114 protein-coding genes, 2 tRNA genes, 1 rRNA gene and 1 riboswitch are annotated in these 111,070 nt (G+C 51.9%); of the genes, 24 read left to right on the top strand and 93 right to left on the bottom strand.

What is annotated here, in order from left to right; translation table 11 throughout:
* Positions 1-335: 335 nt before the first annotated feature.
* Complete coding sequence (locus AC3WQT_RS26420; RefSeq protein ID WP_492708623.1) at positions 336-1,295, bottom strand: GlxA family transcriptional regulator; 960 nt, start codon at positions 1,293-1,295, stop codon at positions 336-338.
* 179 nt (positions 1,296-1,474) lie between these two features.
* Here AC3WQT_RS26420 and AC3WQT_RS26415 point away from each other — a divergent pair, with 179 nt between their 5' ends.
* The 3 genes from AC3WQT_RS26415 (at position 1,475) to AC3WQT_RS26405 (ending at position 2,768) form a co-directional block, all read left to right on the top strand.
* The gene (locus tag AC3WQT_RS26415) at positions 1,475-1,780 is read left to right on the top strand and encodes a putative quinol monooxygenase (protein ID WP_492708621.1); all 306 of its coding nucleotides are present in this window, start codon (positions 1,475-1,477) and stop codon (positions 1,778-1,780) included.
* 144 nt (positions 1,781-1,924) lie between these two features.
* Complete coding sequence (locus AC3WQT_RS26410) at positions 1,925-2,371, top strand: thioesterase family protein (RefSeq protein ID WP_492708620.1); 447 nt, start codon at positions 1,925-1,927, stop codon at positions 2,369-2,371.
* 10 nt (positions 2,372-2,381) lie between these two features.
* Positions 2,382-2,768 (top strand): DUF488 domain-containing protein, encoded by a 387-nt coding sequence (locus AC3WQT_RS26405; protein ID WP_492708618.1) that lies wholly within the window; start codon positions 2,382-2,384, stop codon positions 2,766-2,768.
* Here AC3WQT_RS26405 and AC3WQT_RS26400 read toward each other — a convergent pair.
* The 11 genes from AC3WQT_RS26400 to AC3WQT_RS26350 form a co-directional block, all read right to left on the bottom strand.
* Positions 2,765-3,331 carry a sigma-70 family RNA polymerase sigma factor gene (locus tag AC3WQT_RS26400; protein WP_492708616.1) on the bottom strand — a complete coding sequence of 189 codons (567 nt, stop codon included), beginning with the start codon at positions 3,329-3,331 and terminating at the stop codon, positions 2,765-2,767. The genes AC3WQT_RS26405 and AC3WQT_RS26400 overlap by 4 nt on opposite strands.
* On the bottom strand, positions 3,319-3,825 hold the full coding sequence (locus tag AC3WQT_RS26395) for an ArsI/CadI family heavy metal resistance metalloenzyme (RefSeq protein WP_492708614.1): 507 nt from the start codon (positions 3,823-3,825) through the stop codon (positions 3,319-3,321). Before AC3WQT_RS26395 ends, AC3WQT_RS26400 begins: the two co-directional genes overlap by 13 nt.
* A 112-nt stretch (positions 3,826-3,937) precedes the next feature.
* Positions 3,938-4,462, bottom strand: coding sequence for a GNAT family N-acetyltransferase (locus AC3WQT_RS26390; protein WP_492708612.1), 525 nt, complete (start codon positions 4,460-4,462; stop codon positions 3,938-3,940).
* Between the two features lie 3 nt (positions 4,463-4,465).
* Entirely contained in the window at positions 4,466-4,843 is a 378-nt protein-coding gene (locus AC3WQT_RS26385; protein WP_492708610.1) for a VOC family protein, read from the bottom strand.
* Between the two features lie 56 nt (positions 4,844-4,899).
* Positions 4,900-5,433 carry a DUF3916 domain-containing protein gene (locus AC3WQT_RS26380; protein WP_492708608.1) on the bottom strand — a complete coding sequence of 178 codons (534 nt, stop codon included), beginning with the start codon at positions 5,431-5,433 and terminating at the stop codon, positions 4,900-4,902.
* Positions 5,434-5,445: 12 nt separating this feature from the next.
* Positions 5,446-6,354: an MBL fold metallo-hydrolase gene (locus AC3WQT_RS26375; protein WP_492708606.1), complete on the bottom strand. Its 909-nt coding sequence runs from the start codon at positions 6,352-6,354 to the stop codon at positions 5,446-5,448.
* Entirely contained in the window at positions 6,351-6,989 is a 639-nt protein-coding gene (locus AC3WQT_RS26370; protein WP_492708604.1) for a 2-hydroxychromene-2-carboxylate isomerase, read from the bottom strand. Before AC3WQT_RS26370 ends, AC3WQT_RS26375 begins: the two co-directional genes overlap by 4 nt.
* A gap of 25 nt (positions 6,990-7,014) precedes the next feature.
* Positions 7,015-7,230 carry a DUF1289 domain-containing protein gene (locus AC3WQT_RS26365; RefSeq protein ID WP_423010149.1) on the bottom strand — a complete coding sequence of 72 codons (216 nt, stop codon included), beginning with the start codon at positions 7,228-7,230 and terminating at the stop codon, positions 7,015-7,017.
* A complete protein-coding gene (locus AC3WQT_RS26360) occupies positions 7,227-7,718 on the bottom strand; it encodes a YbaK/EbsC family protein (RefSeq protein WP_492708602.1) in 492 nt (163 codons plus the stop codon). The genes AC3WQT_RS26365 and AC3WQT_RS26360 overlap by 4 nt, the downstream gene beginning before the upstream one ends.
* Positions 7,719-7,801: 83 nt before the next feature.
* On the bottom strand, positions 7,802-8,128 hold the full coding sequence (locus AC3WQT_RS26355; RefSeq protein WP_492708600.1) for a hypothetical protein: 327 nt from the start codon (positions 8,126-8,128) through the stop codon (positions 7,802-7,804).
* A 100-nt stretch (positions 8,129-8,228) separates the two neighbouring features.
* Entirely contained in the window at positions 8,229-9,503 is a 1,275-nt protein-coding gene (locus AC3WQT_RS26350; RefSeq protein WP_492708598.1) for a TIGR03862 family flavoprotein, read from the bottom strand.
* Between the two features lie 112 nt (positions 9,504-9,615).
* On the opposite strand from AC3WQT_RS26350, the gene AC3WQT_RS26345 reads away from it, so the two are divergent.
* Positions 9,616-10,782, top strand: coding sequence for a GGDEF domain-containing protein (locus tag AC3WQT_RS26345; protein WP_492708596.1), 1,167 nt, complete (start codon positions 9,616-9,618; stop codon positions 10,780-10,782).
* A gap of 171 nt (positions 10,783-10,953) precedes the next feature.
* Here AC3WQT_RS26345 and AC3WQT_RS26340 read toward each other — a convergent pair whose 3' ends face one another.
* The 6 genes from AC3WQT_RS26340 to AC3WQT_RS26315 all read right to left on the bottom strand — a co-directional run bounded on the left by AC3WQT_RS26340 (position 10,954) and on the right by AC3WQT_RS26315 (position 17,729).
* Positions 10,954-11,976, bottom strand: coding sequence for a substrate-binding domain-containing protein (locus AC3WQT_RS26340; protein WP_492708594.1), 1,023 nt, complete (start codon positions 11,974-11,976; stop codon positions 10,954-10,956).
* A 492-nt stretch (positions 11,977-12,468) separates the two neighbouring features.
* Entirely contained in the window at positions 12,469-13,272 is an 804-nt protein-coding gene (locus AC3WQT_RS26335) for a head GIN domain-containing protein (RefSeq protein WP_492708592.1), read from the bottom strand.
* Between the two features lie 77 nt (positions 13,273-13,349).
* Complete coding sequence (locus tag AC3WQT_RS26330; protein ID WP_492708590.1) at positions 13,350-14,174, bottom strand: DUF1700 domain-containing protein; 825 nt, start codon at positions 14,172-14,174, stop codon at positions 13,350-13,352.
* A gap of 215 nt (positions 14,175-14,389) precedes the next feature.
* Positions 14,390-15,952 carry a glycerol-3-phosphate dehydrogenase gene (gene glpD, locus AC3WQT_RS26325; RefSeq protein ID WP_492708588.1) on the bottom strand — a complete coding sequence of 521 codons (1,563 nt, stop codon included), beginning with the start codon at positions 15,950-15,952 and terminating at the stop codon, positions 14,390-14,392.
* Entirely contained in the window at positions 15,949-17,082 is a 1,134-nt protein-coding gene (locus AC3WQT_RS26320; protein ID WP_492708586.1) for an SMP-30/gluconolactonase/LRE family protein, read from the bottom strand. Before AC3WQT_RS26320 ends, glpD begins: the two co-directional genes overlap by 4 nt.
* Before the next feature lie 143 nt (positions 17,083-17,225).
* Complete coding sequence (locus AC3WQT_RS26315) at positions 17,226-17,729, bottom strand: hypothetical protein (protein ID WP_492708584.1); 504 nt, start codon at positions 17,727-17,729, stop codon at positions 17,226-17,228.
* A 364-nt stretch (positions 17,730-18,093) separates the two neighbouring features.
* Between AC3WQT_RS26315 and AC3WQT_RS26310 the strand changes: the two genes are divergently transcribed.
* Positions 18,094-18,750, top strand: a complete 657-nt coding sequence (locus AC3WQT_RS26310; protein ID WP_492708582.1) for a thiol:disulfide interchange protein DsbA/DsbL — start codon at positions 18,094-18,096, stop codon at positions 18,748-18,750.
* A 74-nt stretch (positions 18,751-18,824) separates the two neighbouring features.
* Here AC3WQT_RS26310 and AC3WQT_RS26305 read toward each other — a convergent pair whose 3' ends face one another.
* The 7 genes from AC3WQT_RS26305 to AC3WQT_RS26275 all read right to left on the bottom strand — a co-directional run bounded on the left by AC3WQT_RS26305 (position 18,825) and on the right by AC3WQT_RS26275 (position 25,552).
* Positions 18,825-19,220: a YccF domain-containing protein gene (locus AC3WQT_RS26305; RefSeq protein ID WP_492708580.1), complete on the bottom strand. Its 396-nt coding sequence runs from the start codon at positions 19,218-19,220 to the stop codon at positions 18,825-18,827.
* A 94-nt stretch (positions 19,221-19,314) separates the two neighbouring features.
* Positions 19,315-20,538 carry an ABC transporter permease gene (locus tag AC3WQT_RS26300; protein ID WP_492708578.1) on the bottom strand — a complete coding sequence of 408 codons (1,224 nt, stop codon included), beginning with the start codon at positions 20,536-20,538 and terminating at the stop codon, positions 19,315-19,317.
* Positions 20,535-21,290 carry an ABC transporter ATP-binding protein gene (locus AC3WQT_RS26295; RefSeq protein ID WP_492708576.1) on the bottom strand — a complete coding sequence of 252 codons (756 nt, stop codon included), beginning with the start codon at positions 21,288-21,290 and terminating at the stop codon, positions 20,535-20,537. The genes AC3WQT_RS26300 and AC3WQT_RS26295 overlap by 4 nt, the downstream gene beginning before the upstream one ends.
* Positions 21,290-22,531, bottom strand: a complete 1,242-nt coding sequence (locus tag AC3WQT_RS26290) for an efflux RND transporter periplasmic adaptor subunit (RefSeq protein ID WP_492708574.1) — start codon at positions 22,529-22,531, stop codon at positions 21,290-21,292. Before AC3WQT_RS26290 ends, AC3WQT_RS26295 begins: the two co-directional genes overlap by 1 nt.
* 80 nt (positions 22,532-22,611) lie before the next feature.
* A complete protein-coding gene (locus tag AC3WQT_RS26285) occupies positions 22,612-24,165 on the bottom strand; it encodes a putative ABC transporter permease subunit (protein ID WP_492708572.1) in 1,554 nt (517 codons plus the stop codon).
* Complete coding sequence (locus AC3WQT_RS26280; protein WP_492708570.1) at positions 24,165-24,899, bottom strand: ABC transporter ATP-binding protein; 735 nt, start codon at positions 24,897-24,899, stop codon at positions 24,165-24,167. The genes AC3WQT_RS26285 and AC3WQT_RS26280 overlap by 1 nt, the downstream gene beginning before the upstream one ends.
* Positions 24,900-25,039: 140 nt before the next feature.
* Positions 25,040-25,552, bottom strand: coding sequence for a DUF1269 domain-containing protein (locus AC3WQT_RS26275; protein ID WP_492708568.1), 513 nt, complete (start codon positions 25,550-25,552; stop codon positions 25,040-25,042).
* Between the two features lie 446 nt (positions 25,553-25,998).
* Here AC3WQT_RS26275 and AC3WQT_RS26270 point away from each other — a divergent pair, with 446 nt between their 5' ends.
* The gene (locus AC3WQT_RS26270) at positions 25,999-26,742 is read left to right on the top strand and encodes a substrate-binding periplasmic protein (RefSeq protein ID WP_492708566.1); all 744 of its coding nucleotides are present in this window, start codon (positions 25,999-26,001) and stop codon (positions 26,740-26,742) included.
* Between the two features lie 53 nt (positions 26,743-26,795).
* Here the strand turns inward: AC3WQT_RS26270 and AC3WQT_RS26265 are convergent, their stop codons facing one another.
* Together AC3WQT_RS26265 and AC3WQT_RS26260 are read right to left on the bottom strand one after the other, a co-directional pair.
* Positions 26,796-27,188 carry a VOC family protein gene (locus AC3WQT_RS26265; RefSeq protein ID WP_492708564.1) on the bottom strand — a complete coding sequence of 131 codons (393 nt, stop codon included), beginning with the start codon at positions 27,186-27,188 and terminating at the stop codon, positions 26,796-26,798.
* Between the two features lie 72 nt (positions 27,189-27,260).
* Positions 27,261-29,390: a S9 family peptidase gene (locus tag AC3WQT_RS26260; RefSeq protein WP_492708562.1), complete on the bottom strand. Its 2,130-nt coding sequence runs from the start codon at positions 29,388-29,390 to the stop codon at positions 27,261-27,263.
* A gap of 264 nt (positions 29,391-29,654) precedes the next feature.
* Between AC3WQT_RS26260 and gshA the strand changes: the two genes are divergently transcribed.
* Positions 29,655-31,289: a glutamate--cysteine ligase gene (gene gshA, locus AC3WQT_RS26255; protein ID WP_492708560.1), complete on the top strand. Its 1,635-nt coding sequence runs from the start codon at positions 29,655-29,657 to the stop codon at positions 31,287-31,289.
* A gap of 72 nt (positions 31,290-31,361) precedes the next feature.
* Positions 31,362-31,970: a TMEM175 family protein gene (locus AC3WQT_RS26250; RefSeq protein WP_492708559.1), complete on the top strand. Its 609-nt coding sequence runs from the start codon at positions 31,362-31,364 to the stop codon at positions 31,968-31,970.
* A 24-nt stretch (positions 31,971-31,994) separates the two neighbouring features.
* Here the strand turns inward: AC3WQT_RS26250 and AC3WQT_RS26245 are convergent, their stop codons facing one another.
* The 12 genes from AC3WQT_RS26245 to AC3WQT_RS26190 all read right to left on the bottom strand — a co-directional run bounded on the left by AC3WQT_RS26245 (position 31,995) and on the right by AC3WQT_RS26190 (position 40,794).
* The gene (locus AC3WQT_RS26245) at positions 31,995-32,219 is read right to left on the bottom strand and encodes a hypothetical protein (protein WP_492708557.1); all 225 of its coding nucleotides are present in this window, start codon (positions 32,217-32,219) and stop codon (positions 31,995-31,997) included.
* 165 nt (positions 32,220-32,384) lie between these two features.
* Complete coding sequence (locus AC3WQT_RS26240) at positions 32,385-33,176, bottom strand: TIGR00266 family protein (protein ID WP_492708555.1); 792 nt, start codon at positions 33,174-33,176, stop codon at positions 32,385-32,387.
* 151 nt (positions 33,177-33,327) lie between these two features.
* The gene (locus tag AC3WQT_RS26235) at positions 33,328-33,876 is read right to left on the bottom strand and encodes a cysteine hydrolase family protein (RefSeq protein WP_492708553.1); all 549 of its coding nucleotides are present in this window, start codon (positions 33,874-33,876) and stop codon (positions 33,328-33,330) included.
* A 2-nt stretch (positions 33,877-33,878) separates the two neighbouring features.
* Entirely contained in the window at positions 33,879-34,607 is a 729-nt protein-coding gene (locus AC3WQT_RS26230) for a metallophosphoesterase family protein (RefSeq protein ID WP_492708551.1), read from the bottom strand.
* Between the two features lie 14 nt (positions 34,608-34,621).
* On the bottom strand, positions 34,622-35,149 hold the full coding sequence (locus AC3WQT_RS26225; protein WP_492708549.1) for a GNAT family N-acetyltransferase: 528 nt from the start codon (positions 35,147-35,149) through the stop codon (positions 34,622-34,624).
* Between the two features lie 34 nt (positions 35,150-35,183).
* On the bottom strand, positions 35,184-35,741 hold the full coding sequence (locus tag AC3WQT_RS26220; RefSeq protein WP_492708547.1) for a helix-turn-helix domain-containing protein: 558 nt from the start codon (positions 35,739-35,741) through the stop codon (positions 35,184-35,186).
* A 76-nt stretch (positions 35,742-35,817) separates the two neighbouring features.
* Complete coding sequence (locus tag AC3WQT_RS26215) at positions 35,818-36,993, bottom strand: aminotransferase class V-fold PLP-dependent enzyme (protein ID WP_492708545.1); 1,176 nt, start codon at positions 36,991-36,993, stop codon at positions 35,818-35,820.
* A 114-nt stretch (positions 36,994-37,107) separates the two neighbouring features.
* Positions 37,108-38,253 (bottom strand): hypothetical protein, encoded by a 1,146-nt coding sequence (locus AC3WQT_RS26210; protein ID WP_492708543.1) that lies wholly within the window; start codon positions 38,251-38,253, stop codon positions 37,108-37,110.
* A complete protein-coding gene (locus AC3WQT_RS26205; protein ID WP_492708541.1) occupies positions 38,250-38,849 on the bottom strand; it encodes a DUF6151 family protein in 600 nt (199 codons plus the stop codon). Before AC3WQT_RS26205 ends, AC3WQT_RS26210 begins: the two co-directional genes overlap by 4 nt.
* Before the next feature lie 3 nt (positions 38,850-38,852).
* Positions 38,853-39,332 (bottom strand): group II truncated hemoglobin, encoded by a 480-nt coding sequence (locus tag AC3WQT_RS26200; RefSeq protein ID WP_492708539.1) that lies wholly within the window; start codon positions 39,330-39,332, stop codon positions 38,853-38,855.
* Positions 39,329-39,673, bottom strand: a complete 345-nt coding sequence (locus AC3WQT_RS26195) for an antibiotic biosynthesis monooxygenase family protein (RefSeq protein WP_492708537.1) — start codon at positions 39,671-39,673, stop codon at positions 39,329-39,331. The genes AC3WQT_RS26200 and AC3WQT_RS26195 overlap by 4 nt, the downstream gene beginning before the upstream one ends.
* Positions 39,674-39,957: 284 nt before the next feature.
* Complete coding sequence (locus tag AC3WQT_RS26190; protein WP_492708535.1) at positions 39,958-40,794, bottom strand: NAD(P)H-binding protein; 837 nt, start codon at positions 40,792-40,794, stop codon at positions 39,958-39,960.
* Positions 40,795-40,948: 154 nt separating this feature from the next.
* On the opposite strand from AC3WQT_RS26190, the gene AC3WQT_RS26185 reads away from it, so the two are divergent.
* The 3 genes from AC3WQT_RS26185 (at position 40,949) to AC3WQT_RS26175 (ending at position 43,846) form a co-directional block, all read left to right on the top strand.
* Positions 40,949-41,917, top strand: coding sequence for an AraC family transcriptional regulator (locus AC3WQT_RS26185; protein ID WP_492708533.1), 969 nt, complete (start codon positions 40,949-40,951; stop codon positions 41,915-41,917).
* Between the two features lie 124 nt (positions 41,918-42,041).
* The gene (locus AC3WQT_RS26180) at positions 42,042-43,052 is read left to right on the top strand and encodes a M14 family zinc carboxypeptidase (RefSeq protein ID WP_492708531.1); all 1,011 of its coding nucleotides are present in this window, start codon (positions 42,042-42,044) and stop codon (positions 43,050-43,052) included.
* Entirely contained in the window at positions 43,049-43,846 is a 798-nt protein-coding gene (locus tag AC3WQT_RS26175) for an alpha/beta fold hydrolase (protein ID WP_492708529.1), read from the top strand. Before AC3WQT_RS26180 ends, AC3WQT_RS26175 begins: the two co-directional genes overlap by 4 nt.
* Here the strand turns inward: AC3WQT_RS26175 and AC3WQT_RS26170 are convergent.
* Positions 43,800-44,714, bottom strand: coding sequence for a LysR family transcriptional regulator (locus AC3WQT_RS26170; protein WP_492708527.1), 915 nt, complete (start codon positions 44,712-44,714; stop codon positions 43,800-43,802). The genes AC3WQT_RS26175 and AC3WQT_RS26170 overlap by 47 nt on opposite strands.
* 128 nt (positions 44,715-44,842) lie before the next feature.
* Between AC3WQT_RS26170 and gstA the strand changes: the two genes are divergently transcribed.
* The 6 genes from gstA (at position 44,843) to AC3WQT_RS26140 (ending at position 49,371) form a co-directional block, all read left to right on the top strand.
* Entirely contained in the window at positions 44,843-45,448 is a 606-nt protein-coding gene (gene gstA / locus AC3WQT_RS26165) for a glutathione transferase GstA (protein ID WP_492708525.1), read from the top strand.
* Positions 45,449-45,472: 24 nt separating this feature from the next.
* Positions 45,473-45,679, top strand: coding sequence for a tautomerase family protein (locus AC3WQT_RS26160; RefSeq protein ID WP_492708523.1), 207 nt, complete (start codon positions 45,473-45,475; stop codon positions 45,677-45,679).
* Between the two features lie 57 nt (positions 45,680-45,736).
* A complete protein-coding gene (locus tag AC3WQT_RS26155) occupies positions 45,737-46,114 on the top strand; it encodes a nuclear transport factor 2 family protein (RefSeq protein ID WP_492708521.1) in 378 nt (125 codons plus the stop codon).
* Between the two features lie 768 nt (positions 46,115-46,882).
* Positions 46,883-47,851, top strand: a complete 969-nt coding sequence (egtD, locus tag AC3WQT_RS26150; RefSeq protein WP_492708519.1) for an L-histidine N(alpha)-methyltransferase — start codon at positions 46,883-46,885, stop codon at positions 47,849-47,851.
* Positions 47,835-49,076 (top strand): ergothioneine biosynthesis protein EgtB, encoded by a 1,242-nt coding sequence (gene egtB, locus AC3WQT_RS26145; RefSeq protein WP_492708517.1) that lies wholly within the window; start codon positions 47,835-47,837, stop codon positions 49,074-49,076. Before egtD ends, egtB begins: the two co-directional genes overlap by 17 nt.
* 4 nt (positions 49,077-49,080) lie before the next feature.
* A complete protein-coding gene (locus AC3WQT_RS26140) occupies positions 49,081-49,371 on the top strand; it encodes a DUF427 domain-containing protein (RefSeq protein WP_492708515.1) in 291 nt (96 codons plus the stop codon).
* A 47-nt stretch (positions 49,372-49,418) separates the two neighbouring features.
* Here the strand turns inward: AC3WQT_RS26140 and AC3WQT_RS26135 are convergent, their stop codons facing one another.
* From AC3WQT_RS26135 to AC3WQT_RS26120, 4 genes are all read right to left on the bottom strand, one after another.
* Entirely contained in the window at positions 49,419-49,928 is a 510-nt protein-coding gene (locus AC3WQT_RS26135; protein ID WP_492708513.1) for a DUF1269 domain-containing protein, read from the bottom strand.
* A gap of 155 nt (positions 49,929-50,083) precedes the next feature.
* Positions 50,084-50,998 carry a hydroxymethylglutaryl-CoA lyase gene (locus AC3WQT_RS26130; RefSeq protein ID WP_492708511.1) on the bottom strand — a complete coding sequence of 305 codons (915 nt, stop codon included), beginning with the start codon at positions 50,996-50,998 and terminating at the stop codon, positions 50,084-50,086.
* 107 nt (positions 50,999-51,105) lie between these two features.
* The gene (locus tag AC3WQT_RS26125; protein WP_492708509.1) at positions 51,106-52,005 is read right to left on the bottom strand and encodes a fatty acid desaturase family protein; all 900 of its coding nucleotides are present in this window, start codon (positions 52,003-52,005) and stop codon (positions 51,106-51,108) included.
* 20 nt (positions 52,006-52,025) lie between these two features.
* A complete protein-coding gene (locus AC3WQT_RS26120; protein WP_492708507.1) occupies positions 52,026-52,556 on the bottom strand; it encodes a hypothetical protein in 531 nt (176 codons plus the stop codon).
* A 211-nt stretch (positions 52,557-52,767) separates the two neighbouring features.
* Here AC3WQT_RS26120 and AC3WQT_RS26115 point away from each other — a divergent pair, with 211 nt between their 5' ends.
* Positions 52,768-54,648: an ATP-binding protein gene (locus AC3WQT_RS26115; RefSeq protein ID WP_492708505.1), complete on the top strand. Its 1,881-nt coding sequence runs from the start codon at positions 52,768-52,770 to the stop codon at positions 54,646-54,648.
* A 10-nt stretch (positions 54,649-54,658) separates the two neighbouring features.
* Positions 54,659-55,999 carry a sigma-54-dependent transcriptional regulator gene (locus AC3WQT_RS26110; RefSeq protein WP_492708503.1) on the top strand — a complete coding sequence of 447 codons (1,341 nt, stop codon included), beginning with the start codon at positions 54,659-54,661 and terminating at the stop codon, positions 55,997-55,999.
* Positions 56,000-56,020: 21 nt separating this feature from the next.
* Here the strand turns inward: AC3WQT_RS26110 and AC3WQT_RS26105 are convergent, their stop codons facing one another.
* From AC3WQT_RS26105 to AC3WQT_RS25975, 27 genes are all read right to left on the bottom strand, one after another.
* Complete coding sequence (locus AC3WQT_RS26105; protein WP_492708501.1) at positions 56,021-56,452, bottom strand: hypothetical protein; 432 nt, start codon at positions 56,450-56,452, stop codon at positions 56,021-56,023.
* The gene (locus tag AC3WQT_RS26100; protein WP_492708499.1) at positions 56,445-56,933 is read right to left on the bottom strand and encodes a hypothetical protein; all 489 of its coding nucleotides are present in this window, start codon (positions 56,931-56,933) and stop codon (positions 56,445-56,447) included. Before AC3WQT_RS26100 ends, AC3WQT_RS26105 begins: the two co-directional genes overlap by 8 nt.
* A gap of 2 nt (positions 56,934-56,935) precedes the next feature.
* A complete protein-coding gene (locus AC3WQT_RS26095; protein ID WP_492708497.1) occupies positions 56,936-60,838 on the bottom strand; it encodes a hybrid sensor histidine kinase/response regulator in 3,903 nt (1,300 codons plus the stop codon).
* Between the two features lie 71 nt (positions 60,839-60,909).
* On the bottom strand, positions 60,910-62,715 hold the full coding sequence (locus tag AC3WQT_RS26090) for a methyl-accepting chemotaxis protein (RefSeq protein WP_492708495.1): 1,806 nt from the start codon (positions 62,713-62,715) through the stop codon (positions 60,910-60,912).
* Between the two features lie 96 nt (positions 62,716-62,811).
* Complete coding sequence (locus AC3WQT_RS26085) at positions 62,812-63,357, bottom strand: chemotaxis protein CheW (protein ID WP_492708493.1); 546 nt, start codon at positions 63,355-63,357, stop codon at positions 62,812-62,814.
* A 35-nt stretch (positions 63,358-63,392) separates the two neighbouring features.
* Entirely contained in the window at positions 63,393-63,758 is a 366-nt protein-coding gene (locus AC3WQT_RS26080) for a response regulator (protein WP_422952007.1), read from the bottom strand.
* Positions 63,759-63,834: 76 nt separating this feature from the next.
* Positions 63,835-64,743 (bottom strand): response regulator, encoded by a 909-nt coding sequence (locus AC3WQT_RS26075; RefSeq protein ID WP_492708491.1) that lies wholly within the window; start codon positions 64,741-64,743, stop codon positions 63,835-63,837.
* A gap of 39 nt (positions 64,744-64,782) precedes the next feature.
* Positions 64,783-64,867: riboswitch (cyclic di-GMP riboswitch) on the bottom strand.
* Between the two features lie 166 nt (positions 64,868-65,033).
* Positions 65,034-65,762 (bottom strand): pyridoxine 5'-phosphate synthase, encoded by a 729-nt coding sequence (locus AC3WQT_RS26070; protein ID WP_492708489.1) that lies wholly within the window; start codon positions 65,760-65,762, stop codon positions 65,034-65,036.
* Positions 65,763-65,970: 208 nt separating this feature from the next.
* Complete coding sequence (locus AC3WQT_RS26065) at positions 65,971-67,971, bottom strand: acetyl/propionyl/methylcrotonyl-CoA carboxylase subunit alpha (RefSeq protein WP_492708487.1); 2,001 nt, start codon at positions 67,969-67,971, stop codon at positions 65,971-65,973.
* 137 nt (positions 67,972-68,108) lie between these two features.
* Complete coding sequence (bioB, locus tag AC3WQT_RS26060; RefSeq protein ID WP_370868662.1) at positions 68,109-69,137, bottom strand: biotin synthase BioB; 1,029 nt, start codon at positions 69,135-69,137, stop codon at positions 68,109-68,111.
* 12 nt (positions 69,138-69,149) lie between these two features.
* On the bottom strand, positions 69,150-69,845 hold the full coding sequence (bioD, locus tag AC3WQT_RS26055) for a dethiobiotin synthase (protein ID WP_492708485.1): 696 nt from the start codon (positions 69,843-69,845) through the stop codon (positions 69,150-69,152).
* A complete protein-coding gene (gene bioF, locus AC3WQT_RS26050; protein WP_492708483.1) occupies positions 69,845-71,125 on the bottom strand; it encodes an 8-amino-7-oxononanoate synthase in 1,281 nt (426 codons plus the stop codon). The genes bioD and bioF overlap by 1 nt, the downstream gene beginning before the upstream one ends.
* Positions 71,122-72,459, bottom strand: a complete 1,338-nt coding sequence (gene bioA, locus AC3WQT_RS26045; protein ID WP_492708481.1) for an adenosylmethionine--8-amino-7-oxononanoate transaminase — start codon at positions 72,457-72,459, stop codon at positions 71,122-71,124. Before bioA ends, bioF begins: the two co-directional genes overlap by 4 nt.
* Before the next feature lie 41 nt (positions 72,460-72,500).
* The gene (locus tag AC3WQT_RS26040) at positions 72,501-73,037 is read right to left on the bottom strand and encodes a DUF1569 domain-containing protein (RefSeq protein ID WP_492708479.1); all 537 of its coding nucleotides are present in this window, start codon (positions 73,035-73,037) and stop codon (positions 72,501-72,503) included.
* 56 nt (positions 73,038-73,093) lie between these two features.
* Positions 73,094-73,873, bottom strand: a complete 780-nt coding sequence (locus AC3WQT_RS26035) for an enoyl-CoA hydratase/isomerase family protein (protein ID WP_492708477.1) — start codon at positions 73,871-73,873, stop codon at positions 73,094-73,096.
* A 32-nt stretch (positions 73,874-73,905) separates the two neighbouring features.
* Positions 73,906-74,847, bottom strand: coding sequence for an alpha/beta hydrolase family protein (locus AC3WQT_RS26030; RefSeq protein WP_492708475.1), 942 nt, complete (start codon positions 74,845-74,847; stop codon positions 73,906-73,908).
* 9 nt (positions 74,848-74,856) lie between these two features.
* The gene (locus AC3WQT_RS26025; protein WP_492708473.1) at positions 74,857-76,479 is read right to left on the bottom strand and encodes a carboxyl transferase domain-containing protein; all 1,623 of its coding nucleotides are present in this window, start codon (positions 76,477-76,479) and stop codon (positions 74,857-74,859) included.
* An 8-nt stretch (positions 76,480-76,487) separates the two neighbouring features.
* A complete protein-coding gene (locus AC3WQT_RS26020) occupies positions 76,488-76,871 on the bottom strand; it encodes a YchJ family protein (RefSeq protein ID WP_492708471.1) in 384 nt (127 codons plus the stop codon).
* A 2-nt stretch (positions 76,872-76,873) separates the two neighbouring features.
* On the bottom strand, positions 76,874-77,269 hold the full coding sequence (locus AC3WQT_RS26015) for a rhodanese-like domain-containing protein (protein WP_110257516.1): 396 nt from the start codon (positions 77,267-77,269) through the stop codon (positions 76,874-76,876).
* A 36-nt stretch (positions 77,270-77,305) separates the two neighbouring features.
* The gene (locus AC3WQT_RS26010) at positions 77,306-78,439 is read right to left on the bottom strand and encodes an acyl-CoA dehydrogenase family protein (protein ID WP_492708469.1); all 1,134 of its coding nucleotides are present in this window, start codon (positions 78,437-78,439) and stop codon (positions 77,306-77,308) included.
* A 26-nt stretch (positions 78,440-78,465) separates the two neighbouring features.
* Positions 78,466-79,134: an SDR family oxidoreductase gene (locus tag AC3WQT_RS26005; protein WP_492708467.1), complete on the bottom strand. Its 669-nt coding sequence runs from the start codon at positions 79,132-79,134 to the stop codon at positions 78,466-78,468.
* 162 nt (positions 79,135-79,296) lie between these two features.
* Positions 79,297-80,478: an acetyl-CoA C-acetyltransferase gene (locus AC3WQT_RS26000; protein WP_492708465.1), complete on the bottom strand. Its 1,182-nt coding sequence runs from the start codon at positions 80,476-80,478 to the stop codon at positions 79,297-79,299.
* 80 nt (positions 80,479-80,558) lie between these two features.
* Positions 80,559-82,340 (bottom strand): bifunctional isocitrate dehydrogenase kinase/phosphatase, encoded by a 1,782-nt coding sequence (aceK, locus tag AC3WQT_RS25995; RefSeq protein WP_492708463.1) that lies wholly within the window; start codon positions 82,338-82,340, stop codon positions 80,559-80,561.
* A 9-nt stretch (positions 82,341-82,349) separates the two neighbouring features.
* The gene (locus AC3WQT_RS25990; protein ID WP_492708461.1) at positions 82,350-83,291 is read right to left on the bottom strand and encodes a pyridoxal-phosphate dependent enzyme; all 942 of its coding nucleotides are present in this window, start codon (positions 83,289-83,291) and stop codon (positions 82,350-82,352) included.
* Positions 83,292-83,329: 38 nt separating this feature from the next.
* Positions 83,330-84,514: an isovaleryl-CoA dehydrogenase gene (locus tag AC3WQT_RS25985; RefSeq protein ID WP_492708459.1), complete on the bottom strand. Its 1,185-nt coding sequence runs from the start codon at positions 84,512-84,514 to the stop codon at positions 83,330-83,332.
* Between the two features lie 101 nt (positions 84,515-84,615).
* Positions 84,616-85,086 carry a PaaI family thioesterase gene (locus AC3WQT_RS25980; RefSeq protein WP_492708457.1) on the bottom strand — a complete coding sequence of 157 codons (471 nt, stop codon included), beginning with the start codon at positions 85,084-85,086 and terminating at the stop codon, positions 84,616-84,618.
* Positions 85,087-85,250: 164 nt separating this feature from the next.
* Complete coding sequence (locus AC3WQT_RS25975) at positions 85,251-85,646, bottom strand: MerR family transcriptional regulator (protein WP_492708455.1); 396 nt, start codon at positions 85,644-85,646, stop codon at positions 85,251-85,253.
* A gap of 443 nt (positions 85,647-86,089) precedes the next feature.
* Between AC3WQT_RS25975 and AC3WQT_RS25970 the strand changes: the two genes are divergently transcribed.
* Positions 86,090-87,163 (top strand): MBL fold metallo-hydrolase, encoded by a 1,074-nt coding sequence (locus AC3WQT_RS25970; protein WP_492708453.1) that lies wholly within the window; start codon positions 86,090-86,092, stop codon positions 87,161-87,163.
* Positions 87,164-87,217: 54 nt separating this feature from the next.
* Here the strand turns inward: AC3WQT_RS25970 and AC3WQT_RS25965 are convergent, their stop codons facing one another.
* From AC3WQT_RS25965 to AC3WQT_RS25915, 11 genes are all read right to left on the bottom strand, one after another.
* Positions 87,218-87,694 (bottom strand): nuclear transport factor 2 family protein, encoded by a 477-nt coding sequence (locus tag AC3WQT_RS25965; protein WP_492708451.1) that lies wholly within the window; start codon positions 87,692-87,694, stop codon positions 87,218-87,220.
* Between the two features lie 29 nt (positions 87,695-87,723).
* A complete protein-coding gene (locus AC3WQT_RS25960) occupies positions 87,724-88,068 on the bottom strand; it encodes a GFA family protein (RefSeq protein ID WP_492708449.1) in 345 nt (114 codons plus the stop codon).
* Positions 88,069-88,141: 73 nt separating this feature from the next.
* Positions 88,142-88,564, bottom strand: coding sequence for a VOC family protein (locus AC3WQT_RS25955; RefSeq protein ID WP_492708447.1), 423 nt, complete (start codon positions 88,562-88,564; stop codon positions 88,142-88,144).
* Positions 88,565-88,663: 99 nt separating this feature from the next.
* Entirely contained in the window at positions 88,664-89,185 is a 522-nt protein-coding gene (locus AC3WQT_RS25950; protein ID WP_492708445.1) for a hypothetical protein, read from the bottom strand.
* Between the two features lie 5 nt (positions 89,186-89,190).
* On the bottom strand, positions 89,191-89,997 hold the full coding sequence (locus AC3WQT_RS25945) for a glutaminyl-peptide cyclotransferase (RefSeq protein ID WP_492708443.1): 807 nt from the start codon (positions 89,995-89,997) through the stop codon (positions 89,191-89,193).
* 56 nt (positions 89,998-90,053) lie between these two features.
* A complete protein-coding gene (locus tag AC3WQT_RS25940; protein WP_492708441.1) occupies positions 90,054-90,932 on the bottom strand; it encodes a hypothetical protein in 879 nt (292 codons plus the stop codon).
* Positions 90,933-91,068: 136 nt separating this feature from the next.
* Positions 91,069-91,875, bottom strand: a complete 807-nt coding sequence (locus tag AC3WQT_RS25935; protein WP_492708439.1) for an anti-sigma factor family protein — start codon at positions 91,873-91,875, stop codon at positions 91,069-91,071.
* 13 nt (positions 91,876-91,888) lie between these two features.
* Entirely contained in the window at positions 91,889-92,404 is a 516-nt protein-coding gene (locus AC3WQT_RS25930; RefSeq protein ID WP_492708437.1) for an RNA polymerase sigma factor, read from the bottom strand.
* Positions 92,405-92,449: 45 nt separating this feature from the next.
* On the bottom strand, positions 92,450-92,824 hold the full coding sequence (locus tag AC3WQT_RS25925) for a COG4315 family predicted lipoprotein (RefSeq protein WP_492708435.1): 375 nt from the start codon (positions 92,822-92,824) through the stop codon (positions 92,450-92,452).
* Positions 92,825-92,953: 129 nt separating this feature from the next.
* Positions 92,954-94,192 carry a diguanylate cyclase domain-containing protein gene (locus tag AC3WQT_RS25920; RefSeq protein WP_492708433.1) on the bottom strand — a complete coding sequence of 413 codons (1,239 nt, stop codon included), beginning with the start codon at positions 94,190-94,192 and terminating at the stop codon, positions 92,954-92,956.
* A gap of 254 nt (positions 94,193-94,446) precedes the next feature.
* Positions 94,447-95,346, bottom strand: a complete 900-nt coding sequence (locus AC3WQT_RS25915; protein ID WP_492708431.1) for a hypothetical protein — start codon at positions 95,344-95,346, stop codon at positions 94,447-94,449.
* Positions 95,347-95,607: 261 nt separating this feature from the next.
* Between AC3WQT_RS25915 and AC3WQT_RS25910 the strand changes: the two genes are divergently transcribed.
* From AC3WQT_RS25910 to AC3WQT_RS25900, 3 genes are all read left to right on the top strand, one after another.
* Complete coding sequence (locus AC3WQT_RS25910; protein ID WP_492708429.1) at positions 95,608-97,464, top strand: glycoside hydrolase family 13 protein; 1,857 nt, start codon at positions 95,608-95,610, stop codon at positions 97,462-97,464.
* A gap of 195 nt (positions 97,465-97,659) precedes the next feature.
* Entirely contained in the window at positions 97,660-98,802 is a 1,143-nt protein-coding gene (locus AC3WQT_RS25905; protein ID WP_492708427.1) for an aspartate-semialdehyde dehydrogenase, read from the top strand.
* Between the two features lie 56 nt (positions 98,803-98,858).
* Complete coding sequence (locus AC3WQT_RS25900) at positions 98,859-99,752, top strand: DMT family transporter (protein WP_492708425.1); 894 nt, start codon at positions 98,859-98,861, stop codon at positions 99,750-99,752.
* A 32-nt stretch (positions 99,753-99,784) separates the two neighbouring features.
* Here the strand turns inward: AC3WQT_RS25900 and AC3WQT_RS25895 are convergent, their stop codons facing one another.
* The 8 genes from AC3WQT_RS25895 to AC3WQT_RS25860 form a co-directional block, all read right to left on the bottom strand.
* The gene (locus AC3WQT_RS25895) at positions 99,785-100,324 is read right to left on the bottom strand and encodes a carboxymuconolactone decarboxylase family protein (protein ID WP_492708423.1); all 540 of its coding nucleotides are present in this window, start codon (positions 100,322-100,324) and stop codon (positions 99,785-99,787) included.
* A gap of 224 nt (positions 100,325-100,548) precedes the next feature.
* Positions 100,549-102,951, bottom strand: a complete 2,403-nt coding sequence (locus AC3WQT_RS25890) for a TonB-dependent receptor plug domain-containing protein (RefSeq protein ID WP_492708421.1) — start codon at positions 102,949-102,951, stop codon at positions 100,549-100,551.
* Between the two features lie 164 nt (positions 102,952-103,115).
* Complete coding sequence (locus AC3WQT_RS25885; RefSeq protein ID WP_492708625.1) at positions 103,116-103,922, bottom strand: helical backbone metal receptor; 807 nt, start codon at positions 103,920-103,922, stop codon at positions 103,116-103,118.
* A gap of 2 nt (positions 103,923-103,924) precedes the next feature.
* Complete coding sequence (locus AC3WQT_RS25880) at positions 103,925-104,707, bottom strand: SDR family oxidoreductase (RefSeq protein WP_492708420.1); 783 nt, start codon at positions 104,705-104,707, stop codon at positions 103,925-103,927.
* 56 nt (positions 104,708-104,763) lie between these two features.
* Positions 104,764-105,525 carry a thiol:disulfide interchange protein DsbA/DsbL gene (locus AC3WQT_RS25875; RefSeq protein ID WP_492708418.1) on the bottom strand — a complete coding sequence of 254 codons (762 nt, stop codon included), beginning with the start codon at positions 105,523-105,525 and terminating at the stop codon, positions 104,764-104,766.
* A 54-nt stretch (positions 105,526-105,579) separates the two neighbouring features.
* Positions 105,580-106,215, bottom strand: coding sequence for an SPOR domain-containing protein (locus tag AC3WQT_RS25870; protein ID WP_492708417.1), 636 nt, complete (start codon positions 106,213-106,215; stop codon positions 105,580-105,582).
* A gap of 41 nt (positions 106,216-106,256) precedes the next feature.
* The gene (gene argS, locus AC3WQT_RS25865; protein ID WP_492708416.1) at positions 106,257-107,969 is read right to left on the bottom strand and encodes an arginine--tRNA ligase; all 1,713 of its coding nucleotides are present in this window, start codon (positions 107,967-107,969) and stop codon (positions 106,257-106,259) included.
* 149 nt (positions 107,970-108,118) lie between these two features.
* Entirely contained in the window at positions 108,119-108,649 is a 531-nt protein-coding gene (locus tag AC3WQT_RS25860) for a DUF6622 family protein (RefSeq protein WP_492708415.1), read from the bottom strand.
* 196 nt (positions 108,650-108,845) lie between these two features.
* On the opposite strand from AC3WQT_RS25860, the gene AC3WQT_RS25855 reads away from it, so the two are divergent.
* On the top strand, positions 108,846-109,754 hold the full coding sequence (locus tag AC3WQT_RS25855; RefSeq protein WP_492708413.1) for a recombination-associated protein RdgC: 909 nt from the start codon (positions 108,846-108,848) through the stop codon (positions 109,752-109,754).
* Positions 109,755-110,340: 586 nt separating this feature from the next.
* Here the strand turns inward: AC3WQT_RS25855 and AC3WQT_RS25850 are convergent.
* The 3 genes from AC3WQT_RS25850 to rrf all read right to left on the bottom strand — a co-directional run bounded on the left by AC3WQT_RS25850 (position 110,341) and on the right by rrf (position 110,838).
* A tRNA-Asp gene (locus AC3WQT_RS25850) sits at positions 110,341-110,417 on the bottom strand.
* A gap of 32 nt (positions 110,418-110,449) precedes the next feature.
* A tRNA-Val gene (locus AC3WQT_RS25845) sits at positions 110,450-110,525 on the bottom strand.
* 200 nt (positions 110,526-110,725) lie between these two features.
* Positions 110,726-110,838 (bottom strand): 5S ribosomal RNA (gene rrf / locus AC3WQT_RS25840).
* Between the last annotated feature and the right edge of the window lie 232 nt (positions 110,839-111,070).

Genomic DNA, 111,070 nt, shown 5'->3' with positions numbered 1-111,070 from the left:
TTTCTTCATCATGTTGAGGCCTCTTTGTGATTGAGTTTCCTCTTATTTCACTGTCCTGGCAAATTAGACCACTACAGACCACTACAGCGAGACAAGAAAAGGGAGTAGCTGCCGGGCTACCCCCGGCCCGCAATCTTAAATAACGTACGAAATCATTTGAAAATCAAGTTCTTAGCAGTGCGCAATTCTGATGTGTAACGCATTTTACGGTATGTTAAGAACGCCGCTGGATTCCAGCCAAAAGCACGCTGGAATGACGTAAATTAGATTGTCCGTAAATCAAAGAGTCCTTAGCTCGGTTAAGCAAGTATGATAGACTCATAATCATAAGCTCATCACCCTACCCTGATCTCCCTAACCCCCTTCCCCAACTTCCGTCTCAACAAAGTCCGCAACGTCACCCCATCCGCATACCCCACCAGCCCCGCAATCTGCTCCACACTGTGATTGGATGTCTTCAACAAATGCACCGCTTTTTCTATGCGCAAATCCTGCACATACGACACCGGTGTCTTGCCCAATACTTCATGAATACGCCGTGCCAGCGTACGCTTGCTGGTCGCCAGTGCATCGGCTGCATCATCCAGATTAAAACCCTGGTCAAGATGGCTGCGCGCCCAGCGGTCGAAGCGCTCCACCATGGGATCAGCATGCGACAGATGATCGGAAATGATATAGGCCGTCTGTGAAGGCCGGCTATCAACCACCAGGTAGCTGGCGACCAGATTTGCCAGTTCAGGGTTGCTCTGCCGTATCAGCCACAGCATCATATCCATATGGCTGAAGGCTGCGCCAGCAGTCAGAAACTGGCCGGACTGCACTATCATGTGGCTGGTGTTCAGACGTACTGTTGGATAACGCTGGCGGAACAGGGGATTGAGCCACCAGGTGGTAGTCGCATCCCGCTCGTCGAGCACTCCGCTTTCTGCCAGTACGAAAGTGCCTATGCAGGCTGCGGCAATCCGTACACCATCATCAGCCCAGCGGCGCAAGGCGGCGCTCGCGTCCTTGACATCAGGGCGTGCCAGGGCCTGCATCAAGGTATCCGGCATCTTGTAACCCAGCGCAGGAACGATGACCAGATCAGGTGCTGACACGTCATCCGCCCGCGCCACGGTTACACTCATGCCTTGCGCGGTTTGTACACGCCGCCGCATACCCACCAATGAAATCTTAAAGGGCGGTGCCGGGTTGGCCTGCATGCCCGACAATTCATTCGCCGTCGTCAGTGCATCAAGGACGATGGACAGGCCGGTATCGAAAACGCCATCAAGGGCGAGGATGTTGATGTTCATGGCTAGTTCATGGAGAAGGGTCATGGAAAACGCATGGCACGCTTATGACAAACTCATTGGCACGATTCATACCAAAGATGTCAATCGCGCCAGTATCAGGCAAGTCCTTTGATCTGTAAAGTCTCTCTTCATCGCAATCCTGCGATGCAAACATAGATTCAAGCACATGGAGATAAATCATGATCAAGCATGCCCTGTTCGCCCGTTTTGAAGCCAAACCCGGCAAAGCCGCCGATGTTGCCGCCTTTCTGGAAATGGGCCTGGCCCTGGCTAACCAGGAAAGCACCACACCTATCTGGTTTGCCCTGCAATTATCTGACAACGTATTTGGTGTTTTCGATGCGTTTGAGAATGAAGCAGGCCGGCAGGCACATTTGCAAGGACCTATCGCCCAGGCATTGATGGCGAAGTCTGAGGAATTGTTTACCGGTCCACCCAGCATAGAAAAAATCGAGGTGTTGGGCTTAAAAAATCTGGCAAGATAAGCAGAGATCGCCGCAAAGTTAATCTGGCGTTGTTGCGTCCTCTTGCCGTACTAAAGTACTGTCTGCGATGACGCGCCTAGCCGGGGGCGCCGAGCCAGTTTAACTTTGCAACAATCTCTATACCGGAATAGAAGGAGAAACCGCATGTACGAAAAAACCTTGATAGCAGGCTGGGGCGATATGGACTTTAATTCCCATATGCGTAACACAGCGTATCTCGATAAATCTGCCGATGTACGCATGATGTATTTTGCTGACTGCGGTTTCCCCATGGCCGAGTTCATGCGCTTGCGCATAGGTCCGGTCGTCATGAAAGATGAGGTCGAATACTTTCGTGAATTTCACTTGCTTGACGAAGTCACCGTCACGCTGAGCCTGGCGGGTTTGTCAGAAGATGGCAGGCGGTTCAAGATACGCAATGAATTTTTCAACAAGGGCAAACTGGCGGCACGTGTCACTTCGCTGGCAGGCTGGCTGGACCTGAATGCGCGCAAACTGGTTACGCCACCCGATAAATTATTGGAAGCGATGCGGCAAACTACCCATGCCGAAGACTTTGTGGTTCTGCCAGATAGTTCATCAACCAATTGAAGGGAACAACATGAGCATACGCATAGTCCAGCTGGGTACAGCACGCGCAGCAGATGAAGGTCTGCGCATAGGCACGGTAAGGCGGCCACCTCGGGGGGTACCCAAAGCAGAATTTGCCAGCCGCAATTATTACGATGTCTGGTTACCTAATTTGTCACCGAGTGCAAATTTGATGGCCAAAGGCAAAGCGGTCAGCACGCCTGCCGAGTGGGCCAGCTTCACCCGCAGCTTCAAGGCAGAAATGAATGAGGCAGATGCCAGCAAGGTATTGGATTTGCTGGCGGCAATGTCAAAGACGACGAATTTTTCTGTGGGTTGTTATTGCGAAGATGAGAGCCGCTGCCATCGTTCCATACTCAGACAGTTGTTAACTGAGCGTGGCGCGGAAATAAGTTAGTCGCATTTTTTCCCGCACCTGGTGGCGGCATGGCGATGGTAATCCGTCACCAAGCCATCTTGAATTTCTACATGACAGCAATCCAGTACTTTGCCCTTCAGCATGCTACGGCCACGCGCTGCCCGGCTTTTAATGGCAGACAAGCTTAGCCCTGTCTGGTCGGCCAGATGACGCAAGCTGCGGCCCTGTAATTCAGTCGCCATCAGGGTATCACGATATTTATCCGGCAGTTGCTGGATGAAGACCTGCAAGCAGCTTGCCAAGCTGGCATGCAGTTGCAGGTCGTCGGCCTGCTGTTCAGGCATGTTCTCATCGAGTTCTTCCAAGCTCACACCCTGACTGCGGTAATAATCGACCAGCGTGGTGCGGGCAGCTGCATACAACCAGCCTGTCAGGTTTTCAATCTGGCGTTTGTTCAGCAGGGCCTTGACAAAGATATCCTGCAAGATATCGTCTGCCAGGCTGGTATCGGCAATACGCCTGCGCAGGTAAGTGCGCAAGCTGGCTTGCAAGTCACCAAATGCTTTCGCCAAATCCTCGCTATTTTGTGTCAGTTGCAGCATGATTCCTTACCGGCATTGGCTGCCCTGGGGACGCAACAGGCAGCAGTTTCTATAGCATTTTCACCATTCTCCTTATGCAAGGGAATGCAGCAAGCGCCGTTTTGCGTTGCAGTGTCTTCACCAAATACCTCAGCGTCTGACATAGTGAGGAAATGTTCCCACGGCAAACCCTGGGGGTCAACTATCCAGTGTTTTTTACTATTTGCATAGCAACAAGTCGCGGCTTCCTGGTCCAGGGTCTGCGCGCCCGAAGCAGCATCAGCCAGTATCTTCAATTGCGCCAGCTCTTCAGCCGTATCAGCCTGCATGCCAAAATGATTCAGGCCAGGTACATGGCCGCGTGTGGAAATGGCAAAGTTGATGCGAGGATCATCAAGCATCCATTTCGCATAATCTGTCTGCTGCTTTGCTGGTACCTGCCCAAACAGTTGCGTGTAAAAAGCAATGCTGTGGTCCAGGTGATCTACGGCGATATGTACATGAAAGCGTTTCATTTCTTACTCCTGTCTATAAAAACAATGTGTGTGGTGTTACACAGGTATAGACGGATTTGCAGGAAAAGGTCGCAAAGAAATTTCTGGTTTATCCTGAAAATATCTTGATGTATCAGCTCAATTGCTTGCACAGCACACGATTTTCGTGTGCTTCGCCATCCATGAAAAAACTTGTGCTGCCAATGTCTGCATATCCCTGTCGGGCATAAAATTGCAATGCCCTGGCATTATGCACCCAGGGTGTCAGCCACATCAGGTCGGCACCACGCTGTATCGCGCCGGTTTCAGATGCATGTAAAAGCAGGCTACCTAGCCCCATGCGGGTAAAGGGTTCCTGCACATACAGCCGGTCGAGTTCGGCAGGATGTGTGGCAATAATTAGTCCCTGTCTGGCTCCGATTGTGACCTGAGAAAATCCCAACAGATGGCCGTCATGCTCTGCAACATGAAAGAAAGTGCCTTTCTGATCCAGCAAACTGGTGATAGCGGATACCGAAAATGAATGCAGCACTTCCCTGGCTATAGCCGGACGTATACCTGTCGTCGCATAGGTATCAAGAAAAACCTGTGTCGCCAGTATGCTCAGGCAAAGCGCATCCTCTTGCGTGGCAGGCCGTATCTGTACAGCTATACTCATATTTCATTCTGTAGTTTTGGTCACCGCTTCGATGTGATGACCATCAGGATCAACTAAAAATGCAGCGTAGTAATAAGGTCCATAGTCAGGACGCAAACCCGGTGCGCCATTATCGCTGCCACCTATGGCTAGCGCCGCCTGATGAAACTGGTCAACTGCTGTGCGCGTCACTGCGGTAAAGGCCAGATGAAAACCTGGGCCCGGTGGGCTGGCATCCGGTCTTAATTTCAGGCATAAGATATCTTCATCGTCATGCAAGCCATAACCCAGGGCGGTATCGTCCTCAAACACGCGCCTGTAACCCAAGGCACCGAGGGCAGCATCATAAAATGCACCTGCCAAGGTCAGATCGCGTACGCCCAAAGAAATGTGGTGCAACATAAAATTTTATTCCTGTTTCAAATAACATTAAAAAGCGTATCGACAAGCTGTCGTATTCAACTCAATTCGCCAAACATCCAGTACTGGCTGACATCAGCAAAGTCATCCTCAGCATGACAGAACTGCATGCCGATTTCGTTCATGTTTCCTGAAAGTGGTAATTGCCATATCTGACTAAGGCTGGTGTCGTGGATGCGCTTTGCGCTTAACTTCGTATCTGCAGCAGACACTGAAATTTTGCTCTGAAAGTAAGCCTCATCCAGGTAGATACAAATTTCGCTGGCAAACATCTGTGGCAGGCAGATCAGGCAAGTCACCCGGTAAGAACTGGCCCAGGCTGGTTTGGCACTGATCAAGTGTTCGCAGGCTTGCAATAACAGGAGGGCAATTTCGCGCTTCGTCGACTGTGTACTTTGCCTGCCTTCCAGCATGGCCCAATCGGCAGGGATTTTCCAATTCCAGTAGCATGTATTTTCTGCCAGTTCTGCGGCTGCAGGAAAATTATCCTGGAAAGAGTCCGACCATTTATGCAGGGCACGCAAGCGGCGGGGTATGCCCCTGAGTTTCTTTTCTGCTGTATGTACAGGCATGACTGCTTGTGCCTAACGGCTACTGGTCAGCACATCCGCTTCCAGCGTAGCAGCACCTGCAGCAACCAGCTCTGCCGCAATTTGCGGTATCAGGACATCAGCACTCAATTCAAGCACACGTGCCGAAGAAATAAAACAGCGGGTCTTGCCTAGCTGATTCAGGGCCTGGTCCAGGCTGAGCTGGCGCAATTCCAGCAAGATAAAAGCCAGCATTACTTTGACGGCATTGCGGGCATTACGTCGCGGGTCTGCCTGCAAATAAGCGAGGCGGGACTCGGCACGTGCCAAAGCCGCCTCTACATTGCCGAACGCCGGACCATGGCCGGGGATGACAATACGCGGCTGGAGTTCGCGTATGACTTGCAGGATGGCAGCTTGTTCAGCAAAACCGGACTCACCTTCAAGCTCGGGGAAAATAATGCCAAAGCCATTTTCCCACAGGGCATCGGCAGAGATCAGTATGCCTTCCTGTGCACAATACAGGATCATGGAATGTGGATCATGGCCAGGTGCAGACAATACCTGCCATTGCATGCCACCCAGTTGCAACTCATCGCCATGCTGTATCGCCGCGTCAAAGCTGAAGCGCTCGCAACGTTGACCAGTGGCGGCATAAGTCAAAGCCTCTTCATCCCAGACTGCAACTGCAGCTGTGTCGGCCACGGGGATCAGGGTACGGCAGCCATACAGGCGCTGCAAGCTGGCATTACCACCGCAATGATCAGAATGCAGATGAGTGTTCACCAGCAAATCGAGTTTGCGACCATCCAGAGCTTGCTGCATCAATGCCACAGTCTGCGGTGCGTGGCTCAGATAACCGCTATCCACCAGAGCTGTCTGTTGTTCATCAATGAACAGGATATTGTTCGAGGACAGCCAGCCCCGCTCAAAGACTTGCATGCTGGCAGGCAGTTGCATCATGCCTTGCCTGCTACTTTGCGTTGCTGACCATAGGGCATGGTTTGCGCAGCAGCCAATTCTGCTGATGCGAAGAAAGCATCACCTTGCAGATAAGCTTGCAGCATGTCTGTGCTATCGAAGCCCCAGAAGCAGCGGCCATCGACTACCGCAGTTGGCACGCCAAACACGCGGGCGGCAATGGCGAGTTCGCCATTACGTTTTAGCGCATCTTTGACAGCGACATCATCGAGCATGGCAGGCGTCACCTGCAACTCGTCCAGCAAGGCTTGCCAGTGTTCTGCCTGTGCCGGTATATGACCGTCACGCCAGACGAAGCGGAACAGTCTCTGTACGACGGCCTCGGTACTATCCAGAGCCAGACACAGGCGCAATAAAGGCAGGGGATTGAAAGGATGCTCGGGCAGCATGCGCAAAGGAATGCCATGTTTGTGTGCCAGCCAGGCGCAATGCTCAAAAGTCCACTGGCGCTTGGGTGCAATCTCTGCCGGGCCTTTGTTGTCCCAATGATTGAGCAGGCCAGCGAATAAAACTGGGCGGTAACTGATCTGCTCTACGCCTTGCAAACGCCCCAGCATTTCACTCTGCAAATAAGCAAAGGGAGAAATAAAATCGAAATACCAGTCCAGTTGTTTCATTAATTACCCTTTCTTCCTCAAACACTCAAGGCAGCATTCTTTGCTGTACCAGATCCCAGATTTCCAGTTTCTTGTGATTGTCGGCCTTGCTCCAGCAGATGATTTCATCGATGTTGCGATAACAGCCCGTGCACAGGCCGGTCTTGTCATCCATACGGCAAATATTGACGCAGGGTGAAGGTACGGTCGCCCCGGGTTTCATGACAAACTGGGCAGGGTCAAATTCATACAGGATATTCATGCGCGCAAAGCCACATCAGCGACGGGCGCGCCGGTCATTGTTTTCAATTGCGCAGGCGTCAGTTTGAATACCGCGTGAGGGTGACCGGCAGCTGCCCAGACATGCGCATATTGCAGCAAATCTTCGTCTATCAGCATGACAGTTTTTTCCAGATGGCCGATAGGGCAAACCCCACCTATGGCATAACCGATTTTTTCCTTGACGAAGCGGGCATCCGCCTTGCCCAAGGGGCCGACGATAGCCGCTACCTTGCTCTCATCAACACGGTTGATACCGCTGGCAACGACCATGACGGCAGCATCATCAAGCAAGCGACGGAAGACGATGGATTTGGCGATTTCTGCCACCTGGCAACCCAGACCGGCAGCGGCCTCGGCAGAAGTTTTGCCGGTTTCCGGCAACATGACGACAGTTTGATCGTGCCCCAGGCTATGCAGCAATTGGGCAACGCGCTGGGCGGTTTCAGGTAAGGCAGTATCTTTAGACATGATGCGCAGGCAAAATAAAACAAAACCTGTTTATATCACAAGCAAAGTCCGTGTGCTCAGTGTGTCTATTTAGCTGGTGAGTTCTAACCGTGCCATTCAGCAAGTAAGGCTGCATGCTGTGCTGGCACTTCAAAATATTTCATGGCAGCGCGATACTCATTGCCGCTCAGTATGGAATAAATGCAGGTTGCCTTGCAGACTACCTGGGTGCGTTGTGAAGCGTCACCGGGCTTGGGGACTTCCATCATCATCTGGTAAGTCTGCTTTTCTTTGAGGACAGCGCTGCACTGCATTTGTATGCTGCCTGAAGTAAAGTTGACTATCTTGGCTGGCACGATCTGACCAGGAAGCACCTGTATAGCACCGCGCCACGTAACGTTGGCGCGCGCAGCGTTGCGGGAATCACTCATACGGACAAATACCTGAAATGCAAATTCATGGACAGAATAAAATGATGCGGCGCGGAAACTATTATTGTACCGATTTCTGCGCTTGCCAGCAGAAACTATTTCAACTCATTTTCAACTCCTTTGCATTCTGTGCCAGCCAGTTAGCGACGCCCGCTGCCGCAACCCTGGCGGTAGCGAAACAGGCTGTCAACAAATAGCCACCCGTCGGTGCTTCCCAGTCCAGCATTTCACCTGCAAAAAACAGGCCGGGATGCTGCACCGCCATCAGGTTTTCATCCAGTGCTTCAAAGCGCAGGCCGCCAGCACTGCTGATGGCTTCATCTATGGGTCTGGTCGCCTGCAGCACCACAGGCAAAGCCTTGATAGCCTGCGCCAATAGCTTGGCTTGGGCAAAGTCCGTTTTGTCCAGACATTCATGCAACAAGGCAGTTTTTAATGCATCCAGACCCAGGCGGGTTTTCAGATGACTGGACAATGAGCGTGAACCCCGCGGATGTTCCAGTTCAGCCAGTACTTTTTCCATGGGCGTATCCGGCAGCAAATCCAGCTCCAGTACTGCCTTGCCCTGACTTTGCAATTGCTGACGCAGTGCAGCAGACAGTGCGTAAATCAGACTGCCTTCGACGCCAGTTGCGGTAATAACAAACTGCCCCTTGCGCATAGGCTGGTTACCACCCTGCACCCTGGCAGCAACTGTCAATATTGGCTGACCGGCAAACTTGTTTTTGAAAAATGTGCTCCAGTCCAGATCAAAGCCACAATTGGCTGGCTGCAAGTCTGCAACATCCAGTCCCTGCTGCCTGAGCAAGTTCACCCATGCGCCGTCCGAACCCAACCTGGCCCAACTACCGCCACCAAGCGCAAATACCTGAGCCCGTGCGGGCAGGCAGATTTCGCCATCTGGCGTGGCAAAGCGCAATTGACCTTGCTCATCCCAACCCAGCCAGCGATGCCGCATATGGAAACGCACACCTTGCTGGCGCAGGCGATGGAGCCAGGCACGCAATAAAGGGGCGGCCTTCATATCAACTGGGAACACGCGGCCTGAACTGCCGACATAGGTCTCGATACCCAAGCCTTTGACCCATGCACGCAAGGCCGTGGCATCAAACTGCCCTACCATGGGTGCCAGTTGTGCCTCGCGTTCGGCATACCGTGTCATGAAAGAGACAGAATTTTCAGAATGTGTAAGGTTCATCCCCCCCTTGCCTGCCATTAAAAACTTGCGCCCTACCGAAGGCATGGCATCATAGACATCGACAGCTATACCTCGCAGAGCCAGGGTTTCTGCCGCCATCAAACCGGCTGGCCCACCGCCAATAATGGCAACATTATCAGGCTGCCGGTGATGTGTTTTAGTCACGTATGTTTGCATAAGTTTGCGTCATAATATGGTTTTGCATGTTCTGCTTCGCTGCCGCCTTACATGCAAGCAAAGCGGATTGGTTTCTGACTGAATTCACCAGAAGTTACAACCAGGTCCCCCTATGGTCAATCTGGATCGTGCTACGCTAGACTTAGTGGTTGCTTGCATCAGCGTGATTTCCATGCTGGTCATGCTGGCGGTTTGGCATATCAACCGTGACATACCCGGCACTGGCGTCTGGGCTGCAGCTGCATCCATGATCGCACCGGCCTTTTTACTGATACGCCTGATCAATGTCATCGACATCCCGATGTCTTTGATCGTCGCCTTTAATAATTCCCTGACCCTGACCACCACCCTCCTGATGCTGGAAGGCACCCTGCGTTTTCGCGGTTATCCGTCCCAGATACGCTGGCGCTGGGGTCTGGTATTGATCCCGGCGTTTGTCTTGCTGGCATTCCTCAACCGGGACGACATGATACGCCGATATCTGTTCCACGATGTTATCGCAGCCAGCCTGATGCTGAGCACGGCTTTTATATTAATCTGGAAAACCCGCGACCTGGACTTGCTGGCAGCCTGCATAGGGGCGATTTCCCTCATCATCATGGCAGCCGGTTTCATCATGCGCTGGCATCTGGCTTTTATTTCTAACAACAATGCAGAACTGGCCAAACATCCATTACTGAACTTCATCTATCTGATCGTGGTGTTGTGCCTGCTGGGCTGGACTTATGGCGTCAGCGTCTGCTGCAATCTGCGCGCCCAGAAAAGCATACTGGAAATGGCCAGGGAAGATGCCCTGACTGGCTTGCCAAACCGCCGTCATGTTGATGAGATGCTGGACAAAGCCATCGCCCAGAGTGGCCGCAACCAGCAAGGCTTTGGCTTTATCCTGATCGATCTGAATCATTTCAAGTCAGTCAATGACCGCTTTGGTCATCAGGCTGGTGATTTGTTACTCAAAGAAGTCGCCAGACGCCTTAAAAGCTTCTGCCGCCACGCCGACTTCGTTGGCCGCATAGGCGGCGATGAATTCGTTGCCCTGACCTTTGGCATCAACCAGGCATCCCAGCTGGACAGCACGCTGCTGCGCCTGAAAAAAATCCTGGAAGGCCCCTGCACCATACAAGGCCACAGTGTAGAAGTCGAAGCCGCCTTGGGCAGCGCCCTCTTCCCCACCGACGGCCGCAGCGCCGACAAACTAATGCAAACCGCCGACCAACGCATGTACATCGACAAGTCAGTGCCAGAAAGCATACTCGCTGCGATAACGCAAAGAGCTTAAAAAACAAAAGCCGGACATCCGGCTTTAAACACTCAGCAATTTTTTAATAGGTCTGAGTAAGCGTAGCGAGCGACGTGAGTTTGGGTTAAGAAGCGCAATCGTACTTTAGTACGATGACGAATTTGCGAATCAGCAGACCCAAAATCGCGCCGCGCAGTAGCTTAATCTGGCCTATTTTGACCAGAACTTTTGATAGTGCGTGCGGAAATCGTTTGCCGGCTCAAACATATTCTTTTGTCCACCGTCATACGCAATATTCTGCGCTGTCACCAAATGCAAGGCACTCACATAGTTGCTATGCTCGGCAGCAGAAAAAGCGCGATTCATTTCATCCACGATTTGCCAGGCATGCATGGACAAAGGTTCAGGCACAGTCGCAGTTTGCAGGCTATTGGCGCGTATGCGCTTGTAGGCGGTAGGTGAACCGTCACCAGCGGAAACAGCAACCAGCTTGTTACTTGCCACCAGGCTTGCTGTGGTTGGCACTTCCAGCAAGTCAAAATAGAAATCATTGACACCGATGACATGCGTCCACTTGGCACCATGACGCTTGACCAGACTTTCGGCTACGGCCTTCATCTTGATATGTGCTTCTGCCAGAGGTACGTCTTCCAGACTCAGTAATTTACAGCCTTCACACTGGCGTATGGTTTCAACGATGGCGGTGGATTTGGCCAGCAGGTAGGGATTCGAAGAGTCGGTAAATACCACGATGCCAGCTTTATTATTGGAATCGACCACGGTATACAAGGCTGCCAGTTGCCCGACTTCTTTGGGATTGGTGCCGATATTGGTAAACAAGCCATCGGTCGGACCATTCTTGACCGACGCATGCCAGCCAACCACGGGAACCTTGGCCTTGGCTGCTGCAGCCATACCCTTGCTTTGACTTGTGACGTCCACACCTGCCAGTATGATGCCATCGGCTTTCATATCCAGCGCCTGGCTGATAATCAGTGCCCCCTGATTGCAACGGCCACGACAATTGATGGGCAAGACTTCCCAGCCGGCACTGGCGCTGGCTTCTCGCACACTGTTGAAGACACCACTGACGCCTGCATCACTCATGTCTGCAGCAATAAAGATGATTTTCTTTTTCTTTTGCAGTGCAGGTCCATCAACCGGGCCTTCCCAGCGATTCTTGAGAGACGCAGCTCTGGCCACTTTGGCGTTGGCGCGGCTGAGAAATTGCATGGGATTTTCTTGTGCGGCAGCGGCACTAATAAAGCTGAACACAACAAATAACGCGGTCAAGCACTTACTTTTGGTAGCAGTCATGATTCTTGGCAGGTCAGGTTGGTAACGAAAATCTGCATACGCACGTAGCGCACACACAAACTTTAATTTTTTCGATTGAAACAAATACTTACAACTGCGCAATGATTATTGCAGAAAAAAGCGTCAAGTAAATAGAGTTTCCGTACCAAGGGGCCAGCGTCGAATATTAAGCATTAAAACGATTGATATAAAGAATAAAATTTTCCACAAGTAAAAATTTCCTGTGGAAAATTTCATTCTTTTTAACAACACCTACTATGACGAACCAATTAACAACAGTTCAAGCTGCACCAATTTGGGTTCATCCGGGTTCAAATCACTGCTTATTGTGTGATTTTCGTATGAATATCACGTAAGTTCCGTTTGAATACTGCTTGAACATCGCTTGAATACCATATATCGGGCTGCTTACTCCCAATGTACATCTGCCGAACCCATGCGTTCTACATTCCTTTTTGCCGGGTTGCCCATGACATGGACATCGCCACTACCTGTGACCTTGAGCTTGATCTCCTGGCTGGCAAATACTTTGCTGCTGGATGAACCGGTGGAATTCAGATTGACTACCGCACTTTTCAATGCCGCCGCTTTCAAATCGCCTGAGCCCGATATTTTGACATTGAAGTTTTTAACCTGGCCTTTGACGATGCTGTCGCCAGAGCCGTTGGAAGTAAGTTCCAGCAAATCGCTGTTACCCACACCCAGATTCAGGTCGCCACTGCCATTCAGGCTGGCAAATACCTGCTGATACTCGCCATCCAGATTGATATTGCCAGAGCCGTGCAAGCTTACTTCGAGCTTGTTGCCTTTAAAACCTTTGATGACGGCATCGCCACTGCCAGAAGTCTGCAGTTTTTCCAGATTAGGCAAACTCAGCTCTATCCTGCTTTGCTCGGTTTTTCCTACCGAGATATAAATCCCGCGTGTGCCTACGTAAAGAGTATTGCCTTCCAGCCTGGTGGTCACCCGTGACACCAGTTTGGCATCACCCTTGACCAGCAACTCTGGCGTTGCTGCCTGTTTCAGCGCCAGATCGATCGGGCCACTGAGTACAATATTAACGATGGATGCAGTGACGGGGCGAACTTCACTGGCAGCAGAACCGGTGCTGACGACATTGCTGGCATGGGCCCTGATAAAGACCACGCTGGATGCTGTCAAAACCACGGCCAGACCCAACATGCCTATACCTGTGCGAATGATGTTTTTCATTTTTTTCTCCTGAAGCTAAATGAAACCAAAAAAACTGAGTGAAACTAAAAAAAGTAAATTTGCTGTGTGCTGGCCTATCAGGCTGCATGACCAAGCTGCAGTTGCGACAAGTTCCAGCGTAAATAGTGTTTAAAGCCGATGAAGGTATATTTGGTCATGAACATGCTCAACATCATCAAAACGATGGAGCCCAGCAACAAACCCAGTCCTGTGAATAATTTGGTGCCGGAAAAGTGATTGCCAACCTCTATATGCAATTTTTCTGTCTGGGTTTCTGTCCTTACTGTACGTGTGACTGCAGATGCGGACGCTGCAGATGAAGCAACAGATGATGCAGGAGATGACGCAACTACGGCAGCTGCCTGGTCATTGTCATCCTGCTTTTCGCCGTCAATCAGGATACCTGTTTCAGTCACATCAACCCTGACATTATGTTTATGCATGCGATGATTATCATTGCGATTGTGCACATAGTGCCTGCCAGCAGGTATATCAACGCTGAACTGTTCTACCCCGGAGATGCTGGCGGCAGTAATACCTATGCCTGCCACATACATCACCAGTGCAACTATATAAGCAGAGCACAAGAGGCTGAAGTAGGCCACGGCAGGTATCAGCATGAACAGATTGAAGATCATCAGGCCGATCAGGGCAACCAGCAAACCGGCGACATTACCCAGACTGAAATTTGTTTTTAATGCTTCATAACGTGTGCTGGCTCTCTTTTGCGCCGCCAGCAATTCAGGTTTGGGCAGGCCGGCAGCAATTTCTTCTTCCGACTTGCCGGCAACCATGGCATCAACAAACTTGCGCTCATATTCCCACATGGTGTCTTCAATAATACTGGCGGGCAAGCCATCCAGGGCCTGACGCAGCGCGTTCATATATGCAGTCTTGTTCATTGCCGTCTCCCGTTCTTGAATTTGGTATGCTCAGAATAAGCAAAGCAAAGCGAGGCAGCCACCGACATGCGACAGTGCGCAAATTTCTGGGGATAAACTGCGAAACCCGGGGATAGTCCGCGGCCATCTGCTACAGCAAAAGAAGGAGATAATAGTAGTTTGCTATGACATGTGCATGTCTGCCACACGTCAACCACATGTCAGACACTTGCCAGCTAGCAGACAGGGTATGGGACTGGTGTTGCATTATTATCCAGCCATTCCTGCAAATGAATGGTATCTTCGCCCAGCAAATGCAGGCCCAGGCGGCTGCGACGCCAGAGTATATCTTCTACCGTGCGCGCCCATTCGTGGCTGACCAGATAGGCTGCTTCGGCAGTATATAAGCCAGGCACCAGCATCTCGCCCATATCAGCCAGCGAATATTTATCTTTCAATAAGACATGGATGCGGCTGCCATAGGCGTGAGCGTAGCGCTCTGCCAGATGGGGTGGCAACCAGGCATATTGCTGCTGGCATTGTTGTATGAACAAGTGAAATTCGCTGACAGCGCGGTTTTCCGGGGATGCACCATAGATATCGCCACCGGGCAGGCAGGCATGCTCAGTCCAGGCGGAGTTGGCATTGTTGAGCAGGGGGGCCAGCATGGACAGGGCTTCTTCTGCCAGTTTGCGGTAAGTAGTGATCTTGCCGCCAAACACGTTCAGCACTGGCGCACCGGCGGTATCGAGCTCCAGACTGTAGTCGCGGGTCAGGGCGGCCGCTTTTTCCTTGCCCGCCCCGACGGCTTCTTCCACCAGCGGGCGCACGCCGGAATATGACCACAGCACATCGGCAGGGCTGACGGACTGTGTAAAATAATGGCTAGCCAGCCCACACAGATAGGCAATCTCATCCGCACTGATCGCGACCTCATCCAGCGAGCCCTGGTAATCCAGATCTGTCGTACCTATCAAGGTAAAGTCTTGCTCATAGGGTATGGCAAACACGATACGGCCATCAGGATGCTGGAAGATATAGGCATAAGGATGATGAAACAGGCGCCGCACAACAATATGGCTGCCCTTGATCAGCCTCAGGGTCTTTGCCGCCCCCTGATGCAAGACTTGCTGCAGAGTGTTGACTGCCCAGGGGCCACTGGCATTCACCAGACTACGGCTTTGTACCATCATCATGCTGCCATCAGCCTTTTGCAATTGCACCAACCAGTGCTCATCTTGCCGTCTGGCCGAGACGCAACGGGTGCGCGTCATGATGGTGGCGCCTTTTTCTGCAGCCTGCATGGCATTCAGCACAACCAGGCGGGCATCATTGACCCAGCCATCGGAATAGGCAAAACCACGGCGAAAGTCAGCCAGCAAGGGTTGCCCGGCAATATGTTGTTGCAAATTGATGGACTCAGCACCCGGCAGCAATTCGCGCTTTGCCAGATGATCATATAAGAACAAGCCTGCCCTGATCATCCAGGCCGGGCGCTGTCCTTTGTCATGTGGCATGACAAAACGCAAAGGACTGATGATATGCGGCGCAGATCGCATGAGTACCTCGCGCTCTTGCAAAGCCTTGCGCACCAGGCCAAATTCATAATATTCAAGGTAACGCAAACCGCCATGGATGAGCTTGGTCGATGCTGATGAAGTATGTGAGGCCAGATCATCTTTTTCACACAAGAGTACGCTCAGGCCACGCCCGGCAGCATCGCGCGCTATGCCAGCGCCATTGATGCCACCGCCGATGACGAGTACATCGACTTCTGGCATGGCGGCTTGACTCTTCATTTTTTGACCAGATGATTCGGTAACCAGCCTATACCATGCGCGTGCAGGCTTTGGATATACAAGCGGTCCTCGGTTTCGGTAACACCTGTAGTTTCCGGGTAGTGTCCGGTCGGGTCTTGTAAATCTGCAACGATTTTGCCAGCTTCATTGAAAGCCAGCACATGGCCATAGGCGGGTGGCACGGGCCATAGTACACGCGGCAAACGCAGCGTAATGCTGCGCAGCCAGGGTTTTTCTGCCATGTTATCAATCGCCGCGCCACGCGGTTTGGCCAGCCCCAGCCAGATACGTCCATCACGGCCACGCATGAGATTGTCCGGGTAGCCTGGCAAATCGCGCAGCAAAATGCTGGCCAGTTTTTTATCTGGCTTGCTCTTCAGATGCAACTCCTGAGCGTTGATGGAAATTTTCCAGATACGGTATTCACCGGTTTCAGCCACGATGAGGTTTTGTTCATCGGCGCTGAGTGCCAGACCATTGGCGAAACACAGGCCATCGGCAATGACGTGCGTCTGTTTAGTGGCGGGATCATATTCCAATACCCGTCCGGTAGAAGAATGTTCAAGAATGTCGAGTACGCTGGCATGGAAGGTGCCGCCGGATTCTTTGGCACCAAAGCGCTGGCTGGCATCGGTGAAATAAATCTTGCCAGTCTTGGCAACCACCACGGCATCAGCGTACAAGATAGGGCTGTCGCCGATTTTGTCGGTAAGGACAGTGATTTGCTTGTCAGGGGAAATCAAGAGTATGCCGCGGAAGGCATCTGCGGCAATCATATTGCCTGCAGCATCAAACATGAAACCCAATACCCGCCCGCCAGTATTCACCCAGACTTCGCGCTGGCTGCCATCGGCCTGCATGCGCAGAATCGCACCGGATGTGACGGCGGCATACAGCTTGCCATCCGGGCCTATGGCGATATGCTCAGGTCCGGTTTCTTCACCTATCTCTATGGTTTTCAGGGCTGCCAGCTTTTCATTGCGTGCATGCGGTGGCGAATAACCTGCAAAAGGTGTCGCCTGCCAGGCAACTGGATTGATGGGCACAGGTGCCAGCAAGAGGTAGGCGGCCAGGATCGCCACCAGGGCAAGTATCAGCAATAGCAGGCGTATGATCCATTTTTTCAACACTCATCTCCTTGCAGTTCAGGACAGCGCGACAAGACTTCCCACAGGGAAATCCAGGCAAGCCTGTATTTTGCACTGCCTGAATAATATTTTGATATTTATTTTAGAGGGATGTTGCAAGGAGGCAGACAAAAACAAACTAGAACTCAACCGTGGCAACGTACGGCATCATAAGTACGCAGCCAGGTCATTTGCAAAATCCGGGCATCATTGCTGGCCCGGTGGCGGGAAATATGCAGATCTTCCTCTACCTGATCCTTGGTCGCATGCCACAGGCTTTCTTGCTGTGGACTGATGATTTCGCGCAAGTCCGCCAGACGAAAACTCGGCACCCTGTCAGCGGCATCATATAAGAGTGCCATCCAGACGTAGTCCTGCGTCCAGCCATCGGTATACACCGTCATGCCTGCCAGTTGGGTATTGAGTTGCTCAGTCACCAGACTGGCTGACTTGCCTCTTTCCACCAGTATCTCCCGCGGGATGCGGTGGATGCGGGCGGCATGTATATCCCAGTGCTGCCAGTCAGACTCTGGCCTGATAAGCGTGCACCAGCCTTCGCCATGACGACGCGAGTAGCCTACCTCGATAGGGTAGCTACCTTTGCCAAAGCCTGAGGCTTCGAAGTCAATCACGATAGGCACGGTCATCATTGCATGTACTCCGCTGGGTGACGGTGAGTGATGCTGGATAAAACTGGGTAAATATCCTGACGCATCGCAAAACGGGGATAGTCTGGTCAGGCTCAAGGACTCAAGGTTTTACTATCCGTGCGACTTCATTTTTCTACGAATATCCGCCTCATGCAAGTTTTTGCATAAAATTTTGGAGGTTCGTACCTGTATTTAAAGATATTTCATGAATATGTCGCAATTTATAGCCTGGATATATGAATATTCGTGAACATTTGGCCCAGGCGCATGTCGAACAGCAGACCTCACCTGCTGATGCGCTGCCAAATGATAAAAATACTGGTAAGCTCAGCGACTTGTTTTGTACATGCTAAAAAAGGAACCTATGCGCTTCTTACGCTTACTGCTTATTACCCTGGGCTTTGTCTCTGCGACAGCGCTCGCCTCGCCTGCTGCACTAAAAGAAGGTGCCGATTTCATCAGCCTGAAAAACCCGCAAACCACGCAGGCCACGGGTAAGAAAATTGAAGTCATAGAATTCTTCATGTATCACTGCCCGGCCTGTAACGCGTTGGAGCCCACCATCAATGAATGGGTAAAAAAACAGGGTGACAATATCGTTTTCCGCCGCATCCATTTGCCACTGACGGGTGAAAAAGATCCCGAAGCGCATCTGTTCCTGACTCTGGAAGCGATGAATCTGGAAGCCAGCCTGCATGCCAAAGTACTGGCAACCTGGCATGTAGAAAGAAGTCGCCTGACCAGTGATGATGACAATACAGCATGGGCCGTCAAGAACGGCATCGATAAAGCCAAGTTCCTGAGTTTTTATAATTCATTCTCGGTCATGGGCAAGCTGAAAAGCCTGGGCAAGCTGGTTGCCAGCTATCAGGTAGACAGTACACCAACCTTTATCGTGGATGGCCGCTTCCTGACCAATCCTTCCATGATAGGTGGGGCAAATCCGAATATTCCACGCGAACAGCTGGGCGTAGCTACCATGCAAGTGCTGGAAAGCTTGATGGCGAAGAGCAAGAAATAAATTAGCTACAAGCAAAACAAAAAAAGCTCAGGACTTTTAATCCTGAGCTTTTTTGCTTTTTTTACCCGCTGGTTTTACTTATCAATGACAGTCTTGCCTATCGGTGCCACAGCTATCGCTGCCAGCTTCAGGTGCTGGATACCAAAAGGTATGCCTATGATGGTGACAAAGCAAAACAATGCAGACATCAAATGTGCCAATGCCAGCCAGAGACCGGCAAAGATGAACCAGATGATATTGCCTATCATGCCCAGTGCCCCGGTACCTATGTCTTCTTGTCCGCTGACATCAGCCCGGTTCACGACTTCTTTACCAAAAGGCATGAAACTCAGTTGCCCTATGACAAAACAAGCCCTGCCCCATGGTATGCCTATGATGCTGATAAACGCGACCAGGCCCGCAAACCACCACGCCAGTCCGGTGACGAAGCCACCCAAAATCAACCACAGGATATTGCCTAATAAACTCATCGCTACTTCTCCTTATTTTTCTAATTTATTGAAGCCAGACATTTTATTGGCAAAAAATTCAGATAGCGAGATAAATCGAAGATATGTCCGGCCTTCACTCATAACGCAAGCAATCGACAGGCAATAAACGCGAAGCACGGCGCGCCGGATAAAAACCAAAGAAGATACCAACAAAGCTGGCAAAGCCGCAGGCCACCACCATGGCTTGCAAACCAATGACGACTTCCAGCTTACCAGTGGAAGTAATCGCCGCTGCGCCCGCCATCGCCAACAAGATCCCTATGATGCCACCAACCAGGCAAATCACTACGGCCTCGGTCAGGAACTGCAACAACACATCCCGCGGCTTGGCACCAATCGCCATGCGTATGCCTATCTCGCGGGTGCGTTCAGTCACCGATACCAGCATAATGTTCATGATGCCTATGCCACCCACAATCAAAGAGATAGCTCCGATGGCACCCAGCATGGCGGCCAACCCGGCACTGATCTTGGCACCAGTCTCAGCGATGGAAGCCAGGTTATCGATGCGAAAATCATCTTCCTGTCCGGCCTTGATATGGTGGCGGTCGCGCAGCATGTCCTTGATATCTTCTTCGGCATCCTTCAACTGCTTGTCGCTCTTACCCTGCACCACCACATAATGCACATTGCGCGGGAAAGGGCTGCGCATCAGCGTGGCCCGGGCTGAGGTAATCGGGATCAGCACCATTTCACCCAGATCACCGCCATCAAACATGCGGCCTTCACCCTGCAAGACACCAACCACCTGGAAAGGCACATTGTCTATGCGCACGAACTGACCTATGGGGTTGTCCTTGTAAAAAAACTGGTCTGCCAGCTTCTTGCCTATGATGACCATGCGTGCCGCACCACGAATGTCAGAATCGCTGAATTCATTGCCCTGGTCCACTTTCCAGTTGCGCACCTTGAACATTTCTGGCGTGATGCCCAGCACGGCATTATTCGAATTATCATTGCCTACCGTCAGTTGGAAGAAACCCTGCAAGGCAGGTGCAGCACCATTCAAACTGCTTAATTCATTCAATGCCAATGCATCTTCTACCGACAGCGAAGGTGCAGTACCGGTGCGTGCCCGCACACCCTGGGTACGATTGGCGCCTGGCGAAATAATCATCAGATTACTGCCCAATACTTCCAGCTCCTTGGCGATGAATTTCCTGGCGCTTTCACCGACGGCCAACATCATGACGACCGAGGTAATGCCGATGATAATGCCCAGCATGGTCAGCGCCGTACGTAGCCGGTTGGCATTCATGGAACGGAATGCTTCTATAAAAACCTGGAGGAAATTCATTTCATCTCCCCCTGTGCTTCTGAATATTCGGCATGCGAGGCTGCCAGTTGGCGCAAGCCTTCTGCCGCCGGACCATCATATAAGACATGACCGTCCTTGAGGCGCACCAGGCGTTTGCTGTAGGCCGCAATATCCGGCTCATGCGTCACCAGCAAAATGGTGATGCCACGGTCAGCATTCAATTGCTGCAAGGAGCGCATGATGTCTTCACTGGTCTGTGTATCAAGGTTACCGGTGGGTTCATCTGCCAAAATCAGTGGCGGATCGGCCACCAGGGCACGCGCGATGGCGACGCGCTGCTGTTGTCCACCAGACAATTGATTTGGCAAGCGTTTGGCGTACTCTTTCAGACCCACTCTTTCCAGTTCAATCAATGCCTTCTTGTGCGCCTTGTCACGTCCAACACCTGCATAGATCAAAGGCAGGGCGACATTTTCAGCCACACTCATGCGCTTGATGAGGTTAAAGCTCTGGAAGACAAAACCTATGGTGCGGTTGCGTATGGTGGCCAGTTCGGCACGTGACAGGCTCAGTGTATCAACACCATTGAGCAAATAAGAACCACTGGTCGCCTGGTCCAGGCAACCGAGTATATTCATCAGCGTCGATTTACCAGAACCGGACTGGCCCATGACAGCAAGAAAGTCGCCACGCGGCACCTGCACATCAATGCCGTGCAAGACTTTGGTCTCTACGCCACCAGAGAAATAACTCTTGCTGACCTGGCGTATGGCTATCAGGGTATCGCTCATCAGCGTGCTCCGGCTTTGTCCAATGCACGGGTAATGACTTTGTCACCGGGTTTCAAATCACCGGAAATGACTTCGGTATATTTGAAGTTGGACAAACCGATTTTGACATCAACAGTTTTTGCCTGGTTCTTGTCTTCGAGTTTATAGAGCTTGAACGTGCGAGTCAGGTCTTTTTTGGTACGGAAAGCCACGTCATCATCGACCTCAGGTGCAGGCAGATTGGCACTGGCTGAAGATGTGCTTGCAGCTGATCCGCTGGCATTTTTTTCCTTATCCTTGAGCGCCTTGGCTTCCTTGGCCTGCTCTTCCTCACTGGGCTTGTAACGCAGGGCTGCGGTAGGGATGCGCACCACGTTTTCGCGGCTGCCTACAACAAGGCGCACCTGCGCAGTCATACCCGGCTTCAGCAATTCATCCTTGTTGTCGACATCAAGCACAACGTTATACGTCACCACATTCTGCTGCACGTTTGCCGCCAGGCGGAACTGCCGCAGCTTGGCTTCAAATTCACGGTCAGGGTAGGCATCGACGACAAAGCGCGCAGGCAAGCCATCTTTCAAAGAACCGACATCGGCTTCCGAGACGCTGGTATCGATCTGCATCTTGGTCAGGTCACGCGCAATCTGGAACAGGTTGGGCGTCTGGAAAGAGGCGGCCACAGTCTGCCCCATGTCGATGGTGCGCTTGATGATGACACCATCTATGGGCGAACGAATGACGCTGTTATTCAGGTCAGCCTTGACCCTGTCCAGTTGCGCCCGCGCCAGCTTGATATTCGCGTCAGCCACTTCGACTTCGCGTTTGGCCTGGTCCATGGCCGTGCCGGAAATATAGTTTTGCGTGACCAGTTTCTGGTTACGGTCGAGGTTGGCTTGCGCCAGGCGTTTTGATGCTTCGGCAGATGCCAGGCTGGCTTCGCTTTGCTTGATCTGGGCATTGAAGATGGTAGGGTCAAGCTTGAGCAAGACCTGGCCTTGCTTGACGCGGTCGTTGAAGTCTGCCTTCAACTCCACTACGGTGCCGGATACCTGCGAGCCGACATTGATCAGTGCCACGGGATTGAGTGTGCCGCTGGCGGTGACAGTCTGGGTGATATTGCCTTTGTCCACCACGGCGGTTTTGTACTTGGGTTCTTCTTCCCTGGCCTTGCTGTTTTCTCTCTGATAATAGGTGGCTGCTACACCAGCGACGAGTAAAAGAGCAATGGCTACAAAAACGCGTTTCTTCGTGAACACAGGCATGGTAAGAAATTTCCCAGGTTGTTAGGTAAGCAGCAATGAAACAGAAAGAGGTCAAAAATAGACCACTAATAGACTGATCATTACAGATTTCGTTCAATACGTGAAAACCAGGCTATGCCCAGAGCCAGCACGGCCGTCGATAAGGGCACGGCAACCCAGGCACCATATAACATACCGACCACGATGCAGGCAGCCCAGGAAAAACTGGTGGCAGCCTCCAGCAAATTCGCCATTAATTGCGTCTGCCCGCGTTTGTTGAACTGGGCCCGGCTGGAAGGCTTGGATTGCCACAAATGAATCACCGCCGAACTCACAATCGCCGCCAGAGTACAGGCGATGACGGCCAGCCCCAGCAAAAATTGTTGTATCAGCAGCCACAGCAGCGCTGGCAAAATCAGCATCAATATCGGCAAGACTGCCGCCAGCAGCTTGCTGGTCAGGATAAGATTGCCCTGGACTGGCGCTGCCCGCAACAAGTCAGGGGCATCTTCAGCAGCGATGATGATCCAGATCAGTGAACCAGACAGCGAAGCCGCCAGAAAAACCAGCCCTGATGCCACGCCAGGCAAGAGTGCCTTGGACTTGAAAATCAAAAAGAATAAAGGTGCGATGTATAGCAGTTGCAACAGGACTTGTGAAATCAGATTTGGGTCACGCGCAATCAAGCGCCATTCTTTGATAATGATGGTGGCCCGCAAGCTGCGGCCAAAGCGGGTGGCATGCTGTGAGCTACCTTCTATCGCCGGCGTTGCCTTGCGAACTTGCCCCACGGCTTGCTGCACTCCAGTGATAAAAAAGCGATGGGTGGATTGTGCCGTCAGCCAGTAAATCAAAGCACTGAAGAGCAGGAAACCTGCGATTGCCATTGGTGAACCGAACAACGCCCGGGCTGGTGCCCACACCAGGCTATCTGCCTCCAGCACGCCACCGGGCTGGAACCAGGGCATGATATGTTGCAGTACACCCTCACGGGTTTCCTTGCCCAGATTGCCAAATAGCTGGCTGATGATGAACATGCCCGCACCGGTAAGTGCGCCAAGTATTTGCGCGACTGTCTTGGTCTTGCGCACACCCAGGCTTTTTACCAGGGCCAGGGTCAGCAGCATGGCCAGTGCTGCCGCCAATACGGTCATGGCTAGCAAGCTTGGATAAATACCCAGCCAACGCCATTGCCCCAGTATCAAACCTGTATTCGCCACCGGCGTCAGCAAGGCAAAGAACCAGACGCCGACAGAAAAAATAATACCTGTCAGCCTGACCTTGAAAATGGTTTTTGATGGCAAGGGTGAAGACAGCAGCAAATCCAGGTCGCCACGCTCAAATAAAGCCCGCACGCTGCGCGTCAAACCCAGTGACAGCATGAAACTGAAGACCGCCAGCATGGCAATGCCCGCCCCCATCAGCAAGGGAGCTGGCACAGCCTCTTGCAAGGGCGGCATTTTGCGCATGATCAGCCAGACACCCAGATGCGCAAAGGCATACATCAGACCTATCAGCCACATGCCAAATACCGACATGCCACGCGCTGCTGCATGACCGGGCTTGCTCTCGCCCATATCATAAAAAGCCAGACGGCATTCATGCGCCAGCAACCAGGCGGCGCTGCCCGGCTTTAATCGCGGCCAAACTGCCATTATGCAGGCTCCGTCAATTGCAGAAATACTTCTTCCAGCGTCCCCGCAGTCTGGCTGGTCTGGCTACGCAATTCTTCCAGCGTACCTTCGGCGATGAGTTTGCCGTTTTGTATGATACCTATGCGTTCAGCCAGGCGTTCTGCCACATCAAGTATATGGGTAGTCAGGATGACGGTGCCCCCCTGCCTGACATGGGTCAGCAAGACATCCTTGACTTGCCTGGCAGCGGCTGCATCCAGACCCGTCAAGGGTTCATCGAGAATGATGAGTTCAGGCTGATGTATCAGTGCCCCGGCCAGTGCAAGCTTTTGCTTCATGCCACGCGAGAAACCTTCAGTCAGCTCATCCGCATGTTTGAGCAAATCCAGCCATTCCAGCAATTCACGCGCTTTAGTTTCGGCAATTTCAGCAGGCACGCCCCACAGGCCGGCGACAAATTCCAGATATTCAAAAGGCTTGAGTTTGTTATACAGCATGGGATCGTCAGGCAGATAGGCCAGCTTGCTCTTGGCCAGCGCAGGATCAGCTGCCAGTTCCTGCCCCAGTATGCGTATGCTGCCACTATCCGGTGAGATAAGGCCCGCCACCATGCGCAAAGTGGTAGTTTTGCCCGCGCCATTTGGGCCCAGCAAGGCATATAACTCACCACGGCGTACGGTAAGAGTCAGGTTCTCTACGGCAGGCCTACCAAAGTTCTTGCAAAGCGCGTGCAACTCCAGAGCAGTAGCGGTCATTTTCGGCAATGTTGTTTAAAAACTAGCCATTGTATGCCGAATTTGCGCTATGTAATCAGGTCGTTTTAAAGCGAGGGAATTTCAAGAGTGTGCTGCACCACACCCGCAAAGGGTAAGGTGCATGCAATGATCAACGAGGGCTAACTGAATACCGGCACATGCGGATCAACGCCACCAAAGCGTATCTCTGGATGACGGTTACTGACGAGTTGCTGAATCTCTGTTATCCGTTTAAAAGGCACATCCACCATCAGCAAGACTTTGCCGTTTTCTATATCTTGCTCGAAGGGTTTCAGGCTGGAACTGGGTATGGCCTTGGCGGCCTTGGCCGAGGCCCAGGAACCAAAAAGGGAACCACCGATGGCGGATACCAATACCGCCAGTATGCGCATTTCCATCCCTTCCGGAGGAAAAATCAGCCATAAACCACCCGCCAGCAGACCAGCAATACCGCCGATCAGCATGCCAACTTCGGCACCATGGATAAGGTCAGTTTTTTGAAAGGAATTGGCCTCCGGCATATCGGCGGGCAGCATGCCTTCTTTTGCACAAAAATGCATGTGTCGCTCATCAATACGTGCAAGTAAAAGTTCATCCAGCATAGCCCTGGCACTACCCAGGTCAGGCAACATGAAATACAGTCTGCGTCTCATGACTATCTCCATAGAGGTAAGAAAGCACTGAGGCAGTTGCGATGATATCGCGGTGACCACAATGGTCAGGGGACAAGACAGCAAGCATCGGATTCCCTGCAGAGTTTGCTTCAAAATCAAGCTGGCCTTGCTGCGTTGATATGACTGGCCCATCTTGATTTTGCAACAACCCCTTAAAAAAACCGACAGGATGCGCAACTGCCTTAATCTTTGTTATAGACAATTCCAGGCAAAATACAAATGGCAAATTACTCTTGAATCAGGCACTTATTCATAAGCATAAATCGCAGGATTTGATAAAAATTCACTTGACCTGTCCATTCTTAGCCTGAATACTAGAATTTCTCTGGGAACATGATTTTTGTTCAGCCTTACAGGCTGGCTAAATCGGCCAACAAATGGCTACATCGAGCTACATTGGGCTGCATTTGCAGCATGGGACTGAGATGAAAAAATTCATTTGCCTGCTCACTTTACTGTTCAGTCTGCCAGGTCAGGCACAGCAGGCTGCTGATGGGCAAATCAAATGGGTCACGGCAGAATTGCCCCCCTATCTCTGGCTACAACATAATGTACCGCAAGGTTATGGCTATGAATTGATTGCAGCCATGTCTGCACAATTGGGACGCAAACCCGACCTGAGTATTTACCCATGGGCCAGGGCAGTCAAGATGGCCAGAGATGGGCAGAATTACGGTGTCTTTCCACTGGACAGGACTGCGGACCGTGAAACCAGCTTTAAATGGCTGATACATCTGGGCACAGCCCCAAACCGCTTTTTTGGCAAGCGATCTGGCAGTGTCAATATAGAAAGTGCCTCGCTAGAGCAATTGCGCGGCCTACGTGTAGGTATAGTGCGTGGATCTTCGCTGGAAAAAGATTTACACGCTCAAAATTTTCGTCATATCCAGTATGAAAAAGATTACCAGAGCCTGCTCAAGCTATTGCAACTGGGTGGCCTGGATGCGGTTTATTCAGGCTATTCCATCATGATATCGGCGATAGAAGAATATGGCTTTCGCCTTGAAGACTTCACCACCGGGCTCAACATGGGCAGTGCCGAACTATACATGGCCAGTTCCATGAATGTCAGTGAAGATGAAGAACGCGCCTGGCGCAAAGCTTATGAAGTTTTGCAAAAAGATGGCACGGTACAGAAGCTGCGTAGAAAATATTTTTCCTGGGAATAAAGACCTCGCTTTTTTTGCAAAGCGAGGCTTTCAATAGTGGCATTGATGGCTGCTCATCCTCCCATGGGCGTGCACAACTCCACCAGGCTGCCATCAGGACAACGCAGATAAGATACCACCTGTCCCCAGGGTTTTTCAGCTGGCGCAGTCAGTTCCTGTGCTCCAGCAGCAACAGCCTTGGCATGTGCGGCAGCCACATCTGCCGTGGTAAATGCGACTTCCATCCCCAGCGGTTTTTCTGAACTGTGAGCCGCCACATGGCCGCTGGAATAATTCATATCCCCCATGGCGTGCGCAGCAAAAGCCAGGGTCGTGGCACCGGTATCGAGTTCTCCATACATACCTGATTCATGCAGGAAACGGGTAGCAAATCCGAAAGCCTTTTCAAAGAAGGCCAGCGATGCGGCAACGTCAGGGACGTAGATAATGGTGTAAGCAAAATTCATGATTCATTCTTTCATTTTTTAGCAGGTCAAGCTGTCCTCGTCATCAGAAGAGGACAGTGAGCATCAAATCAATTATTCTTTAATACCCCATTGCGAGAACATCCAGGCCATATTGAAAGCGCCTTCACGCAAGGCGTCGTAGCGGCCAGATGCGCCACCATGACCAGCGGCCATATTGGTTTTCAGCAGCAAGGGATTTTTATCGGTTTTAAAATCTCGCAATTTGGCCACGTATTTGGCAGGTTCCCAATACATGACCTGGCTATCGTTCAAGCCTGTCGTTACCAGCATCGCCGGATAAGCCTTGCGGGCTATGTTGTCATAGGGTGAATAGCTGCGCATATAGTCATAGGCGGGCTTTTCATTTGGATTACCCCATTCCAGATATTCACCTGTCGTCAAAGGCAGGCTGGCGTCCATCATGGTGTTCATGACATCGACAAACGGTACGGCAGCATGAACGGCGCGGAACAAGTCAGGACGCATATTCACGACGGCGCCCATCAACAAACCACCGGCACTGCCACCCTGGATAATCAGCTTGTCAGGGCTGGTCCATTTTTGTTTGATGAGATAGTCGGCACTGTCGATGAAATCATAAAAAGTATTTTTCTTTTTCATCAGCATGCCATCCTCATGCCAGTGTTCACCCATGTCACGGCCACCACGGATATGTGACTGCACATAGATGACGCCACGGTCCAGCATGCTGAGACGACTGATGGCAAAGGTCGCTTCGGTTGAATAACCATAGCTGCCGTAAGAGTACAACAGCAAGGGGGCAGAGCCATCCAGTTTCACGCCTTTTTTATACACTGCCCACAGTGGTACTTTGACGCCATCCCTGGCTGTCATCCACAGACGGCGGCTTTCATATTTACTGGCATCGTAACCGCCAACAATTTCCTGCTGCTTGAGCACGTAGCGCTGGCCAGTTGCCATATCCACATCCAGCGTGGTCACTGGCGTTACTGGTGACTGGTAAGACATGCGGAAACGGGTAGAAGAAAATTCCGGTGTGCCAGCACCAGTCGCAAGATAAACCGGGTCATCGAACTTGACCGTCTTCCATTGCTTGCTGTTGAAGTCATAGATACGGACACGATTCAGGGCCTGGGTCTTTTCAGTGATGACCATGTAGTCCTTGAACAGATCGGCACCAAAGACCAATACTTCAGGGTCATGCCTGACCACTTCCTGCCAGTGTTTGCTGTCAGGTGTTGCCAGCGGCGCACGCACAACGCGGAAGTTTTTGGCATCCTTGTTGGTAACGATATACAACTCGCCATTGCGGTGTTCCAGATTATAGCGATGGCCTTTTTCACGTCCCAGCACGCTCTGGAATTTCCCTTGTGGCTTGTCTGCAGCCAGCAACATGACTTCACTGGTATCGGTGGCATGGCTATTGACGACAATGAATTGCCTGTCGCGGGTCGTGCTGACTTGCAGGCCAAACTGTTCGACCGCCTCATGCATGATTTCTACCGGCGGCTTGCCTGTCTCCATGCGGAACAGACGATCAGAGCGTTTGGTGGTCGGATCTTCTTGCACAAAGAACAGGGTTTTGTTATCTGCCGCCCAGGCCATTGATGTTACCCGTGGCTGGCTGTCGCTGAGCAATTCACCGGTCCGCAAATTTTTGATTTGCAATTGATATTGACGATAACCGACAGTGTCAGTGGTATAAGCCAGGAATTGCTCGTCCGGGCTGACGGAACTGCCGCCAACAGCAAAGAATTTTTGCCCCTTGGCCATTTCATTCTGGTCCAGCAAAATTTCTTCTGCGGCCTTGTCGTCGTAGGCCATCCCGGCATTGGCGCGACGGCGACAATACAGCTGATATTGCTTGCCAGCTTCAGTACGCGAATAATAATAGTAATTGCCGCGACGTACAGGCACGGACAGGTCCACCTCTTTCATCCTGCCCTTGATTTCTGCATACAACTTGTCAGACAGGGGTTTGATGTCTGCCGTCAGGGCTTCGGTATAGGCATTCTCTGCATTAAGATAAGAGATGACCTCAGAATTTTCTTTTTTCTGCAACCAGCGATAATCATCCGTAACGACTTCGCCATGACGGGTTTCTTGCCATTTGACTTTGGCGGCCACCGGTGGAGTAGGCTCAGCAGCCAGCACCAGGCCAGAACTTGCGAGGCCAAGTACACTGGCTGACATGAGTACAGACATTTTTTTGATGGACACTTCAACTCCTGTATGAAAAATGAATATGGCATTCTAAGTCGATGCCAACAAAACAAGAAATATTTTATGCATTGCTGCAGTGCGGGACTTATTGGTCTTCATTGGCCTTGAAACCGGCTGGTCATGAGACTGATATAAACTAAAAAAGTTTTCATATATGAAATTTGAGCAGCCTCGTATGCCGTTTTCATTTTTCGGCTATGCTTGCTCGATATTTTTTGCAAATGTGATTGCAAAGACAACTGAATTTTGAAGGAAGACACCGTGAGCACTCTGTTAAACCAACGTCTGGCGCTACTCGATAGTGATGCAAACCGCCCTTTGCTGGCACGTGGTCTGCGCGGCATAGAGAGGGAAACCCTGCGTGTGCACGCTGATGGAAAACTGGCTTTGACGCCACACTCACCTGCCCTGGGTTCAGCGCTGACCAATCCACAGATCACGACTGATTATTCTGAATCCCTGCTGGAATTCATCACGCCCGCAGAGCCTGATATCGCTACAGCATTGGAAGAACTCGACAATATTCACCGCTTTGCCTATACCGTCATGGGTAATGAAATGCTGTGGCATCAATCCATGCCCTGCAGCCTGCCGGAAGAAAAAGATATCCCTATCGCCTGGTATGGCAATTCACATATAGGCATGATCAAGCACGTGTATCGCCGTGGACTGGCCCTGCGTTATGGCAAGAGCATGCAATGCATCGCCGGCATCCATTACAACTATTCGCTGTCCGAAGATTTATGGAAAGTCTTGCAGCAGGCAGAACATACCAGCGGCAGTGCCATGCATGTGCAGTCTGAAAATTATATCTCCCTGATACGCAATTTCCATCGTTATAGCTGGCTGCTGATGTATCTGTTCGGTGCCTCGCCTGCCCTGTCCACACCTTTCTTGCGTGGCCGCCCGCATCAACTGGAAACCCTGTCCGACGATACTCTGTACCTGCCCTATGCCACCAGCCTGCGCATGAGTGATCTTGGTTACCAGAACAATGCCCAATCTGGCCTGGTGCCACCATATAACACGCTGCTGGAATATATGCGCAGCCTGTCGCTGGCAGTGCGCCAGCCCTACCCAGCCTATGAAAAAATAGGCACACGGCAAAATGGTGAGTGGGTACAGATCAATACCAATGTGCTGCAAATTGAAAACGAGTTTTATGCCACGATACGGCCCAAACGTGTCATCAAGACGGGCGAGCGCCCTGTCGAAGCCTTGTGTGCACGCGGTGTGCAATATATAGAAGTACGCTGCATGGACGTCAATCCTTTCGACCCGCTCGGCATCAGCCTGGAGACTTCACGTTTCCTGGACGCCTTCCTGCTGTTCTGCGCACTGGAAGAAAGTCCTTTGACGAATCAGACCGAAGGTGATGAAAATGTCGAGAATTTTGCCCTCACCGTCAAACAAGGGCGCCGTCCTGGCCTGATGCTGTCGCGCCATGGCGAGCCAATTTCACTGCACGACTGGGGCAAGGAATTATTGGAAAGAATCGCACCGGTAGCCGCACTGCTGGATGCACAACGTGGTGATGGCAGCCATGCACAGGCCATGCAAGTGCAAACTGAAAAACTGCAACATCCTGAACTGACGCCATCAGCCAAAGTACTGGATGCGATACGCGCAGCGAATAATTCCTTCACCCAGTTCGCCTTGCAGCAAAGCACGCTGCTGGCTGAAGAATTCCGCGCCCGCCCGCCAGCACCAGACCAGTTGGCCCTGTATACAAAAATGGCAGAAAAATCCCTGGCAGAACAGGCCGAGATGGAAAGCGCGCAAAGCGGCAGCTTTGATGAATTTATCGCACATTACGGCTCACGCACATCCAGTGAAATCTGTTGCGACGTGTATGCCAGTAACATGCTGGGACAGGATGTGGTTATTCAGGCTTAAATCCGGGCCAGGCTATTCCAGAAAGCGCCAAGAAAGTGGATACTTGCATAAAATTCTTAAGGTAGACAAAAGATGAGTATGCAATTTGGTATCCACAAGCACAGGATGGAAGCACTGATCGATGGCGTATTTGCGATTGCCATGACGATACTGGTACTGGAAGTTAAAGTACCTGAGCTGGAAAATCCACGTGATGGTGCTGCCTTGTTACATGCCTTGCAGCATCACCTGTATATCATCATTGCGTATTTCCTCAGTTTTGCCATGCTGGGCCTGTTCTGGGTCTGGCACCACAGACTGGCCACCAAGGTCAAGGAAATTGATGGCAGCCTGGTGTTATGCAGCCTGGCCTTTTTGTCGCTGATCTGCTTCTTTCCTTTTGCTGCAGCCTTGTTTGGGCGCTATGTATTTTATACACCGACAGTCCTGATCGTGTATCTGCCCGTGGTTGGATTGATACTGCTGTCTCAGGCGCTGTATTTCTACCTCGCCATCAAACGCAAACTCATCCATGAAGACGTCAGTGCTGACGCCGTGCGTTCAGCCCACAAGCATAATCTGTATGCCTGTGGCATTTTCAGCCTGACGGCGATACCGGCAGCGTTGGTCGCAGGCATCACCACCGCAGCCGCCTGCGCCGTGCTTGGTGGCGTATTGATCTGGCGTGCCATCAAAGCCTGACAAGACTTGACAAGGCCTGAAGCTTTATTTCTTTTCCGTACCCTTGGTACGCAAGTCTTCACGCTGCTTTTCGTATTGCTCGTAAGTCGTCTTGTTTTGTTGCAGGCAAGTCTTGCGTTCGTTCCAGTCCTGGAGTTTTTCACATTGGCGCTGGTTGGAGTCTTGCCCCAGGTCATAGACGACGGCACAACCGCTCATGGCCAGTTGGCTGGAAAGAATGAAGGACAGGGCGAGTAGTTTTTTAAACATGGCAACTTGGGTAAATTTATTGAATCAAAGTAGTAATACGCTATAAGCTGCAAGATAGACAGGCGTAAGCCGAATTTAGTTCCAACGAAGTTTATTTACTCCACCAAAAACACAAAACCCGCTTATGCAGGGCACAAGCGGGTCAGGTTTCATAAAGAAAACGGTTTATTCTTCTTCAAACAAATTGCCAAGGCCACCGAGTACAGAGCCTTGCTCACCCCCCTTGCCGCCACCGATTTTCGAAGCTCCAACGATACGGTTGGCCAGGCGTGCCAATGGCAGGGATTGCAGCCAGACTTTGCCTGGGCCGCGCAAATGCGCGAAGAACATGCCCTCACCGCCAAACAAGGCAGTTTTGACACCACCAACGAACTTGATGTCAAAATCCACTTCCTGAGTGAAAGCCACCACGCAACCGCTATCGACGCGCAGGGTTTGTCCGGGATTCAAGGTCTTTTCTATGATCGCACCACCAGCATGGACAAAGGCCAGACCATCACCTTCCAGTTTTTGCAGGATAAAGCCTTCGCCACCGAAGAAACCGGCACCCAGTCGTTTTTGAAAAGCGATACCCAGCGACACGCCTTTGGCTGCGCAGAGAAAGGCATCTTTCTGACACAGCAGCGTACCGCCCAGCTGATTCAAATGCATAGGGATGATTTTGCCTGGGTATGCCGCACCAAAGGCGACTTTTCGCTTGCCCACACCACCGTTCATGAAGACCGTGGTGAACAGGGACTCACCTGTCACCAGACGTTTGCCAGCACCCAGTAATTTGCCAAAGATACCTGTTTGTCCGGCAGAACCATCGCCAAAGATGGTTTCCATCTGTATGTCGTCTTCCATGTAAAACATGGTACCGGCTTCACCGATGGCTGCCTCGCCCGGGTCGAGTTCGACTTCGACGAATTGCATATCGTCGCCAAAAATTTCATAATCTATGACATCCATCGCCATGGTCAATTTCCCATACAGTAAAAGTGGTCCGCAAACCCATGCGGTTTGTTGGGCATTCTATGAAATTTTTTGGTTTTAGGGTAGATGGTGAACGCGGTAATTTTTAAAAGAAATTACCGCTGCATAATACTGGCAATGATTGCAGATATTTTTAGCCCAGCAAGTCCACCGTATCAAGCAGCTTTGCATATTCACCCTGCAGATTGCTGAGCGCGTGTACGTGGACTTCTTCTGCAGTCTGCGGCTTGCCATGCAAATCCAGCCTGTCGAAACTGAAGCAGGCGTCTGCCACCACCGTGGTAGTAAAACCCAGATTGCCTGCACTGCGGACTGTTGCCTCGACAGACATATTGGTGCTGACACCAACAATCACCAGCTCTTTGATGCCACGCACATGCAACCAGCGTTCCAGCCCCGTATTGACAAAGGCATCCGTCACATTTTTTTCGACGACATGCTCGCTGGCCAGTGGCAGCAAATTTTCTTGAAATTCATTGCCTGGCTGGCCCGGCCAGAATACCGAAGTGGGTGAGCGCGACATATGCCGGACATGCACAATCGGTCTGCCTGCCGCGCGCCATGCGAGCAGCAACTGGCGTATATTCTCTTCTGCACCCGGATTATTCCTGCGTCCGGATTTGGGATCAGCCATGCCGCGTTGCATGTCAATGATGATGAGTGCCGTGTCTTGTTTTTGCATATTTATCCGTTCATGTATCCACTACGTAAGGCCATGACCCAGTCTTCACGCCCTCGCGCAGCTGCAAGTTCTGCCATGTGCTGATATGCGTAAGGGACATTAATCAGGCTGGCAGCCCAGCCTTGCTGCGTCTTTTCTATGATGGCATAACGCGCATCCGGCGCACCCGATTCAATCTTGTGCGGGTAAGGGTAATCATACTCGTAGGCCGGGTGACCGACGCTGCCAGGATTGACGATAAGCTGGCCCTCAGCGGTACGTACACTGCGTGCGACATGACTATGACCACAAGCTATCACAGCGGCAGTTTGCTGCCCCAGCCTTTCTTTGATTTCTGGCGCCGTAGCATTCCTGTCTGCCACTTGCAGCAAGGTCGTCGTGTCGCTGCCGGGTGTGCCGTGACACAGCAAGACTTCTTCATTCAGTCGCAGCACTGGTTTCAGGCTGGCGATCCATGCCTTTTGTTCTGCGGTGATTTGCTGGTGTGCATAAGTATCGCCAGAACCCGAGCGCTCATTCAATTCCAGAATCTGGCGCTCGTGATTACCGGCCAGATGTATCCAGCCAGCTTGCGCCATCAAAAAATCCGCCGTCTCTTTTGGCAATAAGGGACCGGACAGGCTGTCGCCCAGATTGACTACCTGATCTACACCACGCTGTCGCAGGTCGGCTGTCACTGCCTCCAGTGCGGCCAAATTACCGTGGATGTCTGAAATCACTGCAATGCGCATGGCTGCTTACTCCGCTATATCTGCTTGTGAAAGAAAGTAGTCCCACAAAATTCACCATCAGGCATCAGGGCGTAGTTGGGTACAACACCTACCTTCTGCCAGCCAGCTCGTTCGTACAGGCGTTCGGCATCGCCACCAGTGACGGTATCCAATACCAACACAGTCTTGCCCGCAGACACGGCAGCTTTTTCAACTGCCGCCATCAAGGCTTGTGCGATGCCACGGCGGCGACCCTTCCTGTGCACCAACATCTTGGCCACATCGGCGCGGTGCGGCTGATTGTCTGGCATGGCAGTAATCAATTGTACCGTGCCTATGATTTCGCCGTTGTCATCCCTGGCGACCAGCAAAATGCGCTCCTTGCGCGCGACGCTGTCAGCGACACCCTGCCAGAATTGCAGCGCACGCTCACGTGGCAAAGGCCACATGAAACTGACGGATGCACCGCCAGCGACGCAGTCTGTCAATACATCGGCCAATGCGGCTACACTGGCCTGCGCTTCTGCTGTATCGAGAATCTGGATTTGCACTTGCCCGGACATGATTTACTCCCTGCGTAAAATTAGACTGAGAATGTTATTTGCAAAGCGCAACAAGGTAGCGCGCCGTGACTTTTCCAGGATTATGGAAAGCAATCGGCTTATCCAGTGCCATCGCAAGACAATCGCCAGTGTGCAAATCCCAGGCTTGCTCACCCACATGCAGGCGCATCTCGCCCGCCAGTATCCAGACTTGCTGCTGTATATCAACATCACGATGGAAACTGTCATAGCGCACGGTTTGCCCCGCCGGGAATTCAACTTCCACGAGTTGCAAGGGAGAGGGCAGGCCAGGGGATAGATTGCGGCGCATATAGCCAGAGGCAGGATCAGTCCAGCATACCTGCCCGGCCAGACGCGAGACTGGTGAAGCCACCACAGCAGGCGTACTGTCTTCAAACAGTGAAGCCAGCGTCACCCCCAAGCCCACGGCCAGCTTGTCGAGCGCAGCAGCAGTGGGGCTGCTCTCACCTCTCTCTATGAGGGAAATGTTCGAACGACTGACGCCACTGCGCTTGGCCAGTGCATCCAGCGACAGCTTTTGTTGATCGCGCAGCTCGCGCACCCGGCGGGCAATAATCGAATTGATATCCATAATTTCCATTATATAGGATATTTAAATCCTGTAAACTGGAATTATTTCTATTGCCTCGTCTACACCTGGTAAAACCTCAGGCTCGCGTCAGTTGCCTGATAGCCGCCACCAGCTTGTCCAGGTCATCCAGACTGGTATACAAATGCGGTGTCACCCTGACGATGTCCTGCCCATCCAGGTCGCGCGTCACAGTGAATATCTTGTGCTCGCGCATGAGGTAGTCGACAATCGCATGACCTGAGTTGCCAGCAATGCCAAAGCCGGCGATCGCGCAGGAGCGTTGCGGATCAGTCGGGGTCATGATGCGTACATCGGGCAAGTCGCGCACCTGATTGACCCAGTATTGCGTCAGGTAACGCAAGCGCGCTTCCTTGTTGGCTGAACCTATGGATTCATGAAACTTTAGTGCATCCAATACGGTCAGGATATTCGCTGGTGGTACCGTGCCGACTTGCGTGAATTTGAAAATCTCATTGTCGGCAAACTTGGCATTGCCAAACAGTGGTGCAATATCAGCCACCCGGTTCTTGCGTATATACAGCATGCCCACACCCAGTGGCACACCCAGCCATTTGTGCAAGTTCACCGCGACAAAGTCTGCCCCCAGCTCAGTCATGCGGTAGTTCAGATGAGCAAAGGAATGCGCAGCGTCAACCATGACATCCACACCATGACGCCTGGCCATGGCAGTAATCTTGGCGACCGGCATGATCTGCCCCGTCCTGTGTACGATGTGAGTGACCAGTATCAGTTTGGTTTTAGGTGTGATCACCTGCTCATACCGGGCCACAATGTCTTCATCACTGACAGGGTCAAGTGGCAATTGCAAATGTCGCAGTTGTATCTGCTTGCGTTGTTCCAGCATCAGCAGGGTATCGATGACGAGATCGTAATCATGGGTAGCAAGGATGACTTCATCACCTGCTTGCAGAGGATAACCTTGCAGCAGGATATTCATGCCCTCGATGAGATTGCGGGTCAGTACCAGTTCGCCTTCATCAACTCCACAAAAATCCTTCAGTGCCTGCATGATTTGTACAAACAGAGGCGCGTAACGCACCCGCAGGAAATACGAAGTCTCGGCATTCACCTGCGCCTGATAGCGTTGGAAAGCCTCAAACACAGGCCGCGCCTGCACTCCGAAATAGCCGTTTTCCAGATTGATGAAATCTGATGAGACGCTGTATTGATCACGAATTTCTGACCAGTAGACTTCGTCATCTGCTGCAATGTGATGCAAATTATTAGACAAAACAAAACTCCTTTTGATCAGTGCACAGTAAGCATATTAACGAATGATATACCTTCATTGACATACGGGCTTTATGTAGAGATATGTGTAGAGATCAAAAGTTCCTGGAACAGCTCAGCAACCTGCATTGAATTTGTCGGTAACACTGGTGCTGTTATCCGGCAGCAGGAACTTGTTGGCGTATTCGCCATCGCTCCAGCGATTATCCGACCAGCAGTTGCCGTTCTTGCGGTAATTCGCAAATTTGGGGCCGCGATAAATGGCCGGAGAATAATCGGGATCAGACCCGTCTACCCATGACCAGCGGTTGCCAGTGACCTTCATGTTTGTGGTGGGTACATTCATGGGCGCATGCAGGCCTATGCCACCACCCTTACCTATAACGATATAGTTGTTCTCGATCAAAACCTTGTTGTAGCCAGTGGAGCCATTCTGTGCACCATCGGAATACATGGCGATCAGGCCAGACTGGGTGTCGTTATGCTCACCATTCCATTGCAGGTGATTGCGGGCGATGGTGAGCCCGGATTGCCCGCCCCAGGTCTGGATGCCATCCACATGATCACCCGTATTGCCTGGGTCAACCGCGATCCAGGACTCGGTGATGATGACATTGTTGCTGTAGACATTCTCCAGCCCGCTATGCGGAAAATAGCAACGGTGGCAGATGCTCAATGCGGGCTGCCGGCCATCCTTGGCACCGACGGTGTTGAAGGCGCTGAGCTCGCTGTACAAGGCGGCACCGCCTCCAGTGCTGCCTTTAGGATGGTTCAGCAACAGGCTGCCCTTGCTGCCGCGCAGTACCAGCCAGCCGGAATTCACTACCACTTCACCAAGCAGATTCACACCCTGCAGCACCACCGTACCGGCCGGGAAACTATAACCATCAATCACCTCGGCACCAGGGCCGACGATGCGGGCATGATCACCCCAGCCATTGAGCGGTGTGCCGGAGAAAGTGCCGCCGGGTACCTCTGCAAAACTGCTGATGGCAATCCCGGCTGGCCCGACCATATCGGTGGTCAATTGCATGCCGTGAGTGATCGTGCCACTGGCAGGCAAGACCGCCAAGCCGTGGGGCGCCGGGGGTACGGTCATAGCGGCTGGTGCCGCTGCTGGCGCTCTGCTTTCTTCTCCCCCACCACAGCCCAACAAAGCAAGCGTAAAAGCCATAGCCAAGGCAATATTGCGTGACGTACCTGAGTACGTATACGAAGTCTTGAGATAGGTATTCATCATATCGGGATTTTGCTTATTCATAGTGAATCGGCGTTGCTGCGCATATCAATGCATTTTTTGCTGCTATCAAGTATCAATGGAACTACCCGTGGCTCACCCGTCGCATTAAATAGCTGAGAATTTTTGTAGCGACCACTGATGCGTGTAGTGACAAGAATCCAGATAAAACGGGCAATCACACCTATGAGGCCACGCTGCGCTGGCTTTGGATCACCCAACGCTGAGTCCGTGCTCAAAAGCGCGATCTTTGTTCCAAAATCTTGAGCAATCCTGGCTTGATCAAGAGCTACATGAATCAGGCCTATGAACGACACCTTGTGATTAGCCATGGTGTTACCTATTGGACTGTTGCAGCATGAGGCATACCAGCGGATCATGCCTGTTTCGCTAAGACGCATAGCAGCAAGCTTGTCTACGCCTTGCGAAAAGCGCAGGCGTGGCTGCGCCACTTGCACAATCTCAGTCCCGCCTTGCTCATCGAGCACTTCATCAGCTTTGCCAAGAAAATGCGCAAAAGCACGACAGTCCTTGCAATAGCAGATGAGTCGATTGTGAACTCCTGTCCCTTCAAGCTGGCCGCGCAGCGTGCCGCACTTGCATTGAATTGCATGCATCATGCATTACTCCTTGGGTAATATGTAGGGGCCCTTAACTTCACCCCAGCCCCACTTTGGCATGGCAGCGTTTTCATCCACCGTGGCACCCGCTTGAGAATTGATGACTGCCAGCCGCGAACCCCACTCCAGATAAGCAACCAGAGCGGAGCGGAATTCTGGATCATCAGGCATGCCCAGTTCATCAGCCGTCTCCAGCAACAAGCCTACCCAGCGTCGCCGCTGTTCTTGTGTCAGGTGACGATTGAGATGTTGCTTGACCATATGCGGATGGCCGCCGTACCGCTCTGAGTAAGCCGCTGGACCACCGAGCACTTCGCCAAGGAATACGGCAACGTGCGCTGGATGATCTGCTCCCATATGCGCGAAGACCGGGCCAAGCAATTCATCGGCCTTGACGTGCAAATAGAAACGAGTGGTCAGCCGGTTCAGCGCCTCAATGCCACCGAGCCAGTCGTATAAGCTGGGAGTATTTTGAGTTGTCATGCAATGCCTCGCTTGTCCTTTGATAAGACGACTGAGGTCAGCGCATAGTGCTGCATTTCCTCAATTTGATTGATGTATGGTTTGATAGCAGCAAGAAAACTGGCGAACTCAGGCCCGCGCCGGAAACCCGTCAAATGACCATCAATCGAATCCCACTCTATGCGCAGGATGTAGCGGTCTTGCTCTTCAGCGCAGCGCGAGAGTTCATAGCCCAGACAGTTTGGTGAAGCGTTGAGCGATGAGGCGGCGGTTTGATAGGCAGCCTCGAAATCAGCCGCAATATTTTCCCCTGATTGTGCCGGGCTTTCGGTGAGTTTGTAGCGTATGTATTCAACGATCATGTTTTCTCCAAGTGTGTGTTCTGGATCTTGCATAATTCAAATATCAGCATCTCTTCAGCAAAGCTGTCGTCAAGATGACGGGCTGGCCAGCGCTGCGCCGAAAGATTACCATGGTGATCAAAACCCCGCTTAACAGTGCCATATCGAGAAACAGTGTCATGAATCAGGGATTGATAACTAGAACTCATTTCATCACCAGGATGGAAAAGGCAAAGAAGAAGCCTCTCATAAGCCCGCAACCAAGGGCCAGGATGAACGCCAGGGAATTACACATGCTGTTCATTTCATGCTTGCGAGTTTTCGTTCCAGACACCACTCAGCGCGGTGGTGCGCACATACTCGCCAAAGTCACGCGGTGACCGCCCCAGTGCGCGGCTCACGCCATCTGTCACTGACTCATTACGGCCATCAAGCACCTCGGAGAAAAGATAGTTGATGAGCTTGATCGTATCGCCATCAAGCTGTGCCTGTTCGAGCGCACTGGTGTAGTCGGTGCTGGAAACCGGCATGAAATCTATCGTCCGCCCGGTAGAACGTGCGATCTCGGCGATTGCCTCCTTGAAGGTCCATAAACGTGGCCCGGTCAATTCGTAGAGTTGCCCGATGTGACTGTCTTCGGTCAGCGCGGCGACGGCAATATCGGCAATGTCATCAACATCAATGAATGGCTCACCAATATCAGCAACAGGTAAAGCCACTTCGCCTGCAAGTATCGGCTCCAGAAAGTGTCCTTCGCTAAAATTCTGTGCGAACCAGCTGGCGCGCAGCACTGTCCATTCAAGACCCGAATTGCGCACTATGTCTTCGCACTGTTTTGCCTCTGGTTCACCGCGACCCGACAGCAAGACCAGACGACGCACGCCCAGGCTGGCTGCCAGATCAGTAAATGCCTGTATCGCTTCTGGCGCCCCCGGAACGGCCAGATCAGGATAGAAGCTGACATATGCTGCCCCGACACCCTGAAGTGCTGTTGTCCATGTGCGGCGGTCAGTCCAGTCAAATGGCGTTGCACCGGACCGCGAACCCAGACGCAGCGGCAGATTGCGTTCAGCCAGACGCGCTGCTACCCGCTGTCCTGTTTTGCCGGTGCTGCCGATGACGAGTATGGTTTGAGTGGACATCTGTCGCTCCTTTAAGTTGGTGTCACACTGGCTGGTGACGATGGTGCTATTATCCGGCGGGTATGCAATACAGACTATGTCTGAACGTCTCGCTTTCATGCTCATTTGTCCAGTTGAATAAACAAAGTGCTTTTGCTTGCCTTACATGAAAACCATGATCAGTCTCCTGCCCAGGGATGACCCTGTCGGCGAAGCGCTGCATTTCTTGCGCATGAGTGGAACCTTTTATTGCCGTTCTGAATTCACTGCGCCCTGGGCGATGGAACTGCCTGCCTTCAAGGATAGTCTGATGTTTCATGTCGTCACGGCAGGTCAGTGTTTTCTGGAAGTAGACGGCAGTGATGCTTGTCTGCTCAAACCTGGTGACCTTGCCCTGGTGCCACATGGTGCCGGGCACATACTCACCAGTGAACCAGGTGTGCCTGCCACCAAGCTGTTCGATATGCCGCGCCGGGCTATCAGTAATTCCTACGAAACGATCAGTCATGGTGAAGGTGGAGCGACCACCAGTATGATTTGCGCACTGGTGCATTTCGATCATCCGGCAGCGCAGCAACTCATACGGCTATTACCAAAACTTATTCACATCGACACCTGGAAATCATCCGAGATGGAGTGGATACAAAGCACGCTACGCTTCATTGCTGCCGAAGCGCAGCAATTGAACCCGGGCGGCGAAACAGTGATCACGCGGCTGGCCGATATCCTCGTCATTCAAACCATACGAGCCTGGATTGCACGCGATCCGGCAGCACAAACCGGGTGGCTGGGCGCACTGCGCGACAAACAGATTGGCCAGGCAATAGTCATGATACATCGCGAACCGGGACGTAGCTGGACAGTGGCCGACCTGGCCAGCGCCGTGGCGATGTCACGCTCGGCTTTTTCTGCGCGCTTCACGCAACTGGTCGGTGAACCAGTCATGCAATACGCCATGCGCTGGAAAATGCAGACAGCCTTGACGCAGCTGCGTGAATCCAGAGTCCCGGTCGCCGTGCTGGCAAGCCAGCTAGGCTATGATTCCGAGGCAGCATTCAGCCGGGCGTTCAAGCGTGTGCTCGGTATCTCTCCGGGGGCGGCAAGGAAAAATACGGTGGACAATGATCTGATGCTGGAAGCTTGAGCATTGCCAGGAAAATCTGTCATCTGTTGGTCATAAATGAGCAATTCGCGCCAGAAGCTGCGTGCTTCTTGCATTCTGCGTATAGCTCCTCTAGCATGGCATGGTTAACTTTTAAGCACGCGCCATGTCTGCACTGCCTGAACTGAATGAACTGGAACGCATCATCGCCCTTGGCCGCGGACAGCTGGAGGTGGAGGTGCTGTGTCAAGTCGCCGTCAAGCACAAGCAATTTCCGGTGTATAAACTGGCACTCGGCAATCCCGATACCAGCCTGCCGGCCATAGGTTTTTTTGGTGGCATACATGGGCTGGAACGCATAGGCACGCAAGTCTTGCTGACTTTCATGCGCGGCCTGCTGACACGACTGTCATGGGACAAGAGCCTGCAGCATATGCTGCAGGATGTGCGTCTGGTGTTCATGCCACTCATTAATCCCGGTGGCATGTGGCAGGCGACACGCTGTAATCCCAGTGGCGTCGATCTGATGCGCAATGCACCAATAGAAGCGAATGACAAAGTCCCCTTCCTGCTTGGTGGCCACCGCTATAGCCCACGTCTGCCCTGGTACCGCGGTGTGGCCGGTGCCGAAATGGAAGCGGAGAATCAGGCGCTGTGCCGTACCGTGCAGCAAGAGTTATTGTCACGCCCATTCAGCATGGCGATAGATTGCCATTCCGGTTTTGGCTTGCGTGACCGCGTCTGGTTCCCGCATGCGCACAGCGTGCATCCTATCGATCATCTGGCCGACATACTGGCGCTGGAAGAATTGTTCCAGCAAACCCATCCCAATCATTCTTATCTGTTTGAGCCACAAAGCCTGCAATACCGTACCCATGGTGATATCTGGGATTATCTTTACCTGCAGGCTAAGCAAGATCGTAGCAAAACCTTTCTGCCGTTGACGCTGGAAATGGGTTCCTGGTTATGGGTCAAGAAAAATCCGCGCCAGCTATTCTCACGGCATGGCATGTTCAACCCGGTGGCAGAACACCGCTTGCACCGCGTCTTGCGCAGACATAACTCCTGGCTGGATTTCCTGATGCGGGCAACATGTGGTCATGCACAATGGCTGGCGCAAGGCCCTACCCGCCTGCGTCTGCAAGAACGCGCCGTGGCACGCTGGTACAGGCCATGACAACCTGGGTATTATTGCGTGGCCTCATGCGTGAGAGCAGACACTGGGGAGATTTTCCCGCACGCTTCCAGCAAGCAACGGGGGCTGAGCGCGTGCTGTGCCTGGACTTTCCTGGCAATGGGCAATTGCATGCTGAGCATAGCCTGACTACGGTAGCAGCAATGGCAGAGCATTGTCATCAACAATTGCAGGTACATGGCGTAGCAGAACCTGTGCATGTGCTGGCGGTTTCACTGGGGGCGATGGTGGCACTGGCCTGGGCTGATAAATACCCTGGTGATATGCAGCGCATGGTGCTGATTAACACCAGCGTGGCGCCGCATAATCCTTTTTATCACAGGCTGAGACCGGTAAATTATCCTGCCCTGGTTACCACCATGTTATTTGGCTCAAGTACGCAGCGTGAACAATTGATTTTGCGTATCACCAGCAATTTGCAAATGGCGGAGCAAGCGAAAGAAATCATCACGCGCTGGACTGCGTATGCGCAGGAATACCCTATCAGTGCTGACAATATCCTGCGGCAATTGCTGGCCGCCATGCGCTTTCGTGCGCCGTCTTATACGGGCAAAGTCCCGTTACTCTTGCTGGCGGGTGAACATGACAAACTGGTCAATGCAGACTGTTCACGCAAACTGGCAGGGCTGTGGGATTGCCGGCTACACCTGCATCCAGCGGCAGGCCATGATCTGCCGCTGGATGATGCGGGCTGGGTGATAGAGCAAGTATTGAACTGGCAGGTGGACACTAATTCTGCGCCAGTTCTGCAATCAGAAAATCGATCAAGACCCTGACGCGCAACGGCAGGTGACGGTCACGCGGGTAGAGTAATGAGAATGGCCGCGTACGCCCTTTGAATTCCTGCAGCACCTCGACCATGCGGCCCGAACGCAAGTCCTCTTCGACCATGAAGCGCGAAGATTGCATCAATCCTGCGCCATTTTTTGCGAGGGTGATGATGCCCAGCAAATCTTCTGAGCAGGTGAGCCCACCTCTGGTAGGCCAGTCTATGTCCTCACCATCGCGTCTGAATATCCAGACTATATTTTGTCCGGCACTGGGCAAGACAAATTGCAGGCACTCATGCCTGTCCAGGTCTTCCAGCGTGGTTGGCACGCCAAAACGCTGCAGATATTCTGGTGTGGCACAGACTACAATCTCGGTATCTTCGAGTCGGCGCGCAATCATGCCTGAATCCGGTGGGTTACGGCCACGTATCACCAGGTCAAAGCCATCGGCAGTCAGATCAACATTGCGGTTACTGAGTTGTAAATCCAGCCTGACCAGCGGATACATCTGGCGGAATTTTGCCAGCAAGGGCAACACCCGGTAATGCCCATAAGGTGTAGGCATGCTGATGCGTACCAGACCCGCTGGTTGCATCTGCTGGCCAGATACCTCACGCTCAGCTTCCACCAACTGGTTCAGCGCCTGACGGCATTGTACGAAATAGGCGCGTCCTGCTTCGGTCAGGCGTAACTGCCGCGTGGTGCATACAAACAGGCGCACGCCTATGCGCTCCTCCAGCCGGGCTATCGAACGGCTGACCGCTGCTGGCGTCAGTCCTGCTGCATTGGCTGCATCCTTGAAACTTTCCAGCTCGGCTGCCATACAAAACAATTCTATGCTGCCCAGTAATACATCCGCAAATTGTCGATTCACATTACACCATGTAATTTATAAAGTAACTTTTATCTAGTTTATCAACTATTTCGTTTGGCATAGTATGCCGTCACGCCCTGCTCATCATGGCAGTTCAGCCAGTCAACCTTTATCGAAAGCCCAAAACCATGAAACTTTATTTCTCCCCTGGTGCCTGCTCCTTATCCCCGCACATCATCCTGCGTGAAGCCGGTCTCGATTTCACCCTGCAAAAAGTCGATACCACTATTCACAAAACTGCAGATGGCCTGGACTTTTACAGCATCAACCCAAAAGGCCAGGTGCCTACTGTAGAACTAGATAATGGCGAGATACTGACCGAGGGCTCCATCATTGCCCAGTACATCGTCGAGCGTGCAGAAAACCGAACGCTGTTGCCCGCATCTGGCATGGCACGCTACCGCGTACTCGAATGGCAAAACTACATCACCTCGGAATTGCACAAATCCTTCGCCCCACTTTTTGATGCGGACATGCCTGTCGAGGGCAAAGCGCGCACAGCAGAGCTCTTGCGCAAGAAATTTGGCTGGGTTAATAGTCGACTGGAAGGCAAAACCTTCCTCACTGGTGATACCTTCACCGTGGCTGATGCTTATTTGTTCACCGTCAGCAACTGGAGCAAATATGTGAACCTGGACATCAGTGATTTTGCCCACCTGCAAAACTTCCTCGCCAGCGTCAAGGCCAGGCCACATGTGCAAGCCGCACTGAAAGCAGAAGGCCTGCCCTCCTGATATTATCAACAAAAAGAGCAAGCCATGCCCTATGTACACATACAGGTCACCCGCGAAAATGTCAGCGCTAAACAAAAAGCTGAACTGATCACCGGTGCCACTAATTTGCTGGTGCGCGTACTCAATAAAGACCCTGCCACGACTTTTGTCGTCATAGAAGAAGTGGATACAGATAATTGGGGAGTTGGCGGTATACCAGTCACGCAATTGCGTCAAAAGCAGCAAGCTTAGCAACACTAAATAATGCAGCAGTTCATCGCTGCTGCATACATCTCAAGAAAGGCAACAATGGAAACCGAATACCCCGACGTCATCGCCACGCTGAACCGGTATTTCGACGGTCTGTATCACAGTAACACCAGCATACTCGCCCAGGTATTTCACCCCGAAGCCCATTACTACTGCGCGACCGAAGGTCATTTACTGCACCTGGACATGCAGCAATATTTCCCGGTGGTTGACAAACGCCCTTCCCCCGCCAGCAAAAATGAAACACGCCGCGACCGCATTGTCTCCCTGGAAATGGCCGGCCCGGTAACCGCTTTCGCCCGCGTGGAATGCGCGATTGCCAACAAATTTTTCACTGATTTTTTAACGTTGGTGAAACTGGATGGCAGGTGGCAGATTGTGAGTAAGGTGTTTCATTTTGAATTGATGGATGTTTGAAAGATTTATTAAAAAATTACCTCTCGATGAGTCGTATTCGAGCAATATGAACCTGTGTCGTGTTGACGTTGCTTTTGATCTTGGTGTTGCTGTTGTTTTTGACCTTCGCAGTTCCCATGTGTCGACGCCGTTTGTGCGGTACATAAAATGGAAAAAGAAGGGCCGCTGTTTGAGCCGCAGGCGAGTTTCGGACCTTCCCATTTTTTGTACTGCACAAACGGGAACCCCCTTCAGGGGGCGACGACGCCTGGGTCGCCTTCTTTGGCATACCTTTCTTGGCGACGCAAGAAAGGTATGTAGCTGTCGGGCTACCCCCGACCGGCAATCGTGAATGACGTGTGCAGGCATTTAAAAATCAAATAGGTAGATCAATAAGAAGCGCAAGTTAATAAATTTCACGACATGCCAAGAACGCCGCTGGATTCCAGCCTACCCCACGCTGGAATGACGTTACTAACGGTTTAGATAATCGAAGACTCACAGCTCGACTAACTTCTAGAAAAATCGAGCTCATGCGCCAGCCTAGTGGACTGCTGCCAAACAAAATTACGTTACTAAGATTACCGCAATTTGTAGGAAAACCACCCGAGCAAATCCTGCTGCAAGATTTTTTAAACAATAAGTTGTACACTGTGCCACACCAGAGTCCACAACAAGACTCCAAGACAAGCTCCGCATAAAGGCGGGCTGAAGGAAAGGCCGTATTGAGTATCAAGAACAGACCAGAACCATACTGGCCTGCCGATTGAATTTCTTAGCCCCAACATCATGTCCGAATCCAATAGCTTGAGCAACGCTGCCAATAGCCTGCGCACCACGCCACCCCACATCATCCGCGAGCTGGAAAACGGCTTGCTCGCCAACGCCGCCCATACCTCACCCAAGTATTTCTATGATGCGGTAGGCTCGGTCTTGTTTGAAGCCATTTGCGTACTGCCAGAATATTATCCCACCCGCACTGAAGCAGAAATTTTTACCCAGCATATGGCGGACATGGCACAAAGCATAGGCACAGGCGGCAGCCTGATAGACCTGGGGGCTGGCAATTGCGCCAAAGCAGCACGCCTGTTCCCGGTCTTGCACCCTGACCAGTATGTGCCCATTGATATTTCTGTCCATCATTTACAGGATGCCGTTGGCAGGCTGCAGCAACGCTTCCCGCACATAGAAATGACGGCGCTGGGCCTGGACCTGGCGCAGGATTGGAAATTGCCCGCAGAAGTAAGGCGCGACCAGCGCTTGTTCTTTTACCCTGGCTCATCGATAGGAAATTTTGAGCCTGAAGAAGCGCTGGCATTTCTCTGTCATTTGCGCGCCGCGTGTGACCGCACTGGTGGCATACTGATAGGAGTAGACCTGATCAAGGACAAGTCCTTGCTGGATGCAGCTTATGCCGACAGCCTGGGTGTCACCTCTGCCTTTAACCTGAATCTGTTACGCCACATTAATCATTTGCTGCATACTGATTTTGATGTCAGCCAGTGGCAACATGAGGCATTCTTCAATACAGAAAAATCCCGCATAGAGATGCATTTGCGCGCCAGGGAAGATATCCAGGTCACCTGGCCGGGCGGGCAAAGAAATTTTATCAAGGGTGAACACATACACACGGAAAACAGTTATAAATACAGCATGCAGGGCTTTAATGCCTTGCTGGCCGACGCCGGCTTTTCCCATAGCTGTCACTGGACTGACAAAAATGAATGGTTCGCCATCATCCATGCCAAAGCTGCTTAACCCTATACGAGGGCAAACCATGCAGGAAGCAGGCATATTTGAACGCTGGCAAGAAATCCGGCTACGTTCAGTTGCTATCGCCGCACCCTTGTCTGCCGAAGACTGCATGGCCCAATCCATGCCTGACGCCAGCCCGATCAAATGGCATTTGGCGCATACGACATGGTTTTTTGAAACCTTCATACTTGAACAGTTTGAAACCGGCTTCCAGGCTTTTCACACCGACTTCAGGGTACTCTTCAATTCCTATTACAACGGTGTCGGTGACAAACACCCACGCCCGCAACGCGGCTTGCTGACGCGGCCATCATTGGACACAGTGCTTGCCTACAGGCGCAATGTGGATGAACGTATGCTGCGCTGCCAGGATAAACTCAGCGACACCCGCTTTGCATCCTTGCTGGAACTGGGCATGCAACATGAACAGCAACATCAGGAATTGATGCTGACCGATATCAAGCATCTGCTGTCATGCAACCCTTTGTTCCCGGCCATGTATCCCGCCACTGACGTGCTCAAACCCCTGCCAGTATCGCAAACCCTGAGCTGGCAAAATTATGATGCCTGCCTGTGTGGCATCGGTCATGAGGGTAAGAAGTTTTCCTTTGATAATGAAGGGCCGCGGCACCGCCAGTTTCTTGAGCCTTACCAGCTGGCGACACGTCTGATCAGCAATGCGGAGTACCTGGAATTCATAGAAGACGGCGGCTATCAAAACCCCGCCCTGTGGCTGGCCGAAGGTTGGGACTGGGTCCAGCAGCAAGACCTGCGGCACCCACTGTACTGGCGCTATGATTTCGAGAAGGACTGGCAGGAATTTGGCCTGTATGGCCTGTTGCCGCTGAACCCGCAACAGACCCTGGCCCATATCTCTTACTTCGAAGCCAGCGCCTTTGCGACTTGGGCTGGGGCACGCCTGCCCACAGAAGCTGAATGGGAATACGCAGCACAGCAACATGAACTGGAAGGCCAGCTGAGCCAGTTATTTGATCACGCCTGGCAATGGACCAGTAGCAGCTACAGCCCCTACCCCGGCTTTGTTCCGGCAGCAGGTGCGGTCGGTGAATACAATGGTAAATTCATGGTCAACCAATATGTCTTGCGCGGCTCTTCTGCCTTCACTCCAGCAGGCCATAGCCGTATCACTTACAGGAATTTTTTTCCGGCAACGGCACGCTGGCAATTGACGGGGCTGCGTCTGGCCCGTTCACTTATTGAGGAATAGTTCTATGCCTACCGCGAAATGGAAAGATGCAGTGATTGCCCAGGCCAGTGATGGCGAGATTGTGAAGCTCGAAGGCAATATCTATTTCCCCAGGAGCCGCGTTAATCCCGAACACTTGCGCGACAGTGACAAGCACACCGTTTGCCCTTGGAAAGGCACGGCCAGCTATTACGATGTCGTCGTCAATGGCGAAGTCAATGCCGATGCTGCCTGGTATTACCCTGAGCCCAAGGACGCCGCAAAAGAAATAAACGGCTACATAGCCTTCTGGCGCGGGGTAGAAGTCTTGCCCTGAAGATCAGGACAAGACTGATTCAATAAGACAAATTCAGCAAGCCTGCCTCAGGGAAAAGCCGGAATATGCGGCTCCACTCCACCATAACGAAAACCAGGATGTTTGCTGGCCATCATCTCTTCGGTCTGTTTTACTTTACTCAGCGGTACATCAACAATGAGTAAAACTTGCCCGGCTTCAATTTCACTTTCAAAAGCTTTCAGACGGGAGTTAGGTATGGCAGCAGCAGCCATGCCTGATACCCAGGAGCCAAATACGGCACCGCCAAATGCGGCGACCAGCAAGGCGATGGTACGCATCTCCAGACCTTCTGGCGGGAAAATCAGTAAAAGGCTACCTGCTAATAAACCGGTGGCAGCACCAACCACCATGCCCAGTTCCATGCCATGGATGAGATCGGTTTTTTGGAAAAAATTGGCTTCCGGCATATCATTGGGCAAACTGTCTTTTGCCAGGAAATGGATATATCTTTCCTCTATGCGTGCCAGCAATAACTCATCGAGCATGGCTCTGGCAGCAGGAATAGTGGGAAGCATGAAATAAAGACGACGGCGCATGATGGCCTCCTGTAAAAAATCTCAGGAGGCTGCAATGGGGAAATTATAGATGCAAGGCAAGAACAGGATGCAAAGCCTCCTGCTTAGTTATAGCAAAGATGAGCGAAAGGTCAAAACATATCACCCATTTCTCCCACCTTGCCCGCTTCCAACAATCAGGCCAGGCGTTTCGCGGCCAGTGCATTGCCAGCACGGCTGACTGCCTTGCGCCCCAGATGTGCAGAAATAAATTGCCCCGCATCAACCACAGCATTGAGGTCGATGCCAGTTTGTATACCCAGCCCCTGCATGAGGAAGAGCACATCTTCAGTCGATACATTGCCAGTCGCGCCTTTGGCATAGGGGCAGCCACCAAGACCGGCAACGGATGAATGGAAGATGGAAATGCCGACTTCGAGACTCGCGTAGATATTCGCCAGTGCTTGCCCATAGGTATCATGAAAATGACCGGACAAAGCGGCAACAGGAAAATCCTGTGCGACGCGCTGCATGACGTTTTGCACTTGCCTCGCGGTGCCCACACCTATGGTGTCAGCGATGTCGATTTCATCGCAACCAAGGTCACGCAGACGCTGCACTACATCCGAGACGCTATCAACGGCGACTTCACCCTGGTAAGGGCAACCGAAAGCGCAAGAGATACTGCCGCGCAAGCGTATCTTGTTTGCTTTTGCGGCTTCGGCCACTTCGCGGAAGCGTTCTATTGACTCTGCAATTGAGCAGTTGATGTTTTTTTGTGCAAAGGCTTCCGAGGCTGAACTGAAAATCACTACTTCATCCGCACCAGCTGCCAATGCCGCTTCAAAGCCTTTCATATTCGGCGTTAGCACAGAATAAATGACACCCGGCTTGCGCGTGATACCGGCCATGACTTCAGCCGAAGTAGCCATTTGCGGCACCCACTTGGGCGACACAAAAGAAGCTGCTTCTATGTTCACAAAGCCGGCCGCTGTCAGGCGGTTCACCAGATCTATCTTGACTTCGGCAGGGATACTTTCTTTTTCATTTTGCAAGCCATCACGCGGACCTACTTCGACGATTTTGACTTGCTTGGGTAGTGATGCATTCATTTTGTTTTTCCTTGGGCACCAGTAAAGGCAGGCGATAACATCATTTTACCTCCAAGCTAGCGAAAGCCTGAACCTCCCCCGTATTTCTACTTGTGCCAAAAACCAACTCAAACCACATGCAATACCGCAACGCCCAGTCTGGCGAAATACGGGTCCAGTCTCTCTGCCAGTTGCGGCAAGTTATAGCTGGGCACTTGCGGGTATAGATGATGTTCAAGATGATAAGAAAGATTGAACAACAAGGCCGGTATGATCTTGCCACGCAAGCTCCTGGCTTGTCCCAGTATGCGGCTATCAGGCTTGAAGTGCGGCAACCAGGCGGTTGTGACCGGATACAGGCAAGAGCCTATGTACATGAATACGCAATAAGCCAGCGGCGCAGCAGTCCAGGGCAAGACCAGTATGGCAATCACAATACCCAGGATGGCAGCGCACAGTTCGGTCAGCATCCAGCGCTTTTGTACCGGACTTTTAGCAAGCCGGTAGGCATGCAGCCAATGACGTGCAAGATAGGTAGGCCCGGCTTTCAGTGCGCCCAGCAAGCTCATGTGTGCGGGGCTGCCTTCAAAGTCATCATGCTCCAGGCAATGGCTATGGTGATGCAAATGCGCCTGCCGGAAGGCATGGCCACTTTCCAGCAACAAAATACTCATGGCAAACAAGACCCATTCTGTGCTGCGTGGCTTGAAACCAGCAGCACCGTGCAATACATCGTGGGTAAAAGTGACTGATACCAAAAAATGCAAGACGAAAACCAGCGGCAACAAGAGGTAATACTGCATGGAAAAAACCGTGGCATAGACAGCCAGGGTCAGTAGAGGTAGCACTGGCCAGATCAGGTGTTGCAATTTACTGGCATTCAACAAGTCCAGGCCAAGACTGCTCAGATTCGGCAAACCAGCTTGACGGCGGTTGAGCGGGCTTACGGCGATTTGCGTCTGGAGTAGGACTGCACTACCGCGGGCGACGTGAAATACCGTATCAGTCAGGATAACGCTATGGCTCATGTTCCTGCTCCTGCTCCTGATCAGGCGCGTAGCAAGTTGGCGATGAAAAAGAACAGGTAAATGCACACGACCAGGCTTGCGTCGAGATGCTTGATACTCCAGCGCTGAAAAGCAAAGCTGATAGCTCTGTGCAAATGCTGTATGAAAGAAACCGGCATCCTCAGTGATGGGTAAAACAAGAGCAATGCCAGCCATCTGGCACCAGGAATGAACAACAATGGCAACACAGAGATAGCCTGGGCCATGCGGTAGCCAGTCAACAGGAATTCATTGCGCGGACTTAAGATATGCCAACGAAAACCCATCACATGCATGGAAAATGTAAATTTTTGCCGTTTGACTTTGGGGATGCCAAACAAGATCAGCGACAAAATCCCATGCGCGAGCAAGAGGCCAAAATCCGCTAACAAGGCGTAAGCAAGGTTTGCCTCTACAAAAAATTGCAGCACAGGCGTGATGAGCATGGCCCAGGCCAGGATCCGGTTGAGCCTGACCCAGTTGGCTCTGGTCAGCAAAGTGAAATGTGGGAAGCTTGATGTAGTTGAGGTCATGATTTTTCCTGCTCCGCTTGATTGGTTCCGGCTTTTTTTGGGTGGCAGGTATGAAAACTGCCTGTCTCCTTATTCGCAAGCCGCGTGCCAGTCAGGAATTTTTCATAAGCCCTTGTTTTTTAAGAAAATTCAATTTATGCCTCAGCAAAACTGTAAGCTTGCTATATAGTTGACCGAAATTTACTATCAAGATTGTTGACAGTTACCCTTGATGAACGCCTACGGACTTTATTTTTTCTCACTCGCCTTGCAAGGCATCATCAGCCCCTTGCTGGCTATCTGGCTGTGGGTAAAGGCAGGGCAACAGCCAGGCATGAAGGCGCTGGCGCTGTTTTGCGTGGGTATAGGCCTGTGGGCAACAGGGCAACTGGCCATCAATCTGGGTGATGCTAAGACCAGTGAACTGGGCAAGATGCTGGTCAATACCGGCCCGGTGAATGCTGTGTTCTTCCTGCATTTTGTCTTGCGCTTCTTGGGTCGTTTGCGGCCAGCACGCATCATCGCCTGGTATGCAGTCGCTTTGCTGGTGGTGGTGGGAATTACCATTTTCGATATGGGCAGCCTCTTGCCCTGGCTGGCATTCAAACGCTATTACATATTTCCAGCCTGGGGCTGGATACCTGGCATCTTTGTCAGTGGCCTGAGTACCTGGGCTTACCTGCTCTTGCTGATGGCATGGCCTGCCGCAGCACCCAAGAAGCGGGGGCAAATCCTGGCAGTTTGCCTGGCCGGGGTCTGGGGTTCGGCTTCTACCCTCATGTTTTTGAATGCCTCGTTTGGCATACCTGTCTTCCCCTACAGCGTCATCCTGCTGCCTTTTTATGCAGTCTTGCTGGTACTAGGCATATTGCGTTATGACATGATGGCAGTAAACCTCTGGGCAAACCGCTTCCTGGCCTGGCTGGCCCTGAGTCTGTTGACGGTAGCTATTGCGGGTCTGGTGCTGAGCCTGGTGGCACAAACCGGCTTTAGCCCACTGGCGGCCTTGCCACTGTGGCAGTTATGGCTCCTGGGTACTGGCATGCTGCTCATGATGCTGATACTGGAAAGACCCATGCGCAGCTTTATGGAGAAACTGATCTTCCCCGGTGCACATCTCGAGGCGGCAGTCCTGAGCAACTGGCGCCTGCAACTGGAAGCAGCGGCCAGCTGGCAAGAGCTGGAAGCGGTTGCCTCTGCATTGCTGGAAACCCATCTGCGCCAGCCCATGCCTGTCTTGCTATTCCGTGATGGCGAACCTGGCAGCAGCGCTGCTGAACAACCATCTGTCATCTGTTACCGACAACAAGCACAGGCCGCTCATACAGAATGGCATTACGAATTGCGCCACTGGGAGGGAGCGACCCCCAGTGTACAAAGAGTCGGCGCAGTATTCGGTGCCCTGCTGGCTGCAGCAGCCGGGCGCCTGGATCAGTTGCTGCGTTATGCAGATCAGGAAAAACAGCGCTTGCAACAAGCACATCTGACGGAACTGGGTGGCTTGGCAGCCACCGTCGCCCATGAATTGCGCAACCCCCTGAACATCATCAGTATGGCTGCCATCTCTTGCCCCGCTGATGTACGAAATGACATACGCGAGCAGATAGAAAGAGCCGATCATCTGATACAGGATTTGCTCAGTTATTCCGGTGAAGTGCGCCTGAATTGTCAGCCTGCGGATGTCGCAGAATTGATTGATAACATCGTGGCGCAATTACGTCCTGCTGCCATGGCGAACAGCGTGCAAATCAGCAGCGATATCGAAGAAAATTTACGCGGCAAGATAGATCGCATGCGCACTGAGCAAATCCTCAATAATCTGCTCAATAATGCACTGGCGATGTTGCGCGGCAGACCAGATGCCCGCATCCACATCGAAGCGACGACAGACAAGCAGATGCTCAGGCTGCGCATCTGCGATAACGGCCCCGGCATACCGGCGGAACAGAAAACCGATTTGTTCCAGGCTTTCAAGAGTCGCCGCCCCGGTGGTACGGGCCTGGGCCTGGCGATAGTGCGCAGACTGGTTGAAGCCCATGGCGGCAGTGTGTCCTTGATCACCTATACAGGCTGGAATTGTTGTTTTGAATTTTATCTACCCAAATCACCATGACACCATGAGCATGCAAACTATTTTACTGGTCGATGATGAGCCAGCCTTTCAACGCCTGTGTGGCAACTGGCTGGCCAGCCTGGGTTATATCGTCAAGGTCGCGGCAACCGCAGAACAGGTACATGTCTTGCTGGCGGAGAGCAGCTTTGACCTGGTCTTGCTGGACCTGGCTTTGCCGCCAAGCTTCACACCCGATGAGGGCCTGGCACTATTGCCCGCTTTCGCACCTGTACCCGTGGTCGTCATGACTGGTCATGCAGACCGTGAACTGGCGCTACGTGCTATCAGCCTGGGGGCCTGGGACTTTTTACCCAAGCCACTTGATCCCGATATCTTGCGCGTCGTAGTAGATCGCGCGCTAAACAAAAGCCGTCTGGAACGTGAACTCGCACAATGGCGCGCCCGCGCCCTGCCAGACGATAACAGCATGGGCCTGATAGGCATCAGTGCCGAGCTGGCGGAACTACGTTCTTTGATACGCCGCATTGCGCCTACCGATGTACCAGTCATGATTACTGGCCCCAGTGGTACAGGCAAGGAGTTGGTAGCACGCGCCCTGCATGCCCAGGGCAAGCGGGCAGGCAAAGCCTTTATTGCTGTGCATTGCGGTGCCATACCCGCAGAATTATTCGAGAGTGAATTATTTGGTCACTGCAAAGGCAGCTTCACTGGTGCCGACCGCGACCGCAAAGGGCTGATCGCTGCGGCTGATGGCGGCACGCTATTCCTCGATGAGGTAGGTGAAATGCCCTTGCCCATGCAAGTCAAGCTGCTGCGCTTCTTGCAGTCTGGCAGCTTCTTTCCCATAGGCGCACGCGCAGAGTTGCGTGTCGATGTGCGCATAGTCGCAGCCACCAATCGTGATCTGGCGGTCATGGTCGAAGAAAAAAGCTTCAGGGATGATTTGTATTACCGTCTCAAGGGTATACAGATGCGCACCATGGCGCTGGCAGACAGGGCAGAAGACATCGCCCTGATAGCCCAGGCGATTGCGGCCAGATCAACACCACCAAAACGCCTGACGGCAGCGGCGCAGGAATGGCTGGTATCCCACGCCTGGCCCGGTAATGTCAGGGAATTGCAGCATTGCCTGCAAACTGCAATGGCACTGGCGGGTGAGATGAATGAAATCGTCGTTGATGACCTGGCACTGGCTTGCGGTGAGGTCGCAAGCGATGCACCTGTGGTGGATTCCGGTTTACTGGAAGAACAGGTAGCTGCATTGGAAAAGCGCCTCATCATCGGCGCGCTGAATGACAACCAGCGCAACCATACGCATGCAGCAAAACAACTGGGTATTTCACGCGTTGGATTGCTGAACAAGATGCGCAGGTATGGTTTGCGTGAGTAAGCAACGCATGCTTACTCAGCACTAATGCGCGGCAGAAAAAAGGCGGCTCAAATCCAGCACAGGTATGCTTTGCCCCTGTTGCTCAAAACAGGAAATCGCCATATCTTCCCAACCTGCTTCATCGAGACTGCTGGCCTGATTATCATCGACCAGCACACGTACAGGTGGTGCTGCCAGGTGTATGGCACCCAGGCCAGCAGCGTTGCTGACCGTATCATGAAACGCCACCAGCGCCAGGATATTGCCGGTGCAAGCCTTGCCACCCAGACGCACGGGTAATTGCATGACGGGTACGGCACGTTTTTGCCAGAAAATCACTTCCCGCATATATGCTGGTGCCAACGGTACTTCAAAGCTGTCTTGCGCATCCATGATTTGTATCAGTTCACGCTGGCCTATGGCAACCTGCCTGCCATCGCCAACATCCAGTAACCAGGCATTTGCGCTAGGCATGTTGTATCTCCTGGTGAACAGACGTGATTTGTGCAAATCCACCATATTGCAATAAATGCCTGGCATCGCTGAGACAGGCCAGACCATTTTCAAAGGGCATGATTGCCTGTATGGGTGTATTGGCCGTGCGCATGGCAACAGGCAAGGCATAGTCAGCATCTGACTGTTGATTGAGCACCCTGACATCATCACATAGCAAACCAAGAAAACCTTTACCAGTCGCCAGCATGACACAGGCTCGGCGTGCTGGCGGTATGCTGTTCAAAGTCTGCAATTCACCATTCAAGCTTAACACCGGCCAGCTTTGTCCCAGGTAAAGAATGCGGCCAACTGCTGGTGCGACGGTATCCTGACTCTGCAAATCCGCCACCGATTCCACTGCGCAGACATCTCCCTGTGGCAACATGAGTTGCATGCCATCGATGTGCAGCAACAGGCGGTTACGCACTTCTGTTTTCATCCCCGGCATCATCGCGCCCATGATCAGGCTCCTGTCAGACGGTTAATATGCTGCAGCAAGGCATCTTCACTGAAGGGTTTGACGAGATAGGCATCAACCCCCGCAGCATCACCCTGTTGCCTGTGTTTTTGCGTAGAGCGTGAAGTGATCATGATGATGGGGATACGTTTGTCGAGTTTGCGTGCACGTACATGGCTGGTCAGTTCCAGGCCATTCATGCGTGGCATTTCCATATCCACCAGAATCACATCAGGTATTATTTCATCCAGGATGGCAACTGCATCAAGGCCATCAATGGCGGTACGCACTTCATAACCAGCATCACGCATGATCTGCGCAGTAGCGCGGCGGGCGGACAAGGAATCATCCACCACCAGTGCGGTACGCACATGTGCTGCCTGCAAACTTGCCTGCGCTGGCAAGCCAGCATGGGCATCATCCATATTGACATACTGCTGGGTAGATGCGCGCAATAATTCAGGCAAGTCGATGACCGGCGCAACACTGCCGTCGCCCAGAATGACCGCACCTATCGTGCCCTGGATTTTTGGTACATAGCGACCAAATTTCTTGACCACGACTTCACGGCCATCGACCAGTTCCTGCACTTGTATTGCACAGGTTGATCCGGTATCGGTACTGACCAGCAGGACAGGATAGCCATAGCTGCGTGCTTCCTTGCGATGGTCCTGCATGCCCAGCAAGCTATCGAGCTTCAACAATTTATGCACGGCATCGCCAACACGATAGACAGGCTGGTCAGCCAGCGTATCGATTTGTGTATCGGTGATGTAGTGGATATCGATGATGCGGCGGCTGGATATTGCCATCATGTGGCCAGCCACGCGCGCCATCAGGGTATGTTCGGACAAGAGGCTGGCGGGCAGGCGTAATTCCACCACCAGGCCCTGGCCTGCGATTGAGCGCAGGTTCAGCGAACCTTTCATTTCCAGTATGCGTGCATGCACCATGTCCATGCCTATGCCACGGCCAGAAGTCTGGGTGCTGCTGTCGCGGGTAGAAAAACCCGGCACCAGGATCAGCCTGGCCAACTCTTCTTCAGACAGGATGCGTTCGGCACTGATCATCTTGCGTTTCAAGGCCGTACGGCGTATCGCCGCATAATCAAGGCCAGCGCCATCATCCTTGCAGCGCACGACAATGGAATTGCCTTCACGGGCAAAGCTCAGTTCTATCAGGCCATCTGCTGGTTTGCTCGCAGCCAGCCTGCTGGCTGCTGTCTCTATACCGTGGTCAACTGCATTGCGCAGGATATGCATTAATGGATCGGTCAGATCATTGAGCATATTGCTGTCGATATTGGTATTTGCACCCAGGATGTTCAGGTTGACCTGCTTGTCGAGCAAACGGCAAGTCTGACGTACACTGCGCTGCAGGCGCGATACGATAGTCGTTACCGGTACCAGACGTGTGCGTATGACGGCATGCTGGTTTTCCATTTGCAGGCGGCGCTGCACTTCCAGCAATTCCGCCAGACCATGCAATTGTTCGTCTATGTGATTAGACATTTCAAAGGCATCGGTGCGTGCTTCCACCAATTGCGCTGTGATGGTATGCAGCTCACTGTAGCGTTCAAACTCCAATGGGTCAAAATCACCATCAGTAGTACTTATACTGGCCTTTTTCTGTGGGCTGCTCATGCCGCGCACATCGACCAGGGTTTCCAGGTCGGCGATCAGCTTCTGGAACAGGATGTCATGCTTTTGTATGGCCTTGGATTGTTTCTGGGTCTGTTTCAATTGTTCCTGGATTTGCGCATTCGAGATGACATTTTCACCGGCCAGGCGCAGCAATTCATCGACTACTTTTGCAGGTACGCGCAACATAGGCTCAGCAGCATGTGAACCTGGTTCAACCAGGTCCAGTATCGCGCCGGCAGATGGGGTAGCTGATACATTTGCGGTAAGCGAAGCCGTTGGCACCGGCTCACTATGTGCCACAAAATCTCCACTGTTCATGTACCTGACATAGTCGCAAACCTGCTGCAAGACTTGCTGTGATTGCGCGGGAGCAGTACCGCCATCGACTACGGCTTCACCCATGGCTTCCAGACAATCGCCTGCTTCAGTCAACAGTGCTGCCAATGCCTGATCTGGCAGGCTTTGTTTATTACTGAGCGCAATCAGCAAGTCTTCCAGATGGTGGGTCAGGTTGGCGATACCAGCTATGCCCACGGTATTGGCGGCACCTTTGAGCGTATGCGCTGCGCGCTTGGCTTGCTCGACATCCTGCATGCTGCCCGCGCCATTGGAAAATTTTTCTATGGCACTGGTAAAACTGCCTACCTGTATCGGCAATTCCTGCAAGAGTCCGTCAAATAATTCGGTATTCAGATCATCAGGCAATTGTATGGAAACATCGCTTTGCGTGATTGCAACAGCGACATCTTCTTCATCATGACTGTCTTCTATCAGGTTGATATTGATCAGCTCGGAAAACAGGGATTCATGGCCATCCATGACTGTTGCCTGTGACCAGCAAGGATCCATCAGCAGTGACAGTAGTTCCAGCGCAGCGATTTCTTCTTTGGGCGCATTCAGGTATGTATTTAACCTGGCTGGTAACTCACCAAGCAGGCTGGCTTGCTGTTCATCCAGTGCCTGGGCTTGAGCCGCCACTACACCAGCGAAGAGCGACAAGAATTTATGCAGCGCAGTCAGTCCTATGGATTCGGAAGTAGTGGCAATGCGCAACAAGGCTTCAACATAATTTTGCAGCGCAAGACTGCGCAGTTCTTCATCATCACCCGCTGCCACGACTGCTGCCAGGTCTTCTGCCAGCATATCGCCCATAAGGCTAAATTCTTTGGCGAACAGTGCCAGCATGTCGCTGCTGATTTCTTGCACGGCTATGCTGGACTCCTGACCGGCTTGATCATTTTGATCAATTTGATCACTTTGCTCGTTTTCTTCTAGCTCAGTGTAGTGTGCCCCGCTGACCGGTTCCAGTCTGTTCCATGCTGGGTCATAAACCACATCCAGCAAGTTCGCCGCTGCTTCAGGATTTTCTGCATCAGCTATGCTGTCCATCAGCATGAGCGGGAAGCGCTGTAATGCGCTCAGCTCGGGTTCAGCAAGCACATCTTCGCTCGCTGATCTCAGGCAGAGCACATCGGCAAAGGCATGACAGGCATCAGCCACGGCATGCATGTTGAGCTGTGTGGCATAACTGGAGAATGCCAGTAGCTGCGCCGCATAAGATTGCAGGGTTAGCGCATCTGTTGCACCGCCCTGACCAAAATGCTCATCTGCTGCCAGCGTCATGATCAGGGCATCAAGAACTTCATGCAATGCTGAGATTGCTTGCTGATCTGGGGCCTGAGGTATTTCTTGCTGAGTAACTTCTGACGGGCTTTGTTCATCTTCGGCCTGCACATCGACCTGATGCTCTGCTTCATCCTCGATTGCCGCTGACGTGGCAGGTACCAGAAACAAGGGAGGCGGCTCTTCTACTTCAGTTGCAGGTGTCAGCGGATCAGTATTGAGTAACTGCCGCAATTCTCCAGAATCACCAGGACTCAAAGGCAGGGGCCAGCTGGCTGTCGATAGATGATCTATCAGGGTTTCTATATTTTTATCGCCATGATTGAGGGCATGGCTGGCCAGCAAATCCGGCCATTCACTGAGCAAGTGATACTCTTCATCACTGAGGCGGCGGTTCTGGTTATACAGGCTGATCAGGTTGCGTTCTATCAGCGCACACACCCAGTGCAAACCGGGCATGTCAGCCGCACTGGCTGCTGCGCGTATACGACGCAATTGCTCTATATAACAAGCCAGTGCGCGGGTGACTACGGCAACATCAGTAGAATGGGTGGCGTCTGTTTCCAGCGCATTGAATACCTCATCCAGAGCACCGAGGACGACATGGCTGAAATCTGTAGCATGGTTTTCTAGCTGTTCCATACTGCCTCAGATGGGTAAGTTGGAAAGAGAGAAACCTGCGCAAAGCCTTGCGCAGGTTTTGAGTGGTAATGTCAGGCCGCCAGTTTGAAGACGCGCACAGTAGACAAAAGCATCCTTGCATATTCCACCAGATTGGTGGTTTGCGCAGATTGTTCATCAAGCTGCAAGCTGGTTTCCTGATTGGTTTTCTTGATCTGTATCGCTCTGTCCAGCAACTCCTGACTGGCCTTGGCCTGGCCGTGGGATTTGATGGCAATTTGCTGTACCGATTCCACCAGTTCAGAAGTCGCATTCTGGGTTGCCTGCATTTGCAGACCAGCCTGTTCTGCCAGGCGACTGCCTTCTACCACCTGAGCAATTGCCGAGTTCATGGTGTTGACCGTATCTGAAGTTTCCAGTTGAATATTATTGACCAGGCCAGAAATTTGCAGCGTCGCCTGACGCGCATTTTCTGCCAGCCTTTGCACCTCATCCGCAACCACCGCAAAACCACGGCCGGCTTCACCGGCAGACGCCGCATGCATACTCGCATTCAAGGCCAGGATGTGAGTACGTTCGGCGATCGCATTAATCAGGCCGACCACGCCGGAAATTTCTTGCGAACGTTCACCCAGGCGTTTAATCCGTTTTTCTGTTTCGCGTATGATGTCGCGGGTACTGTTAATACCACCCACTGTGCTGTTTACCGTATCCATCGCCAGCCTTGTCGAGCGTATTGCATTATCAGCGGCGCGGTTGCAGGTTTGAGCCAGGTCAGCAATATTACGCATTTCTTCAGAGGCATTCGACAGTGACAAAGTCGTATGTTCCACTTCCAGCCTTTCTTCCGCCGCAGCTGCCATCACGTTGTCAGACTGGGCTTTCACTTTCAGCGTTGCCTCCGTCACGTCGGCAGAAATATTACTTACATCACGCAGTACTTTGGCAGTTTCACTGGTCAGCATGTTCAAGGCGTCGGATACTGCGCCGGTCACATCAGCGGACACGGGTACTTTCACTGTCAGATCCCTGCTCGCCAGTTGCGCCACTGCCTGCAACAAGACCAGCACAGATTCATTAAGTTTTTCATTTTCATCTTCGATGGATTTGCGGCTGGCTTCACGTTCATCCACCATCTTGTCAAACTGGCGTGACAGCTTGCCGATTTCATCAGGGTGATTACTACGCGCCCTGACGGTGGCATCGCCCTGCGTCAATTTCTGCATAACGCCGATCAGATGCGATACCGGTTTGGTGATGCTGCGCGTCATCCAGTAAGCAACACCGGCTGCCAGCAAGATGGAAAGCGCAGCCACTACGGCCAGCACATTTTTTGCATTCAGATAAGTGCTGTCGGCTGCGGAACCGTCCCTGTTCACCAGTTTGGTTTGGTAATCAATCAGGCTATCCATGGAAGAAAACCATTTTTCCTGATCGGCTTGCAGATTACCCAGCAGCCAGGCAGTCGCTTCCGTCTTTTTACCTTCTGTTGCCAGTCGCATGAATTCCCTTTGCGATGCACCGTATTTGGTACGTGCTTCTGTCGCGGTCTGGAAGATGCCTTTTTCTTCATCGCTGGCGATCAGTTTTTCGAAATTGGCGATATTTTCTTCCTGATTCTGTCTGCGTGACAAAATCAATTGCTGTTCTTTTTCAACTGCCGATTGATCATTCAGGAGCAGCATATTACGCATGGACCGTGCATTGGCATTAACGTTACCCAGCATCTTGTACGCCAGCACAACCTTGGGATAACTGCCGTCCACAATACGGTGGGTACCATCATTGATGCTCTTGAGGTTGGACATCGCCAGCCAGGCCGTTACCGCCAACAGCAATAACACCGCTGTAAATCCCAGACTGAGCCGGATACCAATATTCGGAGTACGTAATTTCATTTTGCTCTCCACAAGAAAAACATCAACAAAGACTGCTTGATCAAATCAACAGAAGGGGTTCAACCAGATTTAGCTTAAAGTTTTATGCTCTATGCTTTAAGCACTACGGCTGAGTTTTTCAAAAAAACTTTCATGATTGAAGTCCAGCCAGACCTTGTCATCCTTGACGAAGGCCGCTGGTACGTGGGCTTCCAGTGTTGCTGGCAGTTGCGGCATTTGTGTGATGGTGCGCAATTCCGTCAGCGGTTGCGGATAACTGTCTATCAGCATGCCAACAGCATTTTCTGCCTTGTCCAGTATCAAAAACAATTTCGATGCAGTGACTTCAGACCTGCGGCCACTGAGTACCAGCCCCAGATCAAAGATGGGAACCAGGTTGCCGCGCAAATTGATCAGGCCCAGCAGAAATGCGGCAGCACCAGGCAAGGGAGCAAGCGCCTGTGGCCGTATCACTTCACTCCCCACCTCAGCCCTGATCAGCAAATTCAGTGAACCTACGCGGTAGCCATAGCGTTTTCTTTCAACTAGCGGTGCCACATCGCTCCACAGCAAATCACCTGGCGGAGTGAAGCGCTCCAGAGCAACGCTGGGTGGCAGCCAATCTTTAGACTGCCCGGCATCGCTGGAAGTGAACTGGCTCATGACAGCTCCCTGGTTTGGTTTGACTCAATTAAAAATCAGGCAGCTATTTTGAGCTGATCAATAATCTGGTCAGCGGTATATGGCTTGGCGACATAACCTTTGGCACCTTGCAACTGACCCCAGATCTTGTCGGCTTTTTGTGATTTGCTGCTGACAAAAATGATGGGGATGTCCTTGGTTGCCGGGTCTTGCGTCAGGCTGCGGCAAGCTTCATAACCGTCCATCTCTGGCATGACGATGTCGAGGAAAATAATCGAGGGTTTTTCAGCCTTGGCTTTTTCCAGAGTATCCTTGCCACTGGATGCGGTGACCACCACATAACCGGCATCAGTCAATATGCTTTTGATGTTGGCCAGTTCAGTGGTGGAATCGTCAACAACGAGTGCTTTTTTCATGCCCATGATGTACTCCCGAGATGTGTAGATGAAACGCCCTGATCCTCAGGGCTGAGGTAAAAATGCAGACTTTGGCTTCGTGTCAGGTTCCCATGGCCAGACCATGCCCCTTGTCCAGACCCAGACTGGCGTCACCGCCACTGAGACTCTTTTCCACCACTGCGCGGAACTTCAGGTGCTCTACGGGTTTGGTCAGGTAGCTACTGCAACCAGACAAAGAACCACGTATGCGATCAAAGGGAGAAGACTTGCTGGTTAACATGACGACAGGAGTACGTTTGGTTTGTGGATGACGGCGTATGATCTTGCAAATCTCATAGCCATCTGCGCCTGGCATGACGATGTCAAGGAAGATGATGTCGTAAGTTTTTTTCTCCAGCATCTGCAGGGCTTGCTCACCTGTTTCTGCACAGTCGGAAGCGATCTTCATGGAGCGCAATTCAAGGTCGATCTTGATTCTCGCAGTAGGACTGTCATCCACGATCAAAGCACGGTGACCGGTCTGTAAGACCGATGCCGGGAAATTCTTTTGCAGCAGAGGCTGCACAATAGCTGCTTTGTCCATTTCTGCCTTCTGAGCAACTGCTGTACTGACGGGAGATGCCGCTGGCCAAACTTTTTCCAGTTCATCTGCTACCTGATCCAGCAAGGCCAGCATCTTGGTCGGCACCAGAGGATGCAATAAATGATATTTGCCTGGCTTCGCCTGCCCTGCATTGGAGATGAATACCGTGGCAGGTTCAGGAATATTGCGTGTTGCTATAAGTTCCTGCAAAGCCGCTCTGGCCTGGCTATTATCCGGGTCGAGTATGACGATATCAGGGTCAGCAGCCTGACCGGCATCGAACAGCGCATAGGAATGCTTGCGTCCGCTAGCCATGGTCAAGCTGAGCACACTGCGTACCAGACGCAATTCATACTCAGACAAACCAAATACACTAATCAGAATTTTTTTAGAAGCGCCGGGAAGCGCCGTAGAAATGCTGTTCATGAGCGACCTACCTCTTAACGAAAAACCGCCTATGCGGATTACGGTACCTGGCTGCCGTGCCGCGTTTGGCGAGGGCCCTATAGTTTTGCGTCCCACGCTTTCGGGTGGTTTGCCTTTAAACAACGCTGATGAAAATTCCTATGAATGAATCCTCATCCATAGGGCGGTACATCAACCACAGTGCCTCATGCGAAGCACCGTTACCCCAATGTAGTTCATGAAATTGCAAGTAACAAGGAAAAAGTTAACATTTTTTTGCTTTTCATTTTTTCTTGCAAAAAATATAAAAATTAGCACGACTGGCAGATTTTTGCGTATTTTGCGAGCACCTCAACAATACCCTGCTCCAGGCATTCGACGATCACTGCATGGCCTATGGAGACTTCCAGTATGTCGGGTATGGTCAGGAATTTTGCCAGGTTATCCAGGTTCAGATCATGCCCGGCATTCACCCCCAGCCCGGCATCCTGGGCGCGTTTGGCGGCAGCAACAAAACCCTGGAAAATCTCTTCTCCCTTTACCGTGCCAAAATGCTCGGCATAGGGTTCGGTATATAACTCGACACGGTCTGCCCCCAGCTCTTTGGCCAGATGCATGTCCTGATTGTCGTAATCAATAAACAAACTGCTGCGTATGCCCAGCGCCCTGAGGTCAGCCAGCACAGGGCGTAAAAAGTCAGCGTCCTTGCGTAAATCCCAGCCGTGGTCAGAAGTCAGCTGATCAGGCGCATCGGGCACCAGCGTGCATTGCGCAGGTTTGTTGCGCTTCACGACGTCCAGGAAGTCTGGCGCAGGATAACCTTCCACATTCAATTCCACACCACGCGCCTGGCATAACACGCCCAGGGTTTCCACATCAGAATAACGCGCATGCCTTTGATCCTGACGCGGATGCAGGGTAATGCCGCGTGCCCCCAAGTCCAGGCAGCGGGCAGCAAAGGCTTGCACATCAGGATAATTACGGCCACGTGAATTACGCAGCAGGGCGATTTTGTTGATGTTGATGGAGAGTGCGGTCATGGTGATTCCAAAGTCTGGGCAAGGTAATGAAAAATCGCTGGAACAATTTTCTGTTCAGGTATTCATCATGGACTTGCTTGTCGAATTGTACAAGTAACACAGCGGGGTGATTTGCTGGCGTATCTGTTTTACTTAAATGATCTGGTGATAAAAAAAGTAAAGCCAGCACAACAGTGCTGGCTTTACGGGACAAGCTTCAGGCAAAAATTTACTGCTGGAAAGCCAGCAACTGCGCCCCTTCAGTCACCTGATCGCCAATCGCATACAAGACTTCATCAATGACGCCATCATGCGGTGCAGAAATCGTATGTTCCATCTTCATGGCTTCCATGATCAGCAGGGCATCGCCCTTCTTCACTTCCTGCGCCTTGTTGACGAGCACGGCAACGATCTTGCCTGGCATGGGTGCAGTCAGGCGGCCAGTTTCAGCCTCGGCTTCACCGGCATGTGCCAGCGCATCGATGTAATGCAGGTCAGTGTGTCTACCCTGGCTGAAGACGTGGAAATGTTCGCCATCACGCACTACGGTAGCCGCCACAGTCTGTTCTGCAATCTTGATGACGATATCATTTTCATCGGCCAGTGCCAGTTTGACTTGCGCTGTCGCTGCACCGGCCTGCACTTGCCAGCCATCTGCAAGGTAAGTCACTTGCACTTCATGCGCCTGCTCTTCTTCTGTGAATTGCAGGCTGCGTTGCATGAGGCCGTTCATGCGCCAGCCGTGGCTGGATTGCCAAGGGTCACTACTACCACTTGCTGATTTTTCTGAATTCAACAGAGAGACAACCGCCAGTGCCAGCGTTGTCAGGTTCGCGGCTACCGGTGCAGGGAATAGTTCTGCCTGATTGCGTTCTATCAGACCAGTATCCAGATCAGCACCAGAAAAAGCCGTGCTGGTCACCAGACGCGACAGGAAGGCGATATTGCTGTGCAGGCCAACGATCTGGTATTGCGCCAATGCCTGCGCCATGCGCGCCAATGCTTCTTTCCTGTCCTTGCCCCAGACTATCATCTTGGCGATCATGGGGTCATAGAAAGGCGAAATCGTGTCGCCTTCACGTACGCCGCTATCGATACGGAAAGCCGCCGGATCAGTCGCGCCACCAAGTTCAAAATTCACTGCAACGGGAGTACGTGCATGGCGCAAAGTACCTATCGATGGCAGGAATCCTTTTTCAGGATTTTCTGCATACACGCGTGCTTCTATGGCGTGACCATGGATCTGTAATTCGCTTTGTTGCAGCGGCAATTTTTCACCGGCAGCTACACGCAATTGCCATTCCACCAGATCAGTACCGGTAATCATTTCTGTCACTGGATGCTCAACCTGCAGACGGGTATTCATTTCCATGAAGTAGAAAGAACCATCCTGGTTGGCGATGAATTCCACCGTACCGGCACCAACATAACCAACTGCTTTTGCAGCAGCCACGGCAGCCTCGCCCATGGCGGCGCGGCGTTCTGCTGTCATGCCTGGAGCTGGTGCTTCTTCCAACACTTTTTGATGGCGGCGCTGCACCGAGCAATCGCGCTCAAACAGGTAGACGCAATTGCCGTGGGTATCAGCAAACACCTGGATTTCTATATGACGTGGTCTTTGCAGGTATTTTTCTGCCAGCACTTTATCGTCACCAAAGGAGTTGATGGCTTCACGTTTGCAGGATGCCAGCGCATCCTTGAAGTCAGCAGACTTCTCGATGACACGCATGCCCTTGCCACCACCACCGGCACTGGCTTTGAGCAAGACCGGGTAACCGATACGGTCAGCCTCGGTATGCAAAAAATCGGCATCCTGATTATCACCATGGTAGCCCGGCACCAGCGGCACGTTGGCTTTCTCCATCAGGGATTTCGCCGCAGATTTGCTGCCCATGGCTTCAATTGCCGATGCTGGCGGGCCTATGAAGGCGATGCCATTTTTGGCGCAGGCTTCAGCAAATTCACTGTTTTCTGACAAAAAGCCATAACCCGGATGTATCGCCTGCGCCCCCGTCGCCAATGCGACTTGTATGATCTTGTCGGCACGCAGATAACTTTCTTTGGCAGCAGCAGGGCCTATCAATACTGCCTCATCACAAACCGCGACATGCTTGGCATTAGCATCGGCTTCGGAATACACAGCGACAGTCTTGATGCCCATGCGGCGTGCGGTAGCAGCAACACGGCAAGCAATTTCGCCACGGTTGGCGATAAGGATTTTGGTAAACATGTCTCTAACCTTTTGGGTGGATGTATCTACGATAATTGACTACGATTTTTCATCAGAAAAAGGCTTTGCCTTTCTCTGTGTCTCCATCTTTTGTCTTTGTGCTCAATGAGCTAAGTGCTGAAGACTTACGGTTTTAATCAACCACAACTACCAGCCTTCGCTTCTACTTTGCCACGCGTCTTCAAGCCCAGTTTGTCGAGCAAAACACGATCATCCTGCGCTTCAGGATTAGCTGTAGTCAGCAATTTATCGCCGTAGAAAATCGAATTCGCGCCAGCCAAAAAGCACATGGCTTGCACTGCTTCACCCATCTGGCGACGGCCAGCAGACAGACGCACACGCGCCTTGGGCATGGTGATGCGGGCGACAGCGATAGTACGTACAAATTCCAGCGGATCAAGCGGGTCCAGGCCATGCAAAGGCGTGCCTTCCACTTGCACCAGATGATTGACAGGCACGGATTCAGGATAAGGATTAAGGTTCGCCAGTTGTGCGATCAAACCGGCGCGCTGACGGCGTGATTCACCCATGCCTACGATGCCACCGCAACAGACTTTGAGACCCGCACTGCGTACATGACCAAGAGTGTCCAGCCTGTCCTGGTAATCGCGGGTGGAAATCACGTTGCTGTAAAACTCAGGTGCAGTATCGAGATTGTGGTTGTAGTAATCCAGACCCGCATCTTTCAGACGCTGAGCCTGTTCTTCCTTGAGCATTCCCAGAGTCGCACATGTTTCCAGACCCATGGCTTTGACTTCGCGCACCATGGTTTCGACTTTTTCCATGTCGCGGTCTTTAGGTGAACGCCATGCTGCACCCATGCAAAAACGGGTTGCGCCGTTTTCGCGGGCGGCTTTGGCAGCGTCCAGTACTTCACGTACATCCAGCAATTTTTTGGCTTCAACACCGGTGTCATAACGCGCAGCTTGCGGGCAATAGCCACAATCTTCTTCGCAACCACCAGTCTTGATGGACAAGAGTGTCGCCAGCTCCACATCACCGTCAGGGAAGTTGGCGCGGTGTGCAGTTTGCGCCCGGAACATCAAGTCATTGAAGGGCAAATCAAACAGGGCCAGTACTTCATCCACGGGCCAGGTCTCGGCTTCTATCTTCTTGACCGGTGGCTGGAATTGCATGGCTTGCAAAGTCGTATCAGTAGCTTGCATCTTTGTTTCCTTTTACTTCAATTGACTCAAATCCAGATGCGAGGCGGCGACTTTTGCCTTCTCGTGATCAGGAACATTCAAACGGGGAATATGCCCCAGCATGGGTGCTGCTATGCGCTCACGCAGGGCGGTAATATTTTCTTGCGGGTACAGCATGTTGACATCAACGGTATTGGCAACCCAGCCTGCCAGCTTCAGGCCTCGCGCGGCGATGGCTTCAACCGTCAGCAATGCATGATTGATGCAACCCAGGCGCATGCCGACTACCAGTATCACTGGCAAATCCAGGGCTTGCGCCATGTCTGCCGTCGTCACTTGCGCATTCAGGGGTACGCAAAAACCGCCTACACCTTCCACTATCACTGCATCTGCCAGTTCACGCAACTGTTGATAGCTGTTGACGATATGCGGCAGTGCTATATTTACATGCTCCAGTTCAGCCACGATATGCGGTGCTGCCGGTGTCTGCATCAGGTAAGGGCATACCAGAGCCAGCTCTGCCTTGACGCTGGATGCTGCCACCAGCGTGTCTACATCTTCATTGTGCAAGACACCGTCACGCATTTCTGCCCCAGCGGCTATCGGCTTCATGCCAACGCTTTGCAAACCTTGCGCCTGCATCGCATGCAGCAGAGCAGCGCTGACCAGGGTCTTGCCGATCTCGGTATCGGTGCCAGTCACGAAATAGTCATGCTGCCGCTTTTGCATCAGGCCACCTCGGCAAAACACTGGGCCACATAACTCATCTGATCCAGACGATTAATCGCCTGCACCAGTTGCAAGACCTGGATTTCTGTATGCGCCGCAGACAGGGTCACGCGCAGGCGTGCCGTACCGACAGGCACGGTAGGTGGGCGTATCGCACCTACCCACAAGCCCTGGTCCATGAGATTGCCAGCTACCCTCAGCATGGCGGCATTGTCGCCAATGAGCACAGGTTGTATCGCAGTATCCGATGGCATGCCCTGCCAGACTTGCAAATGCAGACCATCGCGGAACAAGCCTATCAGTTTCTGCAGATGCGCACGTCTTTGCTGGCCTTCTTCACCAGCAATGATGTCTATGCTGGTCAGCAGTGCGTGTGCCAATGCCGGTGCCGCAGCGGTCGTATAGATATAGGCACGGGCACGTTGCACCAGCCATTCAATCACCGTTGCGTCAGCCGCAACAAAAGCACCACCGACACCGGCGGCCTTACCCAGTGTGCCCATATAAACCAGATTCGGCGACTTGATCTGCAAATGTTCGAGCACGCCACGGCCATGCTGGCCCAGCACGCCAAAACCATGAGCATCATCGACGATAAGCCAGGCATCATAGCGTTCGCAAATTGCCAGCAGAGCACCCAATTCTGCAATATTGCCGTCCATGCTGAAGACGCTGTCGGTGACAACGACCCTGTGCTTGGTCTTGCATTGTTGCAGCATACGTTCCAGCGCTGTGTAATCGCGGTGCGGGAATACCTGCACGGTGGCACGCGATAGGCGTGCACCATCGATGAGGGAAGCATGGTTCAGGGCTTCAGAAAATACTGTCGTGTCTTTGTTGATGGCCAGTGCGGTGATGACCGCCAGGTTGGCCATATAGCCTGTGCAAAAATACAGGGCGCGGGCATTATCGATATGTGGCGAGACAAACTCGGCCAGGCGTTCTTCCAGCACCGCATGGGCACGGCTATGGCCGCTAATGAGGTGCGAGGCACCGCTACCAACTCCGTACAACGCAGCACCTTCCTGCATGGCTTCTGCCAGTTTTGGATGTGCTGCCAGACCCAGGTAATCATTGCTGCAAAATGCCAGCAGATCACGGCCATCGACTTTCATAGTTGGTGCTGAAGGTGTTTCTACTGTACGTCTTTGACGCAATAAATGTTTTTGGTCCAGCGCGGCCAGCTCTTGCTGCAAACCCTGTATCAGGGATTTACGTTGCGTGGCGATTCTTATGCCAGGATTATTTATTGCGGGATTGTTTTTACCAGCATCTGTCATGCCATTACCTCTTCAAATACCAGTCTGGTTTTATGCGCCAGCAAGCTCATTTCATCCTGCTCAAGGATGTAGGGCGGCAGCACATAGACTGTGCGGCCTATAGGCCGCATTAATAATTCCTGCTTCAGAGCCGCAGCAAAAAAGCGGCGTGAAAATGTCGCTGCGCGTTCTGCATCATCAACCACCGCATCAAAGGCGAGTATCATGCCTTGCTGGCGGAAGTGGCGCACGCGCGCATCATTTTTCAAATCGGCAAAAGCCGTGTTCAAGAATTCTGCCTTGACGCGGTTCTTTTGCAAGACCTTGTCATCTTCAAATATTGCCAGTGTCGCCAGCGCTGCCCGGCATGCCAGCGGATTACCGGTATAGGAATGCGAATGCAAGAAGCCGCGTCTTACATCGGCATCATAAAATGCCTGGTAGACAGCATCAGTCGTCATCACCAGCGACAGCGGTAAATAACCACCGCTAATGCCTTTCGACAGGCATAAAAAATCTGGCCAGATACTCGCAGACTCACAGGCAAAGAAAGTACCGGTACGGCCACAGCCTACGGCAATTTCATCAGCAATCAGATGGACCTGATACTGGTCGCATAATTCGCGCAAGCGCTTCAGATAGACTGGATCATGCATGGCCATGCCGGTCGCACATTGCACCAGTGGTTCTATGATGACGGCTGCAATCTTGCCTGCGCGTTCCTGCAATTTTGCTTCGAGTGCGGCAGCGGCGCGCAAAGCCACATCGGCAGCAGTTTCGCCAGTCTCAGCCAGACGCGCATCCGGTGACGCAACGACATGCGCACGCTGCAGCATGGGGCCATAGGCTTCGCGGAACAGGCTGACATCGGTTACCGCCAGTGCCCCCACGGTTTCACCATGGTAGCTGCCCTGTATGCAAATAAACTCTTGCTTTTCAGTCTGGCCACCATTACGCCAGGCATGGAAACTCATCTTCAGAGCAATCTCGACCGCTGATGCGCCGTCAGACGCATAGAAGCAATGGCCGAGGGCATGATTAGTCAGGGTCGCCAGTTTTTCTGATAATTCAACCACAGGCGCATGGGTAAAACCGGCCAGCATTGCATGCTCAAGCTTGTCGAGCTGGTCTTTCAGTTCTGCATTGATGCGGGGATTGGCGTGGCCAAACAGATTGACCCACCAGGAACTGATGGCGTCAAGATAACGCTTGCCTTCCATATCAAACAGCCATGCACCGCGGCCATGGCTGACGGGGATCAGCGGTACGGTTTCATGATGCTGCATCTGGGTACACGGATGCCATACATGTTGCAGGCTGCGTGCTACCCAGTCATTTTCTTGATTCAAATTCATTCCAGACAAATTAACGGTCAAAGTTCATTCCAGTTCCAGATTCAAGCCACGGACTGTGTAGTCTGAATGAGCTTCAAATGATTCTCTATATGCATGACATGGGCCTGGGCAAACTCTGCCTTGCTCAAACTGCCATAAGCAAAATGCGGCTCGATCTCACCCGCATGGTTTTCAAATTTCTGTAATGCGGCAATCAGCATATCGATACCGGCATTCACATCGCCACTTTCTGCGATTGTTGGCGCACCTGGTATTGGTTCAGTCAGGTTATGCGTCATCGCACCGGCGATTGAAAAAGCATAAAAGGCTGCACTGCCTGCCGTTTTCTGAAAGGCAGCCGGTTTCATTTCCGGGTAACCTGTCATCGAATACTCTATGCTTTGCGCCAGGTGCACAAAGACTTTATATGGCTGCCAGCCTGATTGACTGGCCAACTTATTCAATTTCAGACTGGCAAGTTTTGCCTGCATGTCTGGGATTGAAGTAATAACGACTGTGGACTTGCGATAAGTCACAGCGCACGCTACGGCCAGCAAAGAGACGCCCAGGCCTGTCAATACCAGTCTACGCTTTGTCATCTTTGTCAGCTCCTTTCCATTCTATTCTTGCTATCTGCTTAATATTTAAGCTGGATTCAACTTAACCAGTCTGGCTTGCGTTTTTCCAGGAAAGAACGTACCCCTTCACGGCCCTCATCCGATGCCCGTATCTGCGCTATGCCTTCTACCGTTCCTGCTATCAGTGCTGGCGTCAATTCGCGGCTGGCAACATCCTGTACCAGGCGCTTGGCCTGCTTCACTGCATTCGGGCTATTACTAACCAGCGCCTTGACGATCTCGGCCACTTTGGCATCCAGTGTCTCTGCAGTCACCACTTCATGAGCAAAACCCGTGCGATGCGCTTCTGCCGCAGTAAAACGCTCGGCAGTGATGAAATAACGGCGCGCCGCGCTTTCACCCATGGCCTTGATGACATAGGGCGAAATAGTCGCCGGTATCAGGCCCAGCTTGACTTCGCTAAGACAGAAATTGGCCGTATCCACACTGACCGCGATATCGCAAGCCGCTACCAGGCCCATACCACCGGCATAGCAGTCTCCTTGCACTTTGGCAACTACTGGCCTGCTGCATGTATAGATGGCGTGCAGCATTTCTGCCAGTTGGCCAGCATCCGCGAGGTTTTCCTCATGGGTGTAGTCAGCCATCTTTTTCATCCAGTTCAGGTCTGCACCAGCACAAAAAGCAGGACCATTCGCGGCCAGCACAATAGCACGAATGCTGTCATTCGTATCCAAATCGCGGAAAGCACTGGTGATTTCAGCTATGGTTGTTTCATTAAATGCATTGCGCACATCGGGGCGATTTAATGTCACAGTTGCCACGAAATCCTGAAAGCTCAGCTCGATATTTTCCATTTTAACAATTCCACTTAATTCGTATTTTGATCTTACTTTGCTTTGGAGAAGCCATTCGCATCAAGAAACTCGCTGACCAAAGGTTCCCAAATCTTGCTGCCCCCTGTAAACAGGGTATGACCATCCTTACCAAATGCTGGCAGCAACTTGAATTCTGCCCTGCCACCCGCTTTTACAAAAGCCGCGTGCCATTCCTGGGAATATTTGGGAGCAAAGTATTGATCGTTTTCCGTATATATCCACAGCATGGGTGCTTTGCTGCCTGCGCCAAATTCAGCATACATTTTTTCCATCTTATAGGGCTGGCAAGGCTCACCGGGACGTTCTGCCGGGTTGCCACCAGAGCCACCGGCGAAGTTGATGGCAGCTACCAGACCTGATGGATTTTTTGCCGCCGCCGCTACCGCGCTATAACCGCCTACAGACTGACCCACGACCAGCACCCGGCTGGCATCGACATAATTTTGTGTTTTGGCATGTTCGAGCACTGCCAGAATTTCTTTGCTGGCGGCCTCTGCCATAGGCGCATAATTTTTGTTATTGCAGCTACCGCTTTCTTCAGGGTCAGGTGTCGTCCCCTTTTCACCATAGCCAATGCGGGTAGGCACAAATACGGCGAAACCGCGCTTCACAAAATACCTGACCTGCGGGGTGTACCTGAATCTGGGAGTCGCCGCACGATTCGTAGCGCTGCGACCATGATTCAGGATCAAGATGGGGAAAGGGCCATCACCATCAGGTTTGAACTGCGTAATGACCACTTCACCCTTGCTCTCTCGTCCGAACATATCCTTGACAACTACATTGATAGCCGTCACCGATTCATGCAAGTCCGTTGCCAGCTTGACAGGACCGGCTGTTGCCTGTTCTTCTGCAGTTTTTTCTTCCTGCAGTGCACGCGCCTGAACAGTCAGACTGAACAATGCCAACAGAGCAAGCACAGGCGTGCGGATAGCTGAAGCGAAATTTGCCATGATACGTTCCTACATCCTGAACACGCCAAACTTCACATCAGGTATCGGTGCATTCAAAGCTGCCGACAAGCCCAGGCTCAACACCATGCGCGTATCTGCCGGATCGATGACACCGTCATCCCACAGGCGCGCGGATGCATAGTAAGGATGGCCCTGGTGTTCGTACTGATCCTTGATAGGTTGTTTGAAAGCCGCTTCTTCTTCAGCTGACCAGCTACCGCCCTTGCCTTCTATGCCATCACGTTTTACGGTCGCCAATACACTGGCAGCCTGTTCACCACCCATGACGCTGATACGCGCGTTTGGCCACATCCACATGAAGCGGGGTGAATAAGCACGGCCGCACATGCCATAGTTGCCAGCACCAAAGCTGCCACCGATGATGACAGTGAACTTGGGTACATTCGCAGTTGCCACTGCAGTCACCATCTTGGCACCATTGCGGGCGATGCCTTCGTTTTCATATTTGCGGCCTACCATGAAGCCGGTGATGTTTTGCAGGAAGACCAGAGGTATCTTGCGCTGGCAGCACAGTTCTATGAAGTGCGCCCCCTTCAATGCAGATTCAGAAAACAGGATACCGTTGTTGGCAATAATGCCGACTGGCATACCGTGGATATACGCAAAACCACAGACCAGAGTCGTGCCATAGCGCGCCTTGAATTCATCGAAATGACTGCCATCGACAATGCGGGCAATCACTTCACGTACATCAAAAGGTTTGCGGGTATCGACAGGTATCACGCCATACAATTCAGATGCCGGGAACTTCGGTTCTTCAACTTCTTTCATGACCACGGTTTGTGGTTTCTGGCGGTTCAGGTGTGAAACGATGGTACGCGCCAGCGACAACGCATGCGTATCATTTTGTGCCAGATGATCTACCACACCAGAAAGACGAGTATGTACATCGCCACCACCAAGGTCTTCGGCACTGACGACTTCACCAGTCGCCGCTTTGACCAGCGGTGGGCCGCCAAGGAAAATCGTGCCCTGGTTCTTGACGATGATGGACTCATCACTCATCGCTGGTACATAGGCACCACCGGCGGTACAGGAACCCATGACTACCGCAATTTGCGGTATGCCCTTGGCCGACATATTGGCCTGGTTGTAGAAGATGCGGCCAAAGTGATCACGGTCAGGGAAGACATCATCCTGGTTAGGCAGGTTCGCGCCGCCGCTATCGACGAGATAAATGCAGGGCAGATTGTTTTGCTCGGCAATCTCTTGCGCGCGCAAATGTTTCTTGACGGTCAGCGGATAATAAGTGCCACCTTTGACGGTCGCATCATTACAGACGATGATGCATTCCTGCCCAGCCACGCGGCCTATGCCAGTGATGACACCGGCAGATGGAGCAGCATCGGCACCGCTTTTTTCTTTGTACATGTCGTAGGCAGCGAGTTGCGAAAACTCCAGGAAAGGCGTGCCCGCATCGAGCAGCATTTGTACGCGGTCACGCGGCAAGAGTTTGCCACGGGCCAGATGTTTCTTACGCGCTTCATCACCACCGCCAAGTGCAATTTTGGCGATCTTTTCTTTAAGGTCATCCACTACGGTTTGCATGGCCGCTGCATTGGCTTTGAATTCTTCAGAGCGGGAATTGAGTTTGGAATCTAAAGTTGTCATTATCTTTTTCACTTTTCTGGAAAACTGCCATCCACGTAAAACCACTTGCCGTCATATCGCACAAAACGGCTGAGTTCATGCAGCCTGTGCGCCTTACCGCCAATCTTGTAACGGGCAACAAATTCCACCGTCGCCGCATCACCATCAGCTTTGAATTTCTTGACTTCCAACCCCAGCCATTTGGTTGGGTCATCGTGCGTGATACGCTCTTTGGGACAAGTACGCTCATCCCAGGTCGCACGCAGATAGGCCTCATCATTCAGCGTATAAGCGGTATAGCGCGAACGCATCAGCGCTTCTGCCGTTGGTGCTACCGCCGCACCACTGATGTACTGACCGCAGCACTGTTCAACATTTTTATTCAAGCCACAGGGGCATGCTTTGCTGCTCATTATTACTTCTTGCTTTCCTTGATGGCGACTGGTGCTCCGGCGGCTTTCCAGGCAGTAAAACCACCATCGATATGCGCGACATTTTCCAGGCCCATGTCTTGCACGGTCTTGGTAGTCAATGCACTGCGCCAGCCAGCGGCACAAAATAAAATGAATTCTTTTTTCTCGCCGAAGACAGGTTTGAAATACGGAGAATCAGGATCAACCCAAAACTCTATCATGCCACGCGGGGCATGATAGGCACCGGGGACTATACCTTCACGTTCCAGCTCGCGGATATCGCGGACATCAATGAACTGCACATTGGCATCCGCGAGTTTGGCCTGGGCTTCTGCCACGCTATAGGTTTTAATTTCGGCATTGGCTTCATCAACCAACTGCTTGTAACCTTTTTTCATGCTGTCTCCGTTATTCTTTTTAAGAACTGAAATCACTCAACCAGCCAGTGCACGTCCAATCAAAATCTTTTGTATATCGGAAGTACCTTCATAAATCTGGCAAACCCGCACATCACGATAGATACGCTCAACCGGGAAGTCGCTGACGTAGCCGTAGCCACCATGTATCTGTATAGCATCCGAGCAGACTTTTTCTGCCATCTCCGAAGCAAACAGTTTTGCCATCGCCGCTTCTTTCAAACAGGGCTTGCCTGCGTCTTTCATGCTGGCTGCATGCCAGATCAGTTGTCGGGCGGCCTCTATCTGGGTCGCCATGTCGGCCAGTTTGAATTGGACTGACTGGTGTTCAAAAATAGGTTTGCCAAAACTGGTCCTGTCTTTGGCATAGGCCAGTGCTGCTTCAAATGCGGCGCGCGCCATGCCTACTGATTGTGAGGCTATGCCTATGCGGCCACCTTCAAGGCCAGACAGGGCAATCTTGTAGCCCATGCCTTCTTCACCTATCAGGTTCTCTGCCGGGATGCGGCAATTCTCGAACAGGATTTGTGCAGTGTCTGATGAATGCTGGCCCATCTTTTGTTCCAGGCTGGCGACGATATAGCCTGGCGTGCTGGTGGGCACCCAGAAGGCGCTGATGCCTTTTTTGCCTGCTTCTTTATCGGTGACAGCCATGACGATGGCCACGTCAGCATATTTGCCGCTGGTGATGAATTGCTTGACGCCGTTGATGACGTAATGATCGCCATCGCGTTTTGCGGTCGTGCGCAGTTCAGACGCATCGCTGCCTGCATGCGGCTCAGTAAGGCAAAAGGCACCGAGCATGTCGCCTTGTGCCAGTGGTGTCAGCCATTGTTTTTTTTGCGCGTCATTGGCATACATCATGGCAATGCTGCAGACCGGGCAGTTATTGACAGATACCACGGTGGAAGTTCCACCATCACCGGCAGCGATTTCTTCCAGCACCAGGGCCAGCGACAAATAATCCATACCAGCGCCACCAAACTCTTCGGGTACGGCCACGCCGTACGCCCCCATTTGTGCCAGCTCCTTTAATTCTTCTGCGGGGAAATGATGTTCCTTGTCCCAGCGTGCAGCATTGGGCACCAGACGGTCCTGGGCAAAGGCGCGCACGGCGTCGCGTATCATTTCGTGTTCTGGTGTCAGTAACATGCTAAGTCTCTGTTTGCTTTGAACGATTACCAGCTCAGGCTGGTACCATCGTAATTAAAAAATTGGCCATTATCTTTGGCACTTAACCCTGCCAGTGTCTGGCGCATGCCGCTGGCGCTTTCAGTCACAGTCAGAGGTGCTTCACTACCACCCATTTCAGTCTGTACCCAGCCTGGGTGAAAGGCGATGCAGATACTGTCGGATGCCTGCAAGGAAATATCCTTGAGGACAGAATTCAGGGCAGCTTTACTGGCACGATACAACCATCCATGTGTGCTGTTGCGCAGGCTCAGCGAACCCAGCAGTGAAGAGATCACTGCCAGCCTGCCGTTTGCCGCATCCACCAGCGGCAAGACCAGGGGCAAAATGCGCATGGCAGCCAGCACATTGGTATGCATGACAGCATCAAACTCGGACTCCTGCGGCGCTGTCAGTTGCTCTACACGTGGGCCATATACACCTGCGTTCAGGATGGCCACATCGATCTTCTCATCGTCGAGACGCCAGCCCAGACCGGCACAGTCATTCAGATTGGTGACGTCCAGCGGCAACGCTTCACAACCTGCTGCCTGCAATGCGGCCAGGTCTTCTTCCTTGCGTGCAGTGGCGATAACACGCCAGCCTGCAGCCTTGTATTGCATGGCCAGTTCATGGCCTATACCGCGTGATGCACCGATGATTAAAGCGACTGGCATTGTGTTCCTTCGATTTACAAAATTGTGACCACTGGTATTCTATAAGGTCGAGTAAGCATAGCGAGCAGCGCAATATTGAGTTAAGAAGCGCTTCGTACTTTACTACCCAGGCACAACTGGCATCGCAGGCTCAAGAGTGCGCTGCGCTTAGCTTAATCGGCCTTATACCATCTCAATTGCCAAAGCCGTGCCTTCACCACCACCTATACAAAGCGAAGCCACACCACGTTTCTTACCCTGCTTCTTCAAGGCACCCATCAGCGTAATGATGATACGTGCACCGGAAGCACCGATAGGATGACCCAGCGCACAGGCACCACCATGTACATTGACCTTGTCATGCGGGATGCCCAGTTCTTTCATGGCGGCCATAGGCACGGTCGCAAAAGCTTCATTGATTTCAAACAGGTCAACGTCGTCTGTAGTCCAGCCCAGTTTTTTGTACAGCTTCTGGATGGCACCCACTGGTGCTGTGGTGAACCAGCCTGGTTCTTGTGCATTGCTGGCGTGACCGAGGATTTTTGCTATCGGTGTCAGGCCCAATTCCTTGGCTTTGGATTCACGCATCAAGACCAGTGCAGCAGCACCGTCATTGATGGAAGAGGATGAGGCGGCGGTAATCGTGCCGTCTTTTTTGAAGGCTGGTTTCAGCGCAGGGATTTTGTCGAGCTTGGCTTTCAACGGACCCTCATCCTTGTCGATGACAACATCGCCACCACGGCCTGATACGGTCACTGGGGCGATTTCCCATGCGAAAGAACCATCGGCAGTTGCGGCCTGAGCGCGCTTGACGGAGGCAATCGCAAATGCATCCTGCTCTTCGCGGCTGAAGTTGTATTTGGCAGAACAGTCTTCAGCAAAAGTGCCCATGGAGCGGCCTTTGTCATAAGCATCTTCGAGACCATCAAGCATCATGTGGTCATACATCATGCCGTGACCGATGCGGTAGCCGCCACGTGCTTTGGGGATCAGGTAAGGGGCATTGGTCATGGATTCCATGCCGCCTGATACGATGACTTCATTGCTGCCTGCATTGATGGAATCAAAGGCCATCATGGTGGCTTTCATGGCTGAGCCGCACATCTTGGACAAGGTCACAGCACCTGTAGACACTGGCAAACCTGCAGCCAGCAAAGCTTGACGTGCTGGCGCTTGCCCCTGGCCTGCCATCAGGCAGTTACCGAACAAGACTTCTTCTACCAGCTCTGGCTTGACACCGGCGCGTTCAACGGCGGCCTTGATGGCAACTGCACCGAGCTGACTGGCTGTCAGGGAAGAAAAATCGCCCTGAAAAGCACCCATGGGAGTACGGGCTGCACCAACGATTACGATAGGATCATTCATCTTGTTCTCCAAAAATAAAAGCAGATTGACTGCCTGAAAATGAGGGCTTGTCCGTCATGAAACGGGCAAGCACAAAGCTTCTAAGTTGTACTGCTGGTCTGATTGCAAAAGCGGATTTCCTGCGGATACGGAAACACATCATCCACCTTGCCATCGACTATGCGCTTCTTGCGGGCCTGCCAGTATTCGGCGGTCAGCAAGTCAGCGTGGTGCTTCATAAAATATTCTTTGACGTTTTTGTTCCCCAGCAGGAAAGTGCCAAACTGTTCGGGGAAAACATCATTTTTGGCAATCGGATACCAGGGTTCGGCAGACATTTCGTCTTCTTCATTGCGCGGCAAAGGTATCTTGCGAAAATTGCAGTCGGTGATGTACTCGATTTCATCATAGTCATAAAAGACGACACGACCATGACGGGTGACACCGAAGTTTTTGTACAGCATGTCACCAGGGAAAATGTTTGCCGCCACCAGATCCTTGATGGCGCTGCCGTATTCTTTCAGGCCATGTTCCATTGCAGCCATATCACCACCGCGCTCGGCTTCGGTCAGCCAGATATTCAGCGGCGTCATACGGCGCTCTATGTACAGATGTTTGATGACGACTTCATCATCATTCACTTCCAATAGAGATGGTGCATATTGCCTGATCTCGGCCAGCAGCTCTTCAGAAAAACGGGCGCGTGGAAATGCCACATCCGAGTATTCCAGCGTATCGGCCATGCGGCCCACGCGATCGTGGTTTTTCACCAGCAGGTATTTTTCCTTGATCAGGGCCTTGGTGGTTTCCTTGGGTGGCGGAAAACTGTCCTTGATCAGTTTGAATACATACGGGAAAGACGGCAACGCAAACACCAGCATCACCAGGCCGCGTATGCCGGGTGCGGCTTCTATGCGGTCAGATGAATATTTGAGGTGATGTAAAAAGTCGCGGTAGAACAGATTCTTGCCATGTTTTTGCAGACCTATCATGGTGTAGATTTCACTGCGCGGTTTCTTGGGCAAGATGCTGCGTATGAATTGTACATAGGCAGACGGCACTTCCATGTCCACCATGAAATAGGCGCGAGTGAACGAGAACAGCACCGTGATCAGCATGGTGTCGAAGATCACCGTGTCCAGCACCAGTTCAGCCTTGCGCTTGTGCATGACGGGAATGACAAAGGGATATTCCTTATTGCCATTGATGCCCTTGCCTATGATGTAGGCTGATTTGTTGCGATAGAACAGACTGGCCAATACCTGTATCTGGTGATTTGGCTCCAGCTTGGCGGGGCCAAAATTTTCGCGCAGGCGTGCCTCCACCAGAGCCACATCACGGTCCAGGTCTTCGAATTTTGCATTCAGTTGAAAATTCGTGACGATGCGCTTGATGGTGAAATTCAGGCCATCTGTCGCCGGGTAATACACACGGTAACTCGGTGGCGTATCTTCGCTTTCCAGATACTCGGTCGAGGTTGCCGGGCGCACGAAGATAAAATCATTGTGATAATAATTCCTGTGCAAGAGCTTGGTGCAGACGGTGTTGAAAAAAGTCTCGGCCAGCTCTGGGCGCAGATGATCTATGAGCATGCCCATGTAATGCAGTTTGACTTCGCGCCAGACTTCGTCACTAAGGTCTTCTTCTGCGTATTCATCTTCCAGTGCCTGTACGCATTCGCGCACGCGGGTGTCGTAATAACCTATGCGTTCGCGTGCGGCGATTTGTGCGGCGCGCCAGTCACCCGTTTCAAATTGTTGCTTTGCTCTTTGGCTGCTGGCCCGGAACAAATGATAATGCCTGTCAAAACCATCGAGTATGGTCCTGGCGATATCGAAGGCAATTTGCGAAGACAGCAATTTTGGGAAATGGGTGTGGGGCATGGTCGGTGCTCACTCAGTTTCAACTGCGGGCAGGAACTGTTTTTCCCAAGCCTGTAGTTTAGCCAGATCCACGGCTATACCGCCACAAACCACAATCAGCGGCTTCTTGTATTGCGCCAGTACGGGCAGATTCTGGTAAGCCACTGCCAGGGCTGCGCCACAGGCCGGTTCCACCAGGGTACGCATATCGTCGGCAAAAGCCAGACAAGCCTGCACAGCCTGGGCGTCGCTGACGGTCACAGTGTGCACGGTGCGTTTGCGCGTCCAGTCAAATGCCTGTTGTGCAACACGTCTCGCACCGAGGGTGCTGGCAATCGAGGTAATCGCTGGTAAAGTCACCAGTTCACCAGCCTGCACGGCTGCATGCAGGGAAGCTGCACCTTCGGTCTCTGAAGCGATGATGGGTATATGGCCAAGGCCATTGCGCTCCAGGCCTAGGGCGATGCCACTGAGCAAGCCACCGCCGCCGACTGAGCAGATGACGACATCAAAGTCGAGCTTGCCCGCCACCTCATCTATCGTTGTGGCATTGCCATCCCAGATATCAGCATGGTCAAACGGCGGGATATACACCGCACCCGGCTGCTCGCACAGGCGCAAAGCTTCCTGATTGGCTTCATCCCAGACGCTACCCTCGACAATAACTGTCGCGCCAATTGCCCGTATTGCCGCACGCACACTTTCATGCGTGGTTTGCGGCACGACGATCGTGGTTTGCAAACCCAGGGCCACACCAGCAACGGCGGCAGCAAAACCAGCATTGCCGCCAGAAGGGCAGACAAAGTGTTTTGCCCCCTGCTCAGCCGCACGCTGGCACATCAGGCCTATGCCACGCAACTTGAAAGAACCGGAGGGCTGGTTGTTTTCCATCTTCAGCCAGACCTGTTTGTCCAGGCTGGCTGAAAGAGCACGGTGTTCCAGCAACGGTGTAATGATATGCAAATGTGTCATATAAATTGACTTAGTTTACAACAATCTGCTTATTTGGCTTATTTTGTTTCGGCAAACAATTCACGGCCTATCAACATGCGGCGTATCTCGCTGGTGCCAGCGCCTATCTCATACAGCTTGGCATCGCGCCACAGGCGGCCTACCGGATATTCATTGATATAGCCATTGCCACCCAGGGTCTGTATGGCTTCGCCCGCCATCCATGTAGCTTTTTCTGCAGAATACAAAATCGCACCGGCAGCATCCTTGCGCAGGGCGCGCACTGCTTCTGGCGTAGTGGCGCGGTCGCAGGCCTGGCCAACAGCATAGACATAAGCCTTGCATGCCATCATGGTGGAATACATATCCGCCAGTTTGCCTTGCATGAGCTGGAATTCACCGATAGGCTGGCCAAATTGCTTGCGGTCATGCACATAAGGAACTACCGCATCCATACAGGCCTGCATGATGCCCAGAGGGCCGCCTGACAAGACGGTACGCTCAAAATCCAGGCCAGACATGAGGACATTAACGCCCTTGCCCAGGCCACCGAGTACGTTTTCTGCCGGGACCTCGCAATCCTCGAATACGAGCTCACCTGTATGGGAGCCGCGCATGCCGAGTTTGTCCAGCTTTTGCGCAATGCTGAAGCCTTTAAAGCCTTTTTCTATGAGAAAGGCAGTCATGCCGCGTGGGCCGGCTTCCAGATCATTCTTGGCGTACACGACCAGCGTGTCGGCATCAGGACCATTGGTGATCCACATCTTGGTGCCGTTCAAGACCCAGCGGTCACCCTTCCAGTCGGCGCGCAGCTTCATGCTGACGACGTCGGAACCGGCGTTTGGCTCAGACATGGCGAGTGCGCCTATGTGTTCGCCGCTGATCAGCTTAGGCAGGTATTTGGCTTTTTGTTCTTCGGTACCATTGCGCTTGATCTGGTTCACGCACAGGTTGGAGTGCGCACCATACGACAGACCGACAGAGGCAGACGCACGGGAAATTTCTTCCATGGCAATGATATGCGCAAGGTAACCCATGTTTGCACCGCCGTATTCTTCGCTGACAGTCACACCCAGGATGCCGAGCTCACCCATCTTGCCCCACAAATCCATGGGGAACTGGTCGCTACGGTCTATCTCGGCAGCGCGCGGGGCGATTTCTGCCTGGGCAAATTGCTGCACGGCTTCGCGCAAAGCGGCGATGTCTTCGCCGTGATCAAAAGTCAAACCTGGTAAATGGAGCATGTCGTCCTCACACTTTTATAAAATTAAAATTCGCTGGCTTATGATTAACCATACCAGCCATATTACTGCTTACAGTCGCCATAGAACTAGCGGCGACTGGCTTACGCTTTAGATTCTGCCTTCGGTATCACAAACAAAGTCTGTTGCATGATGGCGCAAAGTTTTTCCTTGCCTTCGTGCACTACAAACACTTCGGCACTGGATACCACCAGGGTTTTACCTGCCTTGAGCACTTTGCCACGGGCAATCAGGGTATCGCCCTTGCCGGGTGCGACGATATTGATCTTGTATTCTGCAGTTAAGCACTCACTCACTGGCATCAATTGGGTATTCGCGGCATAGCCGCCCGCCGCATCAGCTATCGTACCAATCACACCGCCATGAAAATAGCCATGCTGCTGACTGACTGCCTCGCTAAACGGCAGGCTGATTTCACAGACTCCGGGCGTGATGCTGGTCAGGCGGGCATTCCAGGCCATCAATGCGCCCTGTGCATTGAAGCTTTCCAGCAAGCTCAGGGCCAGTTTGTGATCCAGCGTAGCTGTGGTTTGCTGCGTTGCCTGATTGCTCATAAAACCCCCAATAGCCAAGGAAAAACCATCTCAGGCAAAAATAATACGTCTAATTGACGTTTACGTAAACGTCAATTCGCTTGTTTGATGTTTTTCAGCTGTTGCCTCAACACGAGCCTTATCAAATTGCCTACATAACTCATGGCATTCTTATTAAGCAGAATTTATTTTTCTGCATGATCAAGCTGCTCCAGCAAACTACGGCTTTTTTCTTCATGCGCGCTGATTTCTGCCAGCATGATTTCTATATCTTCGCGCTGTTGCTCCAGCGCCGCCCTGTGCCTGGCCAGCACCACCAGAAAGCTCTGTAGCTGTACTTCGGTATCCTTGGGGGAACGGTACATATCGACCAGGCTTTTGATATCCGACAAGCTCAGGCCCAGGCGTTTGCCGCGCAGGGTCAGCTTCAGATGGGTACGTTCCCGCGTTGTGTAGACACGGTTGCGGCCGCCCGGCCCTTCACGGCTGGGGCTAAGCAAACCCTGGTCTTCATAGAATCGTATCGCCCTCGGGGTAATATCAAATTCGCGGGCAAGTTCGGTAATGGTATAGGTGGCCATGGTCAATCTGGTGAAAAAACACAGAAACAGTTTTCTGATTACAATCTGCACTTGATGCAGTTGACGTTAACGTCAAATAGTTTTAAATCGCATTGTAGGCTATTCCAGTGCTTCTGGAGTCATCCATAATGAGAAAACAGGCAGCAGATAGGGGGGTTGACATATCTTTTAGACAAAGCGTTCACCCCATATCTAGGGCTGGCAAGGCGTGTGGTGCAGTCAGGGCTGGTGCCCCTGACAAGACGCGCAACGCAGTCCAGCACTCGATATAGGGTGAACCCAGAGGGAATGGGTCAGAAACCTCGCCTGGCGTTGTTGTGTGTCGCTCACTTGGCTCGCCAAGCAGCGCTCCGCAGCCTAGCCAGACAAGGTTTCTCACCCATTCGCTTGACTAAAAGATATGTCAACACCCCCTAACCACCACAATAACAACAGAGACGAGCATGAACTTACTGGAACAACAACTCCACTACCCTTTCGGCGAGACCTTGCCTGAAACAGGCAAGACCATGGAAATCACGCCGGGTGTGCTGTGGATACGCATGGGACTGCCCTTTGCGCTGAACCATATCAATCTGTGGCTGCTCGAAGATGAGTTCGAAACCAGTCAGGGCAAAGTCCGTGGCTGGACGGTAGTCGATTGCGGCATTGCCAGCGACGCTACCCGTGACGCCTGGGAGATACTGTTCGGTGACCTGAACAACCACTTGCGCGGCATGCCCATCATCCGCGTCATCGCTACCCACTGTCACCCCGATCACATAGGTCTGGCTGACTGGCTGTGCAGCCGCTGGAATGTGCAACTATGGATGACGGCAGGTGAATATGCCTTTGCCCGCATGATGTCGGCCAGCTTGCCGGGTGCGGATGGCACAGCCATGTTCCCGCACTTCCGCAAGCATGGCCTGGTCGATGGCGGCATGCAGGAACAGATACAGGAAAGAAAGACGCACTACACCCGGCTGGTGCCTACCGTGCCGACTGCCTACCACCGGATGCAAGAGGGTCAGGATGTAGTCATTAATCAGCGCAACTGGCAAGTCATCGCCGGATTTGGTCATTCGCCTGAGCATGCATCCTTGTATTGCGCCGAGCTTAATATCCTGATCTCTGGCGATATGCTGTTGCCGCGTATCTCTACCAATGTCTCGGTGTTTGCCATAGAGCCGGAAGCCAATCCTGTGCAGCAGTATATGGATTCACTGCAAAAATACCTGCCACTGCCGGAAGATGTGCTGATCCTGCCTTCGCATGGCAAACCCTTCAAGGGCTTGCATACCCGCGTACAGCAATTGCAAGACCATCACGCCGAGCGGCTGGAAGAGGTGAAGACGGCATGTGCCACAGCACAGTCAGCCATGGACATCGTCCCCATCATGTTCCGCCGCCCGCTCGATTCGCACCAATTGACTTTCGCGATAGGCGAGGCGCTGGCTCATCTGCACAAGCTCTGGTATGACGGTATCTTGCGCCGGGAAACGGGTGAGGACGGGGTGCTGCGTTTTGTCATGAAATAGCCTATCCCAAAAAATAACCCCGTATCGACGGGGTTATTTTTTTAACGCTAACTATTACTGAGGTATTTTGCTGATCTGCACACTGACTATCTTCCATTTTCCATTGCGCTTGATATAAATGTCGGTGTAGCGATAGTGTGATTTGAACGGTTTGCTCTCATACCGCCCCGTCATCCTGGTGCGGCCTGTCAACAGGGCAACATCACCGTACAACCTTACTTCAAAATCTTCTACGGTATAAGGATCAATTTCCAGTTTGGGTGACACCAGTCCGTCAACAAAACTGGGCTTGGTTTCTACATTACCCTCACCATCAATCTGGCGAAAATCTTCTGCCATATTGGCTTCGATTGCAGCCCTGTCCCTGCGCACGATGGCCTTGTCCCAGGCATCTGCCTGACGTGTCAATTCAGCGATCACTGCAGCCTGTTTTTTGTCAGCAGCACCAGCAACATTAGCAGAATAAGCTGGCAAGGCATGCAGGCCAAGGACAGCGCATAACAGGCAAATCTGGCTCAGGTATTTTTTCATCTTTAATTTCATCTCTCTTATTATTTCTCTTATAAAGCCCGGCCATCATAGTGATGTACAGGTATGGCCGCCAGGTCTATATCTTCCAGACAGCGAATATTGATAGCTGCCACACGATTGCCTTTTGGATCCACGCCTTCAGCGTAGGGATGCATGCCACAAGTCGGGCAAAACTTATGCTGTATCACATGCTTGTTGAAGACGTAGGTGCTGGCGGCATCTTCAGGTGTCTTCAAGTGAAAATGATCGCGAGGCACAAACCACAGCAAAGAACCCTTGCGCTGGCAAATGGAACAATTACAGGCGAGTGCGCTTCCTATCTCACCCTCTACTTCAAATGCGATTTTGCCGCAATGGCAGCTACCTTTATGCATGAATATTTACTCCTGGAATGTATAAAAAGAGTGCTGCTGTCTGACTCAATTTTAGCGAACGAGTTCAGTCTGCTCAGCTTTGCCAGTATTCACCTGGACGATAATTACCGAAATACCAGAGATGGCCTTCAGGGTCGAGCACCATATAGCCTCTGGCACCATAATCTTCCGTCTGCAATGGTCGTACCAGCCTGGCACCGGCAGCGATAGCAATTTCATGATGAGCATCCGGGTCATCCACATAGACGCTGAGCGCCTGCGAAATACCGGTCAGGGATTTAGGGCTGACATGATGAGTCTCGGCTTTGGGCGAGGCGACCATGATGACGCCCGTGCCCAGGCTCAATTCTGAATGTTCTACACGGTTGCTTTCACCGGGCACCACAAAACGGCAAGTAAAACCAAAGGCGCGCACCAGCCAGTCTATGGCAGCAGGCGCATCATCATAAATCAGGCTGGGATAAATATCGGACGGGCTGCGGTAAGACTCAGACATGACGCTTTCCTTTCATGATGGAAACGACGGGGCCGACGAGACTTACTTTATATACAAAAAAGCAATCATATACAAGCACGCATCCTTACTTGAGGCTGCTTATTTCTGCGCATCCCTTTCGCGGCAACTGAGCGTAGCGTAATCGGCTTTGGTCAATTTATGATCAATGCCAAATATTCTGAGCCTGTCAAACACGTCCGCATGCGGGGTAAAAGTGCAGGCGTTCTTGTCAGCAAAATCTTGCACGGCCCGGGTATCAGCATTGGTCTTTAACATCAGGCTCATGCCAGGACTGACGCAACAGCCTACATACTCATCCATATACTCTTCTTCCAGCAAAATCAATGTATGCCCCATGAAGCTGGCTGGCTTTTGCAAGAGATAAAAATCGATGTAGTCGGCACGCTGCTGCGGCTTTTTACTGATGAAGGCTGCTTGCTGGTAAGCCCGTATCACAGGCCTGGATCTGGCCTGCCTGTCTTGCCCGTCCGGTTTGATTTTGAGGGCCAGGATGAGCTGGTTTTCCAGCCTGGCATCGGCCGCCAGACTATGTGGTGAGAGCGAGCTCAGCAACAAGCCCATCATAGAGCAAGCCAGGCAATGCAGTATTTTATTCGTCATGATGTCTAGCGCTTGATCAAACGGATTTCAAACAATTTGGGCCACAATTTGCCAGTGACAAACAGCCTGTCTTTCGCTGCATCGTAGGCAATGCCGTTCAGCACATCCGGGTTACCCATGATGCGGTCGCCCATAGGCAGCAAGCCATTCAAATTGATCCAGCCAACGACCTTGCCAGTCTTTGGATCGATACGGGCGATGTTATCGGTTTGCCAGATGTTGGCAAAAATCTCGCCCTTTACCCATTCAAGTTCATTCAACTGATCTACGGCCTTGCCATCAGCCGTCACCTTGACGCGGTGGGTTTCGCGTAAAGTAAGTGGATCGAGGAAGCGTAATTCTGAGGTGCCATCGCTCATGATGATTTCTTTATCATTGCGTGCAAGACCCCAGCCTTCACCTTTGTAGGTGAATTCTTTTTGAAAAGCGAAAGTGTCCAGATCAAGCACATAGCCCGCCTGAGTAGTCCAGGTGATGCCTATAATGCGCTTGTCCCACCAGGTGATGCCCTCACCAAAAATTTGCCTGGGCAAATCCATTTTTTGCAACACTTCGCCAGTTTCCAGCCTGAGCTTGCGTACGGTAGAGCGGCCTTGCAAACCCGTACTCTCATACAAAAAACCATCTTTAAAAAACAGGCCCTGGGTAAAGGCATTCGGATCATGTGGATAAGTGTGTACCACTTCATAGCTGTAAGCAGGAATCGCTGCCAGTGCCGCCAGGGCATTACTGACAAGTGAAAATCCCGCAAATGCGGTCAACAATCCTGAAATCACGCCGATATAGCGCTGTAGCCGCCAAAAATTTTTCATGCAAATATCCTGTCCTTAGCAAACGGCATCATAGCACCGGCTGCAATCTTCCCGCTTCAGCGCCTGGTTCTGTACTGTTCGGCATCAAAGGGGAAAGAATAGATATTTTCGATGAACCTGTCACCTTGTTTAACTTGTCGTGACAAATAAATGCGTCCCTGATGCACCAGAGGGCAAAATTCGGCTGCCACTGAATTAATGGGTTGCCCCAGGTTGACAGCCTCAGTCCATTTTCCCTGCTCACGGAAGCTGATATATAAATCGACATCGCCATAACCACCCGGTTTGGTCGAAAAATAGATCAGATGGCTTTCGTCCGGTGCAATGTAAGGGTTCGATTCACGCTCAATGCTATTGATTGGTGCGCCCAGATTTTCGGGCACCTGGTAAGCACCATTGATGAAGCGGGATACATATAAATCGGATTGCTGGGCTGCATCTTCATTATTCTTCATAAAATAGATATTGCCATTGGCAGCAATCGAAGCTGAAGATTCAGAAGCATCGGTATTGATAATATTCCCCAGGTGATAGGCCTCACCCCAACCCTCAGCGATCTTGCTGACCGCCCAGATATCAAAACCCTTGCGCTCAGGCTTGCCCGGTACAGGCCTGTTGGACTGGAAAATCAGGGTCTTGCCATCAGGGCTGATAGCCGGGTCAATGTCTTTCCATGCTGTGTTTTTTGAAAAACTCGCCACCTGCGGTGTCTGCCAGACTCCATTGACCCTGGATGAACTCATGATGCGCAAAGCTTCGCGCCGACCTTGCGATTGCACCCAAAATGCCTGATTCCCATCCGGGGATAAAGCCAAGCCAAAAACACCACCATCGGAAATGAGGCCGGGCTGAAACAAGGCCGGATCTTGTTGCGCCTGGGCTGTGCTGGCCAGCAGATAACAAGCAAACAGCAAGGCTTTAAGACTGAGCTTCATAGCGAATACTCCTGGGAAAAAGCTGAACCGGGTGGCAATCCATATATGGGTACGACAGAACAAAGACAGCTCTTAAGACTGTCAGCACGAAAATTAGTTCTGCCTGAATGAATGTGGACGATTGCCTGGGGCGTACTTACTGCACCGCCAGCTGTTCATAAACAGCATTGGAAATGCGCGCCAATTCGGTTTTGCTGACACTGCCCGACAAGGCATAGCCAAACTTGCCGTCTACCCAGTAAAACACATTGATCTTGCCATCTTGCAGGAATTTGAAACCGGTATCCTTGTTTTGTACCTGGTCATTGCTGACATACAGGGTCAGGCGCTGTCCGGTCGCGTCCTGATACATGAACTGGGCGACCGGGCCAGTGCCGCCTGGCAAAAGGCGGCCACCGACCAGCTCATACGATAACTTACCCAGCTTGGGTGCACGCATGGGGCTGCCCATGCGCCTGGATAACCAGGCAACCAGTTGCTCTTCCTGCTCTGCCCCAACCTCTACCGGGCGGCGTACGTCGGGGCTGTAAACCAGATGGGCAACTGCAGCCTGATGGGCAAAGCCAGCAGCACCATGGATACCGTTTTTTTGCACCTCAGCCAGGGCCAGCACTGTACTTGCATCACTGCGTGCATGCAACCACCAGCCACTGCTGGCGCTGACGAAAGCGATAGCGACACCAGCAACCAGATGACGCCAGCCCCATACAGGCTGATTGGCTGCAATAGCAGTTGGTTTAAGCAGTCGGGCAGGAACAGGTTCATCAACAACGGCATCAAACAAGGCATGCAGATCAGCATTCTGTTTGCGCCAGGCAGACACTTTTTCCTGCTCAGTGGGATTCGACTGCAGATAGCTTTCTACCTCGGCCAGACGCACAGCAGACAGTTGACCGTCGACATAGGCATGCAAGTCTGCTTCGCTGATGTGCTCATGTTTCATGATCTGGCCTTGTTCACTTGACGACTTTCAAGACTGTACTGGTGGGGCGCATTTCCATGATGGCGCGCAGTTTTTCACGGCCACGCGACAAGCGTGACATCACGGTTCCGAGGGGAATATCCAGGGTCAGGGCAATTTCTTCGTAGCGCATTTCTTCCAGCACGACCAGCAATAATACTTCGCGCTGCTCCAGCGGCAATTGCATCAATGCCGCTTGCAGGTCGCGCAACTCCAATCCATGGTTCTGGCTGGCGGCTTGTGCTGGTAAGGATGCATCGTCATCATCGAGCTCTACTGTAGTCAGCGATGGCTTGCGCAATTGATCCCGCCGCAGATTGTGCATGATGGAAAACAGCCAGGCCCGCATATCACCATCGGGCAAGAAAGACCCCAGTTTTAGCCAGCCGCGTTCCATGGTGTCTTGCACCAGATCATCCGCACCCGCCCTGTCACCCACCAGCGCACGGGCATAGCGGCGCAGGCGGGGGATGCAGGCCAATAACTGGCTGCGGCTGTCCGGCTGACTCATTTGTCAGACACCAAGAGACGTAACGCCGATAAGGCAGGGCATGCTTTATTCCTTGACCAGGTGCCAGACATTTTTAAAATTGTCACCAGTGCGCTCACCTGCTTTTTTATCAGCCGCATACAAGTACAAAGGCTTGCCGTCATAGGCCAGTTGCTTGCTGCCATCATCGCGGGTGACGACAGAATATTTACCGGACGGCAGTTTGGCTGGCACAGCTACCGGCGGCCAGTTAGCCGCGCAAGGTCCATTGCAAGTGCTTTTGCCACTACCGGCCACATCCTTGTCGAAGCTGTATAAAGTCATACCTGTATCACTGACAAGCACGCCATCCGCGACCTTGGGTGCAGACTGGGCTTGTGCAAACCCGCAAATGAAGGCGGCGCTGGTCAACAGGGCAAGGCAAATTTGTCTGGTTTTCATCAACATACTCCTGATAGTTTAAAGGGAATAATACTGGCTGCTCACTTGCAAGCAGCTTTTGTGCAGTGCTTACACAGGGATATACGTAAGCCGGTCAGACTTTATTCCAGCAAAATGAAAAATATTTTTTCAGGTAGTTTTCACGCGGCCTTCATCAGCGACGATGCAATTGCGGCCTGCGGCTTTGGCAGCGTACATGGCTTCATCGGCCCGCTTCAATAAACGTTCACGGCTTTCCCGACCATCCCAGGTGGCGATGCCAAAACTGCCTGTCGTGGCCGGGGAGTCTTGCAGACTTTGATGCTCCATGAGCTTGCGAAGATTTTCTGCCAGCCCCTGGGCACCCGCAGTGCTGGTGTGTGGCAAGAGCAGGGCAAATTCTTCGCCACCTATGCGCGCCAGTTGATCATTCGAGCGCAACGCTCCCTTGACCAGATTTGCCGTAGCACGCAAGACCTGATCACCCTGGGCATGGCCATGGGTGTCATTGATGGCCTTGAAATGGTCAAGGTCAAATACCAGCACCGACAAGGGTTCAGACTTGTAGCGGGCGGCTTCCATTTCTAGCTGGAAGTGATCCATGAAGGCGCGCCGGTTCAAGATGCCTGTCAGCGAGTCTGTTGTCGCCAGACGATTCAGGTTCAGGTTTTGCCTGCTCAGAGGGTTCAATACCCAGTATTGCAGCAAGATATTCAAGGTAGCAAACAACAGCGTAAACACCGCCACCAGTGGCCACAGGAAGCGTTGAAAAGCCGCTGCACTGCGCTCTCTTGATCTGTCCAGCGGCACAGTCACGGTTTGCACACCGACGATTTCATCCATCTTCCAGCCATAGCCATGGGTATTGCCATAAATCCTGACCATGCCAGCCGGTGCATCTGCGACTTTGCCGTGACAAGCCATGCAGGTGACATCGCGGATTTTGATGGGCCTGACCAGATGCAAGGTTTTATCCCGTACATAAGTCGTGATTTCTGCATCCGCATAGGGAGTGCGGCCAGACCGGTAATTATCTATGACTTCCCTGATCCAGGGTTCACGCGCCATGTTGGCAAGATTCAGGGGGTTTAATACTGTTTCGGAATATTGGTAGCCAGGGTATTTTTCAAACAGCAGACGCATGGTTTCCATGGTCACAAATGCCGGAATATCGTCAGGCTTGAATTGTCCCTGACTAAAATCGGCTTTGACATGCTGGGAAGAATAGGAGCGTATCGCCAGTGCGGCTTGCAAGCTGAGCCTGGCCTCGTGCTTGACTTCTTCCAGCGTGGCCTTCTGGACTTCGTTTTTATAATAGGCTGTCGCCAGTAGCAATGCCAGTGCAAAAGTCAGCAATAAGACCAGATTGAACTTCACCCGGAAACTCATGATTGCCCCTAAGCCATGCGCGGCTGCGCAATTTGTCTCGGATATTTTTAGTAGAACTCATTTCATAAATAGGGTGAGATGCGTTCTAGCTTTATACAATTCATTATCGTAGATTACGAGCGTGAAATGGGAGCAAAACGGGGGATTTTACGAGTTTTCACTTTGCTGCAGCACTCAATTCAGGGAGGTTTGCTGCGGCACGAAAATCGGGAGCAGGCTCACCCGGGCAAGAAGTGAGCCTGCAAAATTGACAACTAAGCTGGTGCTCTGGTCGGGTCTGCCAGAGAGGCCAGATAGAAAGGATCGGTTTGTGCCGCCAGATTAACGCCACCACTGGTAGTGACAAATGCTGCATAAGGTGAAGCCGCCAGCGTCTGGTTACGCATCTGTATGTTTTTCTGGTTCCAGACGTTATTCTCCTTGCTCAATTTTTCATAAGCGACTTCATAATTCTTCAATTGCTCACCCCATTCGACAGAACCCTGTTCTGCTGTCGGGCGCTTGATAGAATTTACCGAATCTGGTCTTGGATCAGGATTAAAGACCAGATCTGCCGCCAGCAGATTGGGACCACCACCAGGATTGGAAGGCATGGCAAAAGCCGATGGATTAGCCGGGTCATACACTCTGTAAGCGGCGTGGGTAGGGTTGACTGCCGCAATGGTTGTGGTGGGTACAGCCGGTGGCGTGGCTGCGGGAACTGTCGCCGATGAAGCTGTAGTTGAGGTTGCGGACTTAGTGGCGGCTGCATTGCTGCTGACGGAGCTACTGCTGGCAGTGCCCGTATTATTTGCTGCACTCGCGGAGTTCACTGTGATGTTATGAACAGGTGCGGCAGCAATCTGCGGCTGAATTTGGTCGCGCAATGCTATCAAGGTGGCTTGTATCTGTGACGCAAGCTCAGAAGTCTGGCGGTCATCACTCGAAGCTGCTTTGGCTTTTTCCTTAATGGCAGACACTAACTCAGCCTTGGCTTCAGGCTTGGCTGCTGCCTGCAGCGCCGCCTTGAACTTGTCTGCATTTTGCTCCACATCGGCCAACCTGGATTTCAGCTTGCTTTGCAAAGCCTGCACGTCACTGAAAATGGAATTTAAATTTGAAATGTCCTGCATATATCCTCCCTTGATGCGCGCCGCCGCTTCTGCGTAATGCACTTGTACTGCTTTAGCTCAGGCCGATTTGACAGTCTATAAAATATCAAATACCAAGCCAGAGTGAAGCTTAAAAAAGAGGCAGAATCCTACCACATTTCCAGCTTTAAACTCTCTTAGCCAATTTTCTCTCCCCAGAGGCAATGTAGCCAAACAACATTATAAATCTAAATAAATTCCATAAATTACCCTGATAATTTAAAATTTACATAAATATGTAGTTTAAGTACAAAACAAATATAAATTAACTCATCAGGAGACACAGTGAAAATCACTGACTTTATACGCTTGTCCATCTGTTTGCTATCGCTAGCACCGTTATTTGTACAAGCGCAGCCATCCGCGGAACATGTAGAACCCGGCTTTTGGTGGGTAGGAATGAAGAGTGACAAGCTGCAAGTCATGTTGCACGGCAAAGAAATTGCCACCTACACACCACACATTGATTACCCTGGCGTGCAAATCAAGGACGTGCGCAAGCTCAGTAACCCCAATTATCTGTTTCTGGATTTACAGATTTCACCAGGCACTCACGCGGGTAAATTCAATATCAGTATGCAGCATGGGGGACAAAAATTTGGCATTCCCTACGAACTCAAGGCACGTGAAAAAGGTTCAGCAGAACGGCGCGGCTTTGGCCCGACAGACGCAATCCTGAATCTCATGCCTGACCGTTTTGCCAATGGCGATACCGGTAATGACAGCCTGCCCGGCTTTGCCGACAAGCTGGACCGCAATGACGCCAGCGCCAGCCGCCATGGTGGTGACCTCAAGGGCATACGCGATCACCTCGACTATATCGCCAGTATGGGATACACCATGCTCTGGCCTACGCCGGTAGTGGAGAATAATCAGCAGACATATTCTTACCATGGCTATGCGGCTACCGACCATTACAAGGTCGATGCACGCCTGGGCAGCAATGAAGAATATCTCCAGCTGGTGGCCGAAGCCAAAAAGAAGGGCATAGGCGTGATCCAGGATATCGTGCTGAATCATATCGGTGACGGCCACTGGTGGATGAAAGATTTACCCGGCAAAGACTGGCTCAGCTACAGCAGTGAATTTGTACCCACCTATCATGCGCGCACCACGGTCAGTGACCCGTATGCATCTGCCATCGATAAAAAGAATTTCACCCAGGGCTGGTTTGAAGTACATATGCCAGACATGAACCAGCGTAACCCGCTGGTGGCGAATTACCAGATACAAAACACTATCTGGTGGATAGAGTGTGCCGGGCTGGCAGGGATACGGGCAGACACCTATGGCTATTCTGATCCGGCCTTTTTAACAGAGTGGTCACGCCGCGTCATGCAGGAATACCCGCAACTGACACTGGTCGGTGAAGAGTGGTCGGATAATCCCAATCTGGTAGCACACTGGCTGCGCGGGCATAAAAATGCCAATGGCTATGTCTCACACATGCCCAGCATGATGGATTACCCCTTGCATGACACACTGCGCAAAGCCCTGGTGGCACCAGAGAACCTGCATTCCGGTTTTGCCACTTTGTATGAAGCGCTGATCAATGACCAGCTTTATCCGCAACCATCGTCTATGGTACTGTTTGAGGGCAATCATGATGTCAGCCGTTTGTACAGCGCCCTGGATGAAGACCTGGATTTGTTCAAGATGGCGATCACCTATGTCGCCACCATGCCGCGCACGCCACAGTTTTACTATGGCACCGAGATTTTGATGACCAGTACCAAGCACAGGGATGATGGCGCTTTTCGAAAAGACTTTCCGGGTGGTTGGGCAGATGATGCAGTGAATGCTTTCACAGGTGCAGGGTTGACTGCCAGACAACTGGAAGCGCAGACCTTTATCAAAAAACTGCTGACCTGGCGCAAGACCCAGAGCGCCATCCACAGCGGCAAACTCATGCACTTTGCGCCACAGGATGGTATCTATGTATATTTCCGCTATGACCAGAAGCGCAAGTTCATGGTGGTGATGAATAAAAATACTGCCGATACAGAGCTGGTGACAGCGCGCTTTGCCGAAATATTAACCACGAGTGCAAAGGCTAAAGATGTATTCAGTGGACAGGAATTTGAAATGGCGCAGAAAATAAAAGTGCCTGCACGCGGCGTCCTGCTGCTGGAAATCAAGTAAGCAGGGGCCTGCTTGATCGTCTTTATCAAGTCTGTTACCATCAATTCATGAAAAGCACATTTGCATCCACGCTGAGCATTAAGACCACCATTATCGCAATGGTGGGTTAGCGCTTTTTCATTTTTTCGCAACCCGCCTACGAGGTGGGTGCATATAGATTGATGCCTGTCTCCCGGCCACTTTAAGGAGATTTACATGACATCATATTCTGACAATCAAAATCGTCAAGACCATCAGGCTTCAATAGCCAGCCCACCGCGACCGGCACGCTCTGTCCTGTCGCTTGAGCGCTACCCACATGGCATACATGTAGGCGTAGTCGGCGCGACTGGTCTGGTCGGTGAATTCATGCGTAAGCTGCTGGAAGAGCGCAACTTCCCGGTACGCTCACTACGTTTGTTTGCTTCTGCGCGCTCTGCCGGAAAAACACTGGACTGGAAAGATACACAAATCATCGTCGAAGATGCGGCGACGGCTGATTATTCTGGCCTCGATGTCGTGTTTTTCTCGGCGGGTGGAGACACCTCATTACGCCTGGCACCCATAGTCGCGGCTGCGGGCGCGCTGGTCATCGACAATTCATCCGCTTGGCGCATGGACCCTGCCGTACCGCTGGTGGTAGCAGAAGTCAATCCTCATGACCTGGCAAATATCCCCAAGGGCATCATCGCAAACCCCAACTGCACGACCATGGCAGCCATGCCTGTGCTGAAGCCCTTGCATGATAAGGCTGGCCTGCGGCGTCTGGTCGTCAGCACTTATCAGGCTGTGTCGGGTGGTGGTGTTGCGGGCGTGGAAGAACTGGCAAGCCAATTGCAAAAAGCAGGTGATGACTGCACCAAGCTGGTCAATGATGGTGAGGGCATAGACTTTCCCGCGCCGAAGAAATGGCAGGTACCGATTGCATACAATGTCGTGCCCTACAACTATCAAATTGTCGAAGACGGTTATACTGAAGAGGAAATCAAGTTCCGTAATGAGAGCCGCAAGATACTTGGTATTCCCGAATTGAATGTTTCCTGCACCTGTGTGCGCGTCCCCGTATTTACGGGACATTCACTGTCCATCAATGCAGAATTTGAGCAGAACATTTCTGCAGATGCCGCGCTTGAGTTACTGCACAGTGCCGCTGGCGTAATTGTTACGGAAGTGCCCAATCCCTTGATGGCGACTGGCCGCGACCCTGTGTTCGTTGGCCGGGTGCGCCCTGACCCCACGGTAGCACATGGTCTGGCAATGTTCGTCAGTGGCGACAATCTGCGCAAGGGTGCTGCTCTGAATGCCATACAGATAGCCGAAGTTATTTACCAGCAAGGCTTGAGCAACATGCGCAGATAAAAACAGCGGGTCAGATTTTGGTGTAGGCTAAGCAATTTTGCATAGCCTGGACCATCGTGAACAAAGCCCCTGTCTCCACTTATCTGAAACTTGTCTGTGTCGCCCTGTTCTGGGGTGGCACCTTCATCGCCGGGCGTCTGGTCGCCAAAGAGATACCGCATATGATTGCGGCCTTTATCCGCTTCGCAGTCGCCAGTGTCTTGTTGCTATTGCTGGCATGGCGACTGGAGGGTGGCTTGCCCAAACTCAGCAGACAGCAAATGCATGCGACCTTTGCACTGGGTGCGACTGGCATCTTTTTGTATAACCTGTGCTTTTTTGCCGCACTGGAAAATATGCCAGCCGGACGCACTGCCCTGTTTGTTGCCCTGAACCCGATAGTCACCGCGCTGGCACTGGCCTTGCTGTTTGGAGAAAGACTGAGCAAGATACGCTGGCTGGGCATCATGATTGCATTTGCTGGTGCAGCAGTAGTGATTACCCGTGGCGACTTGATGAGTGCCGTGCATGATTTATCGCAATCGCTGGGCAAGGGCGAGCTATTCATGCTGACCGCGATCTGTGGCTGGGCCGCCTATACCATCATAGGCAGGCATGCCCTGAAAGGACTATCGCCCATCGCAGCCACGACTTACGCTTCACTTTGGGGCTTGCTCTTGCTGGGTCTGGGTGCGGTACTGGAATTGCCACGCTTTGAACCTGCCCACATGAGCTGGCAGGTGCTGGCTTCGCTGGTATATCTGGGTGCATTTGGCACGGTGATTGGTTTTGTCTGGTACTACGAAGGCGTGAAAAGCATAGGCCCTTCACGCACCGCGGTATTCAATAATCTGGTGCCGGTATTTGGTATCAGCCTGGGTGCGCTGATATTGGGTGAACCTATCCTGCCGTCCATGATAGTCGGTGGTTTGCTGGTCATTGCCGGGGTGACTTTGACCAACAAAACCTGATCTGTTTCGATAGTGATTTTTCTGCCTTAAAATTAACGCAAACTGACAGCAGGAAAATCCACGTCTGTGTGAGCGACGTTGTTGACATAGTTAGTCAATACATTCAAGGCCACATTCACGACAATTTCTATGACAGCGGCTTCATCAAAGCCTGCTGCACGCACATTAGCCAATGCTGCATCACTGACGCGGCCATGTTGTTCTGCAACCTGGCGGGCAAATTGCAGAGCCGCATTGCTTTTTGCATCTGCAGCCTCGGCGCTGCGCGCCGCAGCTATGTCTGCATCGCTGAGTTTCGCCAGATTTTTACCCAGATAAGCATGCGCTGCCAGACAGTATTCGCAGCCATTGTATTCCGCCATAGTCAGTGCAATACGTTCACGCAGTTGCGCGCTCAGGCTGCCTTTGGCCAACGCGCCGCTGAGTGACAAATAAGCTTCCAGTGCAGCCGGGCTATTGCCTACCAGCTTCATCAAATTAGGCACCATGCCCAATTGCTGGTTCACTGCAGCCAGTAAAGCCTGTGATGCTGCCGGGGATTGTTCTACTGCAGGAATAGTGATGCGGGACATGTGAGTTTCCATTCAGATCTGGTTTAAGGGATTTCGCGTTTCGTGTCAGTACAGCGAATGGTGTCACTTTGCCTTATTCCTGAAAATAAAAGAATCCTCGTATTTAGAAATTCATTATTCCGTATACTGGAATTATGGAATAAAAGAATCGGCCTGATATGCATCCAGGCCGATTCTTTTAATGCGAACGCAATAGCTCTTGCATCACCTACTAAAATAACAGATTAAAACTTCTTCCAGAGTTTCAGGAAGTAAGAAGCGCCACCCAGGCCAAACTGTACGCTGTCATAGTAGAAACCATTGTCGGTTTCATTCGGGTCCTGACGTGTAGGTTTGACGTTGAACACATTATTGCCGCCTATGGTCAGCTTGGTGGTGTCATTGAAGGCATAGGTCAAAGCCACGTCAGCCGAGGTTTTTGGCTCATAGTAGGCATTTGGTACACCAGCGGCTGTGCCAGAGAAAGTGCCCAGGGTTTGTGATCCATAGTGGATGACCTTGAACTCGCCTGACCATGGACCCTGGTCATAATTGAAGGCCAGAGTGGCTTTCATTCTTGGGCCACCCTGTTCTATGAACAGACGTTCACGTTCAGACAGCAATACGTCTTCATAGCCTTTCAGGGATGGTGGCGCTGTGACTTTCGTGACTTCAGTCTTGCTGTAGTTCAAACCCAGATAAGTAGACAATTTACCTGCACCCAGATTGGTTTTGTGGGAAGCCGTCAAATCCAGACCCTGGGTCTTGGTATTGATGGAATTCACGAAAAACTGTGCCTGGCCTACACCCAGCGCCTGCAAAGTAGAACCTAAAGCCGGGTAATTGTCGGCATCAAAACGACCAGACAAGACAATGCGGTCAGCGATATCGATGCGATACAAATCAGCCGTCATCGCGAAAGCATTGTTCGGCTTATAGGTCAGACCCAGAGTGTAGTTTTTCGAGGTTTCATCCTTGAGCTTGGGTATGCCTGCGGCATTCGCCACTGCACCGCCATTTGGTGCCAACACCACATCCATGGGCTTGCCGCTGATGAAGTCAGTGAATGTGGATGAGAAATACACCTGCTGCAGCGACGGTGCGCGGAAACCTGTGCTGATAGAGCCACGCATCAGGACATCATCAGACACCTTGTAACTGCCTGCCAGTTTGCCAGTCAGGGTAGAGCCAAAGTCGCTGTAACGCTCGCCACGGACTGCTGTCTGCAGCTTGAAACGGTTTGTGATGTCGGTTTCTACATCGACATAGGCAGCGATACTATTTCTGTTTTTGTCAGTACGGTCACCAGGCTGGAAGCCGGGGAAACCCTGGCTACCAGCATTGCCACCAAAACCCAGGCCATCGACATCATTGTAAGAACCTGGTTCACCTGCAGTAATCTTGTAGTTTTCACGACGGTATTCAGCGCCGAAGGCGACATTGACACCATTCATGAAACCGTCAAAGAAACGGCTGAAATCCAGATTAGTCGTCGCTTGCGAGAAAGAAAAACCACCTGCATCAAAACGGCTGGGGCTGATGCCCTTGCCGCCTGCCAGCAAATCCTTGTTGGCAATCGAGGCATTGATGGTATTGCTGATGTTGTACTTCAGTTCATTGAAACCATAAGTCTGCGACAGGTCAGCACGCCATTCGCCGATGTCCCATTTATAGCCTACGGTACCGTAGATGTCATTGATATCGCCATTGATATAAGGCACAAAACCATTCGGATACATGGCAGCAGAATTGCGCGAAGGAATGTCGTCAGAACCTATACCACCGCGTGCCCAGGCAGCTGAAGATGCCTTGCGTTGCTGTGTGCCCAGAGTGAAATACAGTTTGTCATTGCCACCGTTAGGTACTTCACCATTCAGGTAAACCGTAGGGCCGGTGACCTTGGTATCACCAATGGTACGTGGGTTGCCCGGGTCAGCGCGGTTGGAGCGGCCACGATCAGTGTATTCCACCGTGATACCCAATACGCCTTTTTCACCCAGAGCGATACCGCAATAGGCTGATGGCAGGTAGTTTTTACCATCGCCGACAGAATACTGGCTGTAACCAAAGCTGGCTTCGCAACCCAGGCTTTTCTTGAGAGTGATGTCCATGACACCGGCAATCGCGTCAGAGCCGTACTGGGCAGCCGCGCCATCACGCAAGACTTGCACATTGCTGATGGCCATGACGGGAATCGCATTCAGGTCAGTACCAGTATTGCCGCGGTTACGGGCACCGAACAAGTTCACCAGCGCTACGGTATGACGGCGTTTGCCATTCACCAGCACCAGGGTCTGGTCTGAACCCAGGCCACGCAGGGCCGCAGAATCCACCAGATCGGCACCATCGGCACCGGTCTGGCGGGTGGAATTGAAAGATGGGGAAATATTCGCCAAAGTCTGTGCCAGGTCAAACTGACCACCTTGCTCTGCAGCTTTGGAGACCGAGATAAAATCGACAGGCAGAGGGGTATTGGTGGCGCTGGTGTTGGCGCGACGGGAGCCAACAATAGTCATGGTTTGCATGGCGGGGTCAGCCGCTTTTTCTGCTGCAGGAGCAGTTTGCGCATTGACCATGGCCGGGGTGAAAACTGTTACAGCACTTGCACCATACAGGGCAAGTAAAATCGCTTTGCGCATCTTACTCATAACAAACTTCTCCAAGAATATATAGAAAACCTTAACTGGTATGCCCAGAAGTATGGTTGTCCAGATATTAGAGTGTCAATTATTGTGCTATGCAGTGTGGCATTTTTGTGTAAATTGTATAGACGTATTTCGAATTTGGCGCTGATACGCAGAATTGCATAACCTTATTGCTTGGCTAACTGCTTCAGGTATTGCAAACCGGCAATCGCCCTGCTGCCGTACCATGACAACATTTCGCCATCGACCAGTTGTACGGGCAAGCCCAGCTGTTTCTCCAGTGCATCCACATGGCTTTCGGTGAAGCGGTAAGGTTCAGTCGACAGCAATACCCTGTCGATGGGATGTTGCAGCGCACTAGCCCACTGAAAGCCGGGATAACGCAAAATGCTATTTGAAGGTGACCAGGTTTGCCAGCCTATCAGGGCCAGCATGGCGGCAATATAGGTATCGCGGCTAACGGTCATCCACGGGTCTTGCCAGATGCAATATATGACTTGTTGAGAAATGGCTGGTGTGGGATCCAGTGCTGCATAGGCAAGGTCGAACCTGCTACACAAATCCTGCGCTTTTTCTTGTGCACCAAATATCCCGCCCAGCAATTGATATAGCGCCAGGTTATCGCGCGGCACCAGCGGATGGGTGACGACTACATTAGGGATAAATTTGGCCAGAGCTTCTACTGTTGGCTTTTCATTTTCATCAATGTTGACGATCAGATGAGTGGGAGCCAGCTTGCGGATTTTTTCTATATTGACGTCTTTTGTCCCGCCTATCTTGGGAATAGCCTGCACGACTGATTTGGGATGTATGCAAAAACCGGTGCGCGCGACCAGATAGCGTGACAAGCCCAATTCACAAACCAGTTCAGTGACAGAAGGCACCAGGCTGACGATACGTGGTTCAGCCCCGGTGTCTGCACCGGCCTCAGCTACATACGGCTGATGTACCGTACCTAGCGCATCAATCAACATGCTCATGCCTGGTCTGCCGCACGCGGTTTACGGCGTGCCCTGGCGAACACTGCGTCATACAACCCGTTGGGCAAGATGCGCATCAGCTTGGCGACCACGCCCATTTGCCAGGGAATGACACGGTAAGTATTGCCAGCATCAATTGTCCCTAATGCAGAGTTGCAAAAAGCCTGGACCGGCATCAGGAAGGGCATGGGGTAGGGATTGCCCCTGGTCATGGGTGTATCAATATAGCCCGGTGCAATGGTCACGACGCGTATGCCGCTGTCACGCAATTCTACCCGCAGCGATTCGCAATAACTGATGACGGCGGCCTTGGATGCGCAATAGGCACCTGCACCCGGCAAGCCCCGGATCCCGGCGACACTGCCTATGCCAACCAGACGGCAATCGATAGTGTGCGCATAGGTTTTCATGGCATTGATGAAGGGTGAAAAAGTCGCTACCGTCGCTATCAGGTTAGTTTGCAAGACGCTGTCAAACACCTTGATGTCACCGGCATACTCGCTGAGTGTACCGACTGAAATACCGGCATTGGCAATCACTACGTTCACCTGCCCGACTGCCTGCATGAAGTCATTCGCCGCCCTGGTCAATGCTGCATGGTCGGTGACATCCACTGCATAGATATGATGCTGGCCAGGATTAGGCAAGCTTTGCCGCAGTTCTTCCAGTACTTCCTGACGGCGCGCCAGCAAGCCCAGGGTAGCACCTTGCTCAGCATAGGCCCTGGCAAGCGCAGCGCCTATGCCGGAAGATGCGCCAGTGATAAAGACTGTTTTCATGATGTCCAATGAAAAAGTCCGCCGGAGTGGCGGACTAGTTAACACAAGCTTAGCATTTATTTCTTTTTGGCTAGCTCTTTTGTTGATGCTGAAGCTGCCGCACTGGCTGAAGCCGCGGCGGGCGCTGCTACTGGTGCGCCATTTTTCTCTTTTTGTATCTTGGCGATCAAACTGTCCAGAACTTGTATGACTGCGCGATTTTGTATTTCCTCTGTCACGCGCGTCGTCGAGGTAGTTACTGCCAGCACGGGCGAAGTCACATAGCGGCCATCAACTGCGATGGAAGGTACGCCGTCAATCTGGTAAGCACTTGCCAGTTGGGTAGCGCGGCTGAGCTTGCTGGTGATAGAGAATGAATTATAGATATCCGAAAATTTCTGCTTGTCCAGGCCAGACTTGCTGACGAATTCCATGATGTCGGCATCGGTTTGCAGGCGATTGCGTTCTACGTGGAAAGCGGTAAAAGCCTTCATATGGTATTCATCTGCCTTGCCCATGGCTTCCATGGTGAAGTAGAGTTTTTGTTGCGGCACCAGGTCATGAAAATTGACGTGTATGCGCTTGAAGGAAATATTATCACCCTGTTTTTTAACCCATTCAGCAATCAAGGGTTCCAGCGCATGGCAATGCGGGCAAAAATAACCAAAGAATTCAATGACTTCAATTTTTTTACCGCTGTCTACAGGCTGAGGACGTTTCAGTACCTGGTATTCAACACCCGGCTGTGGTGCTGTGGAGCTGGCACTGGCTGCGGCTGTCATCAAAGACAAGGCGGCAAGCATGAACATGCGGCGTTTGATTTGGCTGAAGAATTGCATCACGGTTCCTTTATTGATCGCTTATTCAATACTTATTGCTTACTTATTCGTCCGTTACTTGACTGTGCGCACTACCGCAACATCCACGCTATTGTCTGACAATCTGGCGCGGGTACGGTTCATTGTTTCCAATTGCGCATATGGGCCAAGGCGCACATGGTACATGGTGCCAGAATCTGAGGTTTTTTCCACGATACGCGCTTCAAAACCGATCAGGGCCAGCTTGGCACGGCTGTTTTCTGCTGCCACCTGTTCCTTAAACGCACCAACCTGCAAAAAGTAAATATATTTTTCGTCTGTATTTTCAGCCTTGGCTGCAGCGGCAGCTTCTGCTCGTTCTGCCCGCTCGGCAGCTTTTTCTGCTGCCGTTTTTTCAGGCGGTTTGGCTTCAGGAGGTTTGGGTGGTGCTACGGTTTCTGCCGGTTTGCTGGCTGTCAGCTCCTTATTGGCTTCTTTGGCAGCATCCTTATTGCCATACAGGGGCTTGTTGGGATCCTGCAACTGCGTCAAAGGGACATCCGCCTTGTCTGATTTGCCATTTTTATTCGTGAATGGCGTCGATGATTTGGTAATCACCATGGCCACGCCCACTGCAATAGCCAGACCGACTACCAGGCCGATGATGATGCCAGTCAGGGTACTGCCGCGCTGGCTATTCTTTTGTTTTGGGGCGTTTTGTTGAGCTTTCATGCGTCTCCGACGAGTTTCGTTAGCTAGATGAGGCAATACATTTACATTTGTGTTGGTGCTGAAACACCGATCAACGCAAGGCCATTGCGCAAGACCTGACGGGTTGCCAGCACCAGTGCCAACCGGGCCAGTTTGATTGCTTCATCTTCAACCAAAACCTTTTCGGCAAAATAATAACTATGCAATTCGCCAGCCAGCTCACGCAAGTAAAACGCCACCTGATGCGGGCCCAGTTCATCGAGTGCTTTTTCCAGCACTTCAGGATATTCGGCCAATTTGGTCAGCAAACTGGCTTCACTTGGCGCTGTCAGCGGTGATAAATCAACTGTAGTCAGTGCAGCATATGCCGTTTCATCAGTAGAAAACTGTTCCAGCATGCGGCAAATCCGGGCGTGGGCATATTGCACATAGAACACCGGGTTTTGCTCAGAACGCGCCAGGGCAACGTCGACATCAAAGACAAATTCAGTATCTGCCTTGCGGGAAATCAGGAAGAAACGCACGGCGTCACGGCCACGCTGCTCTTCGCCGCCACCAGACCATTCGATCAGGTCACGTACGGTGACGTAAGAACCGGCACGTTTGGATATCTTGACCTCGGCACCATCCTTCATGACGGTGACCATCTTGTGCAGGATGTAGTCTGGGTATCCTTGCGGTATACCAACATTTAAGGCCTGCAAGCCACCGCGCACACGGGCAATGGTGCCATGGTGGTCACTACCCTGGATATTGATGGCCTTGCGGTAACCGCGCTCCCATTTGGTGACGTGGTAAGCCACATCGGGGACGAAGTAAGTATAAGTGCCATCCGACTTTTTCATGACGCGATCTTTATCGTCACCATAGTCAGTGGTGCGCAACCACAGGGCACCTTCCTGTTCATAGGTCTTGCCAGCAGCCTTAAGCGCGGTAACCGTAGTCTCTACCTTGTTGTCTTTGTACAGTGAAGACTCAAGATAGTAATTATTGAATTTGACGCCAAAAGCCAGCAAGTCTGCATCCTGCTCACGACGCAGGTAAGTCACACTGAACTGGCGTATGGAGTCGATATCGTCAACATCGCCACTGGCAGTCACCGGAGGACAATCGCCGGCAGAAACTGTCTGTTTCGCTAAAAAATCCTGTGCAATATCGGCGATATAGTCACCGTTATAGGCAGATTCTGGCCAGTTCGCATCGCCTGGCGCAAAACCTTTGGCACGTGCTTGCACTGACAAAGCCAGGTTATTGATCTGTACGCCCGCATCGTTATAATAAAACTCACGACTGACGTCATAGCCTTGCGCGTCCAGCAAGGCAGACAAGGCATCACCCAATGCACCCTGACGGCCATGGCCCACATGCAGCGGGCCGGTAGGGTTGGCAGAAACAAATTCCACCACCACTTTTTCACCTGCACCGCGCTGGCTTTTGCCAAATTCAGCGCCCTTTTGCAAGATATTGCTGACGACTGACTGCTTGGCAGCCGCAGTAAGGCGGATATTGATAAAGCCTGGGCCGGCGATCTCTACACTGGCAACCAGCGGATGATTTTGTGCCTCAACTGCTGCAACGATAGCCTGAGCCAGTTCACGCGGATTCTTGCGCAGCGGCTTGGCGATCTGCATGGCGATATTACAAGCCGCATCACCATGGGAAGGATCACGCGGGCGCTCCAGCAAGATAGTCGGATTGAGTTCAGAACCCACCAGCAGGGGTTCGACCGCGTTCTGGAAGAGTTTCAGTAATTCTTGTTTTTGTTCAGCTAGCATGGCACAGAATTTTTATTGTATTTTGACAATAAATAAAATAAGGACAGGGGACATTATACTGTCTCACCCTGCCCCTGTCTGAGATGCCGCAAGCGAATCTTGCATCTTCTTGTTACCAATTACTACTCATCCTCACGCTCCATCGCGTTTTATGCTGCGGCAGAGTTTGTAAATACGGAGTTTGCAGACAATGCTTGTTTGTACATGATCAGCACATGCAGCATTTTGCCCAGGAACAAACCGTTAAACAAACCGAACAAGGCAGTGCTGGTAACAGCAAACAGCGTATTCGTGTGCAAGGCAGGATTCACATGCAAAGCCACATTGACGATGTATTTCATGACAAAAATAGCCATCATCATGATCAGTGGTGCCCAGCTACCACGATAAAACACCGTGCCCTTGTCTGCCAGAATGCGTACATTATTGTCATTGACGAGACTCCATGAGATAGCTGCACCAACAGTCATCGTCGCCAACCATGCTGCCAGTACGACAGGATCCGCGCCGAAACCAGACAAGATACCTTGTATCGACAATGCCAGCATCACCAGAGGGATGATAACGATAGTCCTGACTTTCAATTCCCTGTCTACGCTGGACTTGATACCCCGAAATGCCAGAAAGCCCAGAATTGCCCATACATAGATTGGTGTGTTACTGATGATTTGGTTCAACATGATGATCTCCTTGAGTGCTGTCAGTGTAGATTCGGGTGTTTGTTTTGCTGCGATGGAAGAAGTATTGCAAAGCTGGTGCGGGCTGTATGCCAGAAAGCGACGAAGCGTTACTTCTTGCCGCGAAAGAGGTGTTTTTGGTCGTGAGTGGCCCAGCGCAGACGTGTAGAATGCTAGGTTTTCTTCGTCTGGATACGCTATGTGGTTCAAGAATCTGCAAGTTTTTCGTCTGACAACTCCCTGGAAGATCACTGCCGAGGAGTTACATACCCAATTGTCACGCATCGCCTTCTCACAATGTGCTTCGAATGAGATGCAAAGCCAGGGCTGGGCATCGCCACGCAATAATGACCAACTGGTGCATAGCGTCAATCAGCAGTTCCTGATTTCGCTGGCGACAGAAAAGAAATTGCTGCCTTCCAGCGTTATCAATCAGGTAACCAAGGCCCGTGCGCTGGAAATAGAAGAAGAACAAGGCTTCGCACCTGGCCGCAAGGCCATGAAAGACCTGAAAGAGCGCATCACGGAAGAACTACTGCCACGCGCCTTTGGCGTCAAGCGCAATACCAATGTCTGGATAGATCCGGTAAACCGCTGGCTGGTCATCGATGCTTCCAGCCCATCCAAGGCAGATGAAGTCATCAAGCTCTTACTGAAATGCTGCGACAAGCTGCCACTCGAAGGCCTGCGTACCAAAACTTCTCCACAGGCAGCCATGACAGGCTGGCTGGCTGGCAATGAAGCCCCCAAGGGTTTTACCATAGACCAGGATACAGAACTCAAGTCTTCGACCGAAGACAAGGCTACCGTGCGTTATGTTCGCTATACACTGGAACCCGACGATATCCAGAAGCATATTACCGCTGGCAAACAATGCACCAAACTGGCTCTGACCTGGGACGACAAGGTCAGCTTTGTCCTGACCGACACATTGACAATCAAGCGCATTAAGCCACTGGATGTGCTCGATGAAAGCAAGGACAAGGGTAGTAATGAAGAAGAGCGTTTTGATGCGGACTTTGTGCTAATGACTGCAGAGCTGGCAAGCTTGCTCAGCGATGTAGTGTTTGCACTGGATGGTGAAATGGATAGCGCACAGGCTGCGTGATGAACTGACGCTTCTTGCCTCATAAAACCCCCGCTCAAGTATTTGGGCGGGGGTTTTGCTTTGCGTGCAGCACTAATAACCCACTTTAAGAGCTCCCAATACAGAGGTACAGAAGAAAGGCAAGTTGCTTGCCAGCAGCCTTCATTGCGCAGTGAACGGCAATATAACGATATGCGCTCTTTGTTCTTACTCTGTTGCTTGGGTTTATCTTATTTTCAGGGCGTAGCGCTTCCTCGCCGCTTCTTCATTGTCGAACGCTATCTTGCTCACCGCACGACACATCAAACAACGACACGGGCTCCAGTCTGCGCTGGAGCGTTGGGGTCGAGGCTGACTTTCTTATAATCTGGGCCACTGGCTGCCAGCAGCCTCTGTGCTTTTGATGAAATGTTGGGAGAGTTCAAGCCCTTGTATTCGTATGCCGGTATTTCAACCTGAAAACTTAATACGTCGCTCCTGCTCAGGCAGGAGGCTACCGGGCTGGCGCTCCAGCGGCGTTCGTGGAGCAACGTTGATGCTTGCCTGGATTACAGGAAAATGCGGACGAAAAAAAAGACAAGCATTGCTTGTCTTTTTTCTTTATAACTGGCGGAGCGGACGGGGCTCGAACCCGCGACCCCCGGCGTGACAGGCCGGTATTCTAACCAACTGAACTACCACTCCGAAACTACTTAACCGTTCTTGCTGTTTATCTGTGGTGGGTGCTGAGAGGCTCGAACTCCCGACCTACGCCTTGTAAGGGCGCCGCTCTACCAACTGAGCTAAGCACCCATATTCTTGCCTAGTCAGATAAACTTGATGTGTGTCACCACATCAACAGAAGCAAAATTATACTTCATCTTTATGCTTCTTGTCTAGTCTTTTTCCTGGCTATTTCACTAAAATCTGCGAAACCGCTTATAAAATCGACTATTCTCACTTAAAAGCAAAACCCCCACTCAAGTCCATGAGTGGGGGTATGCGGAATAAAAGCCTGACGATAACCTACTTTCACACTGGTTGCAGCACTATCATTGGCGCGTAATCGTTTCACGGTCCTGTTCGGGATGGGAAGGGGTGGTACCGATTAGCTATGGTCATCAGGCATAACTTGTTGATTCGTTGATAGCTACGTTAGTTTGTAGCTGGCAACAAATCCAATTCAGAAGAAGTGTCGTAGAGTGTGCGATCTTATTCGCACTAATCAAGTTTTTTGTTACCCCAAGCGAGACCATCGCTTGAGGTAGTGGTTGTGACTGTTGTCGAACAAGTGGAATTCTTCCGAACTCCCTTTTCGCAAACACTTCACAATACTTGTCGCAGTTTATAACCTGCTA

The sequence above is a fragment of the Undibacterium sp. FW305-107 genome (genome assembly GCF_058788535.1).
The sequence above is the reverse complement of the archived record's forward strand: the minus strand, read 5'-3'. Positions and strand labels throughout refer to the sequence as shown.

What these genes read in the sequence shown, in the direction of transcription:
- bioD (WP_492708485.1), bottom strand. Translation starts at nt 69,845, where the DNA reads ATGCAAAAGCGGCAGCATGACTATTTCGTGACTGGCACCGATACCGAG.
- AC3WQT_RS26065 (WP_492708487.1), bottom strand. Translation starts at nt 67,971, where the DNA reads ATGTTTACCAAAATCCTTATCGCCAACCGTGGCGAAATTGCTTGCCGT.
- AC3WQT_RS26135 (WP_492708513.1), bottom strand. Translation starts at nt 49,928, where the DNA reads ATGCGCCGTCGTCTTTATTTCATGCTTCCCACTATTCCTGCTGCCAGA.
- AC3WQT_RS26340 (WP_492708594.1), bottom strand. Translation starts at nt 11,976, where the DNA reads ATGCAATTTCTCAGCCGCGCCAACGCCAAAGTGGCCAGAGCTGCGTCT.
- AC3WQT_RS26275 (WP_492708568.1), bottom strand. Translation starts at nt 25,552, where the DNA reads ATGAGACGCAGACTGTATTTCATGTTGCCTGACCTGGGTAGTGCCAGG.
- AC3WQT_RS26035 (WP_492708477.1), bottom strand. Translation starts at nt 73,873, where the DNA reads ATGGAAAATATCGAGCTGAGCTTTCAGGATTTCGTGGCAACTGTGACA.
- AC3WQT_RS26290 (WP_492708574.1), bottom strand. Translation starts at nt 22,531, where the DNA reads ATGCCTGTGTTCACGAAGAAACGCGTTTTTGTAGCCATTGCTCTTTTA.
- AC3WQT_RS26240 (WP_492708555.1), bottom strand. Translation starts at nt 33,176, where the DNA reads ATGGCGATGGATGTCATAGATTATGAAATTTTTGGCGACGATATGCAA.
- AC3WQT_RS26085 (WP_492708493.1), bottom strand. Translation starts at nt 63,357, where the DNA reads ATGAGCCAGTTCACTTCCAGCGATGCCGGGCAGTCTAAAGATTGGCTG.
- AC3WQT_RS25855 (WP_492708413.1), top strand. Translation starts at nt 108,846, where the DNA reads ATGTGGTTCAAGAATCTGCAAGTTTTTCGTCTGACAACTCCCTGGAAG.
- AC3WQT_RS26235 (WP_492708553.1), bottom strand. Translation starts at nt 33,876, where the DNA reads ATGCAAAAACAAGACACGGCACTCATCATCATTGACATGCAACGCGGC.
- AC3WQT_RS26410 (WP_492708620.1), top strand. Translation starts at nt 1,925, where the DNA reads ATGTACGAAAAAACCTTGATAGCAGGCTGGGGCGATATGGACTTTAAT.
- AC3WQT_RS26270 (WP_492708566.1), top strand. Translation starts at nt 25,999, where the DNA reads ATGAAAAAATTCATTTGCCTGCTCACTTTACTGTTCAGTCTGCCAGGT.
- AC3WQT_RS25895 (WP_492708423.1), bottom strand. Translation starts at nt 100,324, where the DNA reads ATGTCCCGCATCACTATTCCTGCAGTAGAACAATCCCCGGCAGCATCA.
- bioB (WP_370868662.1), bottom strand. Translation starts at nt 69,137, where the DNA reads ATGCAAGCTACTGATACGACTTTGCAAGCCATGCAATTCCAGCCACCG.
- AC3WQT_RS26040 (WP_492708479.1), bottom strand. Translation starts at nt 73,037, where the DNA reads ATGACAAAGCGTAGACTGGTATTGACAGGCCTGGGCGTCTCTTTGCTG.
- AC3WQT_RS26310 (WP_492708582.1), top strand. Translation starts at nt 18,094, where the DNA reads ATGCGCTTCTTACGCTTACTGCTTATTACCCTGGGCTTTGTCTCTGCG.
- AC3WQT_RS26110 (WP_492708503.1), top strand. Translation starts at nt 54,659, where the DNA reads ATGCAAACTATTTTACTGGTCGATGATGAGCCAGCCTTTCAACGCCTG.
- AC3WQT_RS25930 (WP_492708437.1), bottom strand. Translation starts at nt 92,404, where the DNA reads ATGAGTCAGCCGGACAGCCGCAGCCAGTTATTGGCCTGCATCCCCCGC.
- AC3WQT_RS26350 (WP_492708598.1), bottom strand. Translation starts at nt 9,503, where the DNA reads ATGCAAACATACGTGACTAAAACACATCACCGGCAGCCTGATAATGTT.
- AC3WQT_RS26265 (WP_492708564.1), bottom strand. Translation starts at nt 27,188, where the DNA reads ATGAATTTTGCTTACACCATTATCTACGTCCCTGACGTTGCCGCATCG.
- AC3WQT_RS26080 (WP_422952007.1), bottom strand. Translation starts at nt 63,758, where the DNA reads ATGGGCATGAAAAAAGCACTCGTTGTTGACGATTCCACCACTGAACTG.
- AC3WQT_RS25860 (WP_492708415.1), bottom strand. Translation starts at nt 108,649, where the DNA reads ATGTTGAACCAAATCATCAGTAACACACCAATCTATGTATGGGCAATT.
- AC3WQT_RS26100 (WP_492708499.1), bottom strand. Translation starts at nt 56,933, where the DNA reads ATGGGCGCGATGATGCCGGGGATGAAAACAGAAGTGCGTAACCGCCTG.
- AC3WQT_RS25975 (WP_492708455.1), bottom strand. Translation starts at nt 85,646, where the DNA reads ATGGCCACCTATACCATTACCGAACTTGCCCGCGAATTTGATATTACC.
- AC3WQT_RS26415 (WP_492708621.1), top strand. Translation starts at nt 1,475, where the DNA reads ATGATCAAGCATGCCCTGTTCGCCCGTTTTGAAGCCAAACCCGGCAAA.
- AC3WQT_RS25875 (WP_492708418.1), bottom strand. Translation starts at nt 105,525, where the DNA reads ATGCAATTCTTCAGCCAAATCAAACGCCGCATGTTCATGCTTGCCGCC.
- AC3WQT_RS25950 (WP_492708445.1), bottom strand. Translation starts at nt 89,185, where the DNA reads ATGACGAATAAAATACTGCATTGCCTGGCTTGCTCTATGATGGGCTTG.
- AC3WQT_RS26390 (WP_492708612.1), bottom strand. Translation starts at nt 4,462, where the DNA reads ATGAGTATAGCTGTACAGATACGGCCTGCCACGCAAGAGGATGCGCTT.
- AC3WQT_RS26245 (WP_492708557.1), bottom strand. Translation starts at nt 32,219, where the DNA reads ATGTTTAAAAAACTACTCGCCCTGTCCTTCATTCTTTCCAGCCAACTG.
- AC3WQT_RS26205 (WP_492708541.1), bottom strand. Translation starts at nt 38,849, where the DNA reads ATGATGCATGCAATTCAATGCAAGTGCGGCACGCTGCGCGGCCAGCTT.
- AC3WQT_RS26305 (WP_492708580.1), bottom strand. Translation starts at nt 19,220, where the DNA reads ATGAGTTTATTAGGCAATATCCTGTGGTTGATTTTGGGTGGCTTCGTC.
- AC3WQT_RS26000 (WP_492708465.1), bottom strand. Translation starts at nt 80,478, where the DNA reads ATGAATGATCCTATCGTAATCGTTGGTGCAGCCCGTACTCCCATGGGT.
- AC3WQT_RS25960 (WP_492708449.1), bottom strand. Translation starts at nt 88,068, where the DNA reads ATGCATAAAGGTAGCTGCCATTGCGGCAAAATCGCATTTGAAGTAGAG.
- AC3WQT_RS25920 (WP_492708433.1), bottom strand. Translation starts at nt 94,192, where the DNA reads ATGAGTTTCCGGGTGAAGTTCAATCTGGTCTTATTGCTGACTTTTGCA.
- AC3WQT_RS26380 (WP_492708608.1), bottom strand. Translation starts at nt 5,433, where the DNA reads ATGCCTGTACATACAGCAGAAAAGAAACTCAGGGGCATACCCCGCCGC.
- AC3WQT_RS25925 (WP_492708435.1), bottom strand. Translation starts at nt 92,824, where the DNA reads ATGAAAACCAGACAAATTTGCCTTGCCCTGTTGACCAGCGCCGCCTTC.
- bioA (WP_492708481.1), bottom strand. Translation starts at nt 72,459, where the DNA reads ATGAATTTGAATCAAGAAAATGACTGGGTAGCACGCAGCCTGCAACAT.
- AC3WQT_RS26355 (WP_492708600.1), bottom strand. Translation starts at nt 8,128, where the DNA reads ATGAGTGATTCCCGCAACGCTGCGCGCGCCAACGTTACGTGGCGCGGT.
- egtD (WP_492708519.1), top strand. Translation starts at nt 46,883, where the DNA reads ATGTCCGAATCCAATAGCTTGAGCAACGCTGCCAATAGCCTGCGCACC.
- AC3WQT_RS26335 (WP_492708592.1), bottom strand. Translation starts at nt 13,272, where the DNA reads ATGAAAAACATCATTCGCACAGGTATAGGCATGTTGGGTCTGGCCGTG.
- AC3WQT_RS26020 (WP_492708471.1), bottom strand. Translation starts at nt 76,871, where the DNA reads ATGAGCAGCAAAGCATGCCCCTGTGGCTTGAATAAAAATGTTGAACAG.
- AC3WQT_RS26120 (WP_492708507.1), bottom strand. Translation starts at nt 52,556, where the DNA reads ATGACCTCAACTACATCAAGCTTCCCACATTTCACTTTGCTGACCAGA.
- AC3WQT_RS25935 (WP_492708439.1), bottom strand. Translation starts at nt 91,875, where the DNA reads ATGAAACATGAGCACATCAGCGAAGCAGACTTGCATGCCTATGTCGAC.
- AC3WQT_RS26285 (WP_492708572.1), bottom strand. Translation starts at nt 24,165, where the DNA reads ATGGCAGTTTGGCCGCGATTAAAGCCGGGCAGCGCCGCCTGGTTGCTG.
- AC3WQT_RS26220 (WP_492708547.1), bottom strand. Translation starts at nt 35,741, where the DNA reads ATGGATATCAATTCGATTATTGCCCGCCGGGTGCGCGAGCTGCGCGAT.
- AC3WQT_RS26095 (WP_492708497.1), bottom strand. Translation starts at nt 60,838, where the DNA reads ATGGAACAGCTAGAAAACCATGCTACAGATTTCAGCCATGTCGTCCTC.
- AC3WQT_RS25985 (WP_492708459.1), bottom strand. Translation starts at nt 84,514, where the DNA reads ATGCTCCATTTACCAGGTTTGACTTTTGATCACGGCGAAGACATCGCC.
- argS (WP_492708416.1), bottom strand. Translation starts at nt 107,969, where the DNA reads ATGCTAGCTGAACAAAAACAAGAATTACTGAAACTCTTCCAGAACGCG.
- AC3WQT_RS26125 (WP_492708509.1), bottom strand. Translation starts at nt 52,005, where the DNA reads ATGAGCCATAGCGTTATCCTGACTGATACGGTATTTCACGTCGCCCGC.
- AC3WQT_RS26075 (WP_492708491.1), bottom strand. Translation starts at nt 64,743, where the DNA reads ATGAACAGCATTTCTACGGCGCTTCCCGGCGCTTCTAAAAAAATTCTG.
- AC3WQT_RS26115 (WP_492708505.1), top strand. Translation starts at nt 52,768, where the DNA reads ATGAACGCCTACGGACTTTATTTTTTCTCACTCGCCTTGCAAGGCATC.
- AC3WQT_RS26370 (WP_492708604.1), bottom strand. Translation starts at nt 6,989, where the DNA reads ATGAAACAACTGGACTGGTATTTCGATTTTATTTCTCCCTTTGCTTAT.
- egtB (WP_492708517.1), top strand. Translation starts at nt 47,835, where the DNA reads ATGCCAAAGCTGCTTAACCCTATACGAGGGCAAACCATGCAGGAAGCA.
- AC3WQT_RS26185 (WP_492708533.1), top strand. Translation starts at nt 40,949, where the DNA reads ATGATCAGTCTCCTGCCCAGGGATGACCCTGTCGGCGAAGCGCTGCAT.
- AC3WQT_RS26195 (WP_492708537.1), bottom strand. Translation starts at nt 39,673, where the DNA reads ATGATCGTTGAATACATACGCTACAAACTCACCGAAAGCCCGGCACAA.
- AC3WQT_RS25890 (WP_492708421.1), bottom strand. Translation starts at nt 102,951, where the DNA reads ATGAGTAAGATGCGCAAAGCGATTTTACTTGCCCTGTATGGTGCAAGT.
- AC3WQT_RS26330 (WP_492708590.1), bottom strand. Translation starts at nt 14,174, where the DNA reads ATGAACAAGACTGCATATATGAACGCGCTGCGTCAGGCCCTGGATGGC.
- AC3WQT_RS26130 (WP_492708511.1), bottom strand. Translation starts at nt 50,998, where the DNA reads ATGAATGCATCACTACCCAAGCAAGTCAAAATCGTCGAAGTAGGTCCG.
- AC3WQT_RS26210 (WP_492708543.1), bottom strand. Translation starts at nt 38,253, where the DNA reads ATGAATAAGCAAAATCCCGATATGATGAATACCTATCTCAAGACTTCG.
- glpD (WP_492708588.1), bottom strand. Translation starts at nt 15,952, where the DNA reads ATGAAGAGTCAAGCCGCCATGCCAGAAGTCGATGTACTCGTCATCGGC.
- AC3WQT_RS26385 (WP_492708610.1), bottom strand. Translation starts at nt 4,843, where the DNA reads ATGTTGCACCACATTTCTTTGGGCGTACGCGATCTGACCTTGGCAGGT.
- AC3WQT_RS25940 (WP_492708441.1), bottom strand. Translation starts at nt 90,932, where the DNA reads ATGAAGCTCAGTCTTAAAGCCTTGCTGTTTGCTTGTTATCTGCTGGCC.
- AC3WQT_RS26105 (WP_492708501.1), bottom strand. Translation starts at nt 56,452, where the DNA reads ATGCCTAGCGCAAATGCCTGGTTACTGGATGTTGGCGATGGCAGGCAG.
- AC3WQT_RS26360 (WP_492708602.1), bottom strand. Translation starts at nt 7,718, where the DNA reads ATGTCTAAAGATACTGCCTTACCTGAAACCGCCCAGCGCGTTGCCCAA.
- AC3WQT_RS25970 (WP_492708453.1), top strand. Translation starts at nt 86,090, where the DNA reads ATGAACTTACTGGAACAACAACTCCACTACCCTTTCGGCGAGACCTTG.
- AC3WQT_RS26375 (WP_492708606.1), bottom strand. Translation starts at nt 6,354, where the DNA reads ATGATGCAACTGCCTGCCAGCATGCAAGTCTTTGAGCGGGGCTGGCTG.
- AC3WQT_RS26090 (WP_492708495.1), bottom strand. Translation starts at nt 62,715, where the DNA reads ATGAAATTACGTACTCCGAATATTGGTATCCGGCTCAGTCTGGGATTT.
- AC3WQT_RS26420 (WP_492708623.1), bottom strand. Translation starts at nt 1,295, where the DNA reads ATGAACATCAACATCCTCGCCCTTGATGGCGTTTTCGATACCGGCCTG.
- AC3WQT_RS26295 (WP_492708576.1), bottom strand. Translation starts at nt 21,290, where the DNA reads ATGAGCGATACCCTGATAGCCATACGCCAGGTCAGCAAGAGTTATTTC.
- gstA (WP_492708525.1), top strand. Translation starts at nt 44,843, where the DNA reads ATGAAACTTTATTTCTCCCCTGGTGCCTGCTCCTTATCCCCGCACATC.
- AC3WQT_RS25965 (WP_492708451.1), bottom strand. Translation starts at nt 87,694, where the DNA reads ATGAAAAAATACCTGAGCCAGATTTGCCTGTTATGCGCTGTCCTTGGC.
- AC3WQT_RS26155 (WP_492708521.1), top strand. Translation starts at nt 45,737, where the DNA reads ATGGAAACCGAATACCCCGACGTCATCGCCACGCTGAACCGGTATTTC.
- AC3WQT_RS25870 (WP_492708417.1), bottom strand. Translation starts at nt 106,215, where the DNA reads ATGAAAGCTCAACAAAACGCCCCAAAACAAAAGAATAGCCAGCGCGGC.
- AC3WQT_RS26070 (WP_492708489.1), bottom strand. Translation starts at nt 65,762, where the DNA reads ATGACCGCACTCTCCATCAACATCAACAAAATCGCCCTGCTGCGTAAT.
- AC3WQT_RS26190 (WP_492708535.1), bottom strand. Translation starts at nt 40,794, where the DNA reads ATGTCCACTCAAACCATACTCGTCATCGGCAGCACCGGCAAAACAGGA.
- AC3WQT_RS26345 (WP_492708596.1), top strand. Translation starts at nt 9,616, where the DNA reads ATGGTCAATCTGGATCGTGCTACGCTAGACTTAGTGGTTGCTTGCATC.
- bioF (WP_492708483.1), bottom strand. Translation starts at nt 71,125, where the DNA reads ATGACAGATGCTGGTAAAAACAATCCCGCAATAAATAATCCTGGCATA.
- AC3WQT_RS26140 (WP_492708515.1), top strand. Translation starts at nt 49,081, where the DNA reads ATGCCTACCGCGAAATGGAAAGATGCAGTGATTGCCCAGGCCAGTGAT.
- AC3WQT_RS26180 (WP_492708531.1), top strand. Translation starts at nt 42,042, where the DNA reads ATGTCTGCACTGCCTGAACTGAATGAACTGGAACGCATCATCGCCCTT.
- AC3WQT_RS26175 (WP_492708529.1), top strand. Translation starts at nt 43,049, where the DNA reads ATGACAACCTGGGTATTATTGCGTGGCCTCATGCGTGAGAGCAGACAC.
- AC3WQT_RS26300 (WP_492708578.1), bottom strand. Translation starts at nt 20,538, where the DNA reads ATGAATTTCCTCCAGGTTTTTATAGAAGCATTCCGTTCCATGAATGCC.
- AC3WQT_RS25905 (WP_492708427.1), top strand. Translation starts at nt 97,660, where the DNA reads ATGACATCATATTCTGACAATCAAAATCGTCAAGACCATCAGGCTTCA.
- AC3WQT_RS26280 (WP_492708570.1), bottom strand. Translation starts at nt 24,899, where the DNA reads ATGACCGCTACTGCTCTGGAGTTGCACGCGCTTTGCAAGAACTTTGGT.
- AC3WQT_RS26405 (WP_492708618.1), top strand. Translation starts at nt 2,382, where the DNA reads ATGAGCATACGCATAGTCCAGCTGGGTACAGCACGCGCAGCAGATGAA.
- AC3WQT_RS26315 (WP_492708584.1), bottom strand. Translation starts at nt 17,729, where the DNA reads ATGATGACCGTGCCTATCGTGATTGACTTCGAAGCCTCAGGCTTTGGC.
- AC3WQT_RS26200 (WP_492708539.1), bottom strand. Translation starts at nt 39,332, where the DNA reads ATGACAACTCAAAATACTCCCAGCTTATACGACTGGCTCGGTGGCATT.
- aceK (WP_492708463.1), bottom strand. Translation starts at nt 82,340, where the DNA reads ATGCCCCACACCCATTTCCCAAAATTGCTGTCTTCGCAAATTGCCTTC.
- AC3WQT_RS25990 (WP_492708461.1), bottom strand. Translation starts at nt 83,291, where the DNA reads ATGACACATTTGCATATCATTACACCGTTGCTGGAACACCGTGCTCTT.
- AC3WQT_RS25880 (WP_492708420.1), bottom strand. Translation starts at nt 104,707, where the DNA reads ATGAAAACAGTCTTTATCACTGGCGCATCTTCCGGCATAGGCGCTGCG.
- AC3WQT_RS25945 (WP_492708443.1), bottom strand. Translation starts at nt 89,997, where the DNA reads ATGAAAAATTTTTGGCGGCTACAGCGCTATATCGGCGTGATTTCAGGA.
- AC3WQT_RS26230 (WP_492708551.1), bottom strand. Translation starts at nt 34,607, where the DNA reads ATGCGCATTGCAGTGATTTCAGACATCCACGGTAATTTGGCCGCACTG.
- AC3WQT_RS26010 (WP_492708469.1), bottom strand. Translation starts at nt 78,439, where the DNA reads ATGTTACTGACACCAGAACACGAAATGATACGCGACGCCGTGCGCGCC.
- AC3WQT_RS26030 (WP_492708475.1), bottom strand. Translation starts at nt 74,847, where the DNA reads ATGGCAAATTTCGCTTCAGCTATCCGCACGCCTGTGCTTGCTCTGTTG.
- AC3WQT_RS26365 (WP_423010149.1), bottom strand. Translation starts at nt 7,230, where the DNA reads ATGAATATCCTGTATGAATTTGACCCTGCCCAGTTTGTCATGAAACCC.
- AC3WQT_RS26395 (WP_492708614.1), bottom strand. Translation starts at nt 3,825, where the DNA reads ATGAAACGCTTTCATGTACATATCGCCGTAGATCACCTGGACCACAGC.
- AC3WQT_RS26400 (WP_492708616.1), bottom strand. Translation starts at nt 3,331, where the DNA reads ATGCTGCAACTGACACAAAATAGCGAGGATTTGGCGAAAGCATTTGGT.
- AC3WQT_RS26160 (WP_492708523.1), top strand. Translation starts at nt 45,473, where the DNA reads ATGCCCTATGTACACATACAGGTCACCCGCGAAAATGTCAGCGCTAAA.
- AC3WQT_RS26015 (WP_110257516.1), bottom strand. Translation starts at nt 77,269, where the DNA reads ATGAAAAAAGGTTACAAGCAGTTGGTTGATGAAGCCAATGCCGAAATT.
- AC3WQT_RS26025 (WP_492708473.1), bottom strand. Translation starts at nt 76,479, where the DNA reads ATGACAACTTTAGATTCCAAACTCAATTCCCGCTCTGAAGAATTCAAA.
- AC3WQT_RS25885 (WP_492708625.1), bottom strand. Translation starts at nt 103,922, where the DNA reads ATGTTGATTGATGCGCTAGGTACGGTACATCAGCCGTATGTAGCTGAG.
- AC3WQT_RS25955 (WP_492708447.1), bottom strand. Translation starts at nt 88,564, where the DNA reads ATGTCTGAGTCTTACCGCAGCCCGTCCGATATTTATCCCAGCCTGATT.
- AC3WQT_RS26005 (WP_492708467.1), bottom strand. Translation starts at nt 79,134, where the DNA reads ATGCCAGTCGCTTTAATCATCGGTGCATCACGCGGTATAGGCCATGAA.
- AC3WQT_RS26250 (WP_492708559.1), top strand. Translation starts at nt 31,362, where the DNA reads ATGAGTATGCAATTTGGTATCCACAAGCACAGGATGGAAGCACTGATC.
- AC3WQT_RS26225 (WP_492708549.1), bottom strand. Translation starts at nt 35,149, where the DNA reads ATGTCCGGGCAAGTGCAAATCCAGATTCTCGATACAGCAGAAGCGCAG.
- AC3WQT_RS25980 (WP_492708457.1), bottom strand. Translation starts at nt 85,086, where the DNA reads ATGAGCAATCAGGCAACGCAGCAAACCACAGCTACGCTGGATCACAAA.